This window comes from Neptunicella marina (genome assembly GCF_014270035.1).
GTDB lineage: Bacteria > Pseudomonadota > Gammaproteobacteria > Enterobacterales > Alteromonadaceae > Neptunicella > Neptunicella marina.
In genome coordinates, this window is record NZ_JACNEP010000002.1 from 346,029 (window position 1) to 461,371 (window position 115,343).

General features: G+C 43.9%; 104 protein-coding genes, 5 tRNA genes, 1 pseudogene and 2 riboswitches (2 of these 112 cut by a window edge). Of the genes and pseudogenes, 37 read left to right on the plus strand and 73 right to left on the minus strand.

Going from position 1 to position 115,343, the window contains the following annotated elements:
* The 23 genes from H8B19_RS03965 to H8B19_RS04075 form a co-directional block, all read right to left on the minus strand.
* Positions 1-1,248 carry the 5' portion of a ParB N-terminal domain-containing protein gene (locus H8B19_RS03965; protein ID WP_186505481.1) on the minus strand. It extends 210 nt beyond the left edge of the window, so 1,248 of the gene's 1,458 nt are visible here — the first part of the coding sequence; its start codon is at positions 1,246-1,248; its stop codon lies beyond the left edge, outside the window.
* Between the two features lie 26 nt (positions 1,249-1,274).
* Positions 1,275-2,264, minus strand: a complete 990-nt coding sequence (locus tag H8B19_RS03970; RefSeq protein WP_186505482.1) for a sulfotransferase — start codon at positions 2,262-2,264, stop codon at positions 1,275-1,277.
* Positions 2,261-2,983, minus strand: coding sequence for a hypothetical protein (locus H8B19_RS03975; RefSeq protein WP_186505483.1), 723 nt, complete (start codon positions 2,981-2,983; stop codon positions 2,261-2,263). The genes H8B19_RS03970 and H8B19_RS03975 overlap by 4 nt, the downstream gene beginning before the upstream one ends.
* Positions 2,980-4,149 carry a glycosyltransferase gene (locus H8B19_RS03980; RefSeq protein ID WP_186505484.1) on the minus strand — a complete coding sequence of 390 codons (1,170 nt, stop codon included), beginning with the start codon at positions 4,147-4,149 and terminating at the stop codon, positions 2,980-2,982. Before H8B19_RS03980 ends, H8B19_RS03975 begins: the two co-directional genes overlap by 4 nt.
* Positions 4,136-5,203 (minus strand): Stealth CR1 domain-containing protein, encoded by a 1,068-nt coding sequence (locus H8B19_RS03985; RefSeq protein ID WP_186505485.1) that lies wholly within the window; start codon positions 5,201-5,203, stop codon positions 4,136-4,138. Before H8B19_RS03985 ends, H8B19_RS03980 begins: the two co-directional genes overlap by 14 nt.
* A 54-nt stretch (positions 5,204-5,257) precedes the next feature.
* Positions 5,258-6,148 (minus strand): LicD family protein, encoded by an 891-nt coding sequence (locus H8B19_RS03990; protein ID WP_186505486.1) that lies wholly within the window; start codon positions 6,146-6,148, stop codon positions 5,258-5,260.
* Between the two features lie 146 nt (positions 6,149-6,294).
* Positions 6,295-9,852, minus strand: coding sequence for a 6-hydroxymethylpterin diphosphokinase MptE-like protein (locus tag H8B19_RS03995; protein WP_186505487.1), 3,558 nt, complete (start codon positions 9,850-9,852; stop codon positions 6,295-6,297).
* A 20-nt stretch (positions 9,853-9,872) separates the two neighbouring features.
* Complete coding sequence (locus tag H8B19_RS04000; protein ID WP_186505488.1) at positions 9,873-11,078, minus strand: acyl-CoA reductase; 1,206 nt, start codon at positions 11,076-11,078, stop codon at positions 9,873-9,875.
* Positions 11,062-12,108, minus strand: coding sequence for a LuxE/PaaK family acyltransferase (locus H8B19_RS04005; protein ID WP_186505489.1), 1,047 nt, complete (start codon positions 12,106-12,108; stop codon positions 11,062-11,064). The genes H8B19_RS04000 and H8B19_RS04005 overlap by 17 nt, the downstream gene beginning before the upstream one ends.
* The gene (locus H8B19_RS04010) at positions 12,108-13,469 is read right to left on the minus strand and encodes an AMP-binding protein (protein ID WP_186505490.1); all 1,362 of its coding nucleotides are present in this window, start codon (positions 13,467-13,469) and stop codon (positions 12,108-12,110) included. Before H8B19_RS04010 ends, H8B19_RS04005 begins: the two co-directional genes overlap by 1 nt.
* 24 nt (positions 13,470-13,493) lie before the next feature.
* Entirely contained in the window at positions 13,494-13,736 is a 243-nt protein-coding gene (locus H8B19_RS04015) for an acyl carrier protein (RefSeq protein WP_186505491.1), read from the minus strand.
* Between the two features lie 12 nt (positions 13,737-13,748).
* Positions 13,749-14,297 carry a GNAT family N-acetyltransferase gene (locus H8B19_RS04020; protein WP_186505492.1) on the minus strand — a complete coding sequence of 183 codons (549 nt, stop codon included), beginning with the start codon at positions 14,295-14,297 and terminating at the stop codon, positions 13,749-13,751.
* Positions 14,297-15,331 carry a UDP-2,4-diacetamido-2,4,6-trideoxy-beta-L-altropyranose hydrolase gene (gene pseG, locus H8B19_RS04025; RefSeq protein WP_186505493.1) on the minus strand — a complete coding sequence of 345 codons (1,035 nt, stop codon included), beginning with the start codon at positions 15,329-15,331 and terminating at the stop codon, positions 14,297-14,299. The genes H8B19_RS04020 and pseG overlap by 1 nt, the downstream gene beginning before the upstream one ends.
* 9 nt (positions 15,332-15,340) lie before the next feature.
* Complete coding sequence (gene pseI / locus H8B19_RS04030) at positions 15,341-16,390, minus strand: pseudaminic acid synthase (protein WP_186505494.1); 1,050 nt, start codon at positions 16,388-16,390, stop codon at positions 15,341-15,343.
* A complete protein-coding gene (locus tag H8B19_RS04035) occupies positions 16,390-17,358 on the minus strand; it encodes a glycosyltransferase family 9 protein (protein WP_186505495.1) in 969 nt (322 codons plus the stop codon). Before H8B19_RS04035 ends, pseI begins: the two co-directional genes overlap by 1 nt.
* Positions 17,348-18,049: a pseudaminic acid cytidylyltransferase gene (gene pseF / locus H8B19_RS04040; protein ID WP_186505496.1), complete on the minus strand. Its 702-nt coding sequence runs from the start codon at positions 18,047-18,049 to the stop codon at positions 17,348-17,350. The genes H8B19_RS04035 and pseF overlap by 11 nt, the downstream gene beginning before the upstream one ends.
* Positions 18,050-18,058: 9 nt before the next feature.
* Complete coding sequence (gene pseC, locus H8B19_RS04045) at positions 18,059-19,195, minus strand: UDP-4-amino-4,6-dideoxy-N-acetyl-beta-L-altrosamine transaminase (RefSeq protein WP_186505497.1); 1,137 nt, start codon at positions 19,193-19,195, stop codon at positions 18,059-18,061.
* Positions 19,192-20,190, minus strand: coding sequence for a UDP-N-acetylglucosamine 4,6-dehydratase (inverting) (gene pseB / locus H8B19_RS04050; RefSeq protein ID WP_186505498.1), 999 nt, complete (start codon positions 20,188-20,190; stop codon positions 19,192-19,194). The genes pseC and pseB overlap by 4 nt, the downstream gene beginning before the upstream one ends.
* A gap of 111 nt (positions 20,191-20,301) precedes the next feature.
* Positions 20,302-20,604, minus strand: a complete 303-nt coding sequence (locus tag H8B19_RS04055) for a hypothetical protein (RefSeq protein WP_186505499.1) — start codon at positions 20,602-20,604, stop codon at positions 20,302-20,304.
* The gene (gene fliS / locus H8B19_RS04060; protein ID WP_186505500.1) at positions 20,601-21,035 is read right to left on the minus strand and encodes a flagellar export chaperone FliS; all 435 of its coding nucleotides are present in this window, start codon (positions 21,033-21,035) and stop codon (positions 20,601-20,603) included. Before fliS ends, H8B19_RS04055 begins: the two co-directional genes overlap by 4 nt.
* A 44-nt stretch (positions 21,036-21,079) precedes the next feature.
* Positions 21,080-22,555 (minus strand): flagellar filament capping protein FliD, encoded by a 1,476-nt coding sequence (gene fliD, locus H8B19_RS04065; protein WP_186505501.1) that lies wholly within the window; start codon positions 22,553-22,555, stop codon positions 21,080-21,082.
* A gap of 65 nt (positions 22,556-22,620) precedes the next feature.
* The gene (locus tag H8B19_RS04070; protein ID WP_186505502.1) at positions 22,621-23,043 is read right to left on the minus strand and encodes a flagellar protein FlaG; all 423 of its coding nucleotides are present in this window, start codon (positions 23,041-23,043) and stop codon (positions 22,621-22,623) included.
* A gap of 93 nt (positions 23,044-23,136) precedes the next feature.
* Entirely contained in the window at positions 23,137-23,961 is an 825-nt protein-coding gene (locus tag H8B19_RS04075) for a flagellin N-terminal helical domain-containing protein (protein ID WP_186505503.1), read from the minus strand.
* 393 nt (positions 23,962-24,354) lie between these two features.
* On the opposite strand from H8B19_RS04075, the gene ettA reads away from it, so the two are divergent.
* Together ettA and H8B19_RS04085 are read left to right on the plus strand one after the other, a co-directional pair.
* The gene (ettA, locus tag H8B19_RS04080; RefSeq protein ID WP_186505504.1) at positions 24,355-26,022 is read left to right on the plus strand and encodes an energy-dependent translational throttle protein EttA; all 1,668 of its coding nucleotides are present in this window, start codon (positions 24,355-24,357) and stop codon (positions 26,020-26,022) included.
* A gap of 550 nt (positions 26,023-26,572) precedes the next feature.
* The gene (locus H8B19_RS04085) at positions 26,573-28,549 is read left to right on the plus strand and encodes a winged helix-turn-helix domain-containing protein (protein WP_186505505.1); all 1,977 of its coding nucleotides are present in this window, start codon (positions 26,573-26,575) and stop codon (positions 28,547-28,549) included.
* A gap of 7 nt (positions 28,550-28,556) precedes the next feature.
* Here H8B19_RS04085 and H8B19_RS04090 read toward each other — a convergent pair whose 3' ends face one another.
* Complete coding sequence (locus H8B19_RS04090; protein ID WP_186505506.1) at positions 28,557-29,702, minus strand: alpha/beta hydrolase-fold protein; 1,146 nt, start codon at positions 29,700-29,702, stop codon at positions 28,557-28,559.
* A gap of 251 nt (positions 29,703-29,953) precedes the next feature.
* Between H8B19_RS04090 and H8B19_RS04095 the strand changes: the two genes are divergently transcribed.
* The gene (locus H8B19_RS04095; RefSeq protein WP_186505507.1) at positions 29,954-30,328 is read left to right on the plus strand and encodes a PilZ domain-containing protein; all 375 of its coding nucleotides are present in this window, start codon (positions 29,954-29,956) and stop codon (positions 30,326-30,328) included.
* Here H8B19_RS04095 and radA read toward each other — a convergent pair.
* A complete protein-coding gene (gene radA / locus H8B19_RS04100) occupies positions 30,325-31,695 on the minus strand; it encodes a DNA repair protein RadA (RefSeq protein ID WP_186505604.1) in 1,371 nt (456 codons plus the stop codon). The two genes, H8B19_RS04095 and radA, sit on opposite strands and share 4 nt — an antisense overlap.
* A gap of 188 nt (positions 31,696-31,883) precedes the next feature.
* Between radA and H8B19_RS04105 the strand changes: the two genes are divergently transcribed.
* The 3 genes from H8B19_RS04105 to H8B19_RS04115 all read left to right on the plus strand — a co-directional run bounded on the left by H8B19_RS04105 (position 31,884) and on the right by H8B19_RS04115 (position 35,545).
* A complete protein-coding gene (locus H8B19_RS04105; protein WP_186505508.1) occupies positions 31,884-34,313 on the plus strand; it encodes a PilZ domain-containing protein in 2,430 nt (809 codons plus the stop codon).
* 405 nt (positions 34,314-34,718) lie between these two features.
* A complete protein-coding gene (locus H8B19_RS04110; RefSeq protein WP_186505509.1) occupies positions 34,719-34,928 on the plus strand; it encodes a cold-shock protein in 210 nt (69 codons plus the stop codon).
* Positions 34,929-35,068: 140 nt separating this feature from the next.
* A complete protein-coding gene (locus tag H8B19_RS04115; protein ID WP_186505510.1) occupies positions 35,069-35,545 on the plus strand; it encodes a hypothetical protein in 477 nt (158 codons plus the stop codon).
* A 244-nt stretch (positions 35,546-35,789) separates the two neighbouring features.
* Here H8B19_RS04115 and H8B19_RS04120 read toward each other — a convergent pair whose 3' ends face one another.
* Complete coding sequence (locus H8B19_RS04120) at positions 35,790-37,196, minus strand: sugar porter family MFS transporter (RefSeq protein ID WP_241737481.1); 1,407 nt, start codon at positions 37,194-37,196, stop codon at positions 35,790-35,792.
* Positions 37,197-37,699: 503 nt separating this feature from the next.
* On the opposite strand from H8B19_RS04120, the gene H8B19_RS04125 reads away from it, so the two are divergent.
* The 4 genes from H8B19_RS04125 (at position 37,700) to H8B19_RS04140 (ending at position 43,280) form a co-directional block, all read left to right on the plus strand.
* Positions 37,700-39,181: an MFS transporter gene (locus tag H8B19_RS04125; protein ID WP_186505512.1), complete on the plus strand. Its 1,482-nt coding sequence runs from the start codon at positions 37,700-37,702 to the stop codon at positions 39,179-39,181.
* Between the two features lie 51 nt (positions 39,182-39,232).
* On the plus strand, positions 39,233-40,252 hold the full coding sequence (locus H8B19_RS04130; protein WP_186505513.1) for a glycoside hydrolase family 43 protein: 1,020 nt from the start codon (positions 39,233-39,235) through the stop codon (positions 40,250-40,252).
* A 163-nt stretch (positions 40,253-40,415) separates the two neighbouring features.
* Positions 40,416-42,842, plus strand: coding sequence for a glycoside hydrolase family 3 N-terminal domain-containing protein (locus tag H8B19_RS04135; RefSeq protein WP_186505514.1), 2,427 nt, complete (start codon positions 40,416-40,418; stop codon positions 42,840-42,842).
* Positions 42,843-43,280 carry a nuclear transport factor 2 family protein gene (locus H8B19_RS04140; RefSeq protein ID WP_186505515.1) on the plus strand — a complete coding sequence of 146 codons (438 nt, stop codon included), beginning with the start codon at positions 42,843-42,845 and terminating at the stop codon, positions 43,278-43,280.
* Between the two features lie 12 nt (positions 43,281-43,292).
* Here H8B19_RS04140 and H8B19_RS04145 read toward each other — a convergent pair whose 3' ends face one another.
* Entirely contained in the window at positions 43,293-43,634 is a 342-nt protein-coding gene (locus H8B19_RS04145; RefSeq protein ID WP_186505516.1) for a hypothetical protein, read from the minus strand.
* Positions 43,631-43,906, minus strand: coding sequence for a hypothetical protein (locus H8B19_RS04150; RefSeq protein WP_186505517.1), 276 nt, complete (start codon positions 43,904-43,906; stop codon positions 43,631-43,633). The genes H8B19_RS04145 and H8B19_RS04150 overlap by 4 nt, the downstream gene beginning before the upstream one ends.
* Before the next feature lie 154 nt (positions 43,907-44,060).
* On the opposite strand from H8B19_RS04150, the gene H8B19_RS04155 reads away from it, so the two are divergent.
* Together H8B19_RS04155 and H8B19_RS04160 are read left to right on the plus strand one after the other, a co-directional pair.
* Positions 44,061-44,861, plus strand: a complete 801-nt coding sequence (locus H8B19_RS04155) for an acyl-CoA thioesterase (protein WP_186505518.1) — start codon at positions 44,061-44,063, stop codon at positions 44,859-44,861.
* 437 nt (positions 44,862-45,298) lie between these two features.
* Positions 45,299-46,771, plus strand: a complete 1,473-nt coding sequence (locus tag H8B19_RS04160) for a sensor domain-containing diguanylate cyclase (RefSeq protein ID WP_186505519.1) — start codon at positions 45,299-45,301, stop codon at positions 46,769-46,771.
* Position 46,772: 1 nt separating this feature from the next.
* Here the strand turns inward: H8B19_RS04160 and H8B19_RS04165 are convergent, their stop codons facing one another.
* The 4 genes from H8B19_RS04165 to H8B19_RS04180 are packed head-to-tail and all read right to left on the minus strand — an operon-like array spanning position 46,773 to position 50,417.
* Complete coding sequence (locus tag H8B19_RS04165; protein ID WP_186505520.1) at positions 46,773-47,903, minus strand: sodium ion-translocating decarboxylase subunit beta; 1,131 nt, start codon at positions 47,901-47,903, stop codon at positions 46,773-46,775.
* A gap of 3 nt (positions 47,904-47,906) precedes the next feature.
* Positions 47,907-49,694, minus strand: a complete 1,788-nt coding sequence (gene oadA / locus H8B19_RS04170) for a sodium-extruding oxaloacetate decarboxylase subunit alpha (protein WP_186505521.1) — start codon at positions 49,692-49,694, stop codon at positions 47,907-47,909.
* Positions 49,687-49,938: an OadG family protein gene (locus H8B19_RS04175; RefSeq protein WP_186505522.1), complete on the minus strand. Its 252-nt coding sequence runs from the start codon at positions 49,936-49,938 to the stop codon at positions 49,687-49,689. Before H8B19_RS04175 ends, oadA begins: the two co-directional genes overlap by 8 nt.
* Positions 49,935-50,417, minus strand: a complete 483-nt coding sequence (locus H8B19_RS04180; RefSeq protein ID WP_186505523.1) for an acyl-CoA thioesterase — start codon at positions 50,415-50,417, stop codon at positions 49,935-49,937. Before H8B19_RS04180 ends, H8B19_RS04175 begins: the two co-directional genes overlap by 4 nt.
* 266 nt (positions 50,418-50,683) lie before the next feature.
* On the opposite strand from H8B19_RS04180, the gene H8B19_RS04185 reads away from it, so the two are divergent.
* From H8B19_RS04185 to H8B19_RS04200, 4 genes are all read left to right on the plus strand, one after another.
* Positions 50,684-50,773 (plus strand) — tRNA-Ser (locus H8B19_RS04185).
* Between the two features lie 7 nt (positions 50,774-50,780).
* A tRNA-Arg gene (locus H8B19_RS04190) sits at positions 50,781-50,857 on the plus strand.
* Between the two features lie 59 nt (positions 50,858-50,916).
* A tRNA-Arg gene (locus H8B19_RS04195) sits at positions 50,917-50,993 on the plus strand.
* Between the two features lie 59 nt (positions 50,994-51,052).
* Positions 51,053-51,129, plus strand: a tRNA-Arg gene (locus H8B19_RS04200).
* 461 nt (positions 51,130-51,590) lie between these two features.
* Here the strand turns inward: H8B19_RS04200 and H8B19_RS04205 are convergent.
* Together H8B19_RS04205 and H8B19_RS04210 are read right to left on the minus strand one after the other, a co-directional pair.
* Entirely contained in the window at positions 51,591-52,211 is a 621-nt protein-coding gene (locus H8B19_RS04205) for an MliC family protein (RefSeq protein WP_186505524.1), read from the minus strand.
* A 27-nt stretch (positions 52,212-52,238) separates the two neighbouring features.
* Positions 52,239-52,913, minus strand: coding sequence for a nitroreductase family protein (locus tag H8B19_RS04210; protein WP_186505525.1), 675 nt, complete (start codon positions 52,911-52,913; stop codon positions 52,239-52,241).
* Between the two features lie 279 nt (positions 52,914-53,192).
* Here H8B19_RS04210 and H8B19_RS04215 point away from each other — a divergent pair, with 279 nt between their 5' ends.
* Positions 53,193-54,473 carry a DUF3422 family protein gene (locus tag H8B19_RS04215; protein ID WP_186505526.1) on the plus strand — a complete coding sequence of 427 codons (1,281 nt, stop codon included), beginning with the start codon at positions 53,193-53,195 and terminating at the stop codon, positions 54,471-54,473.
* Positions 54,474-54,479: 6 nt separating this feature from the next.
* Here H8B19_RS04215 and H8B19_RS04220 read toward each other — a convergent pair whose 3' ends face one another.
* From H8B19_RS04220 to H8B19_RS04240, 5 genes are all read right to left on the minus strand, one after another.
* Positions 54,480-55,217, minus strand: a complete 738-nt coding sequence (locus H8B19_RS04220) for a substrate-binding periplasmic protein (protein ID WP_186505527.1) — start codon at positions 55,215-55,217, stop codon at positions 54,480-54,482.
* Between the two features lie 59 nt (positions 55,218-55,276).
* A complete protein-coding gene (locus tag H8B19_RS04225; RefSeq protein ID WP_186505528.1) occupies positions 55,277-57,361 on the minus strand; it encodes a GAF domain-containing hybrid sensor histidine kinase/response regulator in 2,085 nt (694 codons plus the stop codon).
* Positions 57,362-57,544: 183 nt separating this feature from the next.
* Positions 57,545-57,754 (minus strand): carbon storage regulator CsrA, encoded by a 210-nt coding sequence (csrA, locus tag H8B19_RS04230; RefSeq protein ID WP_186505529.1) that lies wholly within the window; start codon positions 57,752-57,754, stop codon positions 57,545-57,547.
* Positions 57,755-57,912: 158 nt separating this feature from the next.
* Positions 57,913-60,510, minus strand: coding sequence for an alanine--tRNA ligase (gene alaS, locus H8B19_RS04235; protein ID WP_186505530.1), 2,598 nt, complete (start codon positions 60,508-60,510; stop codon positions 57,913-57,915).
* A gap of 285 nt (positions 60,511-60,795) precedes the next feature.
* On the minus strand, positions 60,796-62,400 hold the full coding sequence (locus H8B19_RS04240) for an esterase-like activity of phytase family protein (RefSeq protein WP_186505531.1): 1,605 nt from the start codon (positions 62,398-62,400) through the stop codon (positions 60,796-60,798).
* Between the two features lie 338 nt (positions 62,401-62,738).
* Here H8B19_RS04240 and H8B19_RS04245 point away from each other — a divergent pair, with 338 nt between their 5' ends.
* The 6 genes from H8B19_RS04245 (at position 62,739) to H8B19_RS04270 (ending at position 68,953) form a co-directional block, all read left to right on the plus strand.
* A complete protein-coding gene (locus H8B19_RS04245) occupies positions 62,739-63,287 on the plus strand; it encodes a hypothetical protein (protein ID WP_186505532.1) in 549 nt (182 codons plus the stop codon).
* Positions 63,288-63,560: 273 nt separating this feature from the next.
* Positions 63,561-63,944, plus strand: coding sequence for a DUF4260 domain-containing protein (locus H8B19_RS04250; protein ID WP_186505533.1), 384 nt, complete (start codon positions 63,561-63,563; stop codon positions 63,942-63,944).
* Between the two features lie 78 nt (positions 63,945-64,022).
* The gene (locus H8B19_RS04255) at positions 64,023-64,535 is read left to right on the plus strand and encodes a lipocalin family protein (RefSeq protein WP_186505534.1); all 513 of its coding nucleotides are present in this window, start codon (positions 64,023-64,025) and stop codon (positions 64,533-64,535) included.
* 1,268 nt (positions 64,536-65,803) lie between these two features.
* Positions 65,804-66,853: a DUF262 domain-containing protein gene (locus H8B19_RS04260; protein ID WP_186505535.1), complete on the plus strand. Its 1,050-nt coding sequence runs from the start codon at positions 65,804-65,806 to the stop codon at positions 66,851-66,853.
* Entirely contained in the window at positions 66,843-67,427 is a 585-nt protein-coding gene (locus H8B19_RS04265; RefSeq protein ID WP_186505536.1) for a HEPN domain-containing protein, read from the plus strand. Before H8B19_RS04260 ends, H8B19_RS04265 begins: the two co-directional genes overlap by 11 nt.
* Positions 67,428-68,551: 1,124 nt before the next feature.
* Entirely contained in the window at positions 68,552-68,953 is a 402-nt protein-coding gene (locus H8B19_RS04270; RefSeq protein WP_186505537.1) for a hypothetical protein, read from the plus strand.
* Positions 68,954-69,750: 797 nt separating this feature from the next.
* Here the strand turns inward: H8B19_RS04270 and H8B19_RS04275 are convergent.
* The 5 genes from H8B19_RS04275 to recX form a co-directional block, all read right to left on the minus strand.
* A complete protein-coding gene (locus H8B19_RS04275) occupies positions 69,751-70,410 on the minus strand; it encodes a hypothetical protein (protein ID WP_186505538.1) in 660 nt (219 codons plus the stop codon).
* 1 nt (position 70,411) lies between these two features.
* On the minus strand, positions 70,412-70,906 hold the full coding sequence (locus tag H8B19_RS04280) for an RNA polymerase sigma factor (RefSeq protein ID WP_186505539.1): 495 nt from the start codon (positions 70,904-70,906) through the stop codon (positions 70,412-70,414).
* Positions 70,907-70,910: 4 nt separating this feature from the next.
* Positions 70,911-71,939 carry an alpha/beta hydrolase gene (locus tag H8B19_RS04285; protein WP_186505540.1) on the minus strand — a complete coding sequence of 343 codons (1,029 nt, stop codon included), beginning with the start codon at positions 71,937-71,939 and terminating at the stop codon, positions 70,911-70,913.
* A 159-nt stretch (positions 71,940-72,098) separates the two neighbouring features.
* Entirely contained in the window at positions 72,099-76,490 is a 4,392-nt protein-coding gene (locus tag H8B19_RS04290; RefSeq protein WP_338401488.1) for a PAS domain-containing protein, read from the minus strand.
* A 251-nt stretch (positions 76,491-76,741) separates the two neighbouring features.
* On the minus strand, positions 76,742-77,230 hold the full coding sequence (gene recX, locus H8B19_RS04295) for a recombination regulator RecX (protein WP_186505541.1): 489 nt from the start codon (positions 77,228-77,230) through the stop codon (positions 76,742-76,744).
* Positions 77,231-77,303: 73 nt separating this feature from the next.
* On the opposite strand from recX, the gene H8B19_RS04300 reads away from it, so the two are divergent.
* From H8B19_RS04300 to H8B19_RS04310, 3 genes are all read left to right on the plus strand, one after another.
* Positions 77,304-78,443, plus strand: coding sequence for a GNAT family N-acetyltransferase (locus H8B19_RS04300; protein WP_186505542.1), 1,140 nt, complete (start codon positions 77,304-77,306; stop codon positions 78,441-78,443).
* Between the two features lie 138 nt (positions 78,444-78,581).
* Positions 78,582-78,995: a hypothetical protein gene (locus tag H8B19_RS04305; RefSeq protein ID WP_186505543.1), complete on the plus strand. Its 414-nt coding sequence runs from the start codon at positions 78,582-78,584 to the stop codon at positions 78,993-78,995.
* Positions 78,992-79,186, plus strand: coding sequence for a helix-turn-helix transcriptional regulator (locus H8B19_RS04310; RefSeq protein WP_186505544.1), 195 nt, complete (start codon positions 78,992-78,994; stop codon positions 79,184-79,186). The genes H8B19_RS04305 and H8B19_RS04310 overlap by 4 nt, the downstream gene beginning before the upstream one ends.
* Before the next feature lie 38 nt (positions 79,187-79,224).
* Here the strand turns inward: H8B19_RS04310 and H8B19_RS04315 are convergent, their stop codons facing one another.
* The 8 genes and pseudogenes from H8B19_RS04315 to metA form a co-directional block, all read right to left on the minus strand.
* Positions 79,225-79,746 carry an AAA family ATPase gene (locus tag H8B19_RS04315; protein ID WP_186505545.1) on the minus strand — a complete coding sequence of 174 codons (522 nt, stop codon included), beginning with the start codon at positions 79,744-79,746 and terminating at the stop codon, positions 79,225-79,227.
* The gene (gene pnuC / locus H8B19_RS04320) at positions 79,743-80,357 is read right to left on the minus strand and encodes a nicotinamide riboside transporter PnuC (RefSeq protein ID WP_338401489.1); all 615 of its coding nucleotides are present in this window, start codon (positions 80,355-80,357) and stop codon (positions 79,743-79,745) included. Before pnuC (H8B19_RS04320) ends, H8B19_RS04315 begins: the two co-directional genes overlap by 4 nt.
* Positions 80,350-80,949, minus strand: a complete 600-nt coding sequence (locus H8B19_RS04325; protein ID WP_186505546.1) for a DUF938 domain-containing protein — start codon at positions 80,947-80,949, stop codon at positions 80,350-80,352. The genes pnuC (H8B19_RS04320) and H8B19_RS04325 overlap by 8 nt, the downstream gene beginning before the upstream one ends.
* On the minus strand, positions 80,942-81,442 hold the full coding sequence (locus H8B19_RS04330) for a WbuC family cupin fold metalloprotein (RefSeq protein ID WP_186505547.1): 501 nt from the start codon (positions 81,440-81,442) through the stop codon (positions 80,942-80,944). Before H8B19_RS04330 ends, H8B19_RS04325 begins: the two co-directional genes overlap by 8 nt.
* A gap of 82 nt (positions 81,443-81,524) precedes the next feature.
* A pseudogene (gene metH / locus H8B19_RS04335) lies at positions 81,525-84,152 on the minus strand (methionine synthase); the annotation flags it as partial.
* 18 nt (positions 84,153-84,170) lie between these two features.
* Positions 84,171-85,130 (minus strand): prolyl aminopeptidase, encoded by a 960-nt coding sequence (gene pip, locus H8B19_RS04340; RefSeq protein WP_186505549.1) that lies wholly within the window; start codon positions 85,128-85,130, stop codon positions 84,171-84,173.
* Positions 85,131-85,138: 8 nt separating this feature from the next.
* On the minus strand, positions 85,139-86,185 hold the full coding sequence (locus tag H8B19_RS04345; protein ID WP_241737462.1) for a homocysteine S-methyltransferase family protein: 1,047 nt from the start codon (positions 86,183-86,185) through the stop codon (positions 85,139-85,141).
* A gap of 20 nt (positions 86,186-86,205) precedes the next feature.
* Complete coding sequence (metA, locus tag H8B19_RS04350; protein WP_186505550.1) at positions 86,206-87,123, minus strand: homoserine O-acetyltransferase MetA; 918 nt, start codon at positions 87,121-87,123, stop codon at positions 86,206-86,208.
* A gap of 218 nt (positions 87,124-87,341) precedes the next feature.
* Between metA and H8B19_RS04355 the strand changes: the two genes are divergently transcribed.
* The gene (locus H8B19_RS04355) at positions 87,342-87,788 is read left to right on the plus strand and encodes an OsmC family protein (protein WP_186505551.1); all 447 of its coding nucleotides are present in this window, start codon (positions 87,342-87,344) and stop codon (positions 87,786-87,788) included.
* A gap of 42 nt (positions 87,789-87,830) precedes the next feature.
* Here the strand turns inward: H8B19_RS04355 and H8B19_RS04360 are convergent, their stop codons facing one another.
* The 11 genes from H8B19_RS04360 to H8B19_RS04410 all read right to left on the minus strand — a co-directional run bounded on the left by H8B19_RS04360 (position 87,831) and on the right by H8B19_RS04410 (position 94,595).
* On the minus strand, positions 87,831-88,040 hold the full coding sequence (locus H8B19_RS04360; protein ID WP_186505552.1) for a DUF3565 domain-containing protein: 210 nt from the start codon (positions 88,038-88,040) through the stop codon (positions 87,831-87,833).
* Between the two features lie 5 nt (positions 88,041-88,045).
* Entirely contained in the window at positions 88,046-88,618 is a 573-nt protein-coding gene (locus H8B19_RS04365; protein WP_206683158.1) for a DUF5655 domain-containing protein, read from the minus strand.
* Positions 88,618-89,034: a cupin domain-containing protein gene (locus tag H8B19_RS04370; RefSeq protein ID WP_186505553.1), complete on the minus strand. Its 417-nt coding sequence runs from the start codon at positions 89,032-89,034 to the stop codon at positions 88,618-88,620. Before H8B19_RS04370 ends, H8B19_RS04365 begins: the two co-directional genes overlap by 1 nt.
* Before the next feature lie 18 nt (positions 89,035-89,052).
* Positions 89,053-89,550, minus strand: a complete 498-nt coding sequence (gene cdd, locus H8B19_RS04375) for a cytidine deaminase (RefSeq protein ID WP_422121143.1) — start codon at positions 89,548-89,550, stop codon at positions 89,053-89,055.
* A 63-nt stretch (positions 89,551-89,613) separates the two neighbouring features.
* Positions 89,614-90,033, minus strand: coding sequence for a ribosomal protein S18-alanine N-acetyltransferase (rimI, locus tag H8B19_RS04380; RefSeq protein ID WP_338401491.1), 420 nt, complete (start codon positions 90,031-90,033; stop codon positions 89,614-89,616).
* Positions 90,034-90,050: 17 nt separating this feature from the next.
* Positions 90,051-90,569 (minus strand): hypothetical protein, encoded by a 519-nt coding sequence (locus tag H8B19_RS04385; RefSeq protein ID WP_186505556.1) that lies wholly within the window; start codon positions 90,567-90,569, stop codon positions 90,051-90,053.
* Between the two features lie 48 nt (positions 90,570-90,617).
* Positions 90,618-90,694 (minus strand) — tRNA-Trp (locus H8B19_RS04390).
* 98 nt (positions 90,695-90,792) lie between these two features.
* Entirely contained in the window at positions 90,793-91,566 is a 774-nt protein-coding gene (locus H8B19_RS04395; RefSeq protein ID WP_186505557.1) for a phosphotransferase, read from the minus strand.
* A complete protein-coding gene (gene pnuC / locus H8B19_RS04400) occupies positions 91,557-92,174 on the minus strand; it encodes a nicotinamide riboside transporter PnuC (RefSeq protein ID WP_186505558.1) in 618 nt (205 codons plus the stop codon). The genes H8B19_RS04395 and pnuC (H8B19_RS04400) overlap by 10 nt, the downstream gene beginning before the upstream one ends.
* Positions 92,171-92,428, minus strand: coding sequence for a hypothetical protein (locus H8B19_RS04405; protein ID WP_186505559.1), 258 nt, complete (start codon positions 92,426-92,428; stop codon positions 92,171-92,173). The genes pnuC (H8B19_RS04400) and H8B19_RS04405 overlap by 4 nt, the downstream gene beginning before the upstream one ends.
* A gap of 52 nt (positions 92,429-92,480) precedes the next feature.
* Positions 92,481-94,595, minus strand: a complete 2,115-nt coding sequence (locus tag H8B19_RS04410) for a TonB-dependent receptor (protein ID WP_186505560.1) — start codon at positions 94,593-94,595, stop codon at positions 92,481-92,483.
* 50 nt (positions 94,596-94,645) lie between these two features.
* Positions 94,646-94,756: riboswitch (TPP riboswitch) on the minus strand.
* 231 nt (positions 94,757-94,987) lie between these two features.
* On the opposite strand from H8B19_RS04410, the gene H8B19_RS04415 reads away from it, so the two are divergent.
* The 3 genes from H8B19_RS04415 to H8B19_RS04425 are packed head-to-tail and all read left to right on the plus strand — an operon-like array spanning position 94,988 to position 96,112.
* Positions 94,988-95,398: a YeeE/YedE family protein gene (locus H8B19_RS04415; RefSeq protein ID WP_186505561.1), complete on the plus strand. Its 411-nt coding sequence runs from the start codon at positions 94,988-94,990 to the stop codon at positions 95,396-95,398.
* A 1-nt stretch (position 95,399) separates the two neighbouring features.
* Positions 95,400-95,810 carry a DUF6691 family protein gene (locus H8B19_RS04420; RefSeq protein WP_186505562.1) on the plus strand — a complete coding sequence of 137 codons (411 nt, stop codon included), beginning with the start codon at positions 95,400-95,402 and terminating at the stop codon, positions 95,808-95,810.
* Positions 95,807-96,112 carry an ArsR/SmtB family transcription factor gene (locus H8B19_RS04425; RefSeq protein ID WP_186505563.1) on the plus strand — a complete coding sequence of 102 codons (306 nt, stop codon included), beginning with the start codon at positions 95,807-95,809 and terminating at the stop codon, positions 96,110-96,112. Before H8B19_RS04420 ends, H8B19_RS04425 begins: the two co-directional genes overlap by 4 nt.
* A gap of 5 nt (positions 96,113-96,117) precedes the next feature.
* On the opposite strand, the gene H8B19_RS04430 is transcribed toward H8B19_RS04425, so the two are convergent.
* Positions 96,118-97,032, minus strand: a complete 915-nt coding sequence (locus H8B19_RS04430; protein ID WP_186505564.1) for a Gfo/Idh/MocA family protein — start codon at positions 97,030-97,032, stop codon at positions 96,118-96,120.
* Positions 97,033-97,120: 88 nt separating this feature from the next.
* Here H8B19_RS04430 and H8B19_RS04435 point away from each other — a divergent pair, with 88 nt between their 5' ends.
* Entirely contained in the window at positions 97,121-99,028 is a 1,908-nt protein-coding gene (locus tag H8B19_RS04435) for an alpha/beta hydrolase family protein (protein ID WP_186505565.1), read from the plus strand.
* 53 nt (positions 99,029-99,081) lie between these two features.
* On the opposite strand, the gene H8B19_RS04440 is transcribed toward H8B19_RS04435, so the two are convergent.
* Entirely contained in the window at positions 99,082-100,164 is a 1,083-nt protein-coding gene (locus tag H8B19_RS04440; RefSeq protein WP_194362634.1) for a pyridoxal-phosphate-dependent aminotransferase family protein, read from the minus strand.
* Between the two features lie 167 nt (positions 100,165-100,331).
* Here H8B19_RS04440 and H8B19_RS04445 point away from each other — a divergent pair, with 167 nt between their 5' ends.
* Positions 100,332-101,483 carry an iron-containing alcohol dehydrogenase gene (locus H8B19_RS04445; RefSeq protein WP_186505567.1) on the plus strand — a complete coding sequence of 384 codons (1,152 nt, stop codon included), beginning with the start codon at positions 100,332-100,334 and terminating at the stop codon, positions 101,481-101,483.
* Positions 101,484-101,565: 82 nt separating this feature from the next.
* On the opposite strand, the gene H8B19_RS19210 is transcribed toward H8B19_RS04445, so the two are convergent.
* The 7 genes from H8B19_RS19210 to H8B19_RS04480 form a co-directional block, all read right to left on the minus strand.
* A complete protein-coding gene (locus H8B19_RS19210) occupies positions 101,566-102,381 on the minus strand; it encodes a DUF2971 domain-containing protein (protein WP_186505568.1) in 816 nt (271 codons plus the stop codon).
* A 119-nt stretch (positions 102,382-102,500) separates the two neighbouring features.
* The gene (locus tag H8B19_RS04455; RefSeq protein WP_186505569.1) at positions 102,501-103,241 is read right to left on the minus strand and encodes a cold shock domain-containing protein; all 741 of its coding nucleotides are present in this window, start codon (positions 103,239-103,241) and stop codon (positions 102,501-102,503) included.
* 366 nt (positions 103,242-103,607) lie between these two features.
* Positions 103,608-105,152, minus strand: a complete 1,545-nt coding sequence (locus H8B19_RS04460) for a methyl-accepting chemotaxis protein (protein WP_186505570.1) — start codon at positions 105,150-105,152, stop codon at positions 103,608-103,610.
* Positions 105,153-105,401: 249 nt separating this feature from the next.
* Entirely contained in the window at positions 105,402-105,752 is a 351-nt protein-coding gene (locus H8B19_RS04465; RefSeq protein ID WP_186505571.1) for a putative quinol monooxygenase, read from the minus strand.
* Between the two features lie 32 nt (positions 105,753-105,784).
* Positions 105,785-106,312, minus strand: coding sequence for a DUF3750 domain-containing protein (locus tag H8B19_RS04470; protein WP_186505572.1), 528 nt, complete (start codon positions 106,310-106,312; stop codon positions 105,785-105,787).
* A 42-nt stretch (positions 106,313-106,354) separates the two neighbouring features.
* Positions 106,355-106,909 (minus strand): TMEM165/GDT1 family protein, encoded by a 555-nt coding sequence (locus tag H8B19_RS04475; protein WP_186505573.1) that lies wholly within the window; start codon positions 106,907-106,909, stop codon positions 106,355-106,357.
* Positions 106,910-106,912: 3 nt separating this feature from the next.
* Positions 106,913-107,082: riboswitch (yybP-ykoY riboswitch) on the minus strand.
* Between the two features lie 50 nt (positions 107,083-107,132).
* Positions 107,133-107,561 (minus strand): acyl-CoA thioesterase, encoded by a 429-nt coding sequence (locus H8B19_RS04480; protein WP_186505574.1) that lies wholly within the window; start codon positions 107,559-107,561, stop codon positions 107,133-107,135.
* 55 nt (positions 107,562-107,616) lie between these two features.
* On the opposite strand from H8B19_RS04480, the gene H8B19_RS04485 reads away from it, so the two are divergent.
* From H8B19_RS04485 to H8B19_RS04500, 4 genes are all read left to right on the plus strand, one after another.
* Entirely contained in the window at positions 107,617-109,440 is a 1,824-nt protein-coding gene (locus H8B19_RS04485; RefSeq protein WP_186505575.1) for a tRNA(Met) cytidine acetyltransferase TmcA, read from the plus strand.
* Positions 109,440-111,179, plus strand: a complete 1,740-nt coding sequence (gene aceK / locus H8B19_RS04490) for a bifunctional isocitrate dehydrogenase kinase/phosphatase (protein WP_186505576.1) — start codon at positions 109,440-109,442, stop codon at positions 111,177-111,179. Before H8B19_RS04485 ends, aceK begins: the two co-directional genes overlap by 1 nt.
* A 177-nt stretch (positions 111,180-111,356) precedes the next feature.
* Complete coding sequence (locus tag H8B19_RS04495) at positions 111,357-113,813, plus strand: M1 family metallopeptidase (protein ID WP_186505577.1); 2,457 nt, start codon at positions 111,357-111,359, stop codon at positions 113,811-113,813.
* A gap of 5 nt (positions 113,814-113,818) precedes the next feature.
* Complete coding sequence (locus H8B19_RS04500) at positions 113,819-114,310, plus strand: DUF6702 family protein (RefSeq protein WP_186505578.1); 492 nt, start codon at positions 113,819-113,821, stop codon at positions 114,308-114,310.
* Positions 114,311-114,361: 51 nt separating this feature from the next.
* Here H8B19_RS04500 and H8B19_RS04505 read toward each other — a convergent pair whose 3' ends face one another.
* Entirely contained in the window at positions 114,362-114,769 is a 408-nt protein-coding gene (locus tag H8B19_RS04505; protein ID WP_186505579.1) for an MAPEG family protein, read from the minus strand.
* A 66-nt stretch (positions 114,770-114,835) separates the two neighbouring features.
* Here H8B19_RS04505 and H8B19_RS04510 point away from each other — a divergent pair, with 66 nt between their 5' ends.
* Positions 114,836-115,343: the 5' portion of a 1-aminocyclopropane-1-carboxylate deaminase/D-cysteine desulfhydrase gene (locus H8B19_RS04510; protein ID WP_186505580.1), read on the plus strand. The gene runs 380 nt beyond the window's last position; only the first 508 of its 888 coding nucleotides appear in the window; it begins with the start codon at positions 114,836-114,838; its stop codon lies beyond the right edge, outside the window.

The window sequence follows — 115,343 nt, forward strand, 5'->3', positions numbered from 1 at the left end:
ATGCAGCTCTTGAGTTTTAATAAAATGATGAAAAATATTTAACGCCAGCACGACATCAAACTGCATTGGTTTGTTCACATATTCAAAGATGTTTTCGCACACTGCTTTAAACTGTCGGTGTTCAATTTGCTTGATGCGTTGCAAAAAATAAAAGCTGGTGATATTCCCTTCCACAGCCGTACAAAGATGCCCCTGTTGTTCCATTACCGCACAGGCGCGCCCCCAGTGACTGCCAATATCCAAGATAGTGCTGGCTGGCTTAGTAATGTGTTTTGCAATAAGTTCAAAACGCTCAGCATCATGGGTATAACGCAAACCGCTTAAATCCACATGCTGCAGCGGTGCATAAATTTCCCCGCCTTGTTCTTTAGCATAAGAGGTGATTTCATTTTTAAAATCCTGCCACTTGTTATGGCGCACAGCGATTTTAACTGGAATGGAAGGCAATTTAAGTAACTTGGCAATGCTCATCCGGTGTCTGCCATCGGCAAACAGTAGTTGCCCATCGCGGCCGATATTGATAGTGACATAATCTTCGCCAACAGGTTGCTTCCAGCCATGTTGCTTTATCTCGTTGAATAAAAGCTCGAGCTTTTCACAGCGCTGCTGGAGTTGTTGCTCATTGTGGCAATTAAATCGCACTTCACCTTTATTTAGCGACGCGAGGATATCCTGGTAATAAGCCGTTTCAGACCAGGGTGTTGTTTGCTCCACACGACTTTTTAACGAATGGTAAAACAGAATGCGGGATTCGAATGGCTGTGCTTGCAAATCCCAATCACCGTCTACCACACTGCCAAAGTGCAAGGTACCAAGATGTGCACAATGGGTAACCGATTGAGGGTCAATCCAGATAACATTGTCTTGCTGTTCACTGCCGTCATTGATATTAGATAATAAAAGTTCAGGTTTGGTTTTGACCAGCGCCTTGCCTAAGGTTTTGACGCAAAACTGCTGTACCTGATTGGCTTGCAGAAACTTGTATACGTTAAGGTAAGGGATCACATTACGTGAATGCTGTATCACAATAACATTATCAAAATTGGCAATATCTGTTTTAACGTCTTCAGATAACATCTTACAAGGCACATCAAGATATTCTGATATGCCATCAATTCGGTATCCTTTAGTTGATAACAAGGTAACAGATGCAGTCGAATTGTTATCCAAACGCCACTCACCAACACATTGATTAACTAAATCCAGCTTGGCGCAGGCAATAATTAATGTCTTACTGGAATTGTTCATCGCTGGATGTCCTATACAAATTCTGTTTAGTTATCGTCTGAATAACCCAACTGGGTTAATTCCTGTTTAAAAAAATCGCTTAACTGCTGTTGCTGCGCTGGATTAAGCTGGGTTTTCCACATGCCAATTGCACGTTTTTGCATAGGAATGGCTAACATTTGCGGCTCAAATTGCAATTGGCAAAATTCACACAACCGCTTTAACGCCGACGGCAAATCGTTAACCAGTTCCTGCAAACTAATTTGCATATACAGCCCGGTGGATAAGTAAGCCGTTTTTAATTCAATCTGGCGATACAAATCGCGGCAAATCTGCGCAGCTTGCATCAAATCAGACGGCATCCAGTTTTGTGACAGATACGAACACACCACATCCCGCGGGTCCCGATGCACATGGATAAACTTGGCATCTGCAAATAAGTTGTGTAACTGGCGGCAATACAATAAGTTCCAGGTATTGTCTTCAACCAGCACCTTTTTTTTATTATCTGCTAATAACTTACTAAAAAGTTTATCGAGAAAGTTTTGTGTCACCTTGATGATTTTTTGCTGATCCGGTGCCACATAATTGATCTGGTAATTATGTTTATACGACGGCGCCCCAACCCAGTATCCGTCAAAGCTAAAACTGCGTAAATCCGCAATATACTGCTCAACCTGTTGCATAAAGCCATCAAAATGTTGGTGCAATTCCCAGTTGAGATATTGGCTGGGATTGACTCTTATACCCAGCATCCGCAAACGCTTAATCACGCTGCTGACAAACCTTTCCAAGCCACGTTTGCGCCCCATGCGTGTCAGTAGCTTTTCAAGCCTGGTTAATTTTCGGTCAAACAGATAAGGCGACCATAAATCCTGATGGGCAAACACAAAATCAATAATGCCATCAGGGTCAATCATGAATCGGTATTCAAAGGGAAAGCTCATCACATCTTGATGCAATCCCATCAGCTCACGAGTGACTGAGGTGCCCGAGCGCCCCACACCACCAATAAAAATCATATTAGCTGCCGTCATTCAAACTGCTCACTATCGTCAGTGTGATTACGGTAGGGTATACAATTGCTGCGCAGTAACTGATGAAAATCCTGATGTTTTTTTAGTTTAAGCCACGCAAGACATTGCATGGCGTCTTCAGCAACTGACCAGATAGGATGAATTAATAAATGTAAATCCTGCTTGGTGTTAAAGGCTTCGCTATGCAGTGGATGACCATATTTAAAGCTTCCACCAGAATCGGACAAATACTGAATTTGCTTAACATACTGAGCTTGGTAGGTATGTGGATAAGCCAGGCTACTGTTTTGTTCGCCAAAAAAGTATTTGGGTGGACGATGAATACTGACTACTTTAGGTGTCACGCCTGTCCAATCCGTAAAACATTTAAGCTCTTGCTGTAATCCTGTTTCTGGCGTGGTGTAACACAGCACATCAAAATGCAAACTAATGGCATGGCCAAGCGCTTGGATCTGCTGAATAACCTTAAGGTTGTCAGCACTAAAAAAATTGTATGCATCACTGCGCATTAAAAAATAGTAGGTTGCGCTGATACCCAGCTCAGCTTCGCGTCTGGCAAAAGCCAAAGCTACCTGTAAATCAAAATCGATATCGTGACGTAAAAATATGCGTGGCGTAGCAACGGTGTTGTGGGCATTATTTTCAAAGCTACAGAATTGATAGCCCTGCAGTTTAATGGCAAGTAAGGTATCAAAAATATCCTGATGTAATTCGATCACAGTGTCACTCCTGACAGCGCCTGTTGAACCAACTGAGCATGTTTTTTCCAGCTTAATTCGCGTTTGGCAAACTGGCGGATTTGTTCGCGGCACTCTCCAGCGTTATCAGCCTTTAAGACAAATTCACGAACCGCGTCAATATCAAGCGGATGGTCGTCGGCCGATACATCTAATGTCCAGCTGCATTGGGCTAACGCCCGGTCAAAGGTGGATTTAACCACAGGCAACCCGTTAGCCAGATATTCGCGTACTTTTAATGCACAGTTTTCGCTCAATCCCTTGCGATGTAACCCCAGACCCGCGATACCAACCGACATTGTGCCGTATAATTGGTTTAATTGCTGGTGAGTTTGAAAACCTAAAAAATGCACCACATTATCTAACTGTAACTGCCTGCTCCGTTCTTGTAATCGTGCCAGTTCATCTCCAGTACCAGCAATATAATAATGCACATCGTCAGATTGATGTTTATCGTAGTAGGCTCTCAGCCCTTGTAATACGCGATCAAAACCATGCCAAAAACTCACATTTGCCACACTAATTAAATTTAACCTTTGCTGCAAAACCAGGCCATGTTTTGAATCAGAGCTGTTATCCAGAAAGGCTTTGGCAAGCTGATTAGAAAAAAAGTGATTGGGTTTTCCATCAATTTCTGGCGAAAACTGCGTACTGAATACAAAGTCAACATGTTGCAACAAGAGCTGACGATTGCGGCAATCTGCGTTTATTTTTGCCTGATCCTGTATTTCCTGTGTATAGGGAAAAGTCGCAAACTCAATGCACAGCTGTTGCTGCTGTTTTGGCAAGGCTGCAGCAAATTGTGCTAAACAAGGCTGTTCATACATTTTGTCATAACGGCAGTACACAACATCCGCTTTGCAATATTCTGCTGCCTCTGTCGCATGTTGCCAGAATTGTTGTTTTTCAGTTTCTACCGCAATTGGCTGCCATTGTTTTACCACTGAAAGTTCACCATGGTCAACGCGTGCTAAGTGCTGACTGCCAAGACTCATATACAAGGCATACACCTCCATGCCTGCATCAGCAAAACCTTGCAACTGTCCTAATAATTTGTGCCACACTCCTGCCAGTTTTTTTGAAAACTGATTCACCCGATAAATAACCAGAATGCGTTGCTGACTTTGATGCATATTACGCTTTCTCAAAGGCTGATGCATGTGGCAACAAACTGTGTAAAGCCTGCTTTATACGTTGTTTGCTGTAAGCAAATTCCTGTGGTGTAGCATCACGCTCTGTAAAGCGCCCCTTGGCCATAGAATCATTCAGGCAATACATTTGATAGTTGCCTGATTCGATTTCAACAGCCGCTTTTTCCACATTTTCAACGCTGCGCAACTCGACATATTTTCGTCGTTTAAAAGCATTTTTAACGGAATCCGGATAAAACTGCCCGCTGGCAAATTGCCAGTAGCGAAACAAATACTGGTTAACATCAGTGGGCGCACGAAAACGCGATGCGGAGGTTTGCAACAATGCCGCCGGCTCTTGTTGCCAGACGGTTTCATACGTTTGTTTCAGATACGGCTGTGGCTGATGATAATTAACAAAACCGCTGAAAGTTTTCCAGCGCAACAACAACAAGGTATCCAACATTTTTAGTCCATAACCGGGATGAAACCACTTCCGCCAGTTTTTGCGAATAATACCACGCTTGGTCAGGCCCTCGCCTTTATGTCGGTTAAAGTTTTTATTAATTAATTCCAAATCGTTAAGCACAATAGGTGCGATTACACCTTCATGCATAATGTTGGAAATAGCTGCATTCACCGGTAAACCTTGACGAAAAAAATGCGTCTGTTGCATCGGCTGCAAAACAAAACAGTCGTCATTAAAATAAATAAACTGCTCACTTAATCCTTTGATTTTATGAAAATTAATTTCGATTGGATTAACGTTAAAAACCGGTAAATATTGTTTATCTAAAAAATCTTCGTGCTTAACGATAGTGATTTTATCGTGGTGGGTATTTAACCAGGCTGGTAGATGGCCCCAGGTTACAAAAAAGATGTGATTAACCCAAGGCATGAATTTCTCAATCCCACGAAACAAATACTGCAGGTTGTCCCAGTCGCGATAACGGTCAGCGCCATTCATTATTGCATTTGGTGTAGCGTATTTTGCTTTCTCAGCCAGCCACGCGGGATCGTTTCCATCTACCCAGGTAATAACGATGTCGATAGGATCAGCAAATTCGGTCACGCATTATCACTCTAATGTTCTTATAAGTTTTAAAAGCGTATTCATCGCTAACCTTTAATAAACAGTAGCATTTTTCAGCTCACTCAAATCCCAGTGTTGTTTAGGGGTGCGCCAGTCACCGTAATGACGTTCCAGATACAGCTCAGTATTGTGGGGAATATTTATGCAGGTTCCTGAAAATTGCATGTTATCCAGTTGTGTGAAATGTTCGCTGGGCATCCTTATCCCGCGTGAGGATAAGGTATAATCCATCCACTCACCTACAATATATTTCACAAAAAAATCCATCATTGGCAGATCATTATTACCACTGACAGGTTGCAACTTTAAGGATCGCACATCTCCCTGTTTAATCGCGCAAAAATCCTGAGGAGCATGAAGTACTTGCACTTCCCAAGATACATTAGTGAACACCTCGAGCTCGGGCAAAATGGCAGTGACAGTCTGCAACACTTGTCGCCATTGTGTTGAACAAACGGCCACATCCAAATCGTCATCCCAGGGAATCAGAGCGCCATCACGGTATATTCCCAATAACGTACCAGCGTCAGCGCAGTATCGAAGCCGCGCTTGCTTTAATGCTTTGCAAACCATCAGCAAAATATTTACCGAAAGGTCATTTATCTTGCTGGCAGCACCTAATTGCAACGACTTAATCTCTTTAGCAGATAAGATCTGGATCTTTACGGATTCAATACCTAACTGCAGCAATTGTTGTTTGATTTTCTCAAAAAACTCGCTGGCAATCAGGATCACATCCACCTCTTGTTCGGGTAATTCCTTAGGGGACAAAATAGTTACCCCTTCAAGTTTACTTCCAATTTTAACGGGATCGTTGTCACAAAAAGCAACCACATCAAAGCGGTTTTGCAGATTATTTTTTGCCGCAACGCCAGCGTTGCCTGCACCAAATATAATCGCCTTAGATTGTGCTTTTGCTTGCATATACTATTCCCAACCCGCTGTTACATCTGGTTAAGTTAATAAATTTAGTTTTTATCTGTGTGACTTATATCGGCTACTGCTCATTTTTCTATAACAGGGGCCGCTTAACCATACAACATCACATTGCCGTATTTGGCTTTAGCGAGCTAAAGCTCACCATTTATCATCAATTGCGCCAACTTTTTAGCCTGAGCTTTTTCAAGAGTGCGCCCTAGCAAAGATGAGGCCTGAATATTCCCTCCCACTAATCGTCCTCTATTGCCTAAGTTATCAAGCAACGCATTCTCTATCTTTACATTTTTACGAGGAATAGCCAGATAATCAGGAAATTCTACATAGTGTTCAATGTCTCCAAGATCCTGCTCAATTTTCACTAACAGGGGACTAATTTTTTCAACCTTACCAGCCACATATTGCAGCCTTGGAATAAAAACACTGTATAGTTCAACACTATAAAAATACTTAGCTAACCAAATAGTAACCAGCGAATCACGCAAGTATGGCTTTTCCCCTTTTACAAACATATCTATGTCCTGACTGGTTTTGACTTTGTCGGCAAGGTAAATCAGTGCCATAGGCTGCGCTGACGTTTTTTGCTGTAACTGATTAAATAGCTGTGGGTTACTGTCTGCTAGCAAGAGCTTTGCATGAGCTACATGCGGGTGATTAAGCAACATCAAATCCTGTTCAAGATTATCTGCAATAAGCATCAAGCAGTCAGCTTGCGGTAATGCTTCTGCGGTTTTGCATGAATGTACGGAGCATTGCGCTGATAAGCTGAGCACAGTCCACTGTATAAAGTGCTTGTCAATATTGTTTGGATAACTACATAAAATGGTTGCTGATTCACTTTTCCTTGCGGTAAGAACTTGCTCTCTTTTAGCTGCAAAAGAAACACTAAAATCCCAGGCGATACGCAAGTTGACACTTTGCTGATAAATTTCCTCTAAGGTAGTTAACCATAGCGCTTTTGCCTGACTAAACGCCTCACTCAATTGGTTGTCTCTACTACTCGCAATCAATTTACTAAACACCGCATTGGCGTAATTCACCGTTCCATACAATAAGAAAAATAGTAGTGATTTACCCTCTTGGTAGGAGGCAAACAACATACGTTTTTGGCTTTCAATTAACGCTTCAGCATCCGCAACTGTTTCCACTGGCATCGCCACTCGCTCAGTCATTTTGCCTAGTTCAAATTCCAGTCGCTCAGGAATAAAACGCGCTTCAAATTTTTGTAAATAATCGTGGGAGTGATTTGGCTCTATAAAAGCTTGTTTTTTGATAGCCTCCAGCGCAGCATGTTTTTGCTGCTGTGATGCGGTAATCAGCATATGCTCAATTTTTAACGGCGTCGCACCTGCCACTCGGGCACCATCACTACAGTTAAAACAATCGACTTTGCTGTTTGCCAGTGATTGCTCGAGAATAGCCTTCGACACCTTAAATTCATGTTTGGTAAATACCGTTTTGCGGAAGTTGCCCGGTACCACTAACGAGGTGTTATTTTTGGCGGCATAATCGTACATTTCCTTGCCACTGTTGTCGTAATAACCCGATTGTTTTGAGTGGTGGTGTTTATTGTCAACAAACCCTAAATCCACCCCTAACAAATACAGCTGAGTGAACTCCATACTGGTAAACAGATTCATTACAAAATTAGATACGGTGGGGAAGGCAAATTTTAGCTTGGTAAAATTATGCTCACCTAACACTTCCAGTGCCGAAGTAGTTGACGACTCCCCCTCTTTAAAGGCCACATATACATCTTTAAACAAATCGCAGGTGTCAGGATGAATACCGTTACAGGAAATCAGACTGATTTTTTTAAGGTAGTCAAAGTCCCCTACCCGGCAACACCAGTCAAAGGTTGAACGATTCTGCTCAATTTCAGCATGAAAATCCGGCACTATGCCTTGTTTGTGCAGTACCTGTAACGACGTACCACAGGAAACCACTATTGCCCTGTCGCCCCATTCTTTAATCGCTTCGATACTGGTATCCAGCGACGGACCATTTCCCACTAAAAACACCGGCACTTCTTTATCATCAAAGCTGAGTTTTTTACCTGCATTGGCAGACAATAACGAATAATCGCGGTTAATGACCTCGGTAGTATGTGCAATACCAAAACGAGCATGGTCGTAATATTCGCCCATGCTGATCACTATCTGTAACTGCTCACGCAACTGGGCAATCGCCTGCACTAAATTGGCGTTGTAATAGCTTTGGTAGAAATAAGTACTGGACAGAATATAAGGCCCAACCGAATAAAACTGATTGAGTAAATCGCGGAATAAATGGCTGCCATCATCGCCAATATTGATATAGATACGCGCATCGGTTTGATCAACCGTCTGCAAAATACTGCTCCAATCAATAGCAAAAAGTGACGCATAGAAAAAATCGCGATTTGGCTCACAAATAAACAGTTTTTCGACAACATGCTGGCGAAACATTTCTTCAAGCTGATAGCCAGTGCCAATACCAAACAGGATTAGTGACTTAATCGTATCCGGTAATTGGCCTTGCTGTTCTTCTGCTTTTTCGAGCAGGGGCTCCATCTGATTAACAAACTGATAATGGGTGTAATGTTTAAGCTTGGTACCGTTATAACCCAGCACTAAACCATCTTTATTCGGCTGCTCGCTAAAGTTCTCAAAATTGAGCAAACATTCCTGTTTAGGCGATTCGGTATACCAGCTTACCAGCGCTTGTTTATGCACCAGATTAATTTCACCGTTAACATCTTTTACCGGCAACCAGGTCTTAGGTGAATAATCTTTAAATTCTTTATGGATCGCAGGAAAGTAACGCTCAAATGCAGCCAGATTTTGCTTAAATAACTTGTCCTCAGCATGATTTACATCGTCAAAACCGGCCATATCAGACTGTGGTGTCCACATTGGCAGATATTGCTGAACATCCTGATTTAACTGATAGTTAAATCCATCTTTAAGCAAACGGCTCCAGTTTTTGCTTTTTAGCTCATAGCTAATAGAGCTAAATACTGGATGGTTGTAATGCTGATACAGATAAAAACCATCAAAAGTAAAATGCTGATGTAGCTCCTGCATATCATCGAGCAAATTACGTGCATCTTTTTCCATTTGCAGATAAATCGCCGTGCCCTTATTCGTCGCATAGGACAGAATTTCGGCCCATTCAACAGACAATACCGAGCTTTGCAAAAACTGTACTTCTGGCTCATAGATGATCAAATGTTTGATTCGATAATTTTTAACCAGCCTTAAAATATGCTTGCCCAAACCAATACCCAATACCACCATGACATCTAACTGAGTAGGCAAAGGTTTCTGATCTTGCTGATACTGATAACTATCTAATTGATTTAGACTGTGCTGTTGCTCACTGGACGGTTTTTCAACATCGCGGAACGCAATATAAGGACAATGTTCTATTATCGAGTCAAATTGCAGGTTGACTTCCTGCTCAGGATGCAAACCATAAAAAGTGCGACCAATGCCATAATCCACAATATTGGTTTCACCAAATTTATTGCAGATAAGCGCCATGTTTTGCGTTTTAATATCTTTAATATAGGGCAATACCGACGGAATATACTGCCTGAACGCACGCAAGCTGCGCATAAAGGTTTGCTGAATTTTATCAGACTGTTGCTGTTCTAATTCAGCTTGTTTAGATTCATCTTTTTCCAGATGTAATCGAATATTTTTAAGCATAAAAAAGTAACGACCTGCTTTTATTCTGTTGTGTGAAGTTGCGAAAATACCTGTGGTAAATCCACCCCATCCCAAATCTGGTTAAACACCAATGCACTACCAAGCTCAATGTGCCTCCTGGCAACATGTTTATCAATCATATTACTTAGCGTTTGTTGCACGTCTTGCGACAGCCCATAAGTAGCGATCGTTTGTAATTTGTCATCAAAGGGTAAGTGTTTAATGTCCTGCAACTGAACACTTAACAGCACACCATATCCGTTATGAGAACTAAAGGCATCTGGTTCAATATTGTTTATTTCAGCCACTCGCAGCCCGGCTAACTGCCAGATATTACTGCAATTAATGTGCCCCAGGGCTAATAACCTTTGCAATATAAGCACTTGCCCTACCTGATGCGACACATCAAATTGTTGTTTATGTTCGGCTAAACTCAGAGCAAGTTGCTGATAAAACTGTTGCTGCAATTCAAGCGAGGTATCCCACCAATATAGCGCTTTGGGCGATGAACAGGCCTGTTGTGCAAAGGGTAAAATATCGCTACACAATTTCTGTGCAGCATCTTTGGCCTGCTCGGCAGATTGCACATGCAGCATCGCAATGGAGTAGCGATCAGGAAAACACAACTGCGGTGTTTGTGGCGCAATGCCCGATATCGCTTCAATGGCATTATCGCCGCCCCACACCACTCTTAAATCACTCCAGTGACTAAGTGCTTCAGTGACATCCGACTGTTCGGCAGCATATTCCACCACACTTACCAACGAATGTAGCAAGCTGCTTGGTTTACGTTGCAAAAATTGCTGCAATAGTTGAATAAGCTCGCGAGTAATGTCGCCACTACGCTGACTAATTCTGACAATATTCTGATTGCCACTTAACACCGACAACAACATGGAATAGAAAAACACCGTGTCCACATTGGCCGGCGCAATATGAAATACCTTAGCCGCTTGTTTTGAATCAAAAGCATCCGATGTGATTGTGGATTTAATCTGTTGCAGGTTGGCTGCCCGCGCCCAAAATGCCAGAGCAATAATCTCGGGAAAGGCTCGCGCCTGAGATTGCTGCAAAATAAATTGTGCCAGCTCATCAACAACGACCAGCAAACTATCCTGCCAGGGTGTGAGTGTTTGGCTCACCTCCTTTTGCAAGGGTACATGCCAACTCACTTCGGCCGATGTTTTTGATTCAATAACACTTAACTCATCAGGAAAAGGTATCACTACACCCCCTGACTTCAGCTTTTGGCACTCGCCCTACCACGTTAAAATATTTACCTTTACGGCCACACTGGCAGTCATCTTCGCCCAGTAACAGCCCTAAATCTTCGGTCAATAATTGATGACCGGGGTAACTTTGTGCTGTAACCGAATTAAGCTGAATAAGCCCGGTTTCGCCCACATCACACACACTTAAGTCGTGTGCACGGCGAATTTGAATATCCGACCACACAGGGCAATGTAAATGCCCCTGTTCACATTCAAAGTAAATGGTGCCAGTTTGTTCTACCATGCCGTAATAGTCATGCACACGAACATGACCAAGTTGCAGGTTAATAGCCTGTTTAAAGTCCTGATTTGACACGGCCTGAGCTTGCAGTTTTTTCCAGCCGCCACCGTGGATCAGTACCGCATCCTGCAAATTAAATCGCAAATTATGTTTTTGCAGCTGCTGCACAAAACACTGCCAAACCATAAAGGTAAAACCAAACATCAACACCGGCTGCTGACCAAATTCAGCAAAAAACTGTGATACCGCGTTAATATCCAGCTGCATGTTTTCATCTAACGCGTAGGTATGGTTATGCCCAAAAAATGACAAGCCCTGCAAACCCGCAGCACGTGCACTCATACCGCCCGATTTTTTTAAGGTGGCAGGTGAGTCGATTAACAACATGGGACGACGGGCTTTACCCAGCCAGTGCTGGAGTATTTTCACCAGTATCTGGCTTTGCAGCTGCGCAGTTGCTTTATCCAGATAAATGGTTGATGGCTGACCAGACGTACCAGAGGAGTGTAAAACCTTAAACACCTCATCATCGCTGATACTTTTTAGTGACATTTCCTTAAATAAACGTACCGCCAATGGCATTGCTGAATCGCCTGCAGCCAAATTCCACCCGCTACAAATTCGTTGGTAAGCATCACAGTGCTCTCGATGAAATTCGCTTAACTTATCCAGTTCAGGCTGTAAAAAAGCCTGTTTCTGCCTGGCATCAAGTGCATAAATATCATCGGCATTAAAGTCCAGCATCAACCACTCACCTCACTGATGAGTTGCTTAAATGCCGGATAGTCGGTTTTACCCGATGATGTCAGCGGAATAGCATCGATTGAAAAAATCTTAATTTTACTCGGGTGCAGATTAAGTTGTTGTTGTAACTTATTTTTTAAGTCAGTCAGTTCCAAATGAGATGATTCACACACGCCCACCCATAATTCATCATTGTCGCCTGTGGCTAACCCATCAACGCCTTGTTGCTGCAGCCAGATTTCAACATCATCGAGACTAATGCGGTTACCAAAAGGTTTAATAAAACGCGCCTGACGCCCGCTAATAAAGTAGCGCCCCTGCTCATCACGATAGGCCAAATCCCCCGTCACTAACTGAGATGCGGGTTCAAAATGGGCTAAATCAACAACCGATTGTGCATAACCCAGCATCACATTGGGGCCTTGATAAACTAACTGACCTTCAATGTGGTTTTGACTGATAGAATGCCCTTGCTCGTCTATCAGCAAAAACGCACCGCCCTCAATCGCATAACCGATAGATTCGGGGTAGTGCTCCGGCTCGGCATTGATAGCCATTCTGGCTGTGGCTTCAGTTTGACCATACATCACAAAGAATTGTTTGTTTTGTGCATTGGCAAAATCGGCTAGTTGCTGCACGTATTTTTTAGCTAACTTACCGCCAGCCTGAGTAAAATAACGTAAATCTGCCAATTTCTTTTTGCATAAACCCAGTCGGATCAGCATTTCATAACTGTAGGGCACGCCGGCAAAACTGCTGACCTTATGTTGCTCCAGGGCCTGCCAAAATTCACGACTCATTACGCTATGCTCGTTTAGTAAAATACTGGCGCCACATTGCAGGTGGGAATTAATCACCGACAGACCGTAAGAATATGCCATGGATAAGGTGGTGATGGTGATATCGGATTGAGCAATAGGCAATCCGCTAGCAATGCCTTGAGCATTAGCCTGCAAATTTTCCACGCTAAGTGCTACTTGTTTGGGTGAGCCAGTTGAACCAGAAGTGGATAACAACACAGCCACTCGTTCATCTAATAAATGCTGCGCGGCATGCTGTTTATGTAATCCGTATTCATCCACTATCCAGTTAGGCTGGTAAGCATCGCATAACTTTGCTCGCTTTGGTGCATCCAAGGACGCATCCACCATCAACACGACGTGCTGACTCTGCAAACAGGCCAGATAGATAGCCACCGATTGCACATTATTGTGCACGACTAACAGCACTAACTGGCGACCGTTACCTAATTGCTCTTTGTATTGCTCAACCAGCTCCTGTAATTGGGCATAGGTCAGCTTACGGTCATGTTCAATTACCGCAGTATTGTTGTTCCAGTCAGTAGGCCAGCTAAAAAACACAATATAGTCCGTTGCTGAACGCCTTTAGTTAAAACTCACGTCGTATTTACCCAAAATAGACTGCGCTTTTTGCACTGAACTTAAGTCGATAATGTCATCGGTATCCAACATCACATCAAATTGATTTTCAATTTCAGCAATTAAAATCATATGCGCGGTGGAGTCCCATTGCGGAATGCTATTGTATGCCAGCTCGTCTTTAACTGAGTCGAGTTCAATTCCCAGGCCAGTTGCAAATGCTTGATATAGTTTGTGTTTATTTGACATTGTTTAGTCCTGCTAATGTTTGGATGGCCGCGATAATAACTGCTTAATGGTACTGGTTGCCTGTTCGTAATTCGCCTGATTTAAGCGAATATGCTGCAAGTTATCCTGCTGTTTTTGAAGCTGATACCCAAGCTTTTGGTTGTAGCTAAGCGCTGCCTGATTATCGGTTTTCACCACTGCAATTAACGCCTCCACCCCTAACTGGTTAAAACAATAATCGTTAACCAGTAATGTAGGCGCAAACGCGACTATGTTACCTCTGTATCGGTTATCGGCAATATATAGCCCAACCTCAAGCTCCTTCGCCTCGGTAAGCTTTTTGCCCACGGTATTGGCTTTAATATTTATGCTGCCAATCGCTTGTTGTTTGTATTCAATTATCCAGTGTTGCTGACTTTCATCACGTTGAATTTTATTAAACCACGCCAGTTGCTGCTCGGCAGTGATTTGCTCCTGCGACAGCATATAACGACTCACCTCAGCACTATTGCGCCAGTCTCTGAGCATAGACAAGTCATCTTGGTTTATGTCTCTTAGTACCACCTGATAACCTTTCAGCATTAGGCTGTTTTCCTATCCAGTTGGTAAATCGCTTCGACGATATTCACCGCGCCATTTGTATAAGGCAAGGCCAAAAGCTGTTGATGCATTTGTTGTAATTTGTTGTCGTGACGCCAGTAATCGATAGCTTGTTTAACCATTGGAACCACATCGGCGTTATTACGCATGTCAAATGCCAGACAGTGGCCGTTTTTTGCAGCTTGTTGTGTGGCGTTTAGCTGGTTATCTGCTACCACCAATAAAAAAGAGGGCGTACAACAGGCCTGTAACTCAAATTGACTGCCACCTGCAGCAGAGATGGCTAAACGAGTGTGATTGAACATATCGGCCATATTCTGACAATCATGAATATGCTGAATGGCCTGAGCACTGCTTTGCATAAAACCCTGTAATTCATCTTGTTTTTGATAGGCTGCGCCGGTAATCACACGTAGCGGAATATCAGCTGCCAAACGATTAAATGCCTCAATGATTGGCAAGGTAAAGTTAAACGGATCACTGCCACCCAGCATAATGGTTAAGGCATGACGTAAATGCCATTTAAGCGGCTGAGCCACATAAAATTCCTGACGCAAAAGGTGAAAATCACTGCCCAGGCACGCAATCGCGGCTGGCGCTGTTTTTTCATAACCTAAACTCGTCGCGTTTTGTGCGGCATTGATCACAAGATCCGCATGTAAATCGCCACTGTTATTGTTGTCATCAAACAGAATTAAAAAACGGAAATGCTGTTTTAATTGATTGCGGTAACCTTGGGTAAACTGATAGCCATCCAACACCACATAATCCGCATCGGCTAATCTGGCTTGCAGCGTAATCCAGTCAACTTCCTGTGCCAATTCGATATTGTCGGGCATGACAAGTGATTTGCCCTGCCAACTATGTTGTGTCTGAATAAGTTGCTGAGTTTGCTCTTTCACCACAAATATTTGTTCGATACTGTCGTGAGCTAAAGCCTGAGCCAGCGCCTGACAGCGCATTAAATGTCCCAGTCCAATTTGATTACCGGCATCCACCCGGTACAGCACTTTCACATTCAATCCTTATTCAAACAACGACCAGTCTAACGGTGTGCCTGGCTCGAGATCGGTTTTAGCCACTTTATTGAGCACACTTTGCCAGTGCTTTGGCGCTAAACCAAACGCTGGCCGCACAATCCTCAGGTTTTCTTTGGTTAAGCTCTCACCCGCTTTAATCGGCTTAGCGACGTAAATAGAGCGTCGATACTGTTTTGATTTTTCTTCGGCCTGCGTACCGCCATACACCACTGCGCCCATCGCCTGCCAGGCGCGCTTGGTTTCAATGACTAATGCGGCTAATTCATCTGGTTCTAATGAGAACTCAGCATCAACACCACCGGCAGCTCTATCGAGTACAAAGTGTTTTTCAATTACATTCGCACCCAATGCCACAGCCGCAACTGACACTCCTACCCCAGCAGTATGATCGGACAATCCCACCTCGCAGCCAAAGGCATTTTTTAAATGAGGGATGGTATGCAAATTAGTATTGGTTGGCTGCGCCGGATAAGTGCTGGTGCATTTTAATAAAATAATCTGCTCACAGCCGTTATTCTTTGCTGTATTAACCGCTTGTTCTATTTCAGATAGAGATGCCATGCCAGTAGACATAATCAGCGGTTTGCCTTTACTGGCAGCTTTGGCAATTAACGGTAAATCGGTTAATTCAAAAGAGGCAATTTTAAAGCAAGGCACGTTCAAGCCATCGAGAAAGTCGACCGCCTCTTCATCAAAAGGAGAACTAAATGCCAGCATGCCAAGTTCGTTAGCACGCTCAAATAGCTTTTGGTGCCACTCGTAAGGTGTTGCGGCCTTTTTGTATAACGCATGCAATGACTCGCCATGCCACAGACTATCGGTTTCTTCGATCACAAATCCTTTTTGCTTAACATCCAGTGTCATGCTATCGGCAGTATAAGTTTGCAGTTTTATTGCATGTGCGCCAGCTTTGGCTGCCGCTTCAACCATTTGTAATGCCAGATCATACTGCTGGCTGTGATTACCACTTAGTTCGGCAATGATAAAAGGTTCATAACCCTGACCAATTTGGCGACCACCAATATCAATTGTCATCAGGATGGCTCCGCAAAGATTGATTCAATACTTTCCACCAGTTGCTGCGGCGTAATATCAAAACTGTCCATATCGGTCGCAAATTCCGGCATAAAGGTTCTGGGATCCACATCACCACTTATCAGCATCACGGGGCAACTCACACAGGCTGCCATCCAGCGTGCAGCGCCGGGAATGCACACTAATAAGTCAGTGCTTTTTAATTTAGCAAGTACGTCAGCCGGCGCATGAGCATTGGGATCAAATTGCCACACCTCAAAGCCTTTCTGCTGCAACTGGTCTGCCAGTTCAACCGTGCGTGGAAAACCAACGCCTGTCATTGCATCCATGGTTGCCAGTGCAACGACCTTTTTGTTTTGCGAGTTAAGCGCTGCATCCGACTCAATATTTATCGACCAATCCATTGTCGCCTGATCAAAACCACAACAACTGCGCAAATAAAATTCCGGATAACCGTTATCGGGTAAAAAAGGACTTTGCCACCATTCACTTTGCCATCGCGTCATACCATAAAAGGTACTTTGCATATATTCTGTTGGCTGATTTACATATTCCGGTTTAAGTGTTTGTTGTTGAAATTGTTCCAGTAATTCATTCAGAGACATACTGATATAATTGCCAACCACCGGCTCACCTGCATCTTTTAAAAAGCGCGCCAGAAAACACGGCATAAAACCACAATCCAGATTGATGATCTGATCATACTTATTGGCGACAATCTGCTCAGCCAGTCCTAAAAATGTTTCCATTGCCGGGATAATATTATCTGGCCACTGTTCTCTGTTCAGCCCCCAAACATTGATATTAGGTTCTGCCAGCTTAATGAAATCAATGCCATTTGCGTAACTGAGCAAGCTGATATTTGCTTCGGGTAATTGCTGTTTAAAATAGCGCAATGCAGGTAGAGCCACCCCTACCACATCTGCAAAATCGGTCATTCGGATCAGTAATATATTGTTATGTGACATCTTGTTCTCGCATATAGGCGTTAAACATCAACTCGGCTCTATGCCAGTCTTCAAGTGTATCTATATCCTGCACCAGATGGCGCGGCAAAATCACCGCCTCACTGTCTGATGAAAAAATCTTTTTTGAGGATAAATAATCTGCGCTACGTCCCCAGTAAAACTGACCTGCATCATGGTAGGCTTCAGTTAAATCCTGCGAACGCTGATAAATATGCTGCTCAAACATAGGCGCAGGCCCATTTTCGTTGAGTTCTAAAGCTCGCTGTATAGGAAAGGCAAAACTGGTCACAGAAAATGCAAATGCTTTAGCTGGCTTACTTTTCAGCGCATTTAAACCTTGCAGTAAATATTGTGCCTGTAAAAAAGGGGCCGTCGCATAAATACAGCAGGTAAATTCCGGCATTTGGCCTTGTTGCTGAAAAAATTCAATGGCGTGATTAGTCACCGGACGAGTACCGGTAAAATCATCAGATAAATCCTCAGGACGCATAAAAGGGACCTCTGCGCCAAATTCTGTGGCGACCTTAGCTACCTTTTCATCATCAGTCGAAACGATAATTTTATCGAATAACTGACTTTGCTGCGCCGCCAGTATCGAATAAGCAATTAAAGGTTTACCGGCAAACTGGCGGATATTTTTACCCGGTATACGTTTACTGCCTCCTCGGGCAGGAATAACGGCTAAATTCACCTTTTCTCCTCAAGCTAAAATACTTTCGAGCGCGTCAACCACCCGTTGTTGTTGCTTTAGCTCCAATCCCGGATAAAGCGGTAATGTAATCGCATTTTGATAAAAAGCTTCAGCAACAGGGAAATCACCCGGGTTAAATCCTAAACGCTGATAATAGGGCTGCAGATGAATAGGAATGTAGTGCACGTTTACACCAATCCCCTTCTCACGTAGCGCATTGAACACAGCTCTTCTGTCGTGCTCAACGCATTCGACCACATAAATATGCCAGGCTGCCAATCCTGATTCTGGATTTGTTGGTAGTTTAAGCCGTAAATGCGCCAACGCCTGTTGGTACCAATCCACCTTTTTTTGACGCTCGGCAATAAAACCATCCAGTTTTTTTAACTGAGAACGCCCCAACGCAGCATGTAAATCACTTAAACGATAGTTATAACCAAGTTCGACTTGCTCGTAATACCAGGCATCTTCACTTGGATTTTCCATCCGCGCGGGATGACGTGTAATGCCATGTTTGGCAAATAAAATCAGCTTTTCGGCAAGTTCAGCATTATTGGTTGTTACGGCACCACCTTCAGCCGTGGTAATCGATTTAACCGGATGAAAACTCAGTACGGCCATATCAGAATACTGACAACTACCAATGGGGGATTCCTGATAGCGTCCACCTAGTGCGTGGCTTGCATCTTCAATGATCATGAAACCATATTGGGCTTTTAATTTAGCCAGAGCCTGCATATCACAACTCACACCGGCATAATGCACAACAACTATCGCTTTAGGAATTTTTGTTGCTGTAGCTAGTTTTTGTGTAAGGGCTTCAATACTCAGATTGCGCGTAGTTGGATCAATATCTACAAAATCAATTTCCGCACCGCAATAAAGTGCACAATTAGCTGACGCGACAAAAGATATTGGTGAGGTCCAGACCACATCGCCATGAGCAACGCCCGCAGCTAAACAGGCAATATGTAGAGCAGAGGTACCGCTGTTAACCGCCACCGCGTATTCACTTTGGCAATACTGTTGCAGCTCATTTTCAAATGCCGGAACTTGCTTCCCCTGAGTTAAAAACTCGTTGGTCAGAACCTGCGTGATAGCATCAATATCTTGCTGGTCTATCTGATGTTTACCATACGGGATCATAAGGTAAGGTCATTTAACTGTTTTAATTCATCTACGCTCAAAAAGTGCGGATTGGTACCTGAATGGTACTCAAATTTTTCATCCACTTTGCGTCCCTGTTCACCCAGTTTATTTGAGGAATAAGATACGTTTTTATCAAAAAACAATATGGCAGGCGCTATCACGAAGTGATCATCAAATTCATAGGAATGGTGTGCAACTTCCTGCGGCACCATAATTTCATGAATTTTCTCACCTGGGCGAATACCAATGGTTTTATATTCGCGTTTACCACTCATGGATTCAACCAAATCAATTATCTGCACCGATGGGATCTTGGGAACAAAAATTTCTCCCCCTTGCATGCGCTGAAAGTTTTTAATAACAAACTCAACGCCTTGCTCAAGTGTGATCCAAAAACGGGTCATTTCTTCATGAGTAACAGGCAAACAGGTGTCACCTTTTGCCAATAAATCGCGGAAAAACGGCACAACTGAGCCGCGTGAGCCAACAACATTGCCGTAACGCACGACGGCAAAGCGCGTACCACCGGCTCCTGCAATGTTATTCGCCGCGACAAATAATTTGTCGGATGCCAGCTTGGTTGCGCCATATAAATTGACCGGGTTAGCGGCTTTATCGGTGGATAAGGCAATGACTTTTGGCACATTAGATTCAATACAGGCTTCAATCACATTTTGAGCGCCCATAATATTGGTTTTAATGCATTCCATTGGATTGTATTCAGCCGCAGGCACCTGCTTAAGAGCCGCGGCATGTACCACAAAATCAACACCACTCATGGCAGTTTTTAAACGATATTTATCTCTTACATCCCCCAGGAAGTAACGCATACAAGTCGCATTGAACCGTTGTTGCATATCAAATTGCTTTAGTTCATCCCGGGAGTAGACGATAAGTTTTTTAGGGTTATAGTCCTTAAGGATTCGACCAATAAACTTCTGGCCAAATGAACCCGTGCCGCCTGTAATTAAAATCGTTTTGCCATCAAACATCTTGTTGATCTTCTTAGATTAATTCATCGTAACTACATTTGTTTGTATCATGAATTTAGTTCAAGTCAAACAAACTCGCCCGTTAGCACGCCAGAGCGCTGCTTTTTAGTACTATTTGTAGCTTTTTATTGCTTTACGGCTATGCATTAACTTTGCCAACTGTTTTGATGTTTGCTCAAAAAGCGGCGCAACTTCGGTTTGAATGTAATGATGTCGATCTAATTCTGACTGACAAAATAATTGGAGAGACTGGCCAGAAAGCAGGCCCAGTTGTTGTTGGATAAGCTGATCACGCTCTGTGACCAGCTTTAATAATGTTTCATGATCCAGTTCTTCCGCAGCAACTAAGGTTTGTATCTTCTCAAAGTTTTGCGCTAGTTCTGGATGTGTTTTTATTGAATCTGTATCGCTCACACTGCAGCTTGTTGCTGTTGTTGACGCTGAGCTGCATAAGCTTCCTGTTTTGCCTCTTCAGGAATTTGCGCCCACGCCGTCTTAATCGGTAACAACAGGTTAATCACTTCGTCCATGATGTTCAAACTATTCTGAACATTCGCATCGGTTACACGCTGCAGCATGTAGTCATACAATGCAAAAAGATTATCGGAAATCTCACCGCCGGCTTTCATATCCAGGCTGTCACGCAAACTGACTAAAATAGCGGTGACTCGTGACAAATTCTCGGATTTACCAGCGTAATCTTTACGCTCCATATTACCTTTAGCGTAAGCCAGCCTGTCCAGCGCCCCTTGCATCAACATCAGCGTAATCTTATGCGGATCGGCATTGGCAATTTCCTGACGAATATTGCCTTTTTTATATGCGTTAATCCCCTTTAGTGCCATGACAATGTTACCTCTTCACTTGCGTGATTTTATCGATTTAATGTCTAACCGCCCAACGCCGCCATTAAAGCGGAACCGGTTTGATTCAATTGTGCGACGGTTTTATCCAGATTCTGATACTTGCTACGCAGTACCTGCTCATAATTGGACATTTGTAATTCCAAACGCTCACGTTGGTCAGAGATGGATTCTCTTTCATCTTTAAATGCTTGCTCGCGTGTTCTTAACAGGCCACCAAAGGTAGTATATTCATAAGTAAAGTCATACAACTTTGACGCGATACCATCATCCCCGGTAAACAGGTTGGATATTTCATCAAAATTATCTTCCAGCGCAGCCGTTAGACGCTTCTGACCACTATCAATACCAAATTCATCCGTTTCACTGATTTGCAATTTATTGTCATCATCAAAACTAACACCTAACTGGAATAAGGTGCCTAATGCAGAACCCGGTACCGACGAAGAAATAATGCCAGCAAGACTCGACTCAATATTTCGCGCCATAAAATCACCCGCTAAAGGCCCGTCATCTTCAAGATCAGACTGGCCATAGCGCGTAAGCTTGGTAATTTCTGACATCAGTGAATTGTAATTATCAACAAAATCACGGATTTTCTTTTCAACCCCTTCTGTATCAAAACCAATTTCCAGTTTTGACGTCATGGGATCACCAAGTGCATCTAAAGAAGACAATTCACTCACTTCAAAAGACACATTCTCAATCACGTTTTTAAATTCGTTGGTCGAACTTTCTGCCACAATACCATCAATGGTAACTTGAGCATTTTTGGCCGATTCTTTTGGCGCAAGGTAACTGGTTAAACCGTCTGAACTTTCAGTGGAAACACGGTTCAGTTCAGCAATATCATTATCATTGATAATACGCAGATCATTGCCTGCACCAGTAATGGTCGAACTAAACACTAAACGTGCACCACCATCGGTGGTACCGGTATTAATAATGCTGGCATTTACACCAAAATTATCTTTGTTGCTGTTAACTTTGGCACGCAGTTGCTCAAGCGTCATGCCCTCGGTCACATTAACCGTAAATGAATCGGTGCCCACCTTAAAAGTCAGGGAACCATTATTTCCACTGCCGGTAGTTATGACTTCTGATTTGGAATTGGCAAACCCAGCCAGACTGGGATCACTTGGATTAACCGCATTATTGGTTTCAATACGACTACCACTGGCTAGTTGCGTCACCGCAATTTTGTAGTTACCTGCTGTGGCAGAATTAGATGCATCAGCTGTGAATGGTTCAAGTGTCTCACTTGGATGAGAGGTTAACGCTTTACGCCCGCGAAGTTCATAATCAAAACGCAAATCATCAACGGACTTTTTGAAATCGTCCATTTTAGATTTTAGCTGGCCGATCCCAGACAGTTGCGCTTCAACTTTTTCTTCACGCTTGTCGAGTCGATCGGTTTTAGGTTTACGCTCAGCTTCCAGTAACTGAGTTACCAGATCATCCAGTGCTAAGCCGGAACCTACACCCAATGATTGAATTGCCATGAAAACCTCGTAATGCTAACCGCAACCAAGCGGTATAGATAAATAATAAAGCGCAATCTAACAGATTACGCTTTATTGCTAAACAACACTCCGACCGCTGCACCGATGTCAGATTGTAAATCTTTAATCCTGGCAGCTAACTTCAATACTTCATCAGAAGGAAGCTGACGGATAACATCGCCGGTATCGGAATCAGTCACTTTAACCACAGAGCGCTGACTTTTTTCATCAATTGAGAAATTAAGCTGACGGGTTTGTGATTGCAAAAAGCTATTTACATCACTAACCGCCGTTTCAATTTCATCACCTGCTGAAATTTTATCGGCTGAAGTTGAATTAACTTTACTGATTTCCTGTTCTGAAGATTTCACTTTTTCAGAATCAGAATCCTGTGTTTGCGATTCAACTTTTTGCTGTGGTTGCCTGAGTTGTTGAGCCAACGGATTGTTTGCCAAAGAAGGCGCAACTTGTGAAAAATCGATATCCATCTTCCACCTCGTTTAAAAAATAAAGCTTGGCTACCAAGTTTTAATATCAGTTAAATGTAACTGATACATTCTAACTATAGTAGCCCCCTTTATTTAGCTCAAAAGGGTTAACGCAGCTTGTGGACGCTGGTTAGCCTGACTCAACACCGAAATACTCGCTTGCTGCACGATTTGGTTACGTGTCAGTTCCGCGGTTTCAGTGGCAAAATCGGTATCACGGATCCGTGAACGAGCACCTGAAATATTTTCAGATATATTGCTCAGGTTACGGATGGTGGATGAGAACCGGTTTTGCAATGCACCTAAATCAGCACGAGCACCACCAATGGTTGATAAGGCATTATCAATATTGGTTAACGCTGCAGACGCATTATCAGAAGTAGCAACAGATACATCACCAATGCTAAGACCTGACGTGCCATAACCACCACTACGTGATAAGTTTACGGAAATGGTTTGTCCCGGATTAGCACCAACTAAGAAAGCGGCGGAGAAAGTCCCCTTCAACAGATCAACACCACCGAATTGAGTATTCTGCCCAATACGGCTGATTTCCTGTTTAAGTGCAGATACTTCTTTTTGCAGTGCAGTACGGTCAGACGATGTATTAATACCATTTTGCGCTTGTACCGCCAGTTGGCGAATACGTTGCAACGAAGTGGTGATTTCCCCTAACGCGCCTTCGGCAGTTTGTACCACAGAAATACCATCGTTGGCATTTCGTGCAGCCTGGTCCAAACCGATTATTTGCGCCGTCATACGATCAGAAATCTGTAAGCCCGCAGCATCATCGGCAGCACGGTTAATTCGAAAACCAGACGACAATCGTTCAAACGAAGTCGATAACGCCTGTCCTGAATTAAACAGCTGACGCTGTGCGTTGAGCGAAGATATATTGGTGTTTACATATAAACCCATAATAATAACCTCCTGAAAACCAGCGTGGATACCCTCATATCCAAACTGGTTCGCCTCAATTTCAACTCTTGCGAGTTGCCTCTTAAATGGGAGATTGGCACCTCTACCAAAACCCCAAAAACTCTACGAATAGAATTCCCCTCAACTAAGGTTATCGACCAGGCCATTAGGATCTTTAGCTTTTTTTACGATTTTTTAATTGCTTTAAAAACAACCACTTAACAAGTTTATGAAAAATAAATTAAAAATATTTTTTTGACTGAACATAAAAATAGACAGGTAACAGAACTTTGTGTAAGCACCAGCTAATGATAAAATTGCAGCTATAAAACAAACTTAGGTAGGTTCCAAACGAGACCTACCCAATCCATTGACTACAGGAATGCAAAGCGCATGTCTCAATACGTTTATACCATGTCTCGTGTCGGTAAAATTGTGCCGCCAAAAAATCAAATTCTTAAGGATATTTCCCTGTGTTTTTTCCCCGGAGCCAAAATTGGTGTCTTAGGTTTAAACGGAGCAGGTAAATCAACCTTACTGCGTATCATGGCTGGCATAGATACGGATATAGAAGGTGAAGCACGTGCACAACCCGGTATTAAAATTGGTTACCTGCCTCAGGAACCACAATTAGATGGTGATAAGGACGTACGCGGTAACATTGAAATGGCAGTAGCAGATGTTACTCATGCTTTAAAACGCCTTGATGAAATCTATGCTGCTTATGCTGAACCAGAGGCCGACTTTGATGCTCTGGCAAAAGAACAGGGTGAAATGGAAGCCATCATTCAGGCCAAAGACGGTCATAACCTGGAAAACGCGTTAGAGCGTGCCGCAGATGCACTACGTTTGCCGCCTTGGGATGCAGACGTAAATAAACTGTCAGGTGGTGAACGCCGCCGCGTGGCATTGTGCCGCTTATTGCTTGAAAAACCTGACATGTTATTGCTCGACGAACCAACTAACCACCTTGATGCAGAATCTGTTGCCTGGTTAGAACGCTTCCTACACGACTATGAAGGCACAGTCGTTGCCATTACCCACGACCGTTATTTCTTAGATAACGTTGCAGGCTGGATCCTGGAACTTGACCGTGGTCATGGGATCCCATGGGAAGGTAACTATTCGTCCTGGTTAGAACAAAAAGATGAACGTTTAAAACAGGAAGAACGCACTGAAAGCGCGCGTCAGAAATCAATTCAACAGGAATTGGAATGGGTGCGCAGTAATCCCAAAGGTCGTCAGGCCAAAAGTAAAGCGCGTATGTCACGCTTTGAAGAACTGAACAGTTCCGATTTTCAACGTCGTAACGAAACCAACGAACTTTATATTCCAACTGGTGAGCGGTTAGGTGATCAGGTTATTGAAGTTAAAAACCTGCATAAAGCCTATGGCGAGCGAGTCTTGATTGACGACTTATCATTTACCATGCCTAAAGGCGCGATAGTCGGTATTATCGGTCCGAACGGTGCCGGCAAATCCACCTTGTTCCGTATTTTATCCGGCAAAGAACAAGCCGACAGCGGTGAGATTATTGTTGGTGATACCGTGCAACTGGCCAGTGTTGATCAGTTCCGCGATGATATGGACGACAAAAAAACCGTGTGGCAGGAAGTTTCAGAAGGTCAGGACTTAATTCGCATCGGCAACACTGAGTTAAACAGCCGCGCTTATTTAAGCCGCTTTAACTTTAAAGGTAATGATCAGCAAAAGTTTGTCAAAGACCTGTCAGGTGGTGAACGTAACCGTGTGCATTTAGCCAAGCTACTAAAAGCTGGCGGCAACGTGCTGTTACTCGATGAACCAACCAACGACCTGGACGTAGAAACCTTGCGCGCACTGGAAAATGCCCTGCTGGCCTTCCCGGGTTGTGCCATGGTGATATCGCACGACCGCTGGTTCCTCGACCGTGTGGCCACTCATATTCTCGATTACCGCGATGAAGGCAAAATTAATTTCTACGAAGGTAACTACAACGAGTACGAAGCCTGGCTCAAAGCCAACTTTGGTCAGGACGTGGTCGAGCCACACAGACTTAAATACAAAAAAATCAGCAAATAAGCTCGACCACAGCAGGGCGCCGGCCCTGCCTTTTCGGCACGAAAAGCGAACCCGGACAAAATCACATTTTGTTCGGGTGACCCATCAAAAAAGTCCGAGCCGCACAGACTTAAATACAAAAAAATCAGCAAATAAGCTCGACCACAGCAGGGCGCCGGCCCTGCCTTTTCGGCACGAAAAGCGAACCCGGACAAAATCACATTTTGTTCGGGTGACCCATCAAAAAAGTCCGAGCCACACAGACTTAAATACAAAAAAATCAGCAAATAGCTCGACCACAGCAGGGCGCCGGCCCTGCCTTTTCGGCACGAAAAGCGAACCCGGACAAAATCACATTTTGTTCGGGTGACCCATCAAAAAAGTCCGAGCCACACAGGCTTAAATACAAAAAAATCAGCAAATAAGCGCAACAACGCAGGGCGCCTGCCCTGCTCCCTCACCTTTTTTCTTTAAAAACGAAAACTTAATCCAAGTAATTTAAAGTGTTCGGTTAAGCGCTTTTTTATGCCAAAATAATTGCTAACTAGCTGGAATAAAAGGCTTTTAGGGATTGGCTACTAACAAAGTCCAAATTAAAAATATCGTCGTTGATTTCGACCGTGCGGAAATAAATAAAGACGGAAGTATAGAGACATTAGAGCCAAAGCTTGCCGCGGTATTACACATATTGTGTAAAGCTAACGGCGCTATTGTCAGCCAACAAACCTTAATGGACAAGGTTTGGGGCGACGTTGTTGTGACACCCAATACCTTACAGCGCTGCATTACGCAGTTGCGTAAACTGTTAGGTGATGATGCTAAACAGCAGCACATGATCAAAACCCACCCTAAATTGGGTTACAGCATGGCTGCACCGCTACTTCCATACAACGAGCTAAAGCCTGCCGTCACTCCAAGCCATAATAAATGGATAGTGTTAATTACCGCCTTGTTATTTAGTGCGTTAATTATGTTTTGGCCAGCATCACCGACTTACCCAAACCTGACAAAAAGTGCGCCGGTCACATTAGATGGCAGAAACATAATGGCTATCACCTTATCCCATCAAGGTGATTTTATGGTTTTTAGCCGAGAAAATAACAAGCAGCATCAATTGGTGATTCAAAACACCAAAACTGCACAACAAACCATATTGGCAGATAACCTGTGGATCCAAGGTCAGCTTGCCGTCTCACCTGATGACAAAATCATTAGCTTTGGTTTACTAACACGCTTTGAAAAGCATAAATGTGTGCAGCTGGTTAATTTAGAAATAGTAAGCAGAAAAATAACGCCATTGACCGGATGCAGTGAGGGCTTTGCTCACTCGCCTGTTTGGCTCAGCAACAATAGCCTGGCATATATAAATACGGGTACCGATCATCTCAGTCAGATAAATGTGTTTAATGAAAAACTGCAACAGCCCCAGTTATTAAGCGAACGATATTTCGCTACATCACAACTGTTTTATTCTGAAACTAACCACACCTTAGGCTGGTTGAGTGACGGTAAAATCTGGTACACAAAGTGGCAAAACCAACAACAAAAATGGACGCAATCAGACAGTAAAGAGCTGCCCAAAGCATTAAAGCAGGCAAGCCATGCAAGCTGGTTTAATCAAGACACGTTATTAATTACAGACAACAACACCTTATTCTGGTTACACAACTTTCAACTGGTTAAACAACAGTCACTGCCTTTGAGCAGCCAAATTCTCACTATCGAGTCTGATGCAATGCAACATCGTTTTTTATTACTGCAATCAAGATTGGATAGCAGTGTGAATAAGCGCCAATTTAATCAGGATATGAGCTTCACGGATTCGATGGTGTCGCCAAGTATTTATAAGGAATGGAAAGGTAAATTTCAGCCTGATGGTGACAACATTGCTTTTCTGTCTGACCGTACAGGCACGTCACAAATCTGGTTGTCGGGCAATCCGGAACAACAATTAAGTCATCAGTTGGAAGACGTCACTGATTTTCTTTGGCTGAACACTCATCAACACATTCTTATCAGTAATCAAACACTGTGGGTATTAAATAGTGCTCAACAAGCACACAAGCTCGCTACTGAGTTTGTTCCTCTGCGACTTTATCAAAGCATTGACGGCAACATATTAATGTCAGTCCTTATCAAGGATAAACCGACCTTAATTACATTTAATGTAAATAGTGGCCAATACCAAAAACTGCTAACGACAGAGGTAAGCTGGGCGCAGCGAATAAACAACACTCTGCTTACAGCCGATGTAAACGGCAACTTAAGCAAGTTTGTTGATGGAAAAATGCAGCCAATTACAGCGCTACCGGATTTAATTATTCAGTCTGATTTTATTGTACAAAACGCTTTTGTATATTTGCAGGACAAACAATTAAATGTATGGCGATATGACCCAGTGAATGAACTGGCAGATGTCATTGGTTATTATGATGAAAACGCCATGTTTATGAGCGATTTCAACGCGCATAGCGTTGAAATGTTGTCTGATAATCAACAGTCAGAAACGCGCGAAGCAGTATGGTTATCCGCTTCGCCCGCCAACTAAACTTGCGCTAATTCAGTTCTTTTATACGTGCCTGAATATAAGAAACCGCCTCCGTATTTTGAGCCTGTCGTGCGAGCGTTAAACCGCGTTTTAAGGTTTCCCTTGCCTGAACGAGATTACCACTTTGCTTTTGCACATCGGCTAATCGGGTGTGTAAAAAAACGCTGGTTGGTTCGTTCTGAAGCATCTCTAGCATCACGTTTTGCGCATCATCAAATCGTTGCAAAGACACATAAAAATACGCCAAATCAATCAAACTATTTTGACTGTTAATTTCAAAGCCATATCGGCGTTCAAGCTCAGTAAAATAATGCTTAACACCTTTTGTACCTGACTGTTCAAATTGCTCAATAGCAGGAAAGCGGTCGGCCAACAGCTTTTCTCCAGCATGCACCAACCCCACTACCGGCCCACTTAAATAATTGTGCTGGCTTAAGTCCTCTGTATAAATCTTTAAACCTGATTGATGAGTTTGCATTGTTTCCAAGGCGTTTTTTAATTGCTCAAAAGGTTCACGATTTTCGGCAAAGCTACCTAAATTGAGATACAAAGCGCGGTTTCGATACACCTCATTTAGCCCTATATGCTGAAATCCTTTAACAATATTACTCTTATCCAAAGCAAGGGCGGGACTAAAGGCCATATATAAGTGAAATAAGGACGGCTGTTGTAAAAAAATCGACAGGATTTGATTAGCTGCGGTAGAGAAGCCTTCAATCATGCGAAATGGCTGAGTGCGAAAATGCTGATCAATATAAGGGATAATATCGGTTTGATAAATTTCGATTGCGAGCTTATCTGCACTACCTGCGGCTTTGACAAATTTATCCATATCACCGCCATCCACAACGTCAGGAAGCACCACAATAATGGATTCAAAAAACGGCGCAAATTGCACATGGCTCAGCCAGTCCACTTGTGCTTTTAATAACGCCAGCCGCCTATCGCTAGAACGTGTATATAACACCGGATAACGTTTTAATTCAGTCAACTCAGTTGTTACGCCCTCTGCCTGATAAGAATCCGGAAGCAACACGCTGACATTTAATTTGTGCCGCACAACTTTTGAGTCTATCTCAATAGTTTGTATTGGTGACGCAGTTGTATTCACACTCAGACAGCAAACAAATAACAACAAAAATAGCTTTCTCATTTTAATTTTCCTGTTTTGATTAAATGAGTGCAGCGTGACATCTGGCATCCCTAAAAACTGGAAGCAAAGCTGATAAAAAGCTGATTTTTTGCTGGTGATCGGATGGATATCAATTGGTATAACAGCGTTTTATGCTTAACTCGCCAACGCATTGTTATTTAAAGATTAATTAAAATACTCAGCGGAATACATATTAAAAAACTTTGTGCATAATTTATCCGACAACGCTATGCTTACTGGAGTTGACTTAGATGGATGGTGTTGTGGATAAAAGACGTTTTACCCGAATTGTATTTTCAGCTCCGGTACAGTTGAGGCAAGGTACTCATGAATGGCAGAGTCAACTCATTGACCTATCGCTACATGGTGTATTAGTGGCGCGTCCCGATGATTTTGAACCAGATATGCAACAGGATCTATTAGTGACATTTCAGCTTGAAGGGCTTTCCAATTCAATTTTAATCGTCGGAAAAATCAGTCATATCAATCAAGACGCCATAGGTATTGGCGCAGAAATGATTGACCTGGACAGCATCAGCCAGTTACGCCGTTTAGTTGAATTGAATATGGGGGATGATGCGCTACTGCACCGCAACTTTCGCAACCTGTGCGAACTGGAAAATTAATTCCAGATCGCTTCCAGCGCTTCGCTCAGGCGCTTGACACCAATTACCTGCATGCCTTCAATGGGTTGTTTCGGTCGATTGGCATAGGGCACAATAGCTTTTTTAAAACCATGTTTAGCCGCTTCAATTAAACGTTCTGTACCGTTTGGTACCGGACGAATTTCACCCGCTAACCCCACTTCACCAAACGCAATCAAATCCTGCTGCAACGTTTGATTTTTAAAGCTCGACATCATCGCCAGCAACAAGGCTAAATCAGCGCCGGTTTCAGCCACTTTCACACCGCCTACCACGTTGACAAACACATCCTGGTCGTTCATTTGCACATTGCCATGCCTGTGCATAACCGCTAACAGCATCGCTAAACGGTTTTGCTCTAATCCCACAGCGATTCGTCTGGGATTCGCCATTTGTGAATAATCAACCAATGCCTGAATTTCAACCAAAATAGGACGCGTACCTTCCCAGGTCACCATCACCACAGAACCAGGTGAAGCTTGTTCATCACGGCTCAGGAAAATAGCGGAAGGATTTTTGACTTCTTTTAATCCACCACCAGTCATGGCAAATACGCCAAGTTCATTCACTGCACCAAAACGGTTTTTATGGCCGCGTAAAGTACGGAAACGCCCGTCACTTTCTCCTTCCAGCATCATGGAACAGTCAATACAGTGTTCTAACACTTTAGGTCCGGCTAAGGTGCCGTCTTTGGTCACATGCCCGACTAAAAACATCGCAATATGATGTTGTTTTGCGAATCGCGTTAGGTACGCTGCACTTTCACGCACCTGAGATACGCTGCCCGGTGCCGATTGCACATCGGCAACATGCATCACCTGAATGGAGTCAATTACCATTATTCGCGGTTTTACCGAGAGCGCAATATCACAGATAGTTTCGATGCTGGTTTCAGCTAACAATTGCAATTTATCGGTAGGTAAATTTAAACGATTGGCGCGCAAAGCGACCTGTTGCAACGATTCTTCGCCGGTCACATACAAGGCAGCCTGTTTGTCAGCAAGATGACACATGGTTTGCAACAATAAGGTACTTTTACCGGCACCTGGGGAACCACCAATCAACATAGCAGCACCGGGAACAATTCCACCACCTAAAACCCGGTCTAATTCTTTAAATCCAGAGCCAAAACGAGGTAATGCCTGTAAATCAATTTTATCCAGCGTTTGTACTTCGGCACTGGTTTGTCCCGCGTATCCCTGACGTTGAGCTGTATGCTTACTTGCCGCAGGACTTACCACAAATTCAGAAATCGTATTCCATGCACCACAATCGCTACACTGCCCCTGCCAGCGAGGAAAATCTGCACCACAATCGGAACACACATAAGCCGTTTTTCGTTTTGCCATGGTTTTAAATTTAATCATTTAATAATGCAGGTATTCTAACGCAAAATAACTGTCGGAAAGATGCTTTTTGGCCGATAACGACACAGAACCGCACAAATAAACCGCGAAAAGGAAAAAATCGCCGGTTTCACTTTTTTAAATTTAACATTCTGTTATAACAGGATTTTTAACGCAGAATTAGTTGGTCTATGGCGCAGGAATTTGAACAATATCAGGACATCCTTGAACAGTTAAAACCTGTTATCAATGAGCCTGACTTTAACAATACGCTGTCGAGTATCGCCGCTAATGTGTCTAAACCTAAACGATTCCTGATAAAAATGGAGCTGCGCAGACAAGCACGCCCCTGTGAGCAAATTATTGATTTACGAGGCCTGGTTGACGGACGTTGCGGATCATATGAATACGGAGGTTTAACCCATTTTTTAGACCCCATTGCCATTGAAGTGTTTGAGCGCCAAATCCGCGCCTTTGGTCACTATACTGTTGGTGTGTACGAAGCGGTTAACAATACCGAAAATAATTTCCGCGTGATGCACCAAAAAGAACTCAATGGTGAGCAAATTACCCCTGGTTCATCAGCAGAGGCGCAACACGCTTACCCCACACGCATAATCAATTTCCGCGCTTATCGTCAACGCCAGGAAGAGCGTATGAATTTTGTGGTCAATATCGAACTGGTGAACCAGTTTGATGAACACACTGCCGCCAGTACCATGGATGTATCGGTAAATGGTTTAAAAGTCAAAGTGCGCCGTGGCCAGTTATTTCAACCACACGAATCATTACACATTTACTTTCGTGGTCTGAGTATTGATCACAACAGCATGAATATTGCTGAAGGCGTTCCCTATGAAATCATAGCAGTGGATAAGGTAGATGAAGATCAGATATTAACCTTGTGCCGTACCCATACTCATGAAACACCCAAATTTGATGCGTTCCTTGAGCGCTTCATTCAAGGGAATAAACGCCGCTATAAAGTGAATATGGAAAATACCATTGAGGCAATTACATCAAAAGGATATGAGCAATATTACATTCCACAATTTAATTCGTTACCGGTATTTATTGAACAACAACAAGAAAAACTGATACCCCGGTTTGCTCTGACCAACGATGGCAATCGTGAACATTTTCATTACTGGTGCGATGAAAGTGGCCAACTGCGAATTGAACACCTTTTCCATCAACAACGGTTAAACGAATTACTGGAACAGCGGGAAATTTATGTTTATGCCTTCAACCGGATCAACAAGGGCAAAACCTTTTTTTATTCAGCATCTGCACATCAGCTGCATCAACAGGAATTGCTTAAAACACAGTTTTTGGGATATGGCAGCCGCAAAGCCAGCTGGCGCGTGTATAAATTACAACTGCTTGATATCAACCCGGAACAAAGTTTTGCACCTTTATCATTACCGGATGAACTGGGACCACAGGTTAAAAAACTTAATACCCCGCCCCCAGCCAGATTAATGGCAAAATTAATTCGTCTTAAATATATCGCATTGCTAACGGATATTACCGAAGACTGGAATACCATTGCCTATCAAAAATACAAATTTAACAAGAGTATGCTACCCAATATAAAACCCTTTGCGCATCCTCGCGTAGAAGCAGAAAACAGCATTTCCATGCACAGGTTCAAGTATCAGAACTTACGTACGGAAGACCGCTTCCAGTTACGTTCAAAAGTTGAACTGGACTTTGATGGTGAGGAAATATTGGGCGTGACAGAAGACATCTCAGTACATGGTGTCAAAATTGAATTGGATACGCCGTTCAAAGGCCGTATTTTTGATGAAGTAGAGCTCAGCTTTCCACAGCTGCAAAAAATTAGTCAGAAATACCCACTACATGGATTGGTATATGAGGTTAAGAATATCAACCATGAAGGCACTATTTTACACCTTAATGCGGTTCAGTATGAGGAGGAAAATACCGCACAGCTATTCTTTGACCAGCTGATAAAAGCAAACCGCGACAAACTCAAAAGCTACATGAATAACGAAGAGCATCCGGGAATCGGCGAAGCTTTACGTAATATGTATGCGGCCAATATTGTCAATATTCCTTTTTACCTGGGTAAGGACGGAGTAAAAATTCACACTGATGCGGTAGGTCATATTCATGATCAAGCCCATGCAGCCTTACCTGCGCTTTCCCATCAGGCAGAATATGGCACACTTAATTTATACCCCTTGTTTGCGGCATCCAATCCACCTTTTTTATTCGAAGCGTTAAAAACCCTTAAAAACAATAGCCCGGCAATTATGCGCGAATTGTTTATTGCCTTTAACCCTGACGAAACAGATTATTTCCAATCCTTTAAAGTTAAATTTGTTGAACAATTTGACCAGGACGCTAAACGCCGTGAATTTATCGCCCAGGCATTGGGTGGCGGACAATTTATTGCGCTTAAGGTATTTTTAACCAAAACAGGACGCCCGGACACAGAGTTATTACGCACCGAAATGAACTACATTGGTGTTTATGCCATGCACAAGGCAAAACAACTTGAAGAACATTTATGGAGTGTGGCAGGTGTCGGCAATCTGATCGATATCACCGGCGAAGTATTATTGCGTTATGGCTTCGAAGAACGCGTTTTTTAATAAGTAAATTTCCCAAAAATCCGACGTTAATCCAAGCTGAGGAGTACTTTTTAAACGGCTGTGACGCATTTTATTGCAATGAGTAAATTTATTTTTTATCTCTGATCAAATCATTTAGTTGATTGTCACTATCAACGCAGCCCCCTATAAACGTGCCCATCATTATTTTTTCCTTGTAATACGGGTAGTTAAGCGATGAAAAAATGAAAAATTCTTGCCTCAAGAGACATTGACCACTTGTACAGGCTGTATATAATGCAATCAGCTTGAAAGTAAGTTTTATATTTATGTGCACCATTTTCGATGTATTAGTCGTATTTGTCCTGCAGTTCATAAGTATTAGTAACACTTCCAGCACAACCCGCCCGTAAGGGCAAAATACTCATGAATAGATAGGAAAATATTATGTCTGATACAACTACTGGCACTGTAAAATGGTTCAATGAATCTAAAGGTTTTGGTTTCATCGAGCAAGAATCAGGTCCAGATGTATTTGCTCACTTCAGCGCAATCCAAGGTACTGGTTTCAAAACCCTTACCGAAGGTCAAAAAGTTCAGTTCACTGTAACTCAAGGTCAAAAAGGCCCTCAAGCTGAAAACATCGTTGCGCTGTAAGACACAGACGATTAAACGAATTTCTTAAAACCCGCTTCGGCGGGTTTTTTTATGCCATTAATTTTAATTAGAGCCCAACAACAATCCGTATTGATAATCATTCCCATTTACGTTAATTTAAATTTAACTAAGGAGAAATGATGAATACACACTTTTTATGTCCCCCACACCGCCAATGGTTAAGCCAGAACTTACGCGCCGCCGAGAGCCACTACTTCCATGCCGCAGATACTGCGCAGTACTTTATTGAACAACGAGACTGGACCAGTGCTCTGCCCTACTGTGGATGTGCATTTGAAACGCTGGAAATAATATTGTCCGGCTCCTCTGAGCCTTTAGCGCACCAGATTCTGAATTTTACCCATTCGGGTATTTTGCTCGCTAAAGGGTTTGGTCAGTTAGGACGACTGGATGACAGAGCCAGCACCTACCAGCGTTGTATTGACCGCTTACAGCTCCAACTTACCATTAACCACTCACTTCAGCATAATCAGCTCATTACAGATTGTCTTCAGGCCCTGCAAAAAGGTTTGCAAACCTGTGATTTACGGCATCACAAACAGAGGAGTAACAACCATGTCAGCTATACCAATTTTGCTAAATCACAGCTTCATTAATCCGCCGATAGATCAGCAAGTAGCAACACCTGACGATTTTGTTACGGTAGAAATCAAATGTGATCGCTTACAGCAGCTGCTCACAGAGCAAAAACTGTATGTTGAAGATATACATTGCACATCAAATAGCAGCCACAAGCTACTACATAGAATGTTATTGAATTGTTTAACTAAAAGAAGGAAAGAATAGTGACGGGAAAGAAGTGGAGGCATCAGCAAAACGACTGAAGCCTCCCATTAAATATTAACCTTGCATATCTTCCAGCTCGATACCTTTGGTCTCATGTACCAGCTTGATCACAAATAAGACCGACAATACCGCTGCTATAGTGTACAAACCATAAGCGCCAGCTAATCCAACACCGGTTAACAACATAGGGAATGTCCAGGTAATAACAAAGTTAGTAAACCACTGTACTAATCCCGCAACAGCCAAACCTGATCCGCGGATCTGGTTAGGGAACATTTCACCTAACATAACCCACATTACCGGCCCCCAGGACATATTAAAGAAAAATACATAGGCATTGGCTGCAACAAGCGCAACGGTGCCCATACTACCTAACACCAGGTTGCCGCTGGCATCTACGTCAGAATTCATAAAGGCATACACCATAATGCCAAGTGTTACTGACATACCAATTGAACCCCATTTAAGCAGTGGTTTACGTCCAATTTTATCGATAACAGCAATAGTGATAACACAAGCGGCAATACTCACCGCACCACTGATAACGTTAATCAACAACGATTGAGATTCATCAAAACCCACCGCTTGCCACAATACGGCGCCATAATAGAAAACCACATTGATACCAACTAATTGCTGGAATGCCGCTAAGCCTATCCCTACCCAGACAATCTTACGTACCTTGCCTGTTACTTTATCAAACAGGTCAGACAGTTTAGGCTGATGTTTATCAGCTGCCAGAGAGGCGTCAATTTCATTTACTTTTGACTCACCAGCAGCATCGCCGTATAGCTTTTGCAAAACGTCTTTTGCATCATCTTTACGACCCGACACCACCAAAAAGCGCGGACTTTCCGGGATAAACAACAACATAAGGAAAAACAAACAAGCTGGTGCTAATTCCATCCAGAACATCCAGCGCCACGCTTCATAATCCATCCATAATTTTTGCGTAGATAACCCTGCTAAATCGGCCAATATATAGTTGCTGACAAAAGCCATAAACAAACCGGTGATAATGGCAATTTGCTGCACCGTGGTTAACATACCGCGATAACGCGCGGGTGCCACTTCACTAATATAAGCAGGCGCCATCACCGACGCAGCCCCCACAGCCAGGCCACCTAACACACGGTAAATAACAAATTCAAAAGAGCCAGTGGCTACACCTGAGCCCCAGGCGCTAATAATAAAAAATACAGAGGCGACCAATAATATTGATCGGCGACCAAATTTATCCGCTAACCGCCCTGCGAAGAATGCCCCCACTGCGCAGCCAAGAAGCATACTGGATACATTAAACCCTGTGCCTGCGCTTTCTGATTGAAATGCTTGTTGCAGGCCATCAACCGTGCCATTAATGACGCCGGAGTCAAAGCCAAATAAAAATCCACCAATGGTGGCGACGATACTGATGAACGCGATAAACAGCGTATTATTTTGTTCTTCTACCTTATCCAAAATACTTTCCTCAAAAGAAGTGTCATCTTCGCCGGCGAGCCGACCACTGATGTTTTCCATGCAACCCGGAAATGTTGAATTAACCGGTATGATTGTTAACAACAACTCGTTAACAACATAAAATCCAGCCGAGCATACCATCAAGCTTGTAATTTCAACAATGGCTCAAAGACTTGCATTAGCCGCTTTGGCACAATTAATCGCAATGAACCAGATTAGTGTGTTAAATAAATGTTACCTTCACTCTAACGTTTTCAGATTAACAATATGATATATAACGGAATTATTCTGGAATCAGGTTTTAACTTTATGCTATTTGTTCAATAGCTTAAATATTGAGGTCCGAGGAGGAGCCAATCGCACACTGAAAATTGCTTCACCTGTTTTTTAAAACCCCGGTTTATCCGGCACATAAAATAATTAAGAAAATTAAAATCACAATATATTAACGATTGAATTTCTCTAAAGTATGCCGACTGATGTAAAAACAACAAAAGATAACAATGACAGCAACCACCTCACATAAATTATCTGTGGTCGAAAAAATTGGCTACAGTCTTGGCGATTTAGCCGCCAACTTAATATTTCAGACCCTGGTTACTTTTATCGCGTTTTTCTACACCGATGTTTATAAAATACCAGCGTCGACTGCCACCAGCATTATCTTTTTCTGTGGCCTCGCCGGTGCATTTTTTAACCCGGTAATGGGCATGATTGCCGACAGAACACGTTCACGTTGGGGCAAATTTCGTCCGTGGATTTTATGGACATCGATTCCATTTGGCGTTATCGCCTTATTGGCGTTCAGTACCCCTGACTTTGGCCCGGAAGGCAAAGTCATTTACGCCTTCGTGACTTATTTCCTGCTGGTTATCATCTACTCCGCAAATAACCTGCCATACTCGGCATTGAGTGGCGTATTGACCGGCAGCATGGCTGAACGTAACAGCTTATCGTCTTACCGCTTTGTGGCGGTAATGGTCGCGCAATTTATCATTCAGGTACTGTTATTGCCGTTAGTTTTGATTTTGGGTGATGGCGACAAAGCTGCTGGATTTGAAAATACCATGACGCTGTTCTCCGTTGTGGGTATCATCTTTTTCCTGATTACCTTTTTTACCACCAAAGAACGAGTGGTCCCCACCGCCGAGCAAACCGGTAGTATTAAACAGGATTTTGTCGATTTATTTACCAACAAGCCGTGGATAGTGATGTTAGTGTTGACCATTCTGGTGTTTGTCACACTGGCTCTTAAAGGCGGCATGTATATTTATTATTTCGAGAACTACCTGAGTGAACCAGATATTGCGTTGTTCTTAAACGACATTGGTTTTAATGGTTTTATTGCGGGTTTAAACAGCGCATTAACCAGCATGGGACTGACCACATTCCATTGGCCAGAAGATGCGGCCACCTCTGGTTTTAGTTTATTTAACGCCGGCGGTATTATCTTTATGATCGTAGGAATCGGCTTTTCTAAAGGCCTTGCCGACAAATACGGCAAACGCAATGTATTCGCCAGCGCATTACTGGTTTCCACTTTGTTTATGCTGCTGTTTTATGTATACCCAAGTGATGCCATTGGTCTGGTATTCCTGTCGCAGGTATTACATGGCTTTTTCTACGGCATCACCATTCCATTACTGTGGGCGATGATCGCTGATGTGGCCGACTATTCTGAGTGGAAAAATAATCGCCGTGCAACAGCCATTATCTTTTCGGCCATGATCTTTGGATTAAAAGCGGGATTGAGTATTGGTGGCGCACTAGTGGCAGGTATTTTAGCCATGTACAACTACGATGCCGACCTGGCGGTACAATCACCAGAGACCATTCACGGCATTCTGACTGCAGTGAGTATTTATGCATCAATCCCCTTCCTGTTGGGTGTAGCCGCTATGTTTGTTTATGAGATTAACAAAACAATGGAACTGCAGATTGAACAGGACTTAATCGACAGACGCAGCAGCCAGTTAGCAGAATAAATCAAAGGCAGCACTGGCTGCCTTTACTTTAAGTAACATTGAGAGAGAAACATGTCAGATAACGATCACAACGTTGATTACAACGAACTGAAAGCCAAAGCGATAGCCCAACCTTTAGTTGAGCACATTTACACCGCCGATCCTTCCGCACATGTTTTTGATGGCAAAATTTATGTTTATCCATCACATGACATTGATGCCGGTATTCCGTTCAACGATAACGGCGATCATTTTGGCATGGAAGATTACCATGTTATTTCACTGGATAACCCAGAGGCAGATGCTGTTGATAACGGCGTTGCATTGCACGTAAAAGATGTGCCCTGGGCTGAACGCCAAATGTGGGCACCGGATGCAGCCAAAAAAGGTGACAAGTATTATTTCTATTTCCCGGCAAAACGTGCTGATGGTATTTTCCAGATAGGCGTTGCAGTAGGTGATTCACCGGTTGGGCCTTTTATCCCGCAACCGGAAGCCATAAAAGGCAGCTATTCAATCGACCCAGCGGTATTTGAAGATGATGATGGCAGCTATTATATGTACTTTGGCGGGATTTGGGGCGGCCAGTTACAAAATTACCGTGATAACCAGTACGACGCGAATACAGACGAGCCTGCTGCAGATCAACCGGCTCTGGGTCCAATCGTTGCACGTTTAACCGATGACATGCTGGAGTTTGACGAAACGCCGCGCGAAATCAAAATCCTCGATGAACAAGGCAATGAGTTGCTAGCCGGTGATAACGACAGGCGTTTCTTCGAAGCATCATGGATGCATAAATATCAGGGCAAGTATTACTTCTCCTATTCTACCGGTGATACTCACTTCCTGTGTTACGCCACAGGTGATAATCCGTATGGCCCTTTCACTTATCAGGGACAAATCCTCACCCCGGTAGAAGGCTGGACCACCCATCACTCTATCTGCCAGTATGAAAATAAGTGGTATTTGTTCTACCACGACTCGATTTTGTCGCAGGGTGTCACTCACTTACGCTCAGTGAAAATGACTGAATTGCACTACGACAAAAACGGCAAAATTATCCCGATCAATCCATACAAAGATCAATAACTCATCAATATAAGATTTATAACAAAGGCCGCACTGATTGCGGCCTTTTTATATTTTGCGTAATAACATAATTGCAACATTTGATTATACAATTGCCATACAATCAAGTTGGGCACTAGGATTTCGCCAGTTTAAAACGCTCAATAACTAAAAAGGTGAACGGATGAAACCACATTACCTGCCCCTGCTCTGCAGCACATTAGCCTTATCAATGAGCGCTGCTGCCAGCACTGCCATTTATAAAGATGTTAAACAACCGGTTGAAAAACGCGTTGATGATTTACTTAAACGCATGACACTGGAAGAAAAGGTCGCGCAGCTGCAAACGGTATGGAAAGAAAGACGTGAAATGGAAAACCAACAAATGGTTTTCCAACCCAACATCGCGCAAAAATATTTATCGCAAGGCATTGGTCAGATTGCCCGTCCCAGTGAATTTAAAACGCCGGTTCAGGCAGCCGAATTTACCAATGCAGCTCAGCACTGGCTACAAGACAATACCCGGTTAGGTATTCCCGCGATAATGCACGAAGAAGCACTACATGGATTTGCCGCTAAACGTGCAACCAGCTTTCCACAAGCTATTGCGCTTGCCAGTAGCTGGCAACCACAAAACTTAAAACAGATATACAGCATTGCCGCCGAGGAAATTCGCGCGATTGGTGCGCATCAGGCGCTTACCCCCATTTTGGATGTGGCACGTGATGCACGCTGGGGACGCATTGAAGAAACCATGGGTGAAGATCCGTACCTCATCACTGCGATGGGTGTTGCAGCAGTGGAAGGTTTTCAGGGTGAACGCGAGACAGATGCGCCATTTGCAGCAGATAAAGTTATCGCCACCCTCAAACATTTAACCGGCCATGGACAACCCACTGCGGGCGTTAATATCGCACCAGCACGCATTGGTGAGCGTGAACTGCATGAAGTATTCTTAACCCCATTTGAAGCAGCGGTAAAAATATCGCACGTCAGCAGTATTATGGCGTCATACAATGAAATTGATGGCATCCCATCCCATGTCAACAAGCCATTGCTTGACCAGATTTTACGTAACGAATGGCATTTTGATGGCACAGTGGTAAGCGACTATTACGCCATTACGGAACTGAATACGCGTCATCACCTGTATGAAGATTTAGCGCATGCAGCCAAAGCCGCACTCGATGCTGGTGTTGATGTGGAAATGCCGAATCAGGATGCCTACCTGACGTTGGCGGACATGGTTAAATCTGGCCACTTAGATGAAGCCCTGATTGACCGTTCGGTAAAACGTATTTTACGTCAGAAGTTTTTACTGGGCTTGTTTGAAAATCCGTTTGTGGATGTCGCTAAAGCCGATGCGGCTGTCGGCCAGCAATCACATCGTGAATTTGCCCGTCAGGTTGCCGAACAATCCATGGTGTTATTAAAAAATAGCAATACCCTGCCTTTTGATGCCAGTAAAATTAAACGGTTAGCGGTGATAGGCCCCCATGCTGATGAAACCTTGCTTGGTGGGTACAGCAATATCCCTCGTCAAACAGTGACAATTCTCGATGGGCTTAAACAAAAACTGGCAGGTAAAGCACAAGTCAGTTTTGCCAGAGGTACACGCCTTATTGCCGATGGCCCGGAAATAAGTGACGAACAACAAAAAGCGCAAACTTTCTCTGAACGTCGCTGGGTTTATGATGATATTCAGTTAGCCGATGGCAAAGATGATAAAAAATTAATGGCAGAAGCAGTGGCCTTAGCCAATAAATCAGATGCCGTGGTTCTGGTACTGGGTGAAAACGAGGGTTTATCCCGTGAAGCGTGGGATGATAACCATATGGGTGATCGTGCGCACATTGAACTGGTGGGTAATCAGGTGGCATTAGCCGAAGCCATACTTGCCACCGGCAAACCCGTTGCGGTGGTACTGACCAATGGCCGCCCACTGGCCTTAGGTAAACTGGCAGAAGATGCACCAGCGATTATCGAAGCCTGGTATTTAGGGCAGGAAACCGGCAGTGCAGTGGCCAATGTTATATTCGGCGATGCCAACCCAGGTGGAAAACTGCCACTCACCTTTCCACGCAGTGCAGGTCATATACCGGTATTTTACAACCATAAACCCTCAGCCAAACGTGGTTACCTGTTTGACGATATCAGCCCGCTTTACGCCTTTGGGCATGGTTTGAGTTACAGCACGTTCAAGTACACTGATTTAACTATCGACAAATCAAATGCTAAAGCCAACGGTATGGTTGATATTGCGATGACGATTAGTAATACATCCGCTCGTGACGGTGATGAAGTGGTGCAGTTATATATCAATGATCCGGTGGCAAGTGCCACACGCCCTGTACAGGAACTAAAAGGATTTCAGCGAGTTAGCTTAAAAACGGGCGAAGCAAAACGTTTGCATTTTAAGTTGCCTGTTAACCTGCTGGCATTCTATGATGTCAATATGAACTGGGTTGTTGAGCCGGGTAAAATCTCGGTTATGCTGGGCAGCGCATCGGATGACATCCGTCTGGAAGGTGATTTTACCATAACAGGCGAGACAACCAATGTAGAACAGCACAAAGCCTTTTTAACTCCGGTAACTATTGAGACATTGTAATTGATTAAATCGCGACTGCGCCATGTACTACTCACCTTATTAATATTATTGTCCAGCGCGCCTGCGATGGCACGTAATACCGATTCAGAAGGTGTAGTACTGGCGTTTGTTGCTGCATTTAATCGTCAGGATGTGGATGCCATGCTTAATCTGGTGGTAGACGATATTCACTGGTACAGCGTAGGCGGGCGTTGGGTTTCGACTGAGACCACAGGTAAAAATCAGTTAAAGGAAGCCATGCAAACTTACTTCAACGGCATCGCATCACGCTCCACACTTTTATCTGTTTATGGTGAAGGTGAGTTTGTTACCACCATGGAAAAATCTCGTTCGTTAAAAAATCTGTATAGCAAACCTCAATGTAGTGCTGCCACCTACGAGCTAAAAGACAACAAAATCAAATCTGTTTGGTATTTCCCCGCATTTGAATGTGATTAAGTTATACAATAATCATAAATAAGACTGAGCCATGGCTTTAAATGCCTGTTCACGACTTTGGGCTAAATTTGCCGCAAGATATTGCGGTGAAATATCATATTCAACCTTATAATCCTTACCATAAGGTTCACCCAGAGTCTTAGTCATATCTTCTGGCAAAGTAGCATCAAACTGCTTAAGTTTGTCGAGTATTTCATCATCTGATAAACCTGCCGCTTTGGATTGATTAAAAATATCAACGCGCTGCTCTACTACCTTATCGATCTCTTTTTCCCGTTGTAACCAGGTTTCAAAATCCAGCGGAGCACCGGTATCGGCAAAACGATGAGGTACTGAATAAGTGTCCACACTCATGCCATGCGTCGGTAGGCATATTCTTCAACCGCCCCCGCTCCCTGCGGCGCGACCATAGTTGGCGGCCCACCAAAATAATTAAACTGCATCATTGGCATACCATCAGGAGTTGTTTGAGCGTTTCCCTGTGCACGGGCAGATAAACTGACCGTATCGTCATTTGGCAGACTTTTGCCAGAATTCAGACCGTCAACGGAGGTTGATTGCCGTTGCGCTTTATTCTCTGTGTAGTGCTGAAATACGTTGTAAGAACCTGCAACTGAGATGCTCATGGTTTCTCCAGATGATGTCAGTCAATCAGTATAAGATTGAAGTTATTACAGCAAATTACAGGCCAATAAAATGTCATCAAGGTAATTCCTGACTAGACATCCGACCAGTTAACGAGGTAGTCTGGGATTTTCTGTTTAAAGCCTTAGTCTTGTTATGCATATTGATGAACTTCTCGCCCACTTTTCTCTGCCTCAGGCCGAATACAAACTCACCGTGCCATCAAACTGGGCACAAGGTCGAACGGTATTTGGTGGTCTAAGCGCTGCACTGTTATTTCAGTCCATGAAACACCAGCTCAGCGACGATCGTGAGCTTCGTTCGTTAAGCGTTAACTTTGTCGGCCCGCTTAATGCGGACGAAGAATTTGTGATTACATCCGACATGCTCAGGCAAGGTAAAAATGCATCACAAATTGAAGCACGGGCAATGCAAAACGGCCGTGTATCAGTCGTTGCTATCGCCGTGTTTGCAGGGCAACGCGAGTCAAAAGTCGCAGTGCAAAATAATACACGTCATCAGATGCCAATCCCCAAAAAACCTAAATTTATTCCACAAATACCTAGGGTGACCCCTAAGTTTTTACGTCATATTGATTTATCCATTCATGAAGGTGGAATTCCCTTTACCGGAAGTGCAATCTCGCATATGCATGGCTGGATGCGCTTTAAACAAGCTCCCGAAAAAATAACAGACACGCATTTAATTGCCTTAGCTGATGCCTGGCCTCCAGCGCCTCTGCAAATGTTACGCTGGCCAGCGCCCGCCAGTACCATGAGCTGGAACTTAGAATTTATTCATCCACATCGTCCAATCGCCCCTACAGATTGGATTGCCTACCAAGCTGAAACAAGGCAGGCTGCTTCAGGTTATGCACATACCGAAGCTAACTTATGGGACTCGCAAGGAGAGTTGATTGCGGTAAGTCGCCAGTTGGTGGGTATTTTTGATGTGTAAGTTTGGTTCACTTTGGATTAAGCGCAAATAACAAAATCAGTCGAATTTTGCGTATAAAACAAGTAAATTAAGCCAACAGTAATAAATGAAAAATCAGCCAGCACGGAGTAAATGGTGATAAAATTTTTGTTTTTAATCCCTACATTTTTGTGTTTAATCTGGTTTTTGTATTTAAAGCAAAATAACTACAGTTTCGAGCAGGGTAAAAAGGGCTATATCTACATTCTTGTTTTTTCATCTGCGATTGCATTTTTTTACTCGATTTTGCTTTGGATAACGCATTAATCCATTTAAAGTAATAAACGTGTTGCAAGGAAATCAACACAATTAAATAAAACGGACGTGACCAAAAGGTATGCAGTCAACGTGTTACGCACCAACGTAAAACTACTAAATTGCATTCACACATGTGAACCTCCGGTATTAAAGGGGTTGCCATGTTAGATGCCAGTTCAGCTATGATATCAAAACGCCGTACCCCCGCGCAGGTCGCTATTGCTTTTTTGCAGCAGCACACTTCAGCGCGTTATTTGTTTCTGCTCATCAGCTGGGTCGCAGTTTGGTATCTAAGTGGGCTGGTGGAATATACAGAACACGCCAGCATCTGGTTTCCTCCAGCGGGCTTAACCTTTGCTATTTTTCTAATTAAGGGGTGGCGTGCAATCCCTATTATTATGGTTGCAGCAGTCATCGCCACTCTCTGGACCAATACCAACTATGACCTCAACTTAACCTATTCAGAGCAGATCGTTGGTGGACTCTATTTTGGTGTAGCCCATATTATTCCCTACTTTGCTGGTAGTCGCTTTTTTCGCTGGTTAACACAACATAACCCACTGTCACTTCCGCATTTTATTGTCGGTTTTTTACTGGTAGCTGGCGCATCATCCCTCGTTGCAACATTCACCGTTATATTGGCACTTATTGAAGGAGGCATGATGCCTTCAGGGGCATTACAGGATACCTGGGTGCCGTTTTGGATTGGCGATATGGCAGGTGTAATTATACTCGCACCATTATTTGTTATGGCGCTGGCAAAAATTTACCCCAAAGTAAAAATTAAGCTGGCCGACATTGAAAACGAATATAGCTACGAACCCTCAGCATCATACAAATACAAGCTACTTTTAAGCTGCTTACTTATAGTGCTGACAATGCTACTTAGCTGGTACAACCATTCACTCAATAGCACATTTGCCATCTTCTTTTTAGTCATCCCGCAAATGTGGATTGCCTGTACTGAACCCGCTCGCGCCAGTTTCTTCAGCTTAGGCATTGGCAGCTTATTGATTGTGTCACTGGTGCATGTGTTGGGGTTAATTGAATTTGGTCTGGTGTATCAGTATGCCATTAATGTTATTGCAGCCTGCGCATTATTTGCGATTGCCACGCCGGTTATGGCGCTGGATAACGATATGTTGCGGCTTCGACTGGCAACAGACTCGCTCACCCAGGTCGCCAGTCGTGAACATATTATCAAACGCGGAAAACTCGAGTTACAACGCAGTCAGTGGGATAACTCACCTCTTAGCATGTTAGTCTTCGATGTTGATCATTTTAAAGAAATTAACGACAAATTTGGTCATAGAGCAGGTGACACTGCACTAAAAGAATTATGCGTTGCCGCGCAAAAATCGCTGCGCCCCTCGGATACACTTGGACGATATGGCGGTGACGAATTTATTGTAATACTTCCCAACACTGACCAAAAAATTGCACGACAGATTGGTACTCGTATTATGCAGCAAGCAGCTAATCTGGCGTTAACTTTCCCGTGCAGACTAACCATCAGTGTTGGTTTAGCACAAATGGATACCAAAGAAAGCTTCGACAGCCTGTTTGAGAGAGCAGATAAAGCACTTTATTTAGCTAAACAGGCTGGAAGAAACTGTATTAATAGCAGCGACTAGATTACCCCACCAGTGCTAACAACACCCCGGCGGCAACAGCAGAGCCTAAAACACCTGCAACATTGGGTCCCATAGCATGCATCAGTAAAAAGTTGTGCGGATTTGATTCCAGTCCAACCTTATTTACCACCCGCGCGGCCATGGGCACTGCCGAAACGCCCGCCGCACCAATTAGCGGATTAATTTTCCCACCACTTAAGCGGCTCATCAATTTCGCCATCAATACACCGGCAGCTGTTCCAATAGCAAAGGCCACTGCACCTAATACTAAAATACCTAATGTTTCTGCTTTTAAAAACTTATCCGCAGACATCTTGGAGCCAACAGCAAGACCCAAAAAAATGGTCACGATATTGATTAGCTCGTTCTGTGCAGTTTTGCTTAAACGCTCCACAACACCGGATTCACGCATTAAATTTCCGAGACAAAACATGCCAACCAATGGTGTCGCGGTGGGCAGGAAAAAAATGGTCAGGATTAACACCAACAAAGGGAACAGAATTTTCTCCTTAGAGGAAACTTCCCTTAGCTGTGCCATTTCGATCTGACGCTCTTTTTCTGTGGTCAGGGCTTTCATTATGGGTGGCTGAATAATAGGCACCAGTGCCATGTAGGAATAGGCCGCTACAGCGATAGCCCCCAACAGATCGGGTGCCAGCTTAGATGCCAGAAAAATTGCAGTAGGACCATCGGCGCCACCAATAATGGCGATGGCGGAAGCTTGTTTAAGGTCATATTCCAGTCCCGGCACCATATTTAATGCAATAGCACCAAGCAAGGTGGCGAAAATACCAAATTGCGCGGCGGCTCCCAGTAACAACATTTTAGGATTGGCAATCAAGGCCCCAAAATCAGTTAAGGCACCTACCCCCATAAAAATCAGCAATGGGAAGACACCGGTATCAATGCCCACCATATAAATATAATGCAGCATACCTCCGGCGTCACTGAAGCCAGCCAGTGGTATGTTAGTCAGAATCGCACCAAAACCTATTGGTAACAATAACAACGGCTCAAACTGCCTTACAATCGCCAGATAAAGTAACAACAATCCCAGGCCCATCATCACTAACTGCCCCAACTGAAAATTAGCCAGCGCAGTGGACTGCCATAAAATGGTTAACTTCTCCATGTTTTAGCTCACCATCAGCAAAGGCTGTCCGTTCTGCACTGACGCACCTTCAGACACCAACACTTCGCTAACACTCCCGCCATGGGTGGCGCGAATTTCGGTTTCCATCTTCATGGCTTCCAGTTTAAGCACCACCTGTCCTGCCTCAATTTGCTCACCGGGTTTAACCAGAATCGCCACAACATTGCCCGATAGAGGCGCATTTAAAGGCTGTACATTTCCATTGGCTACAAGAGGTGATGGCTGACTCCTGGCACCTTCATTAGTCTGAATATTCGTGATGTCACCGCCTGCACTCACCTGAACCTGATATTGTTTACCGTCTACGCTAACCACATAATTAGCCGGTTCATTAAGCTGAGCCTGAGTTACGACTGGAACAACCGAATTTGTAGCCGAGGCGTCAGTCTCCAGTTTTTCAAACGCATCGGGGTTACCACGATTTTGCAGAAACTTTAAACCAACTTGTGGAAACAGAGCATAAGTCAGTACATCGTCAATCTGGTTTTCTGCCAGCGAAAATGAATGCTCTTTCGCTTTGACCGCCAGCTCTGCTGTCAGATTTGCTAATTCGTCCTCAATTAAATCAGCGGGGCGACATGTTACAGGCGCGGCTCCATCCAACACACGTTGCTGTAATTCAGTATTAACCGGGGCCGCAGTTGTACCATATTCACCTTTTAATACGCCTGCGGTTTCTTTGGTGATGGATTTATAACGTTCATTAGTTAGTACATTTAACACTGCCTGAGTACCAACGATTTGCGACGTTGGAGTGACCAGAGGAATAAACCCTAAATCTTCGCGCACTCTGGGAATTTCCTGCAGCACTTCGTCAAAACGGTCTTCAGCGCCTTGTTCTTTTAACTGACTTTCCATATTAGTCAACATGCCACCTGGCACCTGTGCCACCAAAATACGCGCATCAACCCCTTTTAAACTACCTTCAAAACGTGCGTATTTCTTACGCACTTCGCGAAAGTAGCTGGCGATCGGTTCCAGTGCAGTTTGCGAGATCCCACTATCCCGTTCAGTTTCTTCAACCATAGCCACCAGCGTTTCAGTCGCACTGTGACCATAAGTCATACTCATCGGAGAAATCGCGCTATCAAGCATATCAATACCGGCATCAATTGCCTTCTGATAGGTTGCGGTACTCAAACCTGTTGTGGCATGACATTGCATCGCAATGGGAACGCTGACAGTTTGTTTTAATCCACTAACCAGTTCCGCGCAGTCATAAGGTTTCAGCAACCCCGCCATATCCTTAATGCAGATAGAGTGCACCCCCATATCCTCCAGTCTTTTTGCCATATCCAGCCACAAAGACAATGAATGCACAGGGCTCACTGTATAGGAAAGTGTGCCTTGTGCATGGGCACCAACTTCGATAGTTGTTTTAATCGCAGTTTGTAAGTTACGCACATCATTCATCGCATCAAAAATACGAAATACATCCACACCACTGGCATGCGCCCGCTCAACAAATTTACTGACCACGTCATCAGCATAGTGGCGATAGCCGAGTAAATTTTGTCCACGCAACAACATTTGCTGTTTGGTATTTGGCATGGCTTTTTTAAGTTCGCGAATTCGCTGCCAGGGATCTTCCCCCAAATAACGAATGCAGGCATCAAACGTTGCACCACCCCAACTTTCTACCGACCAATAACCGACCTTATCCAGCTCTGAGGCAATGGGCAGCATATCATCCAGACGCATGCGGGTTGCCAGTAACGACTGATGTGCATCACGCAGCACCAGCTCAGTAATTTTCAAGGGATTAGTCATTCGAAATATCCTTACGATATTGGTGGACTGCGGCACTAATGACCGCCACTAATTTTTCATCATTTACGCCTGAATTGATTGCAGGCATTGCCGCGTGCTGTGTGTTTTGTATCGAGGGTGCAAAAAGGCGTGCATTAATTTGCATAACGGCAATTAATAACACTAAAAATAAAAATACCACTCCCATACCAACCACCATCAACAATGCAGCTTCCCGCAGCATGTCGCCTATCGCTGCATTCATTGCTTTTCCTCAATATTTAAGTATTCCTCGTCCAGCTGATGAGCGAAGTTTTTAGCGTGAATAGCGTAAGCTTCAAGCTTTTTATCGGCTTCCGTGACCGGTTGCCAGCCAGGAACTTCCACCGGATAACCCGACGCATCCTGCGCAACAAAGGTCATAATGCAACGACAGGTATCCACTTGTTTATTTAACTTTGGGTCTCCTGAGGTTACGGTCACCAGAATGTTGATACTACTGCGTCCTGTATGAACCACTTTGGCAGTTAAAATCACCATCTGCCCAACTAAAATTGGACGAAAGAACCGAATTCCGCCCACTGATACAGTGACACAATAATAACCACTCCATTGGGCTGCGCAGGCATAACCAATTTGATCCATCCATTTCATCACAGCCCCACCGTGAACTTTCCCACCAAAATTGACGTCCGTGGGTTCAGCTAAAAACTGAAAGCGGGTTTCTCGTTGTGTACCACTCATGTTTTATCCTGTTGTTCTTATCTAAGTCACTGATTGATTAAATATTAACACCTTACCGTCAGTCAAAAATTAAACAAGCGTAATCATGGTTGATCATCGATATAGAGCAGATTAAAATGCGCCAGCAATCGCAATTTATGTGGTGATAAACAAATCGATTTGTTCGGAAATTCGACCTTTTGGTCAAATAGACGGCAGACGCGCCAAAAGCGCTAAAAAAGGTTTGACTTTAATGACCGAATCATTAAACTGCGGCAGCTCAAAACGGAGAGATGGCCGAGTGGCTGAAGGCGCGCCCCTGCTAAGGGCGTATAGGTTAATCCCTATCGAGGGTTCGAATCCCTCTCTCTCCGCCATTACGACGCGTGTGTAGCTCAGCTGGATAGAGTACCTGGCTACGAACCAGGCGGTCGGAGGTTCGAATCCTTCCACACGCGCCATTTTTGAGACTTAACTATATTTGTTGTTTAACGCTATAGTTATGGTGATACACCACTTCGCGTGTGTAGCTCAGCTGGATAGAGTACCTGGCTACGAACCAGGCGGTCGGAGGTTCGAATCCTTCCACACGCGCCATTTTTGAGACTTAACTATATTTGTTGTTTAACGCTATAGTTATGGTGATACACCACTTCGCGTGTGTAGCTCAGCTGGATAGAGTACCTGGCTACGAACCAGGCGGTCGGAGGTTCGAATCCTTCCACACGCGCCATATTTAAAACTAAAAAGCCCCGATAGAAACATCGGGGCTTTTTAGTTTCTGGTGTGCGGATAAGAACCGACGAAGGAGGTTCGACTAAAACATCGGGAATGTTTTAGGACAGCCGCAGGCTGGCCCGAAGGGCGAAGGGCAGGAAGCCCGGAGCAATCCTTCCGAAATTTATGGCTAGCGTGGAATGGGGTGAGAACCTCCCCAGGTTCGACAAAAATCGTCGGGAACGATTTTGAACAGCGTCAGCTGGCCCGCAGGGCGGAGCACAGGAAGTGCGACGTAATCCTTTCACACTACCTTTAATTCTTAGCTCAACTGATATTTTCGAAAATTAAATCTGGGTTTCAGACTATTACAATTTAAAAACATCGGGAATGTTTTAGGACAGCCACAGGCCGCGCCAAAGGGCGGAGCACTGGAAGTGCGACACAATCCTTCCACACTTCCAATCTAAAACAGAATTAAGCCCCTACAACCACACAAGCAAGCGGTTGTTCAACACCCATCCATTTAAAACTAATTTGTCCCTGATGTTCTTTAAACTCCGCTTCCTGGCTTTTGTAAAATACACCACTGGCGGTAGGTTCGCGGAACATTAATACATTAGTATGTAAGAAGGTGGCCATCATAAGACCTGGCTCAGTTTCAAAATACCTCGCCTGCAATGGTAATTGTTTTTGCTGATCACAACTGTAATTCACAACCTTAGATGGTGTGATTAAACCAAAACGTACCTGTAATTCAGCATCACGGATTAAATAAACATCATTTAAGCATTTAGCTGGCTCATCGCCTTCCAGACATGCCTCTCTGGCTTGTTGCCAGCCCTCCTGATCCTGCATCAATAACTGTTCCATTTGCCCGGAAACACGTTTTTTAACCTGCAATAAATGTTGATTTAAATTCAAATGCAAAGCATTCAATACCGGATCATTACAAACCAGGTCGTTAAGGGATTTATTATCAATCTGGCAACTAGTATCACTCTGAGCCCATGCTTTTTGTGGCTGCATAGACAGGCTAAAACAACTTACTACCACTAAGGATAAAAAGAGTGATTTACACACAACACGAATACCCATGAAAATTCCTTAACATTAAAAATAGTATTATAAAAAACTGGCAATTTGCTGTAACGATTTCTTTTGTAATGCATGGATGGGCACAGTCGCATCATCCGCAGGATATCCGGTTACAATCAACATATAAGGGCGTTCGGTATCCCGGTTACGCTGGCATATATCGGTTAAAAAACTCATCGGTTTGGGCGTATGTGTGAGTGTAGCCAGACCACTATGATGCAAAGCCTGTAATAAAAAGCCACATGCTATGCCCACAGATTCATGCACGTAGTAATTAGTTTTATCGTCTTCAGGTGCAATCCCACCACGCTTTTGACTAAAAACGGCGATTAACCAGGGGGCAACATCCAGATAAGCCTTATTAGCATCAGTGCCAAGTGGTTTTAAGGCATCAAGCCATTCATCTCCGGCACTACCGGCATAAAATCGCTGTTCATGCGCTTCAGCCTGCTGACGTACCTGATGTTTAATCTCATCACTGTGAATTGCGCAAAAATGCCAGGGTTGATGATTGGCACCACTGGGCGCGGCGCCCGCTGCCAAAATACATTGCTCGATAATCTCGCGGGACACGTCTTTATCACTAAAGTGACGAATAGTATGCCGACGCTTTAACTGCTGTAAATTTTGTGAGGCGCGCAACAACATCTCTTCAGGGGGATATTCAATAAAATCACTTAGCGGTAATTGTTCCTGCGACATAACGGCTCCTGTTAACCAAATGTGACCTTACCCTATCAGAATTGCGGTGAATAACAATTGCCATGCAACCCCCTCTGCACCACAACAAATCATCTAACTGCCTTCGGGTTTCATAAGTGTGCAATAACGCCAGGAGTTACTGCCAACCCGTAACCCGGCGACACAAATAAAAAGAAATAAAATCAAAAAGTTAATATGTGAACATTAGCTCACCACTGAATGGCATAGCTCCTGCAGCAGTTCATCAACACCACATTAGCGATATAGCAGGTGGCAGCCATGAGTGGATTAACTTTAAAGCAACATCCGTTGCGTGATGCACTGGATAAGGAACTGCAACAACGCTTGTTTCCGGCCCTGAAAGCACCATGCCGGGTGTGTCAGTTTATGCTGACATTTGACAGCATCAACTCTCCCAAAGAGCGCCGGATAATGCGAGCGTTATCTCATCAGCAAGGCAGCAGACTGGATGAAACCGATAACGATATAAATCTACCATTATTTGGAGGTCAGTTACGTTGGGAAAAACACAGTGAATACTCGTCTTTCATCTTTGTCCAACCCGGATTGAGTAACAACATCTTTGACGACCCGCTGGATTTTCTGCCATCGCGTGACTGGTTAAATCAGCTTCCAGGTAACATTCTGCGGATTGTTCAGATTAACGTACTACCACCGGGAAAATTAAACGACAAACACATTAGTCAGCTGTTCAATCCGGATAACTGTGTAAGCAGTTTGATATGGAATCAGCAGGCTCAGGTATGGACAGACTTCCAAAAACACGCGGAAGGCGCTGGTCGTATGTTGATTATCGATAATGGTTTGCCTCCGGCCAGTTTGGGCAGACTGGTTCAACAATTACTCGATTTGGGTAATTACCGTAAGCTCTCATTACTGGGCTGGCCTATGGCGCAAGTGGCATTAAACAAATTATCAACGCTGGAAAAACAGTTATCGGACATTACCCTGCAACTGGAAGATGACGAACATAATGACGAGAACTTACTGGCAGATATCAGCCAGACCGCCGCACATACAGAACATCTAATCGCACAAAACAGTGCTCGTTTACATGCCACTGCGGCTTATTACCAACTCACGCTGGATCGATTGCGTAACCTCAATGAAAGTGGAATTCCGGGTATGATGTCATTAAAGGAATATACTGAACGACGTCTGACACCCGCCTGTCGCACCTGTGAATCGGTTGTGCAACGCCAGACTGCACTTAGTAACCGTTTGGGAAGAGCTACGGAATTACTGCGAACCCGTATTAGTCTCAAGCTTGAACGACAAAATCAGAAATTGCTGTCTTCGATGGAAAAGCGGGTTAAATTACAACTTAAAATGCAACAAACCGTAGAGGGGTTTTCCATAGTCGCGATTAGCTACTATGCATTACAACTGGCAGAAAAAATGATTGCAACAATCAAACACTGGTTGCCTTTGTTACCAGTAAAACTGGTGGAAAGCATTAGTTATCCTGTGGTTATTTTAGTGGTGATTATTTCAATTAGCTGGTTAAACCGCCGGTTACATAAACAAAATAGCGATTAATCCAGCTTAAAAATTCAATCCCTGAAGCTGATTAAAGCGCACCAGATCACCACGCCCCTGCATCTCAGACATTTTGCGATCAAACAGTGCTTTTAGTTCCTCGGTGTCAGTTTGTTTGCTAAAACCAAAATATCCCTGGGTTTCGTCCAGAGCGGGCTTAAGTTCAACTATTTCTGACTGTAAACCCTGTTGCTGCAACATCCTGTGTGCTTCACGCTGATTTGCAATCACCAAATCCAGACGTTTTAAGCTCAGCATTTCCATACCATTTATTACTTTGGGTATATCATAAATACGCATCATCGAGCGTTTAAAATCAAATTTATTGCCTGCCGACCACCCCATAGGCACACCCAGCCAATAATGTTGCAGTTCTTCAAGATCGCCATGCCATTCAATTAAACTATCGCGAAAGGTATAAAACATCATGTGATCACGATAGAAGGGAAGCCTGGAATAATTCCATAACTGCTGACGCTGAACCGTTTTATAAGGACCAATTAATACATCTGCCTGTCCTTGTTCAACCTCCATTTGCGCATGTTTCCAGGGCATAATGTCAATCTTGAATTTGCGACCTTGCATGACCTGCTCTATGACATCTATAGCAACACCGCTTAATCTGCCGGTTGGATTTTTTTCAAGGATATAGGGGAACTGGGTGCCAACAAACCTGACGGTTTGGGCTGATAAACTCGCGCTACAACAGCACAAAAACAATAGCAAACAACGCCACCAGTTCATGCTACAACAACCTTAATACAGTTATAATGAATTCAGCATACTGATTATTTTAGTGAAAATCACGCCTTTAAGTTTCGGCGGATGACAGACTCCAATCGATTAATGTCTATCGGTTTACTGATGTAATCATCCATTCCAGCCGCAAAACATTTGTCCTTGTCTCCATCCATCGCATTCGCTGTGAGGGCAATTACCGGAATAGTCGCGCAATCACGACCTGCGTCTCCGCGACGAAGTGCCATGGTAGTCTGATAACCATCCAGCACAGGCATTTGACAATCCATTAGCACCAAATCAAACGCAGATGGAAAACGCGTTAATGTGTCCAGTGCCTGTTGCCCGTTTTCACAAATCTTAGCCTGAATGTGTAACTGCTCGAGCAGTTCAATAATGACGATCTGGTTAATCTGATTATCTTCTACCACCAGAACCGAACAAGCCTGTTTGTTTAATACGTTACCATGTTGTTCCGGTTCACCCTTCTCCAGTAGCGCCAACGGAGATTCATCGCTACTTAGTACATCACCTTGTTGTAAGCAGACGTGGAAACTAAAGCAACTACCTCGCAGTTGAGGCTCACTGCATACCTCTGCATCACCCTGCATTAACAAACACAACTGCTTAACGATGGATAACCCTAACCCTGTACCACCAAAGTTACGTGTTGTACTGCTATCAGCCTGTGTAAAAGGATTAAATAACTGTGACATAGTGTCGGCGTTAATACCGATGCCTGTATCGGACACAGAACAATACAAAACCAGTCCGTCATTTTTCGGTTTAATGCTGGCGTCAACAGTCACACTCCCCTCATGAGTAAATTTAAGTGCGTTACCGACCAAATTGTGCAAAATCTGGCGGACTCTGACCGGATCGCCTTTGACTCTCACATCATTTAGCTGACTGTAATTGGCAAACAATACTATGCCCTTATCCTCAAAAGCGGGCTGCATAATGGCAATAAACTGCTCAAATAAACTACCCAAATTAAAATTAACACTTTCCAGCTCCAGCTTGCCGGATTCTACTTTTGAAAAATCGAGAATATCATTAAGTAAACTCAGTAAGGACTCTGCACTATCGTAGGCCACACTGAGGTTTTTCTGCTGATTTTGATCGAGCGGGGTGCGCTTAAGCCATTGCAACATTCCTATAATGCCATTCATTGGCGTACGGATTTCATGGCTCATATTGGCCAGAAACTCACTCTTGGTTTTAGCTGCGGCCTCCGCTGCCTCTTTGGCATTAATCAATGCCATGCGGTTTTTAACTCTTTCGTCTACATCCTGAAATGACCCTTCAAGCCGGATACAGTGCCCGTTTTCAAATACCGCACTGCCGCGCGCAGCAACCCATAATTCATTCCCTTTTGCGGTAACAATTTTAAGCTCTTCATTCCAGTCGTCGCCACAGGTCATCGCTTGCTCGACCAAAAAGCGAATTCGGTCGCGACTGTATCCTTCTTCATAAAATTCAACAGCAGTATCAAGTTGTGGTTCGTAGTCATCACTAACCTCATGAATCGTTTTGGTCATGGAAGACCACAGCAACTTTTTCTCGACCAGATCGAGTTCCCAGGCGCCAATTCGCGCCTGCTGACTCATCGACTCCAACATAGTTTGCTGACGGGCAAAACGTTCATCTTTCACTTTACGGGTCAGTTCGTTGCCAATCCATTGCGCAAATAATCGAATCAGTTCGAGATCGTGTTCGGTAAAATCTTGCGGGCGGGGTTCAGAACCGGAAAAATTAAGCGTGCCATACCGTTGACCATCAACTTCAAGCGGAATGCCGATATAGCTCTCTAATCCAAAGGTGTGATAACAAGGATGTGAGCTGATTTCACTTTCAGCCACATGTGAAAAGGCCAGAGGTCCTTCGGCATTTAACGTATGAATACAATAAGTAATACCTAGTTCAAACTCGTCACCGGGTGAAATTTCGTTATTCGCACAATGTACGAAGCTCACGATATATCTTTGCTCAACGACGTGACTAATCAACGCCAGAGGAAGTGAGAATGTGTTAGTCCCAAGTACAAGTATACGTTTTATTTTTTCTGCGACGGATAACCCACTATCAGCAGTAATGTGATGAAGTGATCTCAGCGTATCAATGATGCGACTTTCTTCACTGGGCTGCATCTTATCGATTCCTTGGGCGAGGATAACAACCTGTTTCCTCAAGTTTCTCTAAAAGGTTATTTCAGGATAGCGGCTGCTGAAAGATTTTCACATCGAAAACAGCAATTTAATTACTTTGGTGGAAATTTGAAGGGAGATTTAAAATGTAAAAAAAGGCTGGATAACCAGCCTTAATTTGAGATGTTACTCTTCGTCCAACTGCTGATCGTGTGCAGCGGACTTGGTGTTCTTTTCAGCCTGTATTCGCATGTAAATTTCTTCACGATGCACAGACACTTCCTTAGGCGCATTCACACCAATTCGAACCTGATTTCCTTTTACGCCCAATACAGTGACGGTCACATCGTCACCTACCATTAAAGTTTCACCTACACGACGGGTCAAAATTAGCATTCTATTGCTCCTGTTCCGTTTATTCCAGTAATCAATCCCTTTCTAAACGTAGCTTATATTCAGGTATTCCCCAAATAATACTACCGACGGTTACGTTTTTGTGTCACTTCAAAAACTAGCCGATAATCAGGATGTTATCCCTAAATCCCAAAATTCTATTATAGCTGGTTTTCTAACCAGCCCGCGACAGACTCTATTGCCGCTTTTAAATTCTGTGGTTGGGTGCCGCCAGCCTGAGCCATATCAGGACGACCACCACCTTTACCACCAACCTGCTGCGCAACAAAGTTAACTAACTCACCCGCTTTTACCTTGCTGGTTAAATCTTTGGTGACACCGGCAATCAAATTCACTTTGTCACCATTTGCCAGACCTAACATTAGAACGCCGCTACCCATTTTTCCTTTCAGGCTGTCACACATATCACGTAATGACTTGGCTTCAACACCTTCCAAAACAGCAGCCAGTACTTTAACACCGTTAATTTCAACTGCCTGTGACAGCATATCGGCACCGGCCTGACTGGCCATTTTTTGCTTCAGCTGCGCTAATTCTTTTTCCAGCGATTTGCTTTGCTCAAGCACTTGCTGAATACGTTCAGCAACATGACTGGTATCCGATTTAACCATGGATGCCAACTCGCCAATTTGCTGAGTCTGCTGCTGCGAATAGTGCAGTGCCGCTTCACCGGTAACCGCTTCAATGCGACGCACACCAGCAGCAATTCCGCCTTCAGAAGTAATACGGAACAAACCAATATCACCAGTACGTTTGACATGCGTACCACCGCACAGTTCCACAGAGAAGTTGCCCATGGTTACTACGCGCACTTCATCATCGTATTTTTCACCGAACAATGCCTGAGCACCAGACGCTTTAGCGGCTTCCAGTTCCATCAGCTGAGTGGTCAAAGAATGGTTTTGGCGAATTTGCTCGTTCACCATATTCTCAATCTGTTGCAACTGAACTTTGTTGATAGCTTCAAAGTGCGAGAAGTCGAAACGTAAACGCTCAGCTTCTACCAAAGAACCTTTCTGATTCACATGATCGCCTAAAATTTGTTTAAGCGCAGCATGTAACAGGTGAGTGGCACTGTGGTTAAGTTTAATTGCCTGACGACGGTTAGCGCTGATGGTAGCTTCAACACTATCACCGACCTTAATCTCAGCACCGGCCTGACCTTTATGTGCAATCGCTTTACCCAACTTGACGGTATCTTTAACAGTAAACAAACCCGCGGCTGTTTTTAAGGTACCCGAATCGCCTACCTGACCGCCTGATTCAGCATAGAAAGGTGTGTTATCCAAAACAACTATGCCTTCCTGTCCGGCTGAAATCGCCTGTACAGATTGCCCTTCCACGAACAGTTCAAGCACGTTGGCCTGACCCTGTTCATTGTCATAACCGGTAAATTCCGATTGCTGATCGGATTTCAGCATTTCATTATAATCGGCACCAAAGTTACTGGCTTGTTGTGCACGCTGACGCTGCTGTTGCATCGCCGCTTCAAAGCCTGCTTCATCAATTTTCAGCTCTTTTTCACGCGCGATGTCGTTAGTTAAATCAGCAGGGAAACCATAAGTATCGTACAGTTTAAATACGGTTTCGCCAGCAATGGTATCGCCATCCAGTTGCTCAATCGCATCGTTAAGCAATTGCATACCGCGCTCTAGCGTGCGCGAGAACTGCTCTTCCTCGATACGTAATACTTTTTCAACTGTGGTTTGCAGTTGTTTTAATTCCGGATAAGCATCGCCCATTTGCTCAATTAGCGAGTTATATAAGCGATAAAAGAAAATATCTTTAGCGCCCAGCTTGTAACCATGGCGCACGGCACGACGAATAATACGGCGCAACACATAACCGCGCCCTTCGTTAGATGGCATCACACCATCACAAATCAGGAAGCCACAGGAACGGATATGGTCGGCAATAACCCGCAACGATTTATCTGTTAAATCGTTGCTGCCAACAATCTCAGCGGCGTCTTTAATCAGGTTTTGAAAAATATCGATTTCGTAGTTGCTGTGCACGTTTTGCAAAATAGCCGAAATACGCTCAAGCCCCATGCCAGTGTCGATTGAAGGCTTAGGTAAAGGATCCATGGTACCGTCGGCCTGACGGTTAAATTGCATAAATACCAGGTTCCAGATTTCGATAAAACGATCACCGTCTTCTTCTGGTGAGCCGGGAGGACCACCCCAAATATGTTCGCCGTGATCATAGAAAATTTCAGAACAAGGGCCGCAAGGACCAGTATCACCCATTGACCAGAAGTTGTCCGAGGTGCTGATCCGGATAATTTTTTCCTGTGGCACACCAATTTCTTTGGCCCAGATATCAAACGCTTCGTCATCTTCTGAATACACGGTAACCAACAGCTTTTCCTTGGGTAAACCAAGATGTTCGGTTAAAAATTCCCAGGAAAACTTAATCGCATCCAGTTTGAAATAATCACCAAAACTGAAGTTACCTAACATCTCAAAAAAGGTATGGTGACGTGCGGTATAACCCACGTTTTCCAAATCATTATGTTTACCACCGGCACGCACACAACGCTGAGACGACACCGCACGTGAGTAACTGCGCTTGTCCGCCCCCAGAAAAACATCTTTAAACTGGTTCATACCCGCGTTGGTAAACAACAAGGTAGGATCATCGGCAGGCACTAACGAGCTGCTACTGACTTTTTGGTGACCATGTTGGGCAAAATAATCCAGAAAGGTATTTCTGATTTCAGCGGTGGTTTTAAACATTAATAATCCTGGCTCAGTGACACAAAGTTGTGCGCAAAATGATTAAAAAATTAGCTCGCGAATGTATCACGATTACGCAGGCCTTTACAGATGCCGCAGCGACAAATCCCTTGGTTTTCAGTAGGAAATGACACATTTTTTACGCAGCTTATTAAATCATCAGTCAAACTGTGCAAATTTGAATCAACAATGTTTAACGATATGGGGACAAGATGAAAAATTTAAAGCGAGGAAGGTATGCAGGCAGAAATATCCCGCCTGCATATTTGAATTTACGCAACCAACTTACTGTTCTGGTGTTAATTCCAGTCCGTCAATAATATACAAAGTGTTAGCATCAACTTTGGAATGACCGGCATCCAGATACTTTTGCTCCAGTACACCACCGGTTGACCAGGTAGCAAAATCATCGTCGTTTAACACACCAATCGTGTGATCATTTATCAGCCACAATCCTTCCAGTTTGTCATGTGGGTATGCCACCTCTGCCACTAAATCGGCCACAAAGGTCTTTTCAACTGGCATAATACCGGCGTTGGTTAACCCTTCCCAACCCTGATTTAAAACCAGCTGTTCCAGTGTCTGACCGTTTTTGGTTAAACCAAGCTGAGCATCCTGTTGCCAGTCACCACTTACTGCAAAGGTTTCTAAATCAGTCGCGTTGCTGATATCAATTTTATACAAATGTTTCATCGCGTCAGGATTTTGCGCAAAAAAGGCACCATCACGTTCAATTAATACAAATTCCGTCGCGCTTAAAGCGACGATACCCGATTGCGAATTCTGTGGTTTTTGTTGCTTATACAAATACTGAGACACCGCACCATCTTCCAGAGAAACAGTTACAATCCGCACGATATCAAGGTTTTTAACCGAACTATCAGGCAAATACATAGTGGATTGCATAATACCCACCAGTGTTTTTTCATCGGGCGTAACCGTTAACCCTTCCATACCACGGTTAGCACGACGATAGGCAAATTCCGCGGGTAAATGGAACACATCACGGGTATCGTTAGCAAAGGCATTGATACGGCCAATTTCTTTGCCATCGGCATCAAAGTGCACTATGTGTGGGCCGTATTCATCACTGACCCAGAAAGTACCATCAGATAAGGCAACCAGCCCTTCTCCATCTAAACCGAAATCATCCAGTTTAATTGGATTAGTGGTTTCATCGTAAGGCGCATTCATATCCTCACGCAGTACTTCTACACTGCCATCGGCTAAAATGGCATAAGGTGTTTCACCGGTTCCGCCCAACGCAGAGGAATTAGGCAAGCCACTTATCGCATTACCGTTTGTATCTTTAAGTAAAATTTCCCTGATTTGCTTTACGTCGCCATTAGCTTGCAACTCAAATAGACCTATACGTGGCGTGTAATCGGGCGTTGGAAACAGTTTGCCTTTACCCTGATCACCGGTGTAATTGGCATTAGGTCCGCGATCCGTTAAGGCGTAAAACTGATTTGTATGAGTTGGATGCTTCACCATATCTGAACCGTAACCACCATTACGAATTTCAAATTTACGGCCGGGCTCAGCACCATCATCAATATCACCACGTAATACCGTATAGGGCAACGTTGAACCAGACGTGCTGACAGTATTGGCGTGACAATCGAGCGTGGTTGCGGTGACTTCACTGTCCTCCAATGTACCGTTGCCATCACTATCCAGACCTGATTCGATTTTAGTGCCGCCAAAAAAACAATCAGTGCTACCGGTTGCCAGTGATTGGTGACGAATTAAGCTATTTAATCCATTCGAACCGTTAGAACCATTGTTGCCATTAGCCCCATCCTTACCATCATCACCGTCCAGTGAACAGCCGGTTAAAAGCGAACTGACAACCAATGCAATAGCTAAACCTTGCGTCTTAAATCTCATTTATCTTCCCTTGTTTTATGTTGAGTAAAACCACCAAACTAAAACAGATAAATGACAAACTGGTTAAGGATATATGACCAGTCCCACAAAACGGTGCTGGGAAACCGCTAATGCAATTGTATTAGATGACATTCTTTACAAGCCTCACTCTGGATAAACAACAAAAAATACTAACAATTTGAATTAAAAGCGTTAATTCAGCTGGAATACAATTTGCTATTACCTTCGCGCACAAATTTAACTGTGTCCAAAACCAGAGTGAGTTGAGCCTTGCAGTATCAATTTTGTTAAGACTCAACGCCTCCTGGCTAAACATTCATTTAAAGAGGGATTTAAAAATGATTATTAGATGTTTAGTGTTAATTTTGACCGGCTTTTTCTCAACAATGTTACATGCTGAAGACTGTGAGAAACCTCTGAAGTTCGAAGAAAAAGGGAATCATGATTATGCATGGTTTTATCTAACTAACACCCACAAACATAAGGTGATAAATGTTACGGTAAAAAATAGCTGGACATATAACAACCAAAGAAGAAGTGAAACAAAAGTCTATAAATTAGCCCCCGGACAATCTGAAAATGTATTCAACTTTAATAGAAAGCAAAAGCCTCAATCAGAAGTCGCAGGCTGTTATTTTAATCCAATAACTGATGCTCAATCCGAGAGCGATTATCTTACATGCGTTAGCAGTGGTTATAGAGATCAGAGATGCTGCAATGATGTAAATCCATTTGTAAAAAACAAATACCAAGCATGTTCAACAACAAATATTCCAGATGAAGAAAGAACAACTTATTATCAATATTGTCTTGCAAATAAAGGCCCCAGATGTTGCGATCATTTAACGATTGAACTTGCAGAAAAACTCAAGGTCTGTGGATTTTAAGTTTGCAATTAACCAACAATAACTATCTTGTAGTAGTGTCACACAAAACAATGTCGATTATTAAAGCAATTATTTATGCTTTTACTGTTTGGCTTCTATGTTAATGTCAGTCAAATTCGCTCTTAACTCAGAATGTAAACGTTGAGAGTTAGGCAGCTGAAAACGCTTAGGGGATTAGTGTAATGGTCCCCTGTTTTTCTGGCGCAGAAACAAAGCTAAATTTTCTTTTCCGCCCGGAAACACCTGACTTGTTTTGTCTTATTGGAGGTTGTTTTGCAAGTTGTCGGCACTCCCGTAAACTGGATTTTAAGAACGGAAGGCTTGTTTGCTTTTTTAGCCGCAATTTATTTTTATGACATATCCGGTTTCAGCTGGGTAACCTTTTTAATTGCCTTTTTTATACCAGATCTTTCCATGCTCGGTTATTTGGTCAATAACCATCCCGGCGCTATTGCCTATAACATGGCGCATAGTTACATCGGTGCCATCATATGTCTCACCGCCGGTTTTATATTTTCAGTCAAGGTGCTGCTTTTAATTAGTCTGATATGGGTGGCGCATATAGGTTTTGACCGGGCGCTTGGTTATGGCCTTAAATACACTCGCGGATTCGGGTTTACTCACTTAGGTCAGACAGGGAAAAAGCGCGATACATAAGCCAGTCTGGTGAGACACTTAATATAAGATAATCTTTGTTAAACTCCTGCGCTCAATATTAGATGTTAGGTAATTTCAATGAAACAGTTTCTATTAATCACACTCTCTTTGATTATCAGTGGCTGCCTCGGCATGCCGGCGTCCGTTAAACCTGTCTCTGATTTCAACGTGCAAAAATACATGGGTAAATGGTACGAAATTGCCCGGCTGGATCATTCCTTTGAGGAGGGCTTGAGCCGGGTCACGGCGGAATATTCCCTGAAAGATGATGGTGGCGTATCGGTAGTAAACAGAGGATTTTCAGCATCTGAAAACCAATGGGAACAAGCCGAAGGTAAAGCCTATTTTGTAAACAGTCCCTCAGAGGGTTACTTAAAAGTCTCCTTTTTTGGGCCATTTTACGGTTCCTATGTGGTTTTTACGCTGAACGATAACTACCAATATGCGTTTGTTTCGGGCCCCAACACCGATTACCTCTGGCTTTTAGCCCGCACACCTACCGTGAAAAAAGACGTTATCGATCTATTTGTTCAAAAAGCAAAAGAACGCGGCTTTGATACTGAGCGTTTAATTTATGTGGAGCAGGACTAGAGCTGTGCTCTCAGCTATCACACTAAAGCCATCCATAGCTTTTTTCTCCCCGCGTCCATGCGGGGCGAGCCCCTTTTTTAGGGACAAAAAAGGAGCGAAAAAGTCCTACACTCCGCCGACTTTATTAACGTCAAAAACAAACTGGCTTTAATTCGAAACGGCCAAAGGCAGCAATCCCTGCAAAGCGTTGGCCTTGGCTAAACATCCTGTTTAGCCATTCGAAAGCCCGCTTGTTTTTGCCTAAAAGTCAGAGTCGCAGGTTTGGTCAAGCGCTGCTTGAGATATTGGTGGTGTTGCTGCGCAACTAACCTTCCGTCATAGATTTTAAGTTGGGTGGCTGTATTGGCGACTTCAACAATTAGTTGAAGCTATCAAATTAAAGCCATGCATAGCTTTATTCTCCCCGCTTCCATGCGGGGCGAGCCCCTTTTTTAGGGACAAAAAAGGAGCGAAAAAGTCCTACACTCCACCGACTTTATTAACGTCAAAAACAAACTTGCTTTAATTCGAAACGGCCAAAGGCAGCAATCCCTGCAAAGCATTGGCCTTGGCTAAACATCCTGTTTAGCCATTCGAAAGCCCGCTTGTTTTTGCCTAAAAGTCAGAGTCACAGGTTTGGTCAAGCGCTGCTAGATAAATTGATGGAGTTGCTGCGCAACCAACCATTTGCATAGAAGTTAAGTTTGGGCGTCGCGCCAGCGACAAAATTTGGCTTCAAGCCTTACACTGTTCGATATCATCCATAAGGTCTTTCACTCCACCGACTTTATTAACGCCAAAAACAAACTGGCTTTAATTCGAAACGGCCAAAGGCAGCAATCCATGCAAAGCATTGGCCTTGGCTAAACATCCAGTTTAGCCATTCGAAAGCCCGCTTGTTTTTGCCTAAAAGTCAGAGTCGCATTAAGTCAGGCTACGCCTGCCTGGGTTATAAACCAAAACCTCAGAATCATAGACGCCCCAACCAACGAATATCTGTACATGCCAGCCCTGTTTCTCCACTATTCAGCAAAACGACCCAATCGGTCGTTTTTATCCATCGATAAAATATTTTGAAATCGACTAACCCGCTCATTGGTAAAGCTTTTATTAATCTGATACTAATAGATCAAAGGACAAAAACGAGACAGGTTGGGGTAGAAAAACGACCCAATCGCTCACTATTAATTTGTTAGGTGAATGTGAGCATGCCCATGTTTGTGTGCTGAGCGAAAGAAAATAAGTTAATGTTATTCAAGAATATTTAATTGTATTACCAAAGGAAAAATATGAGCGATTCACCTGAAGAGAAAATGCTGAGTCTTTATCCTATTGACTATCCATTTGAAACATTGGTTAGCAGAATTAATGCAAATCCACCAAAGCTCAAGTTAGATCCAGAGTTTCAAAGAAAATACAAGTGGGATAAAGATGGCTGGGTGAGGTCATCAAGGTTTATAGAGTCATGCTTAATGAGAATTCCGCTGCCTTCTTGCTATTTTGCTGAAGACGAAGGAAGTAAGCACCTCGTAATAGATGGATTGCAGCGCTTAACAACTGTAAACCGATTTTTCAACGATGAATTCGCTCTTGAAGGGCTAACGATTTTTAAGGAGCTTGAAGGAAAAAAATTCTCTGAAATCGGTTCGTTTCAAACTGAACTTGAAACAACGACTATCAGGTGCATTGTTTTGAGGAAGGATAATCCAAAAAGCCTCATTAGAGAGATTTTTTCTAGGCTGAACCAAGGAGCGGTTGCGCTGACTGATCAAGAGATTCGTCACGCCATTTACTCTGGCTCGTTGGATTCTCTACTTTCTGAACTTGCTCAGGTGCCAGATATTGCTAGATTTGGCTTGGCTGAGAGTACAGAGGCTAAAAGCGGCTTGGAGCCTGAAGAACAAGTTCTCCGCTATTTTGCGTTCTCCGATGATAAAGCGCTCGATGGATTTGAAAGCAATCTAAAGAGTTTCTTGGATAATTATATGGAGGAGAAAAGCGCCTTGACGGATGAAGAGGTCGACGAGCACCGGAATAGATTTAACACAGCATTATCACTGTGTAATGAAGTATTCGGCGATGATGTTTTTGTGAATCCTACTGCTGGTCGAAAACGAAAGGGTTTAGTTCATTATGATCTTGTAATGACCACTGTAGGTGAGCTTGATAGAGAATTAGCGATCGCAAAAAAAGATGAAATCAAACAGGCATATGCAAATCTGTGCGACAGTGACAACTTTCAAAGAACATTGTCCGGTGGGCTACATAATAAAGGTGCAATAGTCAGGAGGCGCTCGGAATGGAATCAATTGTTACAGGGCGTCATTGATGGAGTATAGCGCCTTATACCAAAAATATGAGGCTTTGCTTACAACTCTCAAAGAAATCATCGCACAATCGCAAGCGAGGGTATTGAGGGAAGCGCCTGACGACATTTTTTCAGAAAATATAAACTTCTTTGTTAAGTCATATCTGATAAATATTTGTACGTACCTTGAAGCATATCTTCAAGATGTTGCTCTCGAATACTCAGGTAGAGTTACTGTTCGATTAAAACAGGCAAATATACCTCACAATTTCTTATATGGAAAACTTGCTAAAGACATCAAAGAAAAAGAACTGAAATATGTTGATGCTTCCTATGCGTACACAAAAAAGGAGCTGTCAGATATTATCTCTGGAAATCCATATAAAACAATTAATGCATTTCGATTGATTGGCATTGATTTGGGATCCAGTGAAAAATTTGTAGAGCACAAGAACCTTGTTGGAACCATAGTTAATAAAAGAAATAACATTATTCACTACAACGATGAAGCTAGTGATATTTCATTTTCTGATTTGCTTGTGCATATAGATGTGTTTCTTGAGTATATGCTTTCAATTGAGAGTCTACTGAGCGCAAGTGAATAAATCACATAACAAAGCGCTACTGTCGGACAAATTTTCCGCTTCGCTCCAAATTTTCCACAGAGCGCGGCGTTAACATTTACAATGAATATCATTGAAAATAACAAGTGTGTTTTAGCTGTAACAACATGCATCCTGATGTTTGCTCTTCATATTCTCTATCTGGAATATTCTGGAGATCTCCGATTTTTGGATAATGAGCTGACATACGATGAAATGCATTGGTGGGAAGTAATCATTTTATTTATTGGGCTCACTAGCACAATAACCGTATGGATTTCTTCAGTAATTCACTGCTTCAAAAACACAAGCAAGCTTATGAGTATTCTTATATTCCTCTTTTGGCCACTGTCTTTTATTTACTATTGGGGTTTAGCACTCCTTAAAATTTTTAGGAACAATTAACTTAATATTCGATTGAATTTAGTTTCTTTAAAGCCAAGCGAACGCTTGGCTTTTTCTTTTCTGAGACTCTATATCTCAAGCACTACATGACCCATTTTCCCCTCCACTGTGGCCAAGTTTTAATTCAGATAAGCAAACTGCCAGACGAGGCAGGGATGCCGAGTCAGCTGTGACAGAAAGGATGTGGATTTACAACGTTGGCAGTTTGCCTGAATTAAAAATTGAACAGACACAGTGCAGGGGTGCCGTTGGGTTCCAAGGGGGTTGCGGCAGCACAATCCCCTTGGTTGATGTCGCCAATGCGACGCCCAGGATTAACTTTTATGAAAAATAGCGGGTTGCGCAGCAATAACTCCACTCCCAACAAAACTACAACTATTACTGGGGTCAGAGTTAACTTTAATCTTATCAATAATATTGCGCCCCAAAGCCAAGCTAAGGCTTGGCTTTTTCTTTTCTGCGACTCGAACTTTTAGGAAAAAGCTGACTGATTTTCGAATGGCTAAACAGGATGTTTAGCCAAGGCCAATGCTTTGCATGGACAGCTGCCTTTGGCCGGTTCGAATTAAAATCAGTTGGTTTTTTCCGTTAAAAAAGTTAGTGGAGCGAAAGAGCTTTACTTCGGGCCTCCTGCCCTTCGCCTTTCAGGCCGCACTGCAGTGCGTTACAAAATTTAGTAGTTATGTTAGTAATACATTAACTTTCAAAAAAGGACTTAGATTGTGACAAAACATTTTTGTATTTTTCTTATTTTCAGTGCTTCATTATTTAGTCAGGCAAACGCAGATGAAGCAAGTCATCTGCGTAGCTGTGAGAGCGTTTACAATATCTCCATGGGTTCATTCAGCATGGAGCAGGCAAAACAGTTTGCCCAGGCTATCAGCCCTGAATTAGCTGACCAACAAGAAAAGATTGCCACCGCAATATTTGAAGTAATGACATCGGAAGAATATAAGCACGAATATTCTAAGTCGATAGCCTCAATATTTTCAGAAGAGGAATGTATCAGACTTGCAGATATCCTTGCGGATCCTGTTTTAGAGAAATTCAGGGCAAACAAAGGGGCTTATTTTCAAAATATGTTAAAACTCGCACAGAAAATGATTGATGATAGATTGAAGTAAAAAGCCCGCAGTGTGGGCTTTTTCTTTTCGGTGACTCGAAATTACAAACACTGCTTGACCCCATTCTCCCCTCCACTGTGGCCAATTTTTAATTCAGATAAGTAAACTGCCAGACGAGGCAGGGATGCCGAGTCAGTTGCAACTGAAGGGATGTGGATTTGCAACGGTGGCAGTTTGCCTGAATTAAAAATTGAATAGCCACTGTGCGGGGTGCCGTTGGGTTCCAAGGGAATTGCGGCAGCACAATTCCCTTGGTTGATGTCGCCAATGCGACGCCCAAAATTAACTTTTATGACAAGTGGTTAGTTGCGCAGCAATAACTCTACTCCCAACAAAACAACAACTATTACTTAGGCCAAAGTTAACTTAAATTTTCTCAAATATATCGCCCCTAAAGCCAAGCGAACGCTTGGTTTTTTCTTTTCTGCGACTCGAAATTACAAACACTGCATGACCCATATTCCCCTGCACTGTGTCTGTTCAATTTTTAATTCAGATAAGCAAATTGCCAGACGAGGCAGGAATGCCGAGTCAGTTGCAACTGAAAGGACGTGGATTTACAGCGCTGGCAGTTTGCCTGAATTAAAAATTGAACAGACACAGTGCAGGGGTGCCGTTGGGTTCCAAGGGAATTGCGGCAGCACAATTCCCTTGGTTGATGTCGCCAATGCGACGCCCAAGATTAACTTTTATGACAAATAGCTGGTTGCGCAGCAACAACTCCACTCCCAACAAAGCAACTCCCACAAAAAAGCCCGCATTGCGGGCTTTTTAATAACTATCACTATTGAGAAATTTTACTTCTCAAACTCCTTCAATGCTTCCAGCTCCTTTGCAGCTTTCAGCGTTTGGTCACCTACCCCTTGCATCAGCCATTTCACCATGGGTTTGTCCACATTCTCTGGTGAAAAGTAACGGTATAACCAGGCTGCAACTAACGCTAATAACACTGATACAACCAACTGCGCTTTTAACCAGGCGGGGTTGGCAATTTCCACCATATCCACACCAAACAAACTTTGTGCGCCAATCAACATAAAAGCAAAGTAGAAAGGCAATACCATCAGTGAGGTTTTGATATTAAACAAGGCTGATAAACGAATGTTGTTTAAATCGGTTTGTACCTCGACTACCGGCTTGGCGTAATCCAGCGCTTTGATTTTTACAATCTGACCAATAGCGCCAATGGTTAAGCTAATCGACCACAGCATCACTGCCACACCGGCCGCCATCATATAAAGTTTGTCCTGATGTGAGCCAACAAAATAACCTAAACACACCGTAATCAGTACACTTAACGCTGCCGTCCACTGGTTTAAGCTTAAGTAACCACGCAATTTATCCTGCGCTTTTTGCGATTTAATTTCTTTCAGCGCTAAGGTGTTCACTTTCACGCTTTGTTCAATTTGAGCTTCCTGAGCAGCCCACATATCCGTTAATTTTTGAATATCGTTCATGCTACTTCTCCTCATTAAATTCTTTTGCCAGTTTTTGTTTTATGCGCGATAGCTTGGTGCTTACATTGCTGCTACTGATATTCAGTACGTCGGCTATCGCGTCATAATCCAATCCGTCTAAATGCATAATCATCAGGGCTCTGTCTAACTTATCCAGCTGTTGTAACAGTTGCTGGATTTGAATCATCAGCTCTTCAGAGCCCCCTTGTGTTTCTGCTTCAACAAATACCTCTTCGGCAGAACTAAAGGTGTTTTTGCGTGCCATGTCGCTGCGTAAAAACGAAATCGCGGTGTTCAGTGCAATGCGGTAAACCCAGGTGCTTTGTGCAAAGTTCGGGTCGTAATTTTCTGCCGAACGCCAAAGCTGTAGTGTCATGTCCTGAATCAAATCCCGTCTGTCCTCATTGCAGTAGCTGTAACTGCGGGCAATTTTGTACAAAATACCTTTATGCCGCGCCAGTAGAGCTTCGAACTGTTTTTCCTTTGCCGGACTCATAGGCTTATCCTGTTATGCCGTTCTGCGATGCCCACTTACTTAGTGCTTGCATGGCTTCATCAGACTGACGTATGCCGTTATGGCTTTTACCTTCAATGATCTTTACTTCTCCATGCTTTAAGGTTGCCATTGCATTGGGATAAGCCTGAGCATCAAAAGCTTCATCGTTACTGCCCACAAAAGTAATCACCGGGGCGTCAATTTGTTTTAAGGCGTTTTCATAATCCACCGGTGCGGTGCTTAACATCGCACGGTAGCTGTACTGATTGGTGCCAGTGCCATCTGGCAGATTAAAAAACATCACAGGTAAATTATCGTAATCGTGATTACCCATTTGATTTAACTGATACAACCCCACCAGTCTCGCCATATGCAATTTTAAAAAGGCTTCACCCGCTGCATTAGGATCCATCTTTTTCACCGTTGGCGCTTTTGCGCCGAGGTTAGGTGCAAATAACGCATAGCCATCAGGTTTAATACTATTTGCCAGCTGTGCATGAATTAATGCGATGCCACCACCCATGGAGTGCCCGGCCAGCACCAGTTTGTTTTGTGGATACTGCTGTTTAATATATTGCAATACATCTTCCACATCATCGGCATACTGGTTAACGTAATCCACATCACCGGGTTTACCTTCACTTTGGCCATGGCCACGAAAATCCATGGCAAACACATTTGCATTTAACGCCGCACGCAATTTGCCCGCCATCACGTTAAAGGTGTAACTGGATGAGCTAACCCCGTGTAATAACAACACACTACTGGTTGCTGCGTCGTTAGCATACAAGTTAACTTGCATGGTTTTGCCATCACGCACTGTCACTTTTAATGGCGAGGCTGCATTGGGTTGATCTAAGGCCAAATCGGCAAAATCCTGTGCACTTGGCATCGGTGCCGGCGCGCTAAAAGTGGGAGCCGGTAAATTAACCAGGGCTAAGGCTTCCTGCTGTGCCGGATTATCTGCCGCCATTACCATGCAGCTCATACTGATGGCTGTGCTCAAACTTAAAACTTTGCTGAATAATCTCATGTTGTTCATCCTGTTTAATCAATTTACAGAATTATTCGTTTGAGCCCTCACAAAAATCACAGCCAGATGAAAATATTTTTTAATTTATACAAAAAAAGCCAGCATAAAGCTGACTTTTTAATTAATAAACAATAAGTTATATGATTGACTTTTTTCTAATTAAATCTGCAAATGGGAATAAATCACCCGCAAAGTATTATGCAGCGACTTTTTCATGGTGGGCCAGAATATTGAAATACTGTCCACCTGACCTTGTTTACACGCCGCTTCAAGCTGGTTGGATAAATCCAGTAAAGGTTCAGATTTTACGGTTTGTGCCATTTTGATGAGCTTACGCGCCTGCATCAAAATCTGACCGGCATTTTCTGCGTTTACCGCCTCATCGGTTTGTTCAGTGATCTGTTGCAGCTCTTCCAGTAAACGACTCAGGGCCACCGCTAAGGGTGCATTGTCAGTTTGTTGTTGTAAAAACGGCAGCAACTCAAACCAGATTTCTGGTGACTCGGGCAATGGCAAGTCGGCGATTTCCGGCGCGAGTATCACCTGCTGCTGTTCACCCTGGCTTTGTTTGGCCTGTTCTAATTCCTGCTGATGTGCCTGTACCCAGGCCTGTTCCTGTTGTTTTAACTGATCCTGACTGCTGGCCAGTTTTTGCTGTGCCTGTTCCAGCGCCTGTTCTTTATCCTGCAACTGGCTTTGGCTTTGCTGTAATTGTTGCTCCAGTTGTTTTAATTGCTCGTCCAGTTGTGACTGGCTGGAATCCTGTCTGGATAAACTTTGCTGGCTTTGACGATACTGCTCCTGAACCTGATTCAGTTCGGCCATTAGCTGCTGATGCTGTTGTTGCAGGCGTTCAACGTTGTTTTCACTTTGCGCCAGCACCTGTTGCTGTGAATCAAGTTGCTGCTGTAGTTTTTGTTCCTGCTGTTCGCGCTGAGTCAGCTCCTGTTGCAACTGCTGGGCAGCATTTCTGGCTTGCTCCAGTTCCTGCTGTAAATCATTCTCAGCGCTGCGGGTATGTTGTACCTGTTGCTCAGCATCCTGCAATTCACTTAACTGCTGCTGTAATTTTTGCTGCATGGAATCGTTTTGTTGTTGCGCCTGTTGCAATGCCTGCTGTAATTGCTGTTTTTGCTGCTCAATTTCATCGCGATGCTGACGCCACTGTTCATCAGTGCCCTGCATCATTTGTTGTTGCTTGTCGGCACGGTTTTGCACATCGGCCAGCTCAACTTTAAGTTGCTCCAGTTTTTGTGCTTCCTGCAAACGTTCCAGTTTGTCCTGTTCAGACTGATGCTGAGTCTGGCTGAGCTGTTCCTGAGTTTGTTGCAGGTTTTGTTGTTTCTGCTGAAGTTCCTGCTCCAGAGCCTGTTGCTGTTGTTTCCATTGCGCTTCACTTTCTGCCATTTTCTGCTGTTGTGTTTGGCTGCGTTGCTCTACATCCTGTAATTCCTGTTGCAGACGGTCAAAGATTTGTTGCTGACGCGCACGTTCGGCTTTTTCGGCTTCGGTTTGCTGACGCGTCTCATTTAAGGTTTTTTCGGTTTGTTGCAGTTGTTGTTGTTTTTGCAGTAATTCTTGCTGCAAGGCCTGTTGCTGCTCTTTCCAGTGCTGGTCTGCATCATTCACTTTGGCCTGCTGTTGCTCAGCACGTTGCTGCACCTCTTCCAGCTCTTTTTGCATTTGTTCCACGCGCTGTTGCTGCTGGGTTTTCTCAATTTTCTCCTGTTCGGCCTGTTGCTGAGCGGAATCAAGACGCTGCTGGGTTTCATCCAGTTGTGCCTGCTTGGCGGCTAACTCCTGTTGCAATTTTTGCTGTTGAGATTGCATATCGCCTTTTTGCTGTTGCGACATTTCCTCAAACTTTTGCATCTCGTGTTGCAAGTGATCGATTTGACGCGCTTTACCGCTTAGTTCTGCTTGTGCAACCCGATAGGTTTCTTCCAGTTTACGCCGCTGAATTTCGGCCTGTTCACTGGCTTTGCGCTGATTCACCAACTGTTCGCGCAGCCGTTCACTGGTTTGCCCTGAGCTGAGTAATTGCGATTGCAGGCTGGCAATCTGACCACTTACCTGCCCCATTTGCTGGTCTTTTTGCAATATGGAATCTTTTAACTGAGCAATCTGAGACGCTGATTCAGTTAATTGCTGCTGTTGCTGCTCACGCTCTTGCTGCAAACGTTCGCCCTGCAATTCGCTCTGCTCAAGTTGTTCGCGGGTTTTCTGGTATTTCTGCTGACTTAACTGCAAGGCATCAGCGATTTGATTACGCTGGGTTTGCAATTTACCCACGGTTTCACTGCTTTGTGCCAGTTGTTGTTCCAGCTCGGCATTGCTTTGTTTGCTCTCAGCCAGTAATTCCCGGCTTTTGTTGTAATCCTGTTTAAGCTGCTGCAAATGCGCGGTCACATCGGAATGCGCCTGCTGTAATTCATTTATGGTGCTGAGCTTTTGATCTAAATCCTGCTGCGCTTGTTTAAGGCGGTTTTCGGTATCCGATAAACTGCGCACCTTACTGGCTAATTTATCCTGACTACTGGCCAGCAACTGTTGTTGTTTTTCCACCTGACGCTCAGCCGCTTGTTGCAGGTTTATGGCTTCTAAGCGCTCTTCATCGGCTTTGGCCAGCGCGCGCATATCCATCCAGATACACAATACTGAGTCCAGTTTATCGCCCTGGAACATAGGCACGTAGGTCGCCTGACACGGCAAGGCTTGTTCACCACGCTGATGTTGCCACACCAGACTTTGCGCTTTGCCATCCTCCTGCAGTTGCTGCAATTTAGCCTGCAGTTTGTCTACGGCCTCCTGATTGGGATTGAGCTCTGGTGAATGCGGGAATTTACCGAGCAATTCATCCTCATCATCAACCGCAAAGAAATCCAGTGCCGCAGGGTTAAGTTGTGCAAAGCCGTCATTTTTGAGCACCGCCATTGGCATAGAGCTGTGTTGCAACAAGGAATCAAACTTATCCTGATGGAATTGCTGCTGGCTAATATCAAAAATCCAGCACAGGTAATGCCCGGCTTTTTCGTCATACATATCCATATGCAATTCGCTGGGATGTAATTCACCATCAGCGCCTTTTAAGCGTGCGGCAAATCCACGCAATTTTCCTTCTGCCTGTAACTGCTTAGCGGCTTTGCCCGACTGAGTGGGATCATTAAATAACTGATAAAAACTGGTCTTTTTAAGCTGTTCTTCATTCACGCCCAAACGCTGGGTAAAGGTCGGATTGGCCTGCACCAGTTTGTCATTTTCATCAACAATCGCCATGGCAACAGGTGCCAGTTCCAGCATGCGATAAAAACGTTGTTTGTGCTGTTGCTGTTCTTTTTTGGCTTGTTTGAGTTCGCTGATGTTTTCAAAAACGCCCACCGAGCCGCCATTTTGCCCATTAGCCTGTTTGATGCGCTGCAAACGAAAACGCAGCGTTTTACGGTTGCCCAGTTTATCGGTGAAGTCCCATTCCTTATGCGCAGAGCCAGACAGGCTCATTAACATCAAATCATTGCTTTGGTGCTGCTGACGAATATCATCCGGAATAAAAGACAACTCGTTTAAGTGTTTATCCTGCACCTGACTAAAAGTCACCGAAAAAAGCTGTTCAAAGGCATTGTTGGCGTTAATCAGGTGCCCCTGTTCATCTAACATATAAGTGGCATGAGGTTGCGCATGGGAAAAGGCTAACCACTCAGTTTGTTGTTTAACTAACTGCTGACGTGTTTGCGCCAAAGCCTTTTGCGGCAGGATCCAGATCATCAGTTTTTTGTGACCATCGGCCTGGGTTATCGCCTGCAGATACAAATGCGCCAGAATCAAATCAGACATACCACTGGTAAAACGGCATTCAAAATTCACCGGCTGCATTTTCATTGCCTGCTCAACGCTTTGTGACCACAGGCTCCAGTCCTGACGATAGATACGTTTTAGCAAAGTTTCAGCCGGGCCGTTTAGTTGTTCAATCGGTTCATCCAGCAATTCTGCCAGCGCCTGATTGACTTCAATCTGGTTTTGTTCCACATCAAATTGCACCTCAGCAATTGACGAGGCTTTCATCATCGAATCCAGTTGCTGTTGCGATAAGGTCAGTTCATCGATTTGCTGCTGATAACGACTAACATCATCCAGACTCAGGCTGAATGCCAGTTGTTGCTGGCTGTCACTGGCGGCGCGTAAACCTGCCAGATAGGTTTTCCCGTCCAGCTGAATATGGCAACGGGTAGCCATGGTTTTGGCAAACGCTTCAACCAGTTTGCTTTGCTCAGCGAGCTTAAGCACGCTTTGCCAGTGTTTAGCGCTTAATTGCTCGGGTTTTGCATTTAACCAGCGCGCCATTTGTTTATTCACAAACAGGATATTGCCGCTGGCATCAAGGTGCATCACACCTTGTTCAGCGTTTTGCAAATGTTGCTGGCTATCCTGCAACAGGTGACTGATTTGTTGATGTTGTAATTCAGCTTTGGCCAGCTTGCTTTTTTGCACTAAAAATAAAATCAGCAGGATTAATGCAATGGCAGCAACCACCGCTAACACTGCTAACTGAGGCACAGTTAATCCGAGCGGCAAGGCGCTATCGGCCGCCAGCGCTCGAGCACTATAAAAACCTGCGCTTAATAGCCACAGACAACAATTGAATAAACCTTTTGTTTTGGCCGCCTTTTTCACCCGCAATAACCCCATACTTCATTGATTTTTTTAGCATAACCAATTTTTGGTGTTTGGAATGTGCCGTAAAAACCACATGCGTGTATAAATCTATACCTTAAATATAGAGGGCTGGCGGCAAATTGTTGCTCAAATTAAAAGGTAGATTTTCGTTTAAAGCCTGGATGGGAAAATTCGCAGCTGCAGGCGTATTGAATTTGATCCGGCGAAAAGCCACGGTACTGCAAATAACGTTGGTGTTTTTGCTTTTGTTGCGCAGTAAGAGGCAAAGCATCGCGGCTAAATTTTTTATCATGCACCGTTTTAGCTAACTCAAACCAGTCTACGTCCTGCTCTGCCAGTGCCTGATTTACCGCGCTATCTTCCACGCCTCGTTCGCGTAATTCGTTGCGAATGCGCAACTGCCCTTGTCCTTTGGCGATGCGCTGACGCACAAAGCTTTCAGCAAAACGCAAATTAGACTGCCAACCACGCTGCTTAAACTGCTCAAGTATTGGTGATAACTCCTGTGCACTAATGCCACGTTGCTGCAGTTTTTGATACAGTTCACGTTCGCTGTGTTCACGGCGTGCTAACAAACGGGTCAGAGTTTCACGGATGGAGGAAGGCGTATTGTCTGTCATCTACTTTTGTACTTGGCATCTGGTTGGCCAAGTGTAATAGTTCCAGCCAATGCAGACCAGCCACGATGTTATCATGTCCATTAGTATTCAATTAGTTAGTGACATTTCCAGTCTCCCGCGCCAACAATTTAATTGCCTGGAGCGTCACGGTTACCCCTTTTTAACTCATGATTTTTTACAGGCACTGGAGCAACAACATTGTGTCGGTGGCAACAGTGGCTGGCAGGCACAACATCTGGCGATTTATCAGCAACAACAGCTCATTGCATTTGTACCTGTTTATCAAAAAAGCCATAGCTACGGTGAATACGTATTTGATTTTAGCTGGGCGGATGCCTATGCCCATCACGGGCTGGATTATTTTCCCAAACTGGTGGCGGCAATTCCTTTTACACCCGTGCCGGGGCCACGTTTAATCACTGTTGCGGGACTTGATTCAGATACGCTAAACAAACTCTACCAACAGATTGATCTGTGGTTTAGTCAGCAGCCTTATTCATCGCTGCACTGGTTATTTATCCCCGAATCTCAAATTCCAATTCTGCAACAACATGGTTATGCCATCCGCCATAGCGTGCAGTTTCACTGGTTTAATCATGACTATCAGCAGTTTGATGATTTTCTGGCACGTTGCAATTCGCGTAAACGCAAAATGATGCGTAAGGAACGCCAAAAGGTAACGCTGGCAGGCGTGACGGTATCGCGGGTTTCAGGTCAGGATCTTAGTGCTGAACATATGCGTCAGTTCTACCATTGTTATTGCGCCACTTACCTTAAACGCAGTGGCCATAGCGGTTATTTAAGTGAAGGATTTTTCCTGCAATGCCAACAGCAGATGGCCGACAATATGTTGCTGGTGATGGCGCACAGGGATGAAGAGCTTATCGCTTCTGCCCTGTTCTTTTTCGATGACAATAATCTGTATGGCCGTTACTGGGGTGCGCTTGAAGAGGTAGATGCGCTGCACTTTGAGTGCTGCTTTTATCAGGGTATAGAGTTTTGTATTGAACGCGGCATCAGTATTTTTAACCCCGGCACCCAGGGCGAACATAAAATTTTGCGCGGCTTTGAGCCAAGCTGGTGTTATTCAGCACATAAACTGCAACATGCCGATTTCCAACATGCTATCGCTAACTTTGTCATTGACGAACACAAACAACTGCAACTCTATCACCAGCAAGCCAGCAGCTTATTGCCTTATAAATCAGACTGATAAAGCTGCCAAACAAAACAAGCAAACCTGACTTTAAGTAAAAACAACCAAACTAAATGTAAAATATATTTGACATTGCATATTTTGCGATCAATTATAGTCAAACAAACTTTACTTAAAGACAAAGGAGATAGACAAATGACCCAACCCAATCAGGACAACTGGCAAAACAAGGTGAAAAGCAACACCTTAAAAATGGCTTACTGGACAGGCGCATGGTTAATGACTTTAGCCTTAGCCACCTTCGGCCCGGTTTTTTTGTGGCAACAACCAACCATTAGCCATGCGGCTACCATTGTTAACTTACTGGTCGGTATTGGTATGTTGGTGGCCAATCATAAACATTTGCAGGTACAGGATGAGTTACAGCAAAAAATCCAGCTGGAGGCCATGGCGCTGACTTTAGGTGTGGTGGTTATCGTAAGTATGGCTTATGCCACCATACAGGGTGACCAGCTACTTAATGTCAAAGATACCTTATCCAATCTGATGTTTATTATCGGCATAACCTACCTCATTGGTGTGTTTATGGGACGGAGAAAATACCAATGAAAAATCGCCTGAAAGTATTGCGTGCCGAACGCGACTGGACGCAGGGTGATTTGGCTAATGCGCTGGAAGTATCGCGCCAGACGGTTAACGCCATCGAAACCGGAAAGTTTGATCCCAGTTTGCCGCTGGCGTTTAAAGCCGCGCGCTTATTTAATCTGAAGATTGAAGATATTTTTTCGGATGAAAATTAGTAAGCAGGCTTCAACAGGCAATTCAGCCGCAGTTTGCTTTAAGCAAGTTGCGGCATTTCTTCCAACACCTGTTGCATACGTTTTTCAACCGAGCCCGATACCAGAGTAAATGGAATTTTGTGTTGTTTAAGGTAATCGAGAATAAAAGCCTGAAACTCTATGCGATTGGCATCGCCAGAACGTTCCCAGGTATCGTCATAGGGAATATCGGTATCACACACAATCACGCGCTGATAACGAGTCCAGCACTCGCTGGCCAGTTTGCTTAATTCAGGCAATGCACTGTTGTGATAATGCAAGGCAAAATGCCAGGTGGTGAAGGCATTGGTATCACACAATAAAATCCTGTTAGCATTGCTGATAGCTGCATCTTCCATCTGATTTTGCATTTGCGCGATATGCAATAACTGCCCGGGCGTTAAACGGCGGTCTACCTGATGTTCAAGCCAGTAGTCACGGCCATATTCTTCAACCCAGTTGGTATTAAGTTGCTGGCTAAGTGCATTAATCAGTGTGGTTTTACCGGTTGAAGGCGCACCAAGGAATACCCATTTTTTCATACTGTTACTTCTGTTTTAACTCTGTTTTGTTGCAGGTTTTGCCACCACTGCCATTGGCCAATAATCGACATAAGCAAAAAGCAGCCGTATAAAACCGAGGTTGGGTGCAAACCTTTTTGCCAATAAATCACAATAGCCACCAGATCCACCACTATCCACACCAGCCAGTTCAGTAACTTTTTGTACGACAATAACCATTGCGCGACTAATGAAGCGCAGGTGGTAAAGGCATCAGCATAGGGGAAACTGGCATCAGTGTGGTTGGCCATTATATAACCCAGGCCCGCAGAACTTAAGATAATTACCACGGAGCTTATAAGATAAAGTGTCGCTGAGCCCGCATCCACATCAATATGGCCTTTATCATCCGTGGATTTTGACCAAATCCACCAGCCATAAAACTGAAAGCCGATGTAAAAAATTTGCAAAATGGTGTCGGAGTAGAGTTTGCTCTGATAAAAAATGTAAGTGTACAAACTCACCTGCACCAGTCCTGCGGCGAAGCACCAGATAGAACGACGGATAAGCAAATACACACATAAAAAACCAGCGACTGTGGCTATCCATTCAATCGGAGTCGCACCGGCAAAGCCGGCTAAAAAATCACTCACTGATAGTGCTCTGCTTACGAAACACCAACAGCTGGTTATTGGCCGGTAAACGATATTGATGTTGGAGAGTTAGCTGCGGTTGCAGCGCGCAAAGCGCTTCAATATCGCGAATGCCACCAAAACCCTGTTCAGCCAGCCACAGATCAAACTGCGCATTGCTGTCACTGGTATATTCGCCATTCACATTAAACGGGCCATATAAACAAAACACGCCGTTATCAGCTAGGTTTTGTGTTATCAGTTGGAACATCAGCTCAACTTCATGCCACTGCATAATATGTGCAGTATTGGCGCTAAAAACCGCATCTACCGCTGGCAGCGGCCAGTCATTTTCACCAATTTTAAAACAAAGCGGTGCATGTAAATTATCGGCAGGAAATGCCTGATGCCAGCTAACAATACCGGCGTGGTTGTCCAATACGTCGCTGGTATGCCAGTTTAAATGCGGCAACAAAGGGGCAAAATGCACGCTGTGCTGCCCCGTACCACTACCAATTTCCAGTACCTTGCTGGCACTGGCAAATTGCTCAATTAAACACTCCGCTATCGGTTGTTTGTTGTTTTCACAGGCCTGACTAAAGGGTTTAGACATAATTTACTCTCTGTCCGGCACTAAGTTGATTTAATTGCTGCATAAATTCAGTTACCTCCTGATCGCCTTCCGCTGGTGCCCAGCTTGCAAAATCTTGTGCTGCCAGCGGCTGATAAGGGCCTTGTTTTACTTCTAAGAATGTCGCGTTTTCGGATTGGGCAATAATGCTGTGCCAGCAATGCGCCGGTAACTCCAGCCCTTTGTTATTGTTAGTGGAGTCGGCATCCAGCTCAATGCGCTCTAAAAGCACACCATCGTCATCAAATAATAAAAACGACACCTTGCCCGATACCATCAGGAAAAATTCCCATTTGGCCGGATTGCTGTGCCGATGCGGACGCACATAACTTTGCGGTGTCATGCTGATAAATAAACGCTGAATATTGTCGTTTAGATCCTGATGCACATTGGCGTTGGCGCGCTGGCGTGGCGAATTTTGTGCATCCTGTGCCAGCTGATTAAACAGCTGGTTGTCGAATCGTTTTATATTCATAGGTAGTAATTAGTTCACGGTGACTAACAGTAAAAAGCGGCACTTAATGCCGCTTTTGTTTAATCTCATATGCCCTATCCTGCTACATAGACAGATTAGGTGCCAGCCATTTTTCTGCGGCTTGCACATCCCAGTCCTTACGCTTGGCGTAATCTTCCAGCTGATCCTGCTGAATCTGCGCCACGGCAAAATAACGGCAATCCGGATGAGCAAAATACCAGCCGGATACTGACGCGCCCGGCCACATAGCATAACTGCTGGTCAGCTGCATACCGGTATGCTTTTCGGCTTCAAGCAAATCCCAAATATGTTGTTTTTCGGTGTGTTCAGGACAGGCGGCATAACCAGGCGCCGGACGAATACCCTGATATTTTTCACGAATAAGCGATTCGTTATCAAGGTTTTCATCGGCGGCATAACCCCAATACACTTTACGCACTTGCTCATGTAAATATTCGGCGAATGCTTCGGCTAAACGGTCGGCCACCGCTTTAACCATAATGGCGTTGTAATCGTCATGCTTGGCTTTGTATTCATCGGCCAGTTGGTCTTCACCGATACCGGCAGTCACCGCAAACGCGCCCACATAATCCTCGATACCAGAAGATTTTTTAGCGACAAAATCACTTAAACAGTAATTAGCCCCTTTTGGCTTTTGTGTCTGCTGGCGTAGGTGATGGCTAACACACAGTACGTCATTACGATTATCATCACGGTAGATTTCAATATCATCCTCTACCCGATTAGCCGCAAATAAACCGAACACACCTTTGGCAATAAGCTCGTTTGAAGTTTCAAAACGGTCGAGCATGGCATTAGCATCGGCGAACAATTTTTTGGCCTCTTCACCCACCACTTCGTCATCCAGAATGCGTGGATATTTGCCCGCCAGTGACCAGGTTAAAAAGAACGGTGTCCAGTCAATATAATTTCGCAGGGTTTTAATATCGGCCGACACTGACTGCACACCTAATTGTGCCGGTTTAGTGGGTTGATATTCATCAAACTGCGGCACAAAGGCGTTATCACGCGCCTGCTGCAAACTAACCGGTTTACTGCGCGGTTGTTTACGTGCATGTTGCTCGCGCACCACATCGTATTCTTTAGTCAACTGCTCAGCGAACGCAGCGCGGCTGTCTTTGGAAATCAGTTTCTGGCACACGCCCACTGCACGTGATGCGTTAGGCACATACACCACTGGATGCTGGTAATTCTGTTCAATTTTCACTGCGGTATGCGCTTTGGAAGTAGTGGCACCACCAATTAACAGCGGCAAATCAAACCCCTGCCGCTGCATTTCTTTAGCTACGTGCACCATTTCATCCAGCGATGGCGTAATTAAGCCCGACAGGCCAATCATATCGACATTTTCTTTGCGCGCGGTTTGTAAAATAGTCTCGCAGGACACCATTACGCCAAGGTCGATAATCTCAAAGTTGTTACATTGTAGTACCACACCGACAATGTTTTTACCGATGTCATGCACATCGCCTTTTACCGTAGCCAGCAGGATTTTACCATTACTGGAACCGGCTTCCTTTTCCTGCTCGATATAAGGTTCAAGGTAGGCCACAGCACGTTTCATTACCCGCGCCGATTTTACTACCTGTGGCAGGAACATTTTGCCTTCACCAAATAAATCGCCCACCACATTCATGCCATCCATTAATGGCCCTTCGATGACATGCAGTGGTTTTTCAGCTTGCTGACGCGCAAGTTCGGTATCTTCTTCAATAAAATCGGTGATACCTTTGACCAGTGCGTGTTCCAGTCGTTTATTCACTGGCCACTCGCGCCACTCAAGGTTTTCTTTGGCAACAGTTTTGCCATCGCCCTGATATTTAGGTGCGATATCGAGTAATCGCTCGGTGGCATCGTCACGGCGATTAAGGATCACATCTTCAACCGCATCACGCAGTTCTTGCGGAATATCGCTGTAAACCGCCAGTTGCCCGGCGTTAACAATGCCCATGTCCATTCCAGCAGCAATGGCGTGATACAAAAACACCGAGTGCATGGCTTCACGCACCGGGTTATTACCCCGAAACGAAAACGACACATTAGATAAACCACCGGAAATATGCGCATGTGGCAAATTTTGTTTAATGCGGCGACAGGCATTAATAAAGTCCACCGCGTAGTTGTTGTGCTCTTCAATCCCGGTAGCGACCGCAAAAATATTGGGGTCGAAGATAATGTCTTCTGGCGGGAAATCGATTTTTTCAGTCAGTAACTGGTAGCTGCGCTGACAAATTTCAAACTTACGTGCTTCGGTATCAGCCTGACCGGTTTCATCAAAGGCCATTACCACAGCCGCGGCGCCATAACGTTTAATTAAACGCGCATGGTGTAAAAAGGCCTCTTCGCCTTCTTTTAAGCTGATGGAGTTAACAATCGCCTTGCCCTGCACACATTTTAAACCGGCTTCAATCACGCTCCATTTGGAAGAGTCGATCATAATCGGCACCCGGCTGATATCGGGCTCTGAGGCAATCAGATTCAAAAAGCGCTGCATTGCTGCTTCTGAATCGAGCATGGCCTCATCCATATTGATATCGATGACTTGCGCGCCGTTTTCCACCTGCTGGCGCGCCACATCCAGCGCGGTATCAAAATCGCCTTCCAGGATCAGGCGTTTAAACATGGCAGAACCGGTCACATTGGTGCGTTCACCCACGTTAATAAAATTGGCAGTTGTCTGTGTCATAAAATCAGCAGATCCGTAAAACTAAAATTGACCAGCCGCGATATCATCACAGGCTGCAATAAGATGGTGGCGGGTTTCCGGCTCGGCCGAGGCATGACCGCCGCTGTGGCTAATCACCAGTTTCGAATTGGGCAATGCCTGATGCAATAACCACGCATTATCAAAAGGACACACAATATCGTATCGCCCATGCACTATGGTGGTGGGGATCTCGGCGATTTTGTCGCAATTGGTCAGGATCTGGTTATCGCTTAAAAAGCACTGATTAACCATGTAGTAGGCTTCATGGCGCGCCAGTGTCCAGCAGGATTTATCATCATCACACTGCGATAAAAACGCTTCATCCGGCAGCAAAGTGCAACTACTGATTTCCCAGATACTCCAGGCGCGTGCCATTTTCATCGCTTGTTGTTTATCGTCACCAGTTAAAATGCAATAGCAATTCTCGATGCTAAATTCCCGCTCAGTAATGCCAGCATCGGTTAAAAAGCGCTGCCAGCTATCGGCAAAAATGCGTGATGCGCCACCACCGGCAAAAGTCCAGTTAGTGTCCTGTTCACGAGCGAGAAATATGCCGCGCAGCGTTAAACTCAATACCTGCTGAGGATGCTGCTGAGCATACACCAGCGATAAGGTAGAGCCCCACGAACCGCCGAATACATGCCATTGTTCAATGCCCAGATGACAACGAATTTTTTCGATATCCGCCACCAAATCTGAGGTGGTGTTGTTATCCAGCTCACCGTGCGGCAGTGAGCGACCACAGCCACGCTGGTCAAATAACACCACCCGAAATATCGCCGGATTAAAAAAGCGTCTGTCATTTTTACTGCATCCTGCACCCGGGCCACCATGAATAAATAACATGGGAATGCCCTGCGGGTTTCCACACTGCTCCACATATAGCTGATGGCCATCACCTACATCCAGTAACTGATGCTCATAAGGTTCGATAGCAGGATAAAATTCAGTGAAAGACATAAGCAGACTTAAGCAACAAAAGGTTCTAAACCGGATAAACGCATACGCACCGGTAATTGAGGGATAGTGCGCGGTGCTTGATTCTGCGTGACCTCAAGCAAGGCTTTAATATGCTCAGGCGTGGTACCGCAACAACCACCTACGATATTAAGCAAACCAGATTGTGCCCATTCGGCAATATGACCAGCCATTTCTTCGGCGTCCATATCATATTCACCAAACTCGTTAGGTAAACCCGCGTTAGGATGCGCCGATACCGCACATTCGGCGACATCAGACATATCGTTGACATACTGGCGCAATAAATCCGGCCCAAGGGCACAGTTAAGGCCAAAGGCAATCGGTTTAACATGGCGCAGTGAATAATAAAATGCTTCGGTCGTCTGGCCAGATAACGTACGGCCAGAGGCATCGGTAATGGTGCCGGAAATCATAATTGGCAGGCGTTGGCCCAGCTCATCAAATACCTGTTCGACGGCAAATAATGCGGCTTTGGCATTTAAGGTATCAAAGATGGTTTCCACTAAGATGATATCAGCGCCGCCTTCAATTAACGCATGGGTGGATTCCACATAAGCAGCTACCAGCTCATCAAATTTAATATTACGATACCCGGGGTCATTGACATCGGGCGAGATAGAGGCGGTTTTACTGGTTGGCCCCAGCACTCCGGCCACAAAACGCGGTTTTTCCGGCGTGCTGTATTCATCGGCCACTTCACGTGCCAGTCTGGCTGCGGCCAGATTAATTTCGGCAGACAAGGCCTGCATCTCATAATCGGACATCGAAATAGTCGTGGCGTTGAAGGTATTGGTTTCGATGATATCCGCGCCCGCTTCTAAATACTGCGCATGAATATCACGAATAATCTGCGGCTGAGTTAACACCAGTAAGTCGTTATTACCTTTTACATCGGTATGCCAGTCGGCAAAACGCTCACCGCGATAATCGGCTTCTTCGAGTTTATGGCGCTGGATCATGGTACCCATGGCACCATCCAGAATTAAAATACGCTTTTCAAGCGCCTGATTTAAAACGGCTGCTGTTTGTTGCAAGTTCAAACCTCTATCAAAAACTAACGCAAATCGGCCAGATCGTACGGCGTGTTCTGGTACACATAATAATTTAACCAGTTGGTGTATAACAAGGTGCCATGTGAGCGCCAGGTGACCAAAGGCGAGTTTGCCGGATTGTTATTCTCAAAGTAATTTTCTGGCAAATTGGGGTTGAGTCCTTCGCGAATATCACGGCGATATTCCTGTTCCAGCGTATCCGGATCATATTCCGGATGGCCGGTCACAAATACCAGACGTTTGTCTTCCGATGCCACAATATAAGCACCGGTGCGCTCAGAACTGGCCAGCACTTTTAATGAATCAATTGACTGATAATCTTTTAGTGAAATTTCACCATACCGCGAATGGGGTGCATTGAAGACAGGATCAAATCCACGCATTAACTCGTCATGTTCGTAGTTCACCTGATGTGGAAATACGCCACACAACTTATCGGTTTTAAGTTCACGATTAATGCCAAAATAATGGTAAATCGCCGCATGCGCCGCCCAGCATAAAAACATGGTAGATTGCACATGGGTGCGTGCCCAGTCCATCACAGTCTGCATCTTTTCCCAGTATTTCACCTGCTCGTAATCCAGCAGCGCCAATGGTGCACCGGTTACTATAAGGCCATCGTAATTTTTGTGTTCAATCTGCTCAAACTGATAATAGAAATTATCCATATGCGCTTTGGGGGTGTTTTTTGGCGCTTTATTATCAATGCGAATTAAATCGATATTAATCTGGATTGGCGTATTCGACAGCAAGCGCAGGATCTGCACTTCGGTCTCAATTTTATTTGGCATCAGATTAAGAATGCCCACGTGCAGCGGACGGATTTCCTGATTGTGCGCCCGCTCACTATCCATCACAAAGATGTTTTCTTCACTCAGTACATTAAGTGCAGGCAGATCGCTTGGGATCCTGATTGGCATAAGGCCCCCTGATGGCAAAAATAACAGGATTAACTATGGCGCTATCTTGCCTATGCCACCAGAAAAAATCAACATCTTTACGTCTAGACGTCTAAATGAATTTATTTTAACTAAATATAGTTAGCTAAACGATGATTCACCTCAAACTACTTCTACAAATAAGTAACTAAAATATGCTAATTACAATAATTGTCAGTGAACCAGTCAGGAGACCAATCATGGCAGATAATCCACAATTTTCGGTTAATTTAACTTTGCTTGAAGGTTATAAGTTTGAAGTCGATTTTGGCGATGCGGGAACACTGATTACCGACGAGCCCCAACCTTTAGGTGAAAATAACGGGCCTAACCCTTCACGCTTACTGGCGGCTTCTGTGGCTAATTGTCTGGCCGCCAGTTTAATGTTTGCGATCCGTAAATTCAAAGAAGATCCGGGGCAAGTCAAAGCCACTGTATCGGGTGAAATGGTACGTCAGGATAATCGTTGGCGAATTGCCGATATGCAAGTTGAGCTAAACCTGGGCAATGATGCCCAAAGTTTACCCCATTTAGAACGTGCACTAACGCAATTTGAGAATTTTTGTGTGGTCACCCAAAGTGTACGTCAGGGCATTAATGTCAAGGTAAGTGTCAAGGACGCTTCGGGCAAAGTTATGCTTTCGTAAATTAAGGCAGCTACCTGCATACATGAGCAGTAGCTGCCGGTATTATATCTGAGGGTCTTGTTCCTGTTGTTCACGACAAAGGTTGCAACTTAATGTTTTGCCTAACATGTTTTCACGACCTTGTTCTGTCAGTACCCAAAAGCGATTTACCCAGGGCGGCTTGTGGCGAATATGCTGACAGTGCCCACATTCCAGCTCGGCTATCCAGTGTAATTGTTCATCCTGGTAAAACTCTACAATGGCTCGTTGCATCTACCTCATCCATTTTGACTGTACGCCAGTTGTATTAACTTAGTGATATCAATATGGATTTTCTCTCCCGCCCTAATGCAAATTTTATGAGTGGACTGACCAGGTGCACTACAGGGCTGTAAAAGTGGCGAGTCTGGTGCGTCAGTAAAACGCAAGCCGAGATCAAGTCGATTTTGGGTAACTGCGATAGCAACAAACTGACGTTTACGGCTAAAAGGAATATAACCTGCACGTCCTTCAACGCTAACATCATCACCTAGTTGCATTATGACATCGCGCAGCTGCGCGAATGTTTCGCGGAATTGCGCTTTTTTGCCTGTGTATTGCGCATCAATTTGCTGCTCGAGTGTGGGAGGTGTCCAGCCAGCACCCAAAGCCGCAGCTTCTGCAATCGCCCATTGGGAATTTTGTGGAATACTATGCTCAGATTTCAACCATTTACGCACCGCATTTTGATCAGACAAATCGAGCCCACTTTGTTTAACCAAATCAACCCATTGCTCAGTGGTTTTACCGGTGCGATTTAACATGGAGGCATTGACGGCATTTTTCATTTGCTGAGGATTTTTAATACCCATCAATATATCCCGGTGGCTGATGTCTGGAGCGGCTTATGCTCTGTAGCTTCACCCGGCGTAATAAATAACAGCTGGCTCAACTGATTGGTTTTTACAGTATGCCATAAGCCCTGGGGCACTAAAACATAATCACCGGCCTGATTTAACTCAACAAACTGATTTTGATGATTATGCTCAATAATTAGTGTGACGGTTCCATTTAATAACAATACCACTTCATCACCGTAAGGGTGCCTTTCCCACATGTTCCAGTCACAATCAAATTGATGAGTAGAAATAAGCTGGTGCTGTTTAAATAAATTGAAATCGCGATCCAGTGCCTGATAAAAATCAGCGGTTAAAGGGCGTGGCGTTGCCTTATCATCTGGCGCAATAACAACAAACTCCTGATTAAGATTGTGTTTTTGCAGACTCATTAGCCACGTCCTTATTGTTTAATTATCTTTACCCATGGTTTCATTACTAAATGAAAACGGCAACAGCTCACTGATTGGTAGTTGTCTTATTTCACCTTGCCATTTAAAGACCAGCGTAATATCCGGACCAAATTCAGAGATAGTTTGACGGCACATACCACACGGGCTGATATCACCTTTGGGTGAATAAACGGCTATCGCTTTAAAGTCTTTTTTGCCCTGACTAACGGCGTTACCAATGGCAACACGCTCAGCACAAATACCAGATGGATAAGCAGCATTTTCAACGTTTACGCCGGTAACAACAGAATTGTCGCCAAGCAAAATAGCAGCGCCAACAGGGTAATGGGAATAGGGTTCGTAGGCGTTTTGAATAACCTGCTCTGCAGCAGATAATAAAGCCTGTGCATCAGTACTGGATAATGTACTCATTAAATTATGTTCCTGAACTTTGTTATTGTCTGCCCATAAAAAGACAGCCTTTATTATGGCGCTATAGTCTTCATAAATTTGCACCTCGGGTCAATGACAGCGGAACAATTTGTTAGTTTAAGCGTGTAAATTAAATACGCAGTTAGCTCAAAAGGTAAACTTACTCATAACCACGGCATTTTCGTGACCATTTTCACTGGGGTAATAATTTTTACGGATTTCGATTTCGCTAAAATCTAACGATTGATACAAGGCAATGGCAATATGATTGGATTCACGTACTTCAAGCCAGAACTGCTGAGCCCCTCTTTTTACCCCCTGCTGCTCGAAGTGTTGCATTAAGGCTTTGCCATAGCCTTTACCACGATATTCGGGAGCAACCCCCACTTCAATCAAAGTGAGTTCATCTAACACCTGATGCGCTAAATACAATCCAACCAGCTGTTCGTTCTGATAGGCAACAAAGGCGAAATATTTACCACTTAAACAGGATAAAAAATTAGCGTATGACATCGGATATGCCTGAAATCGGCAATAGAGATCGTAAGCTGGCTTGGCTAACGACACCGTTAGCGGTTGAAAAATCAGGCTGTCCAAGTTTGCAATACTTGCCAAAGTTGTTTTTTACAGTCCGTTGATTGAGTAAGTTTGGTCAGCGAAGGCGTACTTAACGTATCGCCATCAAGCGACACTGAATCGCCTTCAACCCACTTAAGTGAAAGCTGTGTTCTATCGTCAATATTGCCGGCCAAACATAAATAAGTAACCAAATCCTGCACTAATGGATGATTATGATTTAACTTAATGACAACAGGATCAGGCTGTACAGACTCGACCACAGGATTATCGGACGCTGGTTTTGTCTGAACGTCATCTTGTTGCTGATTTTCGGCTTGGGCTGGTTGTTCCTGTTGTTTTAATAACGCCAGTTTTGCCAAAGCAACTTCCTGACTGGACACAGTTTTTTGATTTGAAGCTGTAACTGATTCAACAGGTTGAGACTGCGTTTGTTCATGCGCAGATTCTGCGTTTTCACGCAACACCCACTGAGTAATGCCCAGTTCAGATAAAACGTTTTTTTGGTATTCAGAAAGTGTCGTCATGACCAGCAGATTAGCACACTTTTAATAAAGGAAAATACCTGAGAAAAGTGGCAGGGGTGGAGGGACTCGAACCCCCAACCATCGGTTTTGGAGACCGCTGTTCTACCAATTGGAACTACACCCCTGCTGATGGAAGGCGCATTATACTTATGGCGAATTAAAGGTAAAGCAAAAAGCACTGCTCAGTTTTAAAAATTTGTTCATACGCTGTTTTTTTAAGCATTTAGCCTTTTGCAGCAGCGTACCACAAGTCTGACGTGAGTTGAGCCAGCGGCAACATATGCACGACATCCCGAGTGACCTGTCTGCCATTTAACTGACAACAGTCAGCATAATAACGACATAATTTGACTAATTGTCGAGTGGTCAATTCGTTTGCCAGTGCGGCACTGGCAATATCAAAATAACGATTGGAAATCGCAGCATATTCCCAGTCGAGTAAAATTCCCTGTGGTGCCGTACACACATGTTCAAACGTTAAGTCGTGATGACAAAAACAATCGCGCTTAGCACGCATCCACAGGGGAGATATTTTATCAATACGTTCCTGCCACTGCCCCCTATTGCTGGATATTCGGCTTAAATAACGCTGCCACTGAGCTAACAGAGGTAATTCATCTACATCGGCTTTTATGGCATGTACCCGGCTCAGAGCGGACGCCAGCATAGGTAAATGCACTTTGGGATCAAAACTGTTGTCGCGTAGTGTTTGAATATCCAGCCATTTTTCAATGTAGAGCAAACCATCATCAGAGATATAGACTGGCTCAGGCGCCAATCCCGATTTAGCCAGTTTCAACTGCAAGGAAAACGTTTCATTGCGGGTGAGTAATACAAATTCCTCACCCACAAAATACTTAACCAGATATTTATTACCTGCGGTTTCCAGATAGTAATTATTATTGATGGTACCGCCATCAATTTTTTGCAGATGAAAACCATCACTGACAAAACTGAGAGATGACAGCCGTTGTTGCAAATCCTGTTCTATGCGCATTCAGGTTCCTGTTGTCGCAAATTCATATCCTGTTGCCATTGACGATAACCGTAAAAAGCAAATCCTAAATACATACATAGCAACAATGCAGTTAAATACAAGCCCGTTGCCCAGCACAAATAAATACCCGCAGTGTTAATGACCTGCCAGTAAAGCCAGCTTTCAAGCACCTTGCGCGTTTCCAGCCAGGTTGCATATAAACTAAAAACGGTGACCAGAACATCCAGCTCAGGCAACCGGGGCGAAAAACTTTTTCCTACCACGGCAATTAAACCCGCGCTGATGACAAGCAGACCGGCAATAATCATCAGATGTGTTTGCCAGTTCATTTGATGCACTTTTAGCTCAACACCCTGTTTAGGTTTACGCCAACAGTACCAGCCATAGATTGCCATAATCAGGTAATACAAGTTAAGTAGTGATTGCATGGGCAAACTCACTTCCCACATCAACCCCACATAAATACCGGTACTGATTAACGCGCATAACCAGCATGCAATATGTTGTTTGGCAGCCAGCCAGACATAGGCAACAGCCAATACTACAGCCACAATTTCCCACGGCGATTGTTGCTGCCATTGTTCACCGAGCGTTGATATCAGACTCATTTACCGCTGCCTATGGCGTCGCCATTTAAAAACTTACACACAAAAGAAGCCTGACCAATTTCCTGATGACTACGCTGCATTTCTTCCGCCAGTATTCTCATGGTAGAAATATATTCACCTTCGACCACGGTTGATGTACGCCCGGTATCAATGGTCAGTTCCGGATATTGATTTAAACGTTCAATAAAACGTTTAATAGGTGTGATGTATTGCTGATTTAACGGATAAAGCGAAATCTCTGCGATTAACTTCATAATAAATATCCTTGTTGGCGACAGTCATTTCAACTGCCGCTGAATGCCTTCATTAATAGTGATAGCTCAGACTAATGCCCACACGTCTTGGTTCACCAAATTGTTCATAGGTGTGCGCCAGATATTCATCGCGTGGATCATTACCAAAATAGAAACCACGATTGGCATAGGTGCGATCAAATAAGTTACGTGCATACACACTCAGCTTCCACTGACTGAACTGATAATCCAGGCTGGTATTCACCACAAACATTTTGTCCGAACGGGAATCGTGACTGTACGAATAATAAAAATCGTCCTTAGCATCAAACTCCACTAACCAGTTCCAGTTGGTATCCAGTTGCCAGTTTACCCCAGCGTTTAACATATATGAGGGAGCATGAGCTTGTTCACGACCATCCAGCGCAATAATGCTATCGCCGTCTTCACGGGTAATGCCGTTAATGTCAGTTTTTAATAATCCTAAATTAGCGAAGGTGCTTAGCGTGTCATTGAGCTGATAGCGTAACTGCATTTCCACGCCATAGTTTTTGCCATCAGCGGCATTGTTGTAGAACCCGGCAAACGACTGGTCATTCACAAACCAGTTTTTGTACTGAATATCATCACGCCATTGATAAAACAGATTGATATCGTAGGCAAACAGGCCGTCGGCAGATGAGCCTTTGGTGCCAATTTCAGTGCCTAACAACGACTCTGGTTCAAAGGTTTTATGCGAGAGCAGTAAGTCCTGATAATCTGAAAAATCACTGTCGCCCTGTTTACCCAGCGCTTCGCCATTCACGCCACCCATTTTAAAGCTGCGTTGCAGGCTGATGTACAGCATCTGGTTTTCGCTTAGCTGATAGTGATAACTCAGTTCCGCGCCCCAGTCGTTATCACGAATATGAGTATCCACACTATTGGTATCAGCGTAATCCAGTGATTGTGACGATAATCTCAAACTGGCGGTAAACCAGCTTTGTGCTGAAAGCCCACGGCTGATTTCGCCAAAAACAGCACTGTCTTTACGTTTTACATCACTAAAAAACTGCGCTGTGGTGTAGGCATCCCAATCAAAAAAGTCGCGCTGTAAATCTTCGTCTTTATTGGCAAGATAAGCGCCAAACGTCCAGCCGTTATGCTCATTGCCATAATGGCTTAATTTAACGTCAATGCTGGTATCGTTGCGATCACGTAAATAGCTGTCGGTGCTTGAATATTCCCAGCCCGGCGCAATGCCAACGTAACTCCAGTCTTCGTCAAAGCCGTACCCTAAATTGGCATTTAAATGGGATATTTGCACATCCAGACTGGCAAATTGCCAGCCGCTGTAACTGGCTTTTACTGCCACTGCGCGGCTTTGCTGACGATCAAACCCGGGCTCATCCGACAAGGTAGTGCGGTCACGATTAAGCGAAAAAGCATCATAGCCATTATCAACATCGATAAAATGGAAAATCGTATCTATGTTTAAGTCTTCACTTGCCTGCCAGAGGATTTTACCTCTGGCGGTCAGCTCATCGACACCATTGGTATCGTCACGGCCTAAATAGGTGTTTTCGACAAAACCATCACTTTGATTACGGTGTACAGAAACACGGTACTGGCTGTTATCTGATAACGCGCCGCCGGCCGCTAATCCGGTATACCAGCTACCATAATTAGCCATGCCAAACAAGGCATCGATACTAGTGGTGGCTGAGGTTGGGCTGGTGATGACATTGATCATGCCCGCCAGACCATCGGCACCAAAACGTGCGCTGTTTGGTCCTTTAAATACTTCAACCTGTGCCACATCAAACATGCTGGCACCGGCTAATAAACCTGAATAGTTGATGCCATCAACTAAATAACCGACCGAAGGATTAATCGGGTCCACAAACTGGCTGCGCTCACCTATGCCACGAATTTGCACAAAACGACCACGACTGGCGCCACTGGCAAAATTCACATTGGGCGCGCTGTTAAACATGCTTTCAATATGCTGTGCATGACGCGCTTCAATGGCTTGTGGATCCCACACGCTAACACTGGATGCCAGCTCAGATAACGGGGTTTCATTTAAGGTGCCGTGCACCACGATCGATTCAAATTCAGCATCAGCAGCAACGTCATCAGCCAATGCTACTGGCGTTAAACAGAGTGAGATTAAACTGGTGAGATAAGTTAATTTTGAGTTTTTCATAGGATCTCTTCATTCAGAAAAGACCCGGCATTACGGCAGGTAAAAAGGTTATTGCTTCAGCAGCCCATTCCTACGCCGGTATTATCCGGATCAGGTATAAGGGTTCCCATCGCTGGATCTCAGCCAGGCAACATTTGCGCCCAGCACCCCTTGGTGTCTATTTTTGCAAGCAAAAATATTGTCGCTGATTTTACCAACAAGTTAACAGGTTACAAGCACCTCAGATAAATAAACTTTCATCATATTGGTGTTTATTAATTAGCGTTCAACGCTTGCCTAAACTATTGATTTAACCTATCTAATAGGAATTAAAACTTATGTACATAAGTGACACAAAGCAATGATAAATGGCAGAATGCCAGCTTTGTATTATGCAATCCAGGTACAGAATAATGCACAATTTTACACCTTATAGTGCTCTGCTTGGCGGCCTGTTTATTGGCTTGTCTGCACTATTATTATTTGTTTTGATTGGCCGCATAGCAGGTATCACAGGTATTGTGGCCGGTATGCGATTATCTCTTGAACCAGAAGCACGCTGGCGCATGTATTTTGTCGGAGGATTATTAGGTGGGTGCTGGTTAGCAGTACAATTAGGCATGCCTTTACCGTCAGCACCACAAGGTTCTACATTAAAAGTGGTTATGGCTGGATTCCTGGTGGGTGCCGGAACCGTTATTTCTAATGGCTGCACCAGCGGACATGGTGTCTGCGGAATTAGTCGTTTATCTAAACGTTCAATTATTGCGACACTTGTTTTTATGCTCAGTGCTATGCTAACCGTCTGGCTGGTGGGAAGCTGACATGAAAGATTTATCCGCATTGCTGGCAGGATTATTATTTGGTTTGGGATTAACGGTTGCGCAAATGACCAATCCACAAAAGGTACTGGATTTTCTCGACATCACACGCCAATGGGATGCAAGTCTTGCTTTGGTCATGGGGTCTGCTTTAGTTGTCGCTGCGATAGGCTATGCGCTTCGATTTAAGATGCGAAAACCTTTCTATGCCACGGGATTTAATTTACCCAGGCGACTCAAAGTTGATCGAAGTTTAATTCTCGGCTCCATCTTATTTGGTGTAGGCTGGGGAATGGTAGGTTTATGCCCGGGCCCCGCAGTGGCATCTTTAGTTTATGCAACACAGCCTTTGCTGTATTTTATTATCGCCATGTTAATTGGCATGTTTGTTTCTAAAAGGTTGCAGTCAAAATGAGTGAAAACGCATTACTCGATACAGAACACGCAGCACAAGCTGCTGCATTTTTAAAAGGTCTGGCCAATCAACATCGTTTACTGGTGTTGTGTCATCTGATTGATGGTGAGAAAAATGTGGGCGAATTATTAGCGCGCTCAGAATTAAGTGCGTCAGCACTATCGCAGCATATTGCAGTATTAAAAGAGCAGGGATTTGTTACTTTTCGTAAAGAAGCACAAAGCCTTTATTACCGACTGGCAGATAAGGATATTGTTAACTTCCTGATCCCATTAAAACAACGTTTCTGCCCTGACGAATAAGTTAGCTAGCTCTTCAGGCAGCGTTGTTCTGCCTGCTGAGTTAACTGTTCTGCCAGCCAGTGCACATTCCACAGGTGCTGTATATCATTACTTTGGCTGTCTCCGCTCTCAATTCGACGTACCCACTCATTAATCATAGTGACAAAACCCCGTTTAAATAAGGTGGTTTGCCAGTCATCAAATCCCAACGGTATTTGCTGATTTTGCTGGTAATGAACCCCCTGGCGCAGATTATCAATTTGCCAGTGTTGGTTGCAGCTATGGTACTCAAGCCGTTCCTGATTAATACCATTTAAACGGTTCATGGAAATACGAAATTGAGCCTGTTGTTGCTGCCAATTCACACTGATAGTAGCCAGCTTTTTCTGTTCAATGCTGGTCATCAACTGAACGTCCGAAGGTGCTTGTTTGCCACAAAACAAAGCAAAATCAATTAAATGAATAAAATCATCAACAATAAAACGGCGCGGCTCATCAGGCAGATTAAAACGGTTTTTCTGATAGTTTAACGACAACAAAGGTGCTGATATTGCATCCTGATACAAAGGTGCATAGCGGCGGTTAAATCCGAGCATAAAGGGCAGGTTTTGTTTAGCTGCCAGCTCAAACACCGGTTCACATTGCTCAAAATGATAACTCAGTGGTTTATCGACAAAAACCGGAATACCAGCCTGCAAGGCCTGCATCGCCATCTGACTGTGAGCCTGGGTTGCAGCGTGGATCATAATTGCATCCACTCCCGCCGCTAAAAGATGTGAAAGCTCGGTATAACATTCTTTTATCCGGTACCGGGTACTTATCCTGTGCAAACATTTGGCATCACGTGTACATAAAACAAGCTCTGTACCTTCTCTGCCAGCCAGTACTGGCAAATACGCCTTTTGCGCAATATCACCGAGTCCAATTATTCCTATACGCATAAATACAGATTCGTTTTCCCTGTGGGTGTACATCGTCAACATTAATCTATAACATATTGTTTTTGTTTGTTTTATTCAAGGATGAAGTATGTACAAAACACTTTGTTGTTTATTGATAATCTCAATTTCCCAATTTACCGCAGCGTCTGAGTTTAAGTGGGATGATTTTGCCCAACTACCCATTGTTGAACAACCACAGATTTCGCCCGATGGGACCAAAATTGCCGCCATTTATAATACGCCTGACGGCGCATCTGTTATTTATAGCCAATTTCCGACCCTGGACTTTTCAATTCTGGCCAAACTTAAGTTAGGCAGAGACAGAGTTGATCAAGTTAGTTGGTCAGGCAATCGCTATATCATTATTTCAGCCAGTTATCCGCAATGGTTAAGAGGTGAATTTTACAGGGTAAGTCGTTTATATGCCTTCGACCTCGAAACACAACAAAGCAGAGAACTCACCCTGCGCAAATTTACTAAAAATAGTTGGTACGAATATCAAACCTTTACCATTGTATCCAACCTTAAAAATGATGAAGACCATATTCTGGTTTCAACTTATGATGACTTAGACGCTGGATATTCTGTATTTGAAGTCGATCTGTCGAATGGCAAATACGAAAAAATCCAAAACAATGAGCATAATATCCATTACTGGAGCGCCGATAAAAATGGCGTCGTTCGACTGGGAATTGAACGGCACAAAGATGATGAAAAAATCACCCGTACCATATGGTACAGAGAGAAGGAAGGCGCGGATTTAAAAAAGCTATATACGCGAACATTGGGCGAAGGCATTACGTTTAATGTGATTGGGGTAAACGATGATGGCAATAAAGCCTATGTTTTATCTGACAGGGAAACCGGAAAACAGTCACTTTGGTTATTTGATATTGTCAGTGGCAAATTCGAAAAGCTGATTTACAGTAATCCAGATTATGATGTGGAAAATGGTCTGCTCAACAGCCAGGGAGAACTTATTGGCGCCTATTACAGCGATGACTATTTACGCAAGTTTTATTTTGATGAAAAAGATAGTGAGCAAGAAAAGTTTCTGTCTAAATTATTAAAAAGCGAACATGTTTATATTGTCAGCCGCAGTCAGGATAAAACCAAAATTTTGTTCGCGAAAACCGAAGACAATAAACCCGCAACCTATTTTTATTTTGATTCGACAGCCAAAAAAGCAGGAATTTGGGTTTCTGAATACCCGGCATTAAATAAACGTCAGTTTCCCCATGTGCAAAATTTTAGTTTTGTGACATCGGATAACGTTGAGTTGCATGGATATCTGACGCTTCCCCCCAATATCAAACACCCACCATTGATTGTCATGCCACACGGAGGCCCCCATAGTCGTGACTACAAATATTTTGATCCTGAGATACAGTATCTGGCAACGCAGGGATATGCGGTGTTGCAGGTAAACTTCAGAGGCTCGGAAGGATTTGGTACTCAATTTGAATCAAGTGGCTACTTCGAGTGGGGTAAAAAAATGCAACAGGATGTCTATGAAGCAATGGATTGGGTAATCAATAGCGGCAAGGTATCCAGGGGAAAAGCCTGCATATTAGGTAAAAGTTACGGTGGTTATGTTGCGTTGACAGCCAGCTTCCAACAACCGGAGCGCTTTGACTGTATTATTAGTGTCTCCGGTATTTCTGATCTGCAGGAGCTGGTGGAAGATGATGACAATCAGGGCATGTATACCGGACATATAGTCAATGTATCCGATGAAAAAGCGGTAAAAGCGCTGGCAGACGTATCGGCAATCAATCACATAAACCAAATAAAAAGCCCAATACTGTTAATACATGGTAACAAAGACACACGCGTACATTATGAGCAATCTGAAGATTTTTATGACAAAGCCAAACGCAATAAGAATATTCAATATATAGAAGTTGAAAATGGCACCCACTTTTTTGATGAACAAAAAAGTAAGCAACTTTACTTTGAAGAAGTGACAAAATTTTTAGATACCTATCTTCATTAAGCAGAGCCGCCATTAAGGCGGCTTTTTTATGCTGAAAGTACTCTTTTCAGGCATTAATTACTCAGCACTTGCTTTAACGCCGCTAAACACAAGGCAATATTTTCGTTACGTGCAGCATACCCCATTAAACCGATGCGCCAGGTTTTTCCGGCGAACGGACCAAGTCCTGCGCCAATTTCAAGGTTAAACTCATCCAGTAAAGAGCGACGAACAGATGCATCGTCCAGTCCCTGAGGGATATTAACCGCGTTAAGTTGTGGAATGCGCTCAGACTCAGGTACCACAAAATCTATGCCCAATTCGTCCAGCCCTGCTACTAGTTTTTGATGTTGAGTTAAATGACGTTGCCAACTTTGTTGCAGACCTTCTTTGTATAACATGAGTAACGCTTCATGCAGTGCGTACAAGGAGTTAACGGGTGCGGTATGGTGATAACTGCGTTTGCCTTTTCCACTCCAGTAAGTCATTACCAGTGATTGATCTAAAAACCAGCTTTGCACCGGCACCTTGCGATTTTTAATCACATCCACCGCTGCGGGGCTAAAACTGACAGGCGATAAACCCGGTACGCAGGACAAACATTTCTGGCTGCCGGAATACACCGCATCGATCCCCCAGCCATCCACATTTACTTCGACGCCGCCGAGCGAAGTAACCGTATCCACTATGGTTAAACAGTTATATTGTTTGGCGATTGAGCACAGAGTTTTGGCATCGGATAAGGCACCGGTTGAGGTTTCGGCATGAACAAAGGCAACAAACTTAGCCTCTGGATGTTGCTTTAATGCATCCTCCAGCTTTTGCGGCGTAACCGCTCTGCCCCATTCATCTTCGACCACCACCGCTTTAGCACCACAGCGAGTGATGTTTTCACGCATACGCTGACCAAACACGCCATTTATGCACACCACCACGCTATCGCCCGGTTGCAATAAATTCACAAAACAGGCTTCCATCCCCGCAGAACCGGGCGCAGAGATGGCAATAGTGCATTCATTGCGGGTTTGAAACGCAAATTGCAGCAATTGTTTTAACTGCTCCATCATGCCGCCAAAGGTGGGGTCAAGATGACCAACCGTCGGGCGGGAAAGCGCGGCCAAAACCTGCGGTGCGATATCAGACGGGCCCGGGCCCATAAGTGTACGTTGTGGCGGAATAAAAGAACTGAAGGTCACGGTAAAGTCTCCTTACACAAAATTAGCCACAGCATAACAGGCTTGTTTCACAAAAATTAGTACCTATATATACAGGCACTGTTATCTCGCTTCACATTCCATTTATTTGCAACAACACAGGTGCCTTCATGCAAGATTTTATTTTTCACAACCCGACCAAAGTGGCATTCGGCAAAAACAGTATTCAACAATTAGCTACGCTGTTACCTAAAGACAGCAAGGTATTGCTGCTGTACGGCGGTGGTAGCATTAAGAAAAACGGCGTTTACGATACGGTAATGCAGCAGTTAACAACCCATGAAGTAGTTGAATTTGGCGGTATTGAAGCCAACCCTGAATACACTACTCTTATGAAAGCCGTGGAGCTGGTTAAGCAACATCATATCGACTTTTTGCTGGCAGTAGGCGGCGGCAGTGTGGTGGATGGCACCAAGTTTGTGGCCGCAGCAGCTGAATTTGACGGCGAGCCGTGGGATATTCTGGCCAAAGGGGTTGAAGTAAAAAGTGCGGTGCCACTTGGCTGTGTATTAACCTTGCCGGCCACCGGCAGTGAAACTAACATTGCATCTGTGGTCAACCGCAGTGAATTAGGCAAGAAATTGTCATTTTTATCCGAGCATGTGCGTCCGCAATTTGCCGTGCTTGATCCTCAAACCACCTATAGTTTACCGGACAGACAACTGGCCAATGGTGTAGTGGATGCCTTTGTACACGTGATGGAGCAATACCTCACTTATCCGGTTAATGCCACCGTGCAGGACAGATTCGCTGAAGGTATTTTGCAAAACCTGATTGAACTGGGCCCGCGTGTCTTTGAAAAAGATAACTACGAAGTGCGAGCCAACCTGATGTGGAATGCGACTCAGGCACTGAATGGTTTGATTGGTGCAGGCGTACCGCAAGACTGGGCAACTCACCAGATTGGCCATGAACTGACTGCGCTGTATGGGTTAGATCACGCAGTGACACTGGCGATTGTATTGCCACAAATGATGCGTCATCAGCGCAGCGATAAACGTGAAAAACTGCTGCAATACGCCAGCCGCGTTTGGCATTTAGACACCTCAGATGAAGAGGCCGCCATTGACCAGGCCATTGTTAAAACCGAGCAATTCTTCCAGCAAATGGGCATGAAAATTTATCTGCATGAACACAATGTGGAAGAAACGGTTGTACGTCTGGTTCCCAGAAAACTAATGGAAAATGGCATGATGAGTTTTGGCGAGCGCGGCAACCTTACACCCAAAGACGCCGAACTGATAATTAAAGCCGCGTTGTAAAGTACGCTGTTAGTTTTATACCGCTAAACCAAGGGCTGCAGTGCAGCCCTTTTTTGATTTCTTAATACATTTGTTATAAGCATTATTGCTGTGTCTCTTCAAACTCAATTTTATATTCTGTTCTGGATATACGAGCTTGATAAACAGGAACTCGAATGTGGTTTAGCCTTAATGCTTCCCAAACCCTATTTTGGGTTTCTTTGGATGCGCCACACCCAAAGTAAACACTTGATATAGCCTCTTTAGGAATATCAGTCAGAATAACATCCATTCCGTATTTATCTTTAGATATAGAAAGCCGGCTATCAATATGATTTAGAAATAAGCGTTCTTCCTCCTCATATGACCACTCTATGGGTTTTTCCCCGAATAATTTCTGACGGTAGGCATAGTGACGAGCATTAACACATGAGCGCTTGGTTGTATAAACTACAGATAATGGTCTAACAATATCCCCAGCAGGATCCCGTCTGTGGAAGAACTTATGATGCTCATCAAATCCAATAACATATCCTTCATTGCATGAAGCATAGTGCGACCACATTAATAAACTCGAATTAGTTCTAGATAGTGACAATATCCCCAAATGCTTTAAAAGATCAGTCAGGGCAGAGCCAAGCTTATACGGATTTGAGAACTCTAGAGCATTTTTACGGCAATCGGCTTTAATTTGCTCGTAAAGATTCCTGTTTTCCTCTGTTTTTTCAATTTCTGGCGCATTTACCCAACACTTATCAAGATCCTCAATGGCCTGACTAAGAACAGTGTTAATATCATCACTTATATCAACAAGAGGATAAGCTTCAAATGGATCATTTAACGATCTAAAAGGTGAAAACCTTATCTTAAGTTTTTCAATCACGTCCAGACGTTCGACTGGCAGATATTTGAAAAGCACGATCCCCCCTTAACTCGTATAATTCCGCAACCAACGCCCCTGAGGAGTTTACTATTTTGTAAAAAAGCTAAATGACACAAAAAATAGGGCAATATCTACGACTCTGGCACTTTTATTTTTCAGACTCTTTCTAGCCAATAGTCATAATCCGTTGAGCGCCCAAAAATAAAGCCAAGTATTAAAAGTACAATAATTAGCCCAGGGGCTGTTCCTAGCGAGAGTATCGAAAGAATGACAATCACTGCCCAGACAATATTTCTCTTTCGTTTACTCGCCTTCGTTTGTTCAACTAGTTTCTTCTTCAGTTTTTCTGCACGTTGGTTTAAGCCCGACAATTCATTTTCTCGATAGTTGCCTTTTGAATTCCTCTTGGCAATGGTCGCTGCTCGGCCACGAAAATTATGAATAGTGTAATAATAAGTTCCACTTCCCGTGCCGGCTTCGGATCCTTTTGTTTTGTAGTAATCAAGATTAATTAAGGCATTGGCTCCTATCCTTTTCGCACTATCTATTACATCTCGTTTTGCTGCATCAGGCGAATCTCTTGATGTTCCGTGAAGGATCCACGCACCATATTCCATAACATCCCAGCCGCGGACATCATTTGATCTAGAGGTTATAAATTCATCTGGAGTAACGAAAGTAAGCACCTCCAACGGATCGATAAGCGAGCAATTCTTTGCTTTATAGCCTTTGGGAGTAGCTTGTTGCTCAAAATCAACGAAAACTTGTTCAGATAGTTTTATAACGTGGCTCTTATCTCGGAATTCATCCTCATGAAAGAAGTAGTCCTTACCATCATCGCCCTTTATGAATCCGTACTTTTTTTCTGGCAAATATGTCCTGATAGTCCCTTTCATGCCTCACTCTTATTGCGTACAACAGTATTATTATACCCAGAGTATTTTGTAACCTGCTGATTAGCAAGCCAAAAGATATAGGATTCAAAATAACAATTGGGGAAAGGCGGCAACATGCCGTGATATCGCCACTATACGGCGTGGCTGCTTTATTTTGTATCGATAAGCCGTGCAGAAATATGAATTTCTACATATTGACGTTATTGGTCTTTAAGAGATTGGCAGTGAGGGGCTAATCCCCTCACCGTGCGCTAATTAATGTCAGTTCTAATACCAGTTCCAACTTCAGTTTCGAGATTCGTTCCAACATGGATAAATAGCGATTCTACCCCGCTATCAATTACAGAAGTGGGTAGAAAAGGCTTTTTACTCAGGATGATATCCAATCCTGAAATTGCCCCAATGGCGCTTATTCACATAGATTGGCGCCGTTAAATCGTGCATAACCTCACCGGTATCACGCTTATAGGTTTGCAGTAAAAAACTCTCTGTATTAGCACCGCAGCGCTTACCAGTAGGATCATTAAAAATGCGTTTAGTGCGGTTATGCACAAGATCGTAGTCATAATCGCCCTTAAGCGGCTGGCTAAATTTTTTATTATGGGTGGGGAAGTAGCCATTTTTGTCTACCGCACCGGCATACACAATAAACGAATGTTGTTCTAACACAGGTTCCTGGATGGCAGGAAAATGCTGATCGGCGAAGCTATCATACTGCGTGGAATATTTGGGTGGTTCAGTATCACCGAAGCGTTTGTAATCACAATCAAAAACCTGACTTTCACTGAGTTTGCCTGATTGAATGGCTTGTTCAAATAACTGGCTAATTTTACCTGCGCAACTTACAGCCAGTTCACGAACGTGTGAATTTCGATCTACAAAGTTAAAGTGCTGCAAATGACGGAAAATATCTTCTGACTGGCGACTCAGCTGAATGGCTTTTTCTGATGCTTCAAAAAGCTCTTTTTCGATGTCTTTGATAGTGCCATGCACCCGGGAAATATTTTGTGTAATCGATTTATTGGTTTGAGTGTGAGCTGCCGCCGTATTTCGAACCTGATTCATCGATGCTGACGCATCTGTAGTAAACTCCGAACAACCATGCATTATCCCGACAACACCTTCAATTTGCTGCGCGATACTGTGTCCCTTTTCAGCTACCTTATTCATTGCCTCTACCGATGCCGAACTGGAAGAAAATATCTGTTTGACCACATCTTCAATGCCCTGGGTTGCATCGGTGGTTTTTTTGGCCAGTTCTCTGACTTCATCAGCCACCACCGCAAAACCCCGTCCCTGATCACCGGCACGTGCAGCCTCAATTGCAGCATTTAATGCCAGCATATTCGTCTGATCGGCTAACTGATTAATGGTATCAACGATGCCACCAATCGCTTTGGCTTTTTCTTCCAGTTCCGACAACAGTATTGCTGTGCTTTTAATGTTGCTGTCCTGTTCCTGATGACCTTTTAACAAAGCATCCAGATTGTTGGCGCCTTGCTTAGTCCCCTGATCAGTCTGCTCAATACATTGGGTGGCGGTATCTACCGCACGCAGTAATTCATCATTGTCATGCTCGATGGTTTGTAATTTATCCACCACTGCTGCCGTTTCGTCGACCTGATGTTTGAACACGCCAGATAATTTATCGACAAAGTGTGAAACAGTAGCGCCACCAATAGCAATACGGCTGGTACCTGAGCCTATTGCTTTAGCGTGTGTATCTGATTGCTGTGACACAGTGGCTGTGATGGTTTCATCGTTATCTTCGGCTTGCTTCGACAGAAAAAATGACGTCGCAAATCCAACCATGGCAACAATAATAGCCTGCCACCAATAACTTATTTCTAACCAGCCAATCAATACAGTGATGAGCAACACAACACTGGCAATGATGATGTGCTTAAGCATATTTTAACGTCCTTTCATTGTTCACTATTGATATGCCATATGAATGCAACAACGCAATCTATTTTCTAAAACAAGCCTAGATGGATTTTAGAAAAATACGAATTTAGTATTTAAGCCAAAGACTTAACACAATTAAAAAAGACGAGGAAATCTTACGGATGAGCCAGATAAATGAATAAACCACAATAATATTGCGATTTATATGCTGGAAAGCCGGTTATTAACCGGCTTTATTAGCGGAGGGAATGATTACTCAAATACTGGAGCATCATAATTTTCGGCTTCATCGCTATAAGCCGTAACCTGCGCATCAGCAACCATGCCCGTTTCTGCCTGAACCTGAGTCTCAAAAAACTGCTGAATCTGTTTGCGACGGCCATGCGCAGACCAGGCTTCAGCACTTTCCCAAATTTCATTAAATACAATCGGATATTCATTACGGCTGGCACTGGGATGGTCAATCTGACGCGTGACTATATATTGAATACATCCAGGTTCGCGCAGCGAATCGGGTTCAAGGGCTTTTAACGTTTCAAATAATGCCTGTTCCTGACCCGCTTTTGGTTTAAATTGCGCAAGAACAAAAACTCGCTTAGACATAATATTCCTCAGTTTTACTTATTCAAATTCATTTAATCTGCGTAGCCACTACCAATTGCACTAAATGGCATATCCAGCTCCAGTTCGGGCACTTGTTTACCAACCCAAGCAGGAAAGGTATTACTGTTAGGCCCGGGAAACAGACGATATTGATTTGCCCATGGGTAGCGAGCAACTGCTTGAGTAATTTGGGGGATCAAACGCTGCGCTTTGTCCCCTGTTACCGAAAGTACTTTGTAAGGTTTGGCGCCATACCAATAGCGATCTGGTGTAGCAGTTGTATATTGACGCAAAGCCGGACGGCCCTGATCAACACCCCAACCAACAACCTCATACACAGTATATGAATCAACATTTTGCGACTTAACCGCGAGCCAGGTATGCACCGCAAACCAGCCACGCCAACTAAAGGCATCGGCAGCATAAACTTCGATAACCGCATTTTTTTCTGTAACAGGATCTGGTGCAATACCCGCAGGTTCACGACTCGCTGTTCGCCAGTCTGCACTGGCACAACCAGCAAGCCAAATAACCACTAATAAACTCAGGTACTTTTTCATCACAAGTTCCTTTACACGCCTTACTCTGTCCCTGTTTTTACGTTAAAACACCAGCCAATACAAACCGATAACGATGAATAGCGCCGCAGCAAGCTGATGTACCGCCGCAAAGGGAATACGTTGCATCAATTTTTCACCGTAAACAACCACAGGCACATTGGCCAGTAACATGCCGAGCGTGGTGCCTAACGTGACCCAAACCAGGGATTGATATTGGGTGCCAAGTAAAACGGTGGCAATTTGGGTTTTATCGCCAATTTCAGCAATAAAAAATAAAATGGTGGTGGCAATAAAAGGACCGTAGCGGTCAAAGCGACTATCGCTTTCTTCATCTTTATCCGGGATTAATAACCAGACCCCTAAGGCAATAAATGAAAAGGCGATGATACTTTGTCCGACAGATGATTGAAAAAACTGTGCCAACCACACGCCCACACCGGCAGATAAAGCATGATTGACGATGGTCGCAGCCAGAATACCAGCCACAATCGCCAGCTTATTTCTGAATTTAAGGGTAAGTAACAAAGATAGCAGCTGCGTTTTATCGCCAATTTCAGCAACAGCAACAGTAGACAAAGAAGCGAAAAAAGATTCCATAAAAACTCCGGCGGGACAAGCTGACATAAGGCAAAACTCAGCGTCCCGCAAACAGGCTGAGTATTACCTTAGGTCTTGCTAATACCGAAGCGGTACAAATACGCCATAAGCCAATGAGGGCTCAAGTATGTTGACGTATTTTCTCGAAAGAGAAAGCTACTCCCCTAATGTGGCGCGCAGTATAACTACACGCCTTAAACATGTAAATGCTCTGCATTAAAACCTACGCACTTGGATTTGGATTCATATTCAAACTACGAATTTCTTCTTCCGTTTGTCTGATTAACTCTTCCTGCGTTTTGCCATGTGGAATGGGCTTTTTAGTATCAGGATCAACCCTGACAAATACAATGTCATCCGCATAACAAATGGTTTTTTTGGTGGCTTTATTACGCACTAAACATGATACGGTGATCGAAGTGCGACCTACGGCTTTGGTTTCTAATCCAAATTCCACGACATCGCCCTGAATGGCCGGAGATTCAAAGCTTATTTCACCAATATGCTTAGTCACCAGAAAATTGGTTTCCAACTGACATATAGCATAAATTGCGGCTTCTTCGTCGATCCATTCAAGGGCTCGTCCCCCAAACAGGGCATTGGCGTAATTTAAATCGTTTGGCATCACCAAACGGCGGGATAAAAAGCGCATTCGTATTCCTTAAAAATATTCAATAAACTAGCGACATTATACAACGCAATGAACCTTGAAAAAATTAATGCTGAACAATCAGTTGCAAAAATGGTTGCAACAAAGGACATCATCTCCCCGCCATCGTCAGTTAGTCACAATTGAAGGCGGACAAAACTGGGCGTGTGAACAGGCTCTGGAGTGCTTGTTAGCAAACTCGAGTGTGCTCTGGTGTGGCGATATGACGATATCTTCACCGTCAAATATCGCTATCAAACCAATTCAATCATCCCAGTATCATCAATGTTTAGGCGGGGAATATGATGCCGTTGTTTATAACTGCTATTCCGGCATTCGTGCCAATGCGCTGGCGGCATTAAGTGGCACGGTAAAACGTGCTGGCATAATGATTTTGGTTTGCCCTCCTTTTCATAGTTGGCCACGCTTTCCCGATCCACAAAAGCAGTTACGCATTAGTTATGGCTTTACTGAACAAAACGATGAAAGTTTATTTATTCACTGGTTTATGCACGCAATCGAACAGCACGCACAACGCGTGCATATTTCTCAGCAAAATACTTATGTTGGTCAGCTAAGTGAACCTGAGGTTACACACAAGATACAAAATGACTTGTGTAAAACTATTCAGCAACAACAAGCATTAGACGCCATAGTCGAATTATTTCATCAACCCACAGCACCACTCGTTATCACTGCTGACCGAGGGCGCGGAAAATCATCGGTGATGGGACTCGCTGCGGCTCAAATTATTCAAAAAGCCAATCGGCCGCTAACTATATTGGTTACCGCGCCAGTATTTTCCAATGTCAGTCAGCTTTTTTATCATGCTCAACAACAGCTAAATGCTGAGTTAAACCGACACAAATTAACAGTTGGTGAACATAAAATACATTTTATGCCAGTTGATCGTATTTTAATTGAAAAGCCAGCTGCCGATTTATTATTGGTTGATGAAGCAGCCGCTATTCCGGCACCAATATTAGACGTGCTTTCTCAGCAATATCGTTCAATTGTTTTTGCCTCAACGATTCATGGTTATGAAGGTAGTGGCCGCGGGTTTGACATTCGCTTTAAACCCAGACTTAAACAACGCTTCGCAAATTATCAGAGCATAGAATTGAGCCAACCTATACGCTGGTTTAATCACGATCCACTTGAACAATTCTGGTTTGATTGCTTGCTACTAAAAAGTGCTGAGTGCGCGGATTTACAGTCTAATGTCATTGCTCATAAGCAAATAACATTCCGCTTAATCAGCGCAGATAAGCTATGCCACTCACCCGACTTACTTAATCAGATATTTAGTTTACTGGTTAATGCTCACTATCAGACTACACCAGATGATTTAGTCAGATTACTCGATGCACCCGACCAGTTAGTGTTTGTTGCCAGCGACCAGCAACAGTTAATTGCTGCGGCGCTGGTAAGTATTGAAGGTGGTGAAAAACTGCAAACATTAGCCCAGGACATAAGCGCAGGTAAACGCAGAGTAAAAGGCCATTTATTAGCGCAAAATCTTGGGCTTAACTGCCAGGATGAGAATTTAGTTACACTAAACTATTGGCGCATTATCCGTATCGCCGTGCAGCCCTCGGTGCAGCGACAAGGATTAGGCTTAGCCTTGTTGAATTATTTAGCCGATGCCGCCGCGCTGGCGAAACAAGACTTTATTGGAAGCGCCTTTGCCGCCAGTGATGACTTACTAAAATTCTGGCCGCAGGCAGGATTTAAACAGGTACGTCAGGGCTCTAAAAAAGATGCATCCAGCGGTTTATGCAGCGCTATTGTGCTCAAAGCTCTCTCCGGGGATGCACAAGCGCGATTAGAGCAAATGAGCCATGACTTTCAGCAAAGCCAAATTCAGGCGGCATCTAATTAATGTCTTCGCCTGCCTCGTCATCTTCAGCCAACCAGGCTTTGCAACAACAGCTATCAGAAATAATACTGCAAGGTTTTGAGCAGTATTTTTCACAACACCAAATTATTAGCCACAGCGCATCCGCATTATTTCTACGCGGGCAGTGGCAGCAAATCCAGTTAGCCAGCAAGGCACGATTAAATGTTTACGAGCAACAATTAGCCAGTGTGGTCAGCCATATTTATGACAAACTGAATCCAGTGCTGCAAACCAACCAGTTCTGGATAGAGTTAAAGCAAGGCTTCTATGAGGTCTTAAATAATCATTCACAAACAGAGTTACTGGAAAGTTTTTATAACTCGGTAATAGGCCGTCTTTTTCACCACAATAAAATCAATGACCAGCTGCTATTTGTATTGCCCAGCCGCTGTTATCTGCCGGGCCAATTGCGCGACAAGGTAGTCCACACACAACACTTTAATCAGTCACTTAATCAGACGTTTGATTTATTGCTAAAGGAGGTTGAGTTTGGTGAAAAATGGTGTTCAAAATCGGTGGACATCGAACTGTTATGCGCGCGTTTACGGAGTCAGACAGTTAATCAGACATCAACAATTTCGCGTATCGAAATACTTAAACCTGTTTTCTATCGCAATCACTATGCCTGTTTAATTGGCCGGATTTGCACGGAATGCGACAGCCAGCCTTTTGTTATTGTGATGATGTTAAACGAGCAAGGTCATGTTTATCTTGATGCGTTGCTTAGTGATACCGACAGCATTAGTGTGTTATTTGGTTTTGCACGTTCCTATTTTTTAATGGCCTGTGATTGTCCGGCTGAAGTTGTCGCGTTTTTACATCAGGTATTACCGGATAAAAAACACTATGAACTCTATAGTTCTATTGGCTTTCACAAGCATAGTAAAACCGCATTTTACCGGGATTTTATTCGCCATTTAGAACTGTCGAACGATATGTTTGAACAAGCGCCGGGCATTGCGGGTTTGGTAATGGCAGTGTTTCATCTGCCTTCTTATGATGTGGTGTTTAAAATTATTCGTGACCAGTTTGGCGACAGCAAATCGGTTACCCGCGAGCAGGTCAAACATTGTTATCGCACCATTAAAATACATGATCGCGTGGGCAGAATGGCCGATACCCATGAATTTAACCATTTTCATCTGCCACGTCATCGCGTCAGCGAACAGTTATTAAGTTATTTGCAACAGGTTGCTGCTGGCAGTATCCGGGTTACGCCCAACGAAATCATTATTTCACATCTGTATATTGAACGGCGAATGACGCCATTAAATCTGTACCTTCAACGGAATTTATCCGATTCGCAAATTGATACAGTTATTAATGATCTTGGAAATTGCATTAAAGAAATCGCCTCTGCTGATATTTTCCCCGGTGATATGTTGCATAAAAACTTTGGTGTCAGCCGTCATGGACGGGTAATTTTCTACGATTACGATGAAATCAGTTTAATGCCGGAAAAAAACTTCCGTGAATTACCACAGTCGAGTGATCCTTTTGCGATGGACAGTTTATCCATAGCTCCCAGCGATGTTTTCCCTCAACAATTTGAACATTTTATTGTTGGACAGCAACCCTACAAATCCCGACTTAAATACTTTCATCCTGAATTATTTCAGTGTGAATTCTGGCAGCAGTTACAACAAAAACTCAAAAAAGGACGTGCGCCCAGTGTTTTACCCTACTCAGATAACTGTCGCTTTGTCTCAAAAAATCCCTGATTCATCGTGAAACATTACCGAAAATAGCCCGCTGCGGCGCGTTTACAAAATTTAGGTGTTTTTTACGCCTTTATCCGGCAAACGGAATTGGGTATTCTGCATGGCTTATATTTTATTCCGAATCCTCGGATTAACTTAACCTTGCTTTTCTCCACAGGAAAAGTCGCAGGAGTATTTATGTATAAACGTCTCGCGTTGTGCGCTGTAGTGCTGGTTTCGACCTTTACTCACGCTTCAACCATTCAACAAACCAAGGGGCACTTTCAGGATAAATTCCGTCAGTTAGACGAAGCGCTTCCTACCCCTAATGTATACCGTAACGCTGCCGGTGAACCCGGTCACAAGTACTGGCAACAAAAAGTCGATTACAAAATCAAAGCCAAACTTGATGAACAAAAGCGTCGTATTGAAGCATCAGAGCACATTACTTATACCAATAATTCTCCTGATACGCTGAAATACCTGTGGTTACAACTTGATCAAAACAAGTTCAAGCCTGATTCAATGGCTGAACTGACAACCGCTTTTGCCGATCCTGCGCGTCGTGGTCCTGCTACCTCTGCTGGTGATGCCAATACCCCTGCAAAATTAAGCCTTGATGAGCTGCGTCGCCAGCAATTTATGGCAGACCATGAGCTGGGTTATGAATTGTCAAACATCAAAGACAGCGACGGTAACAAACTTCACTATGTGATTGTTGGTACCAATATGCGTATTGATTTGGCCAAGCCATTAAAATCTGGCCAAAGCGTTAAATTCTCGATGGATTATGCGTTTAATATCGTGGAAGAAGATGCAGTATCAGCACGTTCTGGTTACGAACATTTCCCTGATGACGAAAACGAAGGTGGCAATGATATCTTCTTATTAGCTCAGTGGTATCCGCGCTTACATGCTTACACTGATTACGAAGCATGGACTAACAAAGAATTCCTGGGTCGTGGTGAATTCACCCTTGAATTTGGTGACTATGAAGTTGAAATGACGGTTCCTGCCGATCACATCGTTGCTGCTACCGGTGAACTGGTTAACCCGAAGAAAGTGTTAACCCGCGAACAACAAATGCGTTTAGAGCAGGCTAAAGACGCTAAGCGTCCTGTTTTCATCGTAACTGAAGAAGAAGCGCTGGAAAACGAAAAAGCCGGCACCAACAAAACCAAAACCTGGCGTTTTAAAGCAGACAACGTTCGTGACTTTGCGTGGGGTTCTTCACGTAAATTTATGTGGGATGCTAAAGGTTATCATCAGGGTGGTGCAGTTGAACCCTTCGTTATGGCGATGTCTTTCTATCCTAAAGAAGGTGGTGATCTGTGGAAGAAATACTCTACAGAGTCTGTGATCCACACACTTGAAGTTTACTCACGTTTCTCATTCGATTACCCCTATCCAACTGCACAATCAGTTAATGGTCCTGTAGGTGGCATGGAATATCCGATGATTACCTTCAACGGGCCTCGCACTGAATTACAGGATGACGGCACCCGCACATACTCTCAGGCAGAAAAACGCTTCCTGATTGGCGTAGTTATTCACGAAATTGGTCACACTTATTTCCCAATGATCGTTAACTCTGACGAGCGCCAGTGGACCTGGATGGACGAAGGTCTGAACAGCTTCCTGGACGGTGTTGCTGGCCGCGAATGGGATCCACAAATTCCCTGGGGCGTAGAGCCGCGTGACGTTGTGGGTTACATGAAGTCTCAAAATCAGGTTCCTGTGATGACTCAGTCTGACAGTGTATTGCGTTTAGGTCCTAATGCTTACACCAAGCCTGCTGTTGCACTGAACATTCTGCGCGAAACCATTTTAGGTCGTGAACTGTTTGATTTTGCTTTCAAAGAATATGCAAACCGCTGGAAATTCAAACGTCCGACTCCTTCTGATTTCTTCCGTACCATGGAAGAAGCCAGCGGCGTTGATTTAGACTGGTTCTTCCGTGGCTGGTTCTATACCACTGACCACGTTGATATCTCAATCGACCACGTATACAGCATGCGTATGGATACTAAAGATCCTGACATCGATTTCGCTCGTGAGCGCAAGTTTGAACAGGACAAACCATTATCTCTGACTGACGAACGTAACCGTTTAGCAGGCATGAAATTATGGGTTGAGAAAAACCCAGACGTTACTGACTTCTACGACGAAAATGACCGTTTCACCGTTACCAACAAAGAGCGTAATGCTTACCAGAAATTCCTTAAAGGTTTAAAAGACTGGGAACGTGCTGCGTTTGAACGTGCGGTTAAAGAAGACAAAAACTACTACGTGTTAGACTTTTCTAACAAAGGTGGTTTAGTGATGCCAATTATCCTGAAACTGGACTTCGAAGATGGTACCTCACAGGATATGCGTATCCCTGCGGAAATATGGCGTCGTAACTCAGAATCAGTGAAAAAACTGATTGTGACCGACAAAGATAAAGTGCTGAAGAGTGTTGAAATCGATCCACGTTGGGAAACGGCTGACGTTGATATCGAGAACAACTACTATCCGCGTCGTATCATTCCTTCACGTGTAGAAGCATACAAACGTAAGAAGAGCACCAGCAAGGTATCACGTGACATTATGCAGGATATCAAAACTGAGCTGAAAACTGACGACGACGAAGACGACAAAAAAGGTGACAAGTAATTAACATGTTACGTCTTTGGCTGACTTTAAGTCTGACGGTTATTGCCAGCCTGATGCCCGCTTTAGGGCATCAGCAGAAGGCCGCAATAACCACAGTATTATTTAATGCCCGTACGCATCATATCGAGGTTATGCATAAATTTTATCTGCATGATGCCGAACATGCCGTGCGGGTTATATTTGGTCAGCATGCCGATATTCTTAACTCAAAGGAAACCCAACAAACCTTCAGTGACTATGTGGCAAAACGTTTTGAACTACTTAAAGACGATAAACCATTGCCACTGTCCAAAGTGGGGTTTGAAATTGATGGTAAGTTTTTCTGGGTTTATCAGGAAACTGATATCCCGGTAGAACTACATAACTTATCGGTGCGTCATAATGCGCTGCGCGAGTTATGGCCAAGTCAGATAAACACCGTCAATATTGAAGGTAAAGATGATATAAAAACTCTGACCTTCACCGGTGCTACCGAGTTACTCAGTGTCGAATTTTAAAAGGAGCCAAAAGGCTCCTTTTTTATTGTCTATCTCACCACTGCTTTTTTGCTACTCAAGCGTCACTCCCGCCATTTGAATGGCCTGCCATAAAATCAACAGACTCATCGCATAACTGACCGCCCAGCTAACAGAGCGTAAAATATGTACGTTAATCAGATAGAACAGATGGTAAATGACACGCGCCACCACCCATATTTGGGCATATAAAACAGCCTGATGAGTAACAGCCGACATACCCACCAGCGCCAGCACGCCAGGCGCAAAAAAGATCAAAGCTTCAAAGGCATTTTCATGCCCGGCTTTCGCTCTGGCACCAAAACCAGTTAGCTGGCTTTGCTGTATGCGCGGCAGACTATTGTCATACCCTCCGGCTTTATGTTGAGCAATAGCCAGCGGTAGTTTAACGATGATTGGCATTAGCACTGCAATAAATAGACATATAAGAATGCTTTGCATAAGGTATCCTTGCTGTTGTTATTTTAACCCTGTTGTTTATTACAACCCGTTTTATCTCAGTGTGCCATGTTAGAAAAATTTTTACAGATCCAATCTCCCTCACCTGAACACTCCTTTCAACCAGATTGGCATAATCCGGCAGATTGTCGTATCTGGATAAAACGTGATGATCTGTTACACCCGGTGATATCAGGCAATAAATGGCGCAAGCTCAAATTTGCTCTGAATGATATTCAGCGGCAAAACGTTGATCACATCATTAGTTTTGGTGGAGGTTATTCAAACCATCTGCATGCTTTGGGCTACTGCTGTCATCAACTCAATATAAAACTGACTGCGATTGTAAGAGGCCACTACCCGGTTCTAACGCCAATGCTGCGAGATCTGAATAATTGGGGAACACAAATCGAGTTTGTGGATAAAAAAAACTACCAGCAACGTAATGACGATGAGTTTTTGCAATCGCTTAACAAACGATTTCCCGGTGCCGTAATTATCCCAGAGGGCGGCTCTCAACATCAGGCTTTAGCTGGTATTACTGAATGTGTGAATGAATTTAACCGCCAGTACGACT

Excerpts from the sequence above, each read along its gene's own strand:
- H8B19_RS04385 (WP_186505556.1), bottom strand. The coding sequence starts at position 90,569 with ATGACGACACTTTCTGAATACCAAAAAAACGTTTTATCTGAACTGGGC.
- H8B19_RS04440 (WP_194362634.1), bottom strand. The coding sequence starts at position 100,164 with ATGGGCCCGGGCCCGTCTGATATCGCACCGCAGGTTTTGGCCGCGCTT.
- H8B19_RS04105 (WP_186505508.1), top strand. The coding sequence starts at position 31,884 with ATGGCGCAGGAATTTGAACAATATCAGGACATCCTTGAACAGTTAAAA.
- H8B19_RS04090 (WP_186505506.1), bottom strand. The coding sequence starts at position 29,702 with ATGAGAAAGCTATTTTTGTTGTTATTTGTTTGCTGTCTGAGTGTGAAT.
- fliD (WP_186505501.1), bottom strand. The coding sequence starts at position 22,555 with ATGGCAATTCAATCATTGGGTGTAGGTTCCGGCTTAGCACTGGATGAT.
- H8B19_RS04435 (WP_186505565.1), top strand. The coding sequence starts at position 97,121 with ATGTACAAAACACTTTGTTGTTTATTGATAATCTCAATTTCCCAATTT.
- H8B19_RS04360 (WP_186505552.1), bottom strand. The coding sequence starts at position 88,040 with ATGCAACGAGCCATTGTAGAGTTTTACCAGGATGAACAATTACACTGG.
- H8B19_RS04175 (WP_186505522.1), bottom strand. The coding sequence starts at position 49,938 with ATGAATGCAGCGATAGGCGACATGCTGCGGGAAGCTGCATTGTTGATG.
- H8B19_RS04480 (WP_186505574.1), bottom strand. The coding sequence starts at position 107,561 with ATGCGCTTTTTATCCCGCCGTTTGGTGATGCCAAACGATTTAAATTAC.
- H8B19_RS04255 (WP_186505534.1), top strand. The coding sequence starts at position 64,023 with ATGAAACAGTTTCTATTAATCACACTCTCTTTGATTATCAGTGGCTGC.
- H8B19_RS04215 (WP_186505526.1), top strand. The coding sequence starts at position 53,193 with ATGAGTGGATTAACTTTAAAGCAACATCCGTTGCGTGATGCACTGGAT.
- H8B19_RS04075 (WP_186505503.1), bottom strand. The coding sequence starts at position 23,961 with ATGGGTTTATATGTAAACACCAATATATCTTCGCTCAACGCACAGCGT.
- H8B19_RS04330 (WP_186505547.1), bottom strand. The coding sequence starts at position 81,442 with ATGAATATAAAACGATTCGACAACCAGCTGTTTAATCAGCTGGCACAG.
- H8B19_RS04465 (WP_186505571.1), bottom strand. The coding sequence starts at position 105,752 with ATGTCTAAGCGAGTTTTTGTTCTTGCGCAATTTAAACCAAAAGCGGGT.
- alaS (WP_186505530.1), bottom strand. The coding sequence starts at position 60,510 with ATGTTTAAAACCACCGCTGAAATCAGAAATACCTTTCTGGATTATTTT.
- H8B19_RS03970 (WP_186505482.1), bottom strand. The coding sequence starts at position 2,264 with ATGACGGCAGCTAATATGATTTTTATTGGTGGTGTGGGGCGCTCGGGC.
- H8B19_RS04095 (WP_186505507.1), top strand. The coding sequence starts at position 29,954 with ATGGATGGTGTTGTGGATAAAAGACGTTTTACCCGAATTGTATTTTCA.
- H8B19_RS04180 (WP_186505523.1), bottom strand. The coding sequence starts at position 50,417 with ATGAGTGGTACACAACGAGAAACCCGCTTTCAGTTTTTAGCTGAACCC.
- H8B19_RS04355 (WP_186505551.1), top strand. The coding sequence starts at position 87,342 with ATGGCAGATAATCCACAATTTTCGGTTAATTTAACTTTGCTTGAAGGT.
- H8B19_RS04500 (WP_186505578.1), top strand. The coding sequence starts at position 113,819 with ATGTTACGTCTTTGGCTGACTTTAAGTCTGACGGTTATTGCCAGCCTG.
- pip (WP_186505549.1), bottom strand. The coding sequence starts at position 85,130 with ATGTCTTTCACTGAATTTTATCCTGCTATCGAACCTTATGAGCATCAG.
- H8B19_RS04130 (WP_186505513.1), top strand. The coding sequence starts at position 39,233 with ATGTCAGATAACGATCACAACGTTGATTACAACGAACTGAAAGCCAAA.
- H8B19_RS04285 (WP_186505540.1), bottom strand. The coding sequence starts at position 71,939 with ATGAGATTATTCAGCAAAGTTTTAAGTTTGAGCACAGCCATCAGTATG.
- H8B19_RS04310 (WP_186505544.1), top strand. The coding sequence starts at position 78,992 with ATGAAAAATCGCCTGAAAGTATTGCGTGCCGAACGCGACTGGACGCAG.
- H8B19_RS04415 (WP_186505561.1), top strand. The coding sequence starts at position 94,988 with ATGCACAATTTTACACCTTATAGTGCTCTGCTTGGCGGCCTGTTTATT.
- H8B19_RS04070 (WP_186505502.1), bottom strand. The coding sequence starts at position 23,043 with ATGGATATCGATTTTTCACAAGTTGCGCCTTCTTTGGCAAACAATCCG.
- H8B19_RS04455 (WP_186505569.1), bottom strand. The coding sequence starts at position 103,241 with ATGAAAGGGACTATCAGGACATATTTGCCAGAAAAAAAGTACGGATTC.
- radA (WP_186505604.1), bottom strand. The coding sequence starts at position 31,695 with ATGGCAAAACGAAAAACGGCTTATGTGTGTTCCGATTGTGGTGCAGAT.
- H8B19_RS04210 (WP_186505525.1), bottom strand. The coding sequence starts at position 52,913 with ATGTCGCAGGAACAATTACCGCTAAGTGATTTTATTGAATATCCCCCT.
- H8B19_RS04275 (WP_186505538.1), bottom strand. The coding sequence starts at position 70,410 with ATGAACGATATTCAAAAATTAACGGATATGTGGGCTGCTCAGGAAGCT.
- H8B19_RS04410 (WP_186505560.1), bottom strand. The coding sequence starts at position 94,595 with ATGAAAAACTCAAAATTAACTTATCTCACCAGTTTAATCTCACTCTGT.
- H8B19_RS04305 (WP_186505543.1), top strand. The coding sequence starts at position 78,582 with ATGACCCAACCCAATCAGGACAACTGGCAAAACAAGGTGAAAAGCAAC.
- pnuC (WP_186505558.1), bottom strand. The coding sequence starts at position 92,174 with ATGAGTCTGATATCAACGCTCGGTGAACAATGGCAGCAACAATCGCCG.
- H8B19_RS04205 (WP_186505524.1), bottom strand. The coding sequence starts at position 52,211 with ATGGGTATTCGTGTTGTGTGTAAATCACTCTTTTTATCCTTAGTGGTA.
- oadA (WP_186505521.1), bottom strand. The coding sequence starts at position 49,694 with ATGACTAATCCCTTGAAAATTACTGAGCTGGTGCTGCGTGATGCACAT.
- H8B19_RS04135 (WP_186505514.1), top strand. The coding sequence starts at position 40,416 with ATGAAACCACATTACCTGCCCCTGCTCTGCAGCACATTAGCCTTATCA.
- H8B19_RS04005 (WP_186505489.1), bottom strand. The coding sequence starts at position 12,108 with ATGCTGGACTTTAATGCCGATGATATTTATGCACTTGATGCCAGGCAG.
- recX (WP_186505541.1), bottom strand. The coding sequence starts at position 77,230 with ATGACAGACAATACGCCTTCCTCCATCCGTGAAACTCTGACCCGTTTG.
- H8B19_RS04020 (WP_186505492.1), bottom strand. The coding sequence starts at position 14,297 with ATGCTGAAAGGTTATCAGGTGGTACTAAGAGACATAAACCAAGATGAC.
- H8B19_RS04220 (WP_186505527.1), bottom strand. The coding sequence starts at position 55,217 with ATGAACTGGTGGCGTTGTTTGCTATTGTTTTTGTGCTGTTGTAGCGCG.
- H8B19_RS04015 (WP_186505491.1), bottom strand. The coding sequence starts at position 13,736 with ATGTCAAATAAACACAAACTATATCAAGCATTTGCAACTGGCCTGGGA.
- H8B19_RS04035 (WP_186505495.1), bottom strand. The coding sequence starts at position 17,358 with ATGTCACATAACAATATATTACTGATCCGAATGACCGATTTTGCAGAT.
- H8B19_RS04325 (WP_186505546.1), bottom strand. The coding sequence starts at position 80,949 with ATGTCTAAACCCTTTAGTCAGGCCTGTGAAAACAACAAACAACCGATA.
- H8B19_RS04395 (WP_186505557.1), bottom strand. The coding sequence starts at position 91,566 with ATGCGCATAGAACAGGATTTGCAACAACGGCTGTCATCTCTCAGTTTT.
- H8B19_RS04110 (WP_186505509.1), top strand. The coding sequence starts at position 34,719 with ATGTCTGATACAACTACTGGCACTGTAAAATGGTTCAATGAATCTAAA.
- H8B19_RS04365 (WP_206683158.1), bottom strand. The coding sequence starts at position 88,618 with ATGGGTATTAAAAATCCTCAGCAAATGAAAAATGCCGTCAATGCCTCC.
- H8B19_RS04430 (WP_186505564.1), bottom strand. The coding sequence starts at position 97,032 with ATGCGTATAGGAATAATTGGACTCGGTGATATTGCGCAAAAGGCGTAT.
- H8B19_RS04405 (WP_186505559.1), bottom strand. The coding sequence starts at position 92,428 with ATGAAGTTAATCGCAGAGATTTCGCTTTATCCGTTAAATCAGCAATAC.
- H8B19_RS04160 (WP_186505519.1), top strand. The coding sequence starts at position 45,299 with ATGTTAGATGCCAGTTCAGCTATGATATCAAAACGCCGTACCCCCGCG.
- H8B19_RS04470 (WP_186505572.1), bottom strand. The coding sequence starts at position 106,312 with ATGAAAAAGTACCTGAGTTTATTAGTGGTTATTTGGCTTGCTGGTTGT.
- H8B19_RS04280 (WP_186505539.1), bottom strand. The coding sequence starts at position 70,906 with ATGAGTCCGGCAAAGGAAAAACAGTTCGAAGCTCTACTGGCGCGGCAT.
- pseC (WP_186505497.1), bottom strand. The coding sequence starts at position 19,195 with ATGATCCCGTATGGTAAACATCAGATAGACCAGCAAGATATTGATGCT.
- metA (WP_186505550.1), bottom strand. The coding sequence starts at position 87,123 with ATGCCAATCAGGATCCCAAGCGATCTGCCTGCACTTAATGTACTGAGT.
- H8B19_RS04495 (WP_186505577.1), top strand. The coding sequence starts at position 111,357 with ATGTATAAACGTCTCGCGTTGTGCGCTGTAGTGCTGGTTTCGACCTTT.
- H8B19_RS04475 (WP_186505573.1), bottom strand. The coding sequence starts at position 106,909 with ATGGAATCTTTTTTCGCTTCTTTGTCTACTGTTGCTGTTGCTGAAATT.
- pseI (WP_186505494.1), bottom strand. The coding sequence starts at position 16,390 with ATGACAATTGATATTGGTGGTCGCCAAATTGGTCAGGGTTATGAACCT.
- H8B19_RS04245 (WP_186505532.1), top strand. The coding sequence starts at position 62,739 with ATGATTATTAGATGTTTAGTGTTAATTTTGACCGGCTTTTTCTCAACA.
- H8B19_RS04265 (WP_186505536.1), top strand. The coding sequence starts at position 66,843 with ATGGAGTATAGCGCCTTATACCAAAAATATGAGGCTTTGCTTACAACT.
- ettA (WP_186505504.1), top strand. The coding sequence starts at position 24,355 with ATGTCTCAATACGTTTATACCATGTCTCGTGTCGGTAAAATTGTGCCG.
- H8B19_RS04260 (WP_186505535.1), top strand. The coding sequence starts at position 65,804 with ATGAGCGATTCACCTGAAGAGAAAATGCTGAGTCTTTATCCTATTGAC.
- H8B19_RS04225 (WP_186505528.1), bottom strand. The coding sequence starts at position 57,361 with ATGCAGCCCAGTGAAGAAAGTCGCATCATTGATACGCTGAGATCACTT.
- H8B19_RS04505 (WP_186505579.1), bottom strand. The coding sequence starts at position 114,769 with ATGCAAAGCATTCTTATATGTCTATTTATTGCAGTGCTAATGCCAATC.
- H8B19_RS04420 (WP_186505562.1), top strand. The coding sequence starts at position 95,400 with ATGAAAGATTTATCCGCATTGCTGGCAGGATTATTATTTGGTTTGGGA.
- H8B19_RS04115 (WP_186505510.1), top strand. The coding sequence starts at position 35,069 with ATGAATACACACTTTTTATGTCCCCCACACCGCCAATGGTTAAGCCAG.
- H8B19_RS04445 (WP_186505567.1), top strand. The coding sequence starts at position 100,332 with ATGCAAGATTTTATTTTTCACAACCCGACCAAAGTGGCATTCGGCAAA.
- H8B19_RS04240 (WP_186505531.1), bottom strand. The coding sequence starts at position 62,400 with ATGAGATTTAAGACGCAAGGTTTAGCTATTGCATTGGTTGTCAGTTCG.
- H8B19_RS04315 (WP_186505545.1), bottom strand. The coding sequence starts at position 79,746 with ATGAAAAAATGGGTATTCCTTGGTGCGCCTTCAACCGGTAAAACCACA.
- H8B19_RS04370 (WP_186505553.1), bottom strand. The coding sequence starts at position 89,034 with ATGAGTCTGCAAAAACACAATCTTAATCAGGAGTTTGTTGTTATTGCG.
- csrA (WP_186505529.1), bottom strand. The coding sequence starts at position 57,754 with ATGCTAATTTTGACCCGTCGTGTAGGTGAAACTTTAATGGTAGGTGAC.
- H8B19_RS04165 (WP_186505520.1), bottom strand. The coding sequence starts at position 47,903 with ATGGAGAAGTTAACCATTTTATGGCAGTCCACTGCGCTGGCTAATTTT.
- pseB (WP_186505498.1), bottom strand. The coding sequence starts at position 20,190 with ATGTTTGATGGCAAAACGATTTTAATTACAGGCGGCACGGGTTCATTT.
- H8B19_RS04145 (WP_186505516.1), bottom strand. The coding sequence starts at position 43,634 with ATGAGTGTGGACACTTATTCAGTACCTCATCGTTTTGCCGATACCGGT.
- H8B19_RS04300 (WP_186505542.1), top strand. The coding sequence starts at position 77,304 with ATGTCCATTAGTATTCAATTAGTTAGTGACATTTCCAGTCTCCCGCGC.
- H8B19_RS04155 (WP_186505518.1), top strand. The coding sequence starts at position 44,061 with ATGCATATTGATGAACTTCTCGCCCACTTTTCTCTGCCTCAGGCCGAA.
- H8B19_RS03995 (WP_186505487.1), bottom strand. The coding sequence starts at position 9,852 with ATGCTTAAAAATATTCGATTACATCTGGAAAAAGATGAATCTAAACAA.
- aceK (WP_186505576.1), top strand. The coding sequence starts at position 109,440 with ATGTCTTCGCCTGCCTCGTCATCTTCAGCCAACCAGGCTTTGCAACAA.
- H8B19_RS04125 (WP_186505512.1), top strand. The coding sequence starts at position 37,700 with ATGACAGCAACCACCTCACATAAATTATCTGTGGTCGAAAAAATTGGC.
- H8B19_RS03990 (WP_186505486.1), bottom strand. The coding sequence starts at position 6,148 with ATGCAAGCAAAAGCACAATCTAAGGCGATTATATTTGGTGCAGGCAAC.
- H8B19_RS04460 (WP_186505570.1), bottom strand. The coding sequence starts at position 105,152 with ATGCTTAAGCACATCATCATTGCCAGTGTTGTGTTGCTCATCACTGTA.
- H8B19_RS04425 (WP_186505563.1), top strand. The coding sequence starts at position 95,807 with ATGAGTGAAAACGCATTACTCGATACAGAACACGCAGCACAAGCTGCT.
- fliS (WP_186505500.1), bottom strand. The coding sequence starts at position 21,035 with ATGGCACTAAAGGGGATTAACGCATATAAAAAAGGCAATATTCGTCAG.
- H8B19_RS04150 (WP_186505517.1), bottom strand. The coding sequence starts at position 43,906 with ATGAGCATCTCAGTTGCAGGTTCTTACAACGTATTTCAGCACTACACA.